This is a genomic window from Streptomyces antioxidans (assembly GCF_000968685.2).
In the GTDB taxonomy this organism is placed as follows: domain Bacteria; phylum Actinomycetota; class Actinomycetes; order Streptomycetales; family Streptomycetaceae; genus Streptomyces; species Streptomyces antioxidans.
Genome location: NZ_LAKD02000029.1, coordinates 1 through 115,343, shown reverse-complemented (window position 1 = coordinate 115,343; position 115,343 = coordinate 1). Strand labels below are relative to the sequence as shown.

The 115,343-nt window shown below is 72.3% G+C and carries 90 protein-coding genes, 3 pseudogenes and 1 riboswitch (1 of these 94 running past the window's edge); of the genes and pseudogenes, 45 read left to right on the top strand and 48 right to left on the bottom strand.

Features of this window, described 5'->3' with window-relative positions:
• On the top strand, positions 1-563 hold the final stretch of the coding sequence (locus VT50_RS12185; RefSeq protein WP_046085885.1) for a S1 family peptidase. It extends 646 nt beyond the left edge of the window; 563 of the gene's 1,209 nt are visible here — the last part of the coding sequence; its start codon lies off the left edge, out of view; it ends in the stop codon at positions 561-563.
• Positions 564-666: 103 nt separating this feature from the next.
• Here the strand turns inward: VT50_RS12185 and VT50_RS12180 are convergent, their stop codons facing one another.
• Positions 667-1,671, bottom strand: a complete 1,005-nt coding sequence (locus tag VT50_RS12180) for a multicopper oxidase domain-containing protein (protein WP_046085886.1) — start codon at positions 1,669-1,671, stop codon at positions 667-669.
• A gap of 222 nt (positions 1,672-1,893) precedes the next feature.
• Here VT50_RS12180 and VT50_RS12175 point away from each other — a divergent pair, with 222 nt between their 5' ends.
• Positions 1,894-4,371 carry a ThuA domain-containing protein gene (locus VT50_RS12175; protein ID WP_240529139.1) on the top strand — a complete coding sequence of 826 codons (2,478 nt, stop codon included), beginning with the start codon at positions 1,894-1,896 and terminating at the stop codon, positions 4,369-4,371.
• Between the two features lie 62 nt (positions 4,372-4,433).
• On the top strand, positions 4,434-6,587 hold the full coding sequence (locus tag VT50_RS12170) for an OmpL47-type beta-barrel domain-containing protein (protein WP_240529143.1): 2,154 nt from the start codon (positions 4,434-4,436) through the stop codon (positions 6,585-6,587).
• Positions 6,588-6,725: 138 nt separating this feature from the next.
• Here VT50_RS12170 and recQ read toward each other — a convergent pair whose 3' ends face one another.
• Positions 6,726-8,570, bottom strand: a complete 1,845-nt coding sequence (gene recQ, locus VT50_RS12165; protein ID WP_046085888.1) for a DNA helicase RecQ — start codon at positions 8,568-8,570, stop codon at positions 6,726-6,728.
• Positions 8,571-8,779: 209 nt separating this feature from the next.
• Here recQ and VT50_RS12160 point away from each other — a divergent pair, with 209 nt between their 5' ends.
• Complete coding sequence (locus VT50_RS12160) at positions 8,780-9,352, top strand: snapalysin family zinc-dependent metalloprotease (RefSeq protein WP_046085889.1); 573 nt, start codon at positions 8,780-8,782, stop codon at positions 9,350-9,352.
• Positions 9,353-9,441: 89 nt separating this feature from the next.
• On the opposite strand, the gene VT50_RS12155 is transcribed toward VT50_RS12160, so the two are convergent.
• The 9 genes from VT50_RS12155 to VT50_RS12115 all read right to left on the bottom strand — a co-directional run bounded on the left by VT50_RS12155 (position 9,442) and on the right by VT50_RS12115 (position 19,248).
• Positions 9,442-10,239 carry a DeoR/GlpR family DNA-binding transcription regulator gene (locus VT50_RS12155; RefSeq protein WP_046085890.1) on the bottom strand — a complete coding sequence of 266 codons (798 nt, stop codon included), beginning with the start codon at positions 10,237-10,239 and terminating at the stop codon, positions 9,442-9,444.
• Between the two features lie 183 nt (positions 10,240-10,422).
• Positions 10,423-11,793 (bottom strand): NAD(P)/FAD-dependent oxidoreductase, encoded by a 1,371-nt coding sequence (locus VT50_RS12150; protein WP_046085891.1) that lies wholly within the window; start codon positions 11,791-11,793, stop codon positions 10,423-10,425.
• A 79-nt stretch (positions 11,794-11,872) separates the two neighbouring features.
• Positions 11,873-12,862: a zinc-dependent alcohol dehydrogenase family protein gene (locus VT50_RS12145; protein ID WP_046085892.1), complete on the bottom strand. Its 990-nt coding sequence runs from the start codon at positions 12,860-12,862 to the stop codon at positions 11,873-11,875.
• Complete coding sequence (locus VT50_RS12140; protein ID WP_046085893.1) at positions 12,859-13,737, bottom strand: carbohydrate ABC transporter permease; 879 nt, start codon at positions 13,735-13,737, stop codon at positions 12,859-12,861. The genes VT50_RS12145 and VT50_RS12140 overlap by 4 nt, the downstream gene beginning before the upstream one ends.
• Entirely contained in the window at positions 13,734-14,699 is a 966-nt protein-coding gene (locus VT50_RS12135) for a carbohydrate ABC transporter permease (protein ID WP_046085894.1), read from the bottom strand. The genes VT50_RS12140 and VT50_RS12135 overlap by 4 nt, the downstream gene beginning before the upstream one ends.
• The gene (locus VT50_RS12130; RefSeq protein WP_046085895.1) at positions 14,696-16,045 is read right to left on the bottom strand and encodes an ABC transporter substrate-binding protein; all 1,350 of its coding nucleotides are present in this window, start codon (positions 16,043-16,045) and stop codon (positions 14,696-14,698) included. Before VT50_RS12130 ends, VT50_RS12135 begins: the two co-directional genes overlap by 4 nt.
• A gap of 52 nt (positions 16,046-16,097) precedes the next feature.
• Entirely contained in the window at positions 16,098-16,859 is a 762-nt protein-coding gene (locus tag VT50_RS12125; protein WP_046085896.1) for a DeoR/GlpR family DNA-binding transcription regulator, read from the bottom strand.
• A 278-nt stretch (positions 16,860-17,137) separates the two neighbouring features.
• Positions 17,138-18,490: a 6-phospho-beta-glucosidase gene (locus VT50_RS12120; protein ID WP_046085897.1), complete on the bottom strand. Its 1,353-nt coding sequence runs from the start codon at positions 18,488-18,490 to the stop codon at positions 17,138-17,140.
• Complete coding sequence (locus VT50_RS12115; RefSeq protein ID WP_046085898.1) at positions 18,487-19,248, bottom strand: DeoR/GlpR family DNA-binding transcription regulator; 762 nt, start codon at positions 19,246-19,248, stop codon at positions 18,487-18,489. The genes VT50_RS12120 and VT50_RS12115 overlap by 4 nt, the downstream gene beginning before the upstream one ends.
• A gap of 135 nt (positions 19,249-19,383) precedes the next feature.
• Here VT50_RS12115 and VT50_RS12110 point away from each other — a divergent pair, with 135 nt between their 5' ends.
• From VT50_RS12110 to VT50_RS12095, 4 genes are read left to right on the top strand one after another with little or no spacing between them, the layout of a single operon-like run.
• Positions 19,384-20,529 (top strand): carbohydrate kinase family protein, encoded by a 1,146-nt coding sequence (locus tag VT50_RS12110; RefSeq protein ID WP_206269397.1) that lies wholly within the window; start codon positions 19,384-19,386, stop codon positions 20,527-20,529.
• A 31-nt stretch (positions 20,530-20,560) separates the two neighbouring features.
• Entirely contained in the window at positions 20,561-21,982 is a 1,422-nt protein-coding gene (locus VT50_RS12105; RefSeq protein ID WP_046085899.1) for an extracellular solute-binding protein, read from the top strand.
• The gene (locus VT50_RS12100) at positions 21,979-22,887 is read left to right on the top strand and encodes a carbohydrate ABC transporter permease (RefSeq protein ID WP_046085900.1); all 909 of its coding nucleotides are present in this window, start codon (positions 21,979-21,981) and stop codon (positions 22,885-22,887) included. The genes VT50_RS12105 and VT50_RS12100 overlap by 4 nt, the downstream gene beginning before the upstream one ends.
• Entirely contained in the window at positions 22,884-23,708 is an 825-nt protein-coding gene (locus tag VT50_RS12095) for a carbohydrate ABC transporter permease (protein ID WP_046085901.1), read from the top strand. The genes VT50_RS12100 and VT50_RS12095 overlap by 4 nt, the downstream gene beginning before the upstream one ends.
• Positions 23,709-23,726: 18 nt before the next feature.
• Here VT50_RS12095 and VT50_RS12090 read toward each other — a convergent pair whose 3' ends face one another.
• On the bottom strand, positions 23,727-24,485 hold the full coding sequence (locus tag VT50_RS12090) for a DUF72 domain-containing protein (RefSeq protein ID WP_046085902.1): 759 nt from the start codon (positions 24,483-24,485) through the stop codon (positions 23,727-23,729).
• Between the two features lie 203 nt (positions 24,486-24,688).
• On the opposite strand from VT50_RS12090, the pseudogene VT50_RS12085 reads away from it, so the two are divergent.
• Together VT50_RS12085 and VT50_RS12080 are read left to right on the top strand one after the other, a co-directional pair.
• Positions 24,689-25,336, top strand: a pseudogene (locus tag VT50_RS12085) (phosphoribosyltransferase); the annotation flags it as partial.
• A gap of 32 nt (positions 25,337-25,368) precedes the next feature.
• The gene (locus VT50_RS12080; protein WP_046085903.1) at positions 25,369-25,638 is read left to right on the top strand and encodes a DUF1876 domain-containing protein; all 270 of its coding nucleotides are present in this window, start codon (positions 25,369-25,371) and stop codon (positions 25,636-25,638) included.
• Between the two features lie 143 nt (positions 25,639-25,781).
• Here VT50_RS12080 and VT50_RS12075 read toward each other — a convergent pair whose 3' ends face one another.
• Both VT50_RS12075 and VT50_RS40370 read right to left on the bottom strand, forming a co-directional pair.
• Positions 25,782-26,201: a LysM peptidoglycan-binding domain-containing protein gene (locus tag VT50_RS12075; protein ID WP_046085950.1), complete on the bottom strand. Its 420-nt coding sequence runs from the start codon at positions 26,199-26,201 to the stop codon at positions 25,782-25,784.
• 278 nt (positions 26,202-26,479) lie between these two features.
• Positions 26,480-26,803, bottom strand: coding sequence for a hypothetical protein (locus VT50_RS40370; protein ID WP_240529138.1), 324 nt, complete (start codon positions 26,801-26,803; stop codon positions 26,480-26,482).
• Between the two features lie 7 nt (positions 26,804-26,810).
• Here VT50_RS40370 and VT50_RS40365 point away from each other — a divergent pair, with 7 nt between their 5' ends.
• The 3 genes from VT50_RS40365 to VT50_RS12065 all read left to right on the top strand — a co-directional run bounded on the left by VT50_RS40365 (position 26,811) and on the right by VT50_RS12065 (position 29,420).
• Positions 26,811-27,197, top strand: a complete 387-nt coding sequence (locus VT50_RS40365; protein WP_240529137.1) for a DUF4232 domain-containing protein — start codon at positions 26,811-26,813, stop codon at positions 27,195-27,197.
• Positions 27,198-27,359: 162 nt separating this feature from the next.
• On the top strand, positions 27,360-27,533 hold the full coding sequence (locus VT50_RS39580) for a hypothetical protein (RefSeq protein WP_020866419.1): 174 nt from the start codon (positions 27,360-27,362) through the stop codon (positions 27,531-27,533).
• 96 nt (positions 27,534-27,629) lie between these two features.
• A complete protein-coding gene (locus VT50_RS12065) occupies positions 27,630-29,420 on the top strand; it encodes an HEXXH motif domain-containing protein (protein WP_240529136.1) in 1,791 nt (596 codons plus the stop codon).
• A gap of 46 nt (positions 29,421-29,466) precedes the next feature.
• Here the strand turns inward: VT50_RS12065 and fxsT are convergent, their stop codons facing one another.
• The 6 genes from fxsT to VT50_RS12035 form a co-directional block, all read right to left on the bottom strand.
• On the bottom strand, positions 29,467-33,831 hold the full coding sequence (fxsT, locus tag VT50_RS12060) for an FxSxx-COOH system tetratricopeptide repeat protein (protein ID WP_046085906.1): 4,365 nt from the start codon (positions 33,829-33,831) through the stop codon (positions 29,467-29,469).
• Entirely contained in the window at positions 33,828-35,009 is a 1,182-nt protein-coding gene (locus VT50_RS12055; RefSeq protein ID WP_053048539.1) for an AAA family ATPase, read from the bottom strand. The genes fxsT and VT50_RS12055 overlap by 4 nt, the downstream gene beginning before the upstream one ends.
• Positions 35,006-36,502 carry a VMAP-C domain-containing protein gene (locus tag VT50_RS12050; RefSeq protein ID WP_046085907.1) on the bottom strand — a complete coding sequence of 499 codons (1,497 nt, stop codon included), beginning with the start codon at positions 36,500-36,502 and terminating at the stop codon, positions 35,006-35,008. The genes VT50_RS12055 and VT50_RS12050 overlap by 4 nt, the downstream gene beginning before the upstream one ends.
• Before the next feature lie 425 nt (positions 36,503-36,927).
• The gene (locus VT50_RS12045) at positions 36,928-38,130 is read right to left on the bottom strand and encodes a phosphorylase family protein (RefSeq protein ID WP_053048540.1); all 1,203 of its coding nucleotides are present in this window, start codon (positions 38,128-38,130) and stop codon (positions 36,928-36,930) included.
• 91 nt (positions 38,131-38,221) lie between these two features.
• Positions 38,222-38,779: a hypothetical protein gene (locus VT50_RS12040; protein WP_046085908.1), complete on the bottom strand. Its 558-nt coding sequence runs from the start codon at positions 38,777-38,779 to the stop codon at positions 38,222-38,224.
• Positions 38,780-38,926: 147 nt separating this feature from the next.
• Positions 38,927-39,487 carry a DUF3761 domain-containing protein gene (locus VT50_RS12035; RefSeq protein ID WP_075200326.1) on the bottom strand — a complete coding sequence of 187 codons (561 nt, stop codon included), beginning with the start codon at positions 39,485-39,487 and terminating at the stop codon, positions 38,927-38,929.
• Between the two features lie 169 nt (positions 39,488-39,656).
• On the opposite strand from VT50_RS12035, the gene VT50_RS12030 reads away from it, so the two are divergent.
• Positions 39,657-40,145 carry a glutathione peroxidase gene (locus tag VT50_RS12030; protein WP_046085909.1) on the top strand — a complete coding sequence of 163 codons (489 nt, stop codon included), beginning with the start codon at positions 39,657-39,659 and terminating at the stop codon, positions 40,143-40,145.
• Positions 40,146-40,201: 56 nt separating this feature from the next.
• On the opposite strand, the gene VT50_RS12025 is transcribed toward VT50_RS12030, so the two are convergent.
• The gene (locus VT50_RS12025) at positions 40,202-42,088 is read right to left on the bottom strand and encodes a glycoside hydrolase family 9 protein (RefSeq protein ID WP_046085910.1); all 1,887 of its coding nucleotides are present in this window, start codon (positions 42,086-42,088) and stop codon (positions 40,202-40,204) included.
• 211 nt (positions 42,089-42,299) lie between these two features.
• On the opposite strand from VT50_RS12025, the gene sigJ reads away from it, so the two are divergent.
• The gene (sigJ, locus tag VT50_RS12020) at positions 42,300-43,190 is read left to right on the top strand and encodes an RNA polymerase sigma factor SigJ (protein ID WP_046085911.1); all 891 of its coding nucleotides are present in this window, start codon (positions 42,300-42,302) and stop codon (positions 43,188-43,190) included.
• A gap of 138 nt (positions 43,191-43,328) precedes the next feature.
• A complete protein-coding gene (locus tag VT50_RS12015; protein WP_046085912.1) occupies positions 43,329-44,561 on the top strand; it encodes a glycosyltransferase in 1,233 nt (410 codons plus the stop codon).
• Between the two features lie 34 nt (positions 44,562-44,595).
• Here the strand turns inward: VT50_RS12015 and VT50_RS12010 are convergent.
• From VT50_RS12010 to VT50_RS11990, 6 genes and pseudogenes are all read right to left on the bottom strand, one after another.
• Positions 44,596-44,955 (bottom strand): annotated as a pseudogene (locus VT50_RS12010) (response regulator); the annotation flags it as partial.
• Positions 44,929-45,198 (bottom strand): annotated as a pseudogene (locus VT50_RS40360) (sensor domain-containing protein); the annotation flags it as partial. The pseudogenes VT50_RS40360 and VT50_RS12010, both read right to left, overlap by 27 nt.
• 125 nt (positions 45,199-45,323) lie before the next feature.
• A complete protein-coding gene (locus VT50_RS12005) occupies positions 45,324-45,908 on the bottom strand; it encodes a dihydrofolate reductase family protein (RefSeq protein WP_046085914.1) in 585 nt (194 codons plus the stop codon).
• 69 nt (positions 45,909-45,977) lie between these two features.
• Positions 45,978-46,991, bottom strand: coding sequence for an HpcH/HpaI aldolase/citrate lyase family protein (locus VT50_RS12000; RefSeq protein WP_046085915.1), 1,014 nt, complete (start codon positions 46,989-46,991; stop codon positions 45,978-45,980).
• Positions 46,981-48,195 (bottom strand): CaiB/BaiF CoA transferase family protein, encoded by a 1,215-nt coding sequence (locus VT50_RS11995; protein WP_046085916.1) that lies wholly within the window; start codon positions 48,193-48,195, stop codon positions 46,981-46,983. Before VT50_RS11995 ends, VT50_RS12000 begins: the two co-directional genes overlap by 11 nt.
• A 149-nt stretch (positions 48,196-48,344) precedes the next feature.
• A complete protein-coding gene (locus VT50_RS11990; protein ID WP_046085917.1) occupies positions 48,345-49,286 on the bottom strand; it encodes a LysR family transcriptional regulator in 942 nt (313 codons plus the stop codon).
• 144 nt (positions 49,287-49,430) lie between these two features.
• On the opposite strand from VT50_RS11990, the gene VT50_RS11985 reads away from it, so the two are divergent.
• Positions 49,431-50,738, top strand: a complete 1,308-nt coding sequence (locus tag VT50_RS11985) for a CitMHS family transporter (RefSeq protein WP_046085918.1) — start codon at positions 49,431-49,433, stop codon at positions 50,736-50,738.
• A 34-nt stretch (positions 50,739-50,772) separates the two neighbouring features.
• On the opposite strand, the gene VT50_RS11980 is transcribed toward VT50_RS11985, so the two are convergent.
• The 6 genes from VT50_RS11980 to VT50_RS11955 form a co-directional block, all read right to left on the bottom strand.
• Positions 50,773-51,837 carry a zinc-dependent alcohol dehydrogenase family protein gene (locus tag VT50_RS11980; protein ID WP_046085919.1) on the bottom strand — a complete coding sequence of 355 codons (1,065 nt, stop codon included), beginning with the start codon at positions 51,835-51,837 and terminating at the stop codon, positions 50,773-50,775.
• A gap of 84 nt (positions 51,838-51,921) precedes the next feature.
• Complete coding sequence (locus tag VT50_RS11975) at positions 51,922-54,327, bottom strand: GH92 family glycosyl hydrolase (RefSeq protein WP_046085920.1); 2,406 nt, start codon at positions 54,325-54,327, stop codon at positions 51,922-51,924.
• A gap of 199 nt (positions 54,328-54,526) precedes the next feature.
• Positions 54,527-55,318 carry an SDR family NAD(P)-dependent oxidoreductase gene (locus VT50_RS11970; protein WP_046085921.1) on the bottom strand — a complete coding sequence of 264 codons (792 nt, stop codon included), beginning with the start codon at positions 55,316-55,318 and terminating at the stop codon, positions 54,527-54,529.
• Between the two features lie 277 nt (positions 55,319-55,595).
• Positions 55,596-56,765, bottom strand: a complete 1,170-nt coding sequence (locus VT50_RS11965) for an amidohydrolase family protein (protein ID WP_046085922.1) — start codon at positions 56,763-56,765, stop codon at positions 55,596-55,598.
• 3 nt (positions 56,766-56,768) lie between these two features.
• Complete coding sequence (locus tag VT50_RS11960; RefSeq protein WP_046085923.1) at positions 56,769-58,127, bottom strand: glutamine synthetase; 1,359 nt, start codon at positions 58,125-58,127, stop codon at positions 56,769-56,771.
• Positions 58,128-58,272: 145 nt separating this feature from the next.
• Positions 58,273-59,352 (bottom strand): PQQ-dependent sugar dehydrogenase, encoded by a 1,080-nt coding sequence (locus VT50_RS11955; RefSeq protein WP_046085924.1) that lies wholly within the window; start codon positions 59,350-59,352, stop codon positions 58,273-58,275.
• A 211-nt stretch (positions 59,353-59,563) separates the two neighbouring features.
• Here VT50_RS11955 and VT50_RS11950 point away from each other — a divergent pair, with 211 nt between their 5' ends.
• Positions 59,564-61,042: an SDR family oxidoreductase gene (locus VT50_RS11950; protein WP_046085925.1), complete on the top strand. Its 1,479-nt coding sequence runs from the start codon at positions 59,564-59,566 to the stop codon at positions 61,040-61,042.
• 25 nt (positions 61,043-61,067) lie between these two features.
• On the opposite strand, the gene VT50_RS11945 is transcribed toward VT50_RS11950, so the two are convergent.
• Positions 61,068-62,330 carry a glycosyltransferase family 4 protein gene (locus VT50_RS11945; RefSeq protein WP_046085926.1) on the bottom strand — a complete coding sequence of 421 codons (1,263 nt, stop codon included), beginning with the start codon at positions 62,328-62,330 and terminating at the stop codon, positions 61,068-61,070.
• A gap of 176 nt (positions 62,331-62,506) precedes the next feature.
• On the opposite strand from VT50_RS11945, the gene VT50_RS11940 reads away from it, so the two are divergent.
• Complete coding sequence (locus VT50_RS11940) at positions 62,507-63,211, top strand: response regulator transcription factor (protein WP_046085927.1); 705 nt, start codon at positions 62,507-62,509, stop codon at positions 63,209-63,211.
• Positions 63,211-64,623, top strand: coding sequence for a sensor histidine kinase (locus tag VT50_RS11935; RefSeq protein WP_046085928.1), 1,413 nt, complete (start codon positions 63,211-63,213; stop codon positions 64,621-64,623). The genes VT50_RS11940 and VT50_RS11935 overlap by 1 nt, the downstream gene beginning before the upstream one ends.
• 246 nt (positions 64,624-64,869) lie before the next feature.
• Here VT50_RS11935 and VT50_RS11930 read toward each other — a convergent pair whose 3' ends face one another.
• The 3 genes from VT50_RS11930 to VT50_RS11920 are packed head-to-tail and all read right to left on the bottom strand — an operon-like array spanning position 64,870 to position 66,841.
• Positions 64,870-65,688 (bottom strand): SAM-dependent methyltransferase, encoded by an 819-nt coding sequence (locus VT50_RS11930; RefSeq protein ID WP_046085929.1) that lies wholly within the window; start codon positions 65,686-65,688, stop codon positions 64,870-64,872.
• Positions 65,685-65,954 (bottom strand): DUF397 domain-containing protein, encoded by a 270-nt coding sequence (locus VT50_RS11925; RefSeq protein WP_078840691.1) that lies wholly within the window; start codon positions 65,952-65,954, stop codon positions 65,685-65,687. Before VT50_RS11925 ends, VT50_RS11930 begins: the two co-directional genes overlap by 4 nt.
• A 29-nt stretch (positions 65,955-65,983) precedes the next feature.
• Positions 65,984-66,841, bottom strand: a complete 858-nt coding sequence (locus tag VT50_RS11920; protein WP_046085931.1) for a helix-turn-helix domain-containing protein — start codon at positions 66,839-66,841, stop codon at positions 65,984-65,986.
• A gap of 225 nt (positions 66,842-67,066) precedes the next feature.
• Between VT50_RS11920 and VT50_RS11915 the strand changes: the two genes are divergently transcribed.
• Entirely contained in the window at positions 67,067-67,534 is a 468-nt protein-coding gene (locus tag VT50_RS11915) for an ATP-binding protein (RefSeq protein ID WP_046085932.1), read from the top strand.
• A gap of 24 nt (positions 67,535-67,558) precedes the next feature.
• Here VT50_RS11915 and VT50_RS11910 read toward each other — a convergent pair whose 3' ends face one another.
• Positions 67,559-68,899: an MFS transporter gene (locus tag VT50_RS11910; protein WP_046085933.1), complete on the bottom strand. Its 1,341-nt coding sequence runs from the start codon at positions 68,897-68,899 to the stop codon at positions 67,559-67,561.
• Positions 68,900-68,996: 97 nt separating this feature from the next.
• Positions 68,997-69,332, bottom strand: coding sequence for a winged helix-turn-helix transcriptional regulator (locus VT50_RS11905; RefSeq protein WP_046085934.1), 336 nt, complete (start codon positions 69,330-69,332; stop codon positions 68,997-68,999).
• 144 nt (positions 69,333-69,476) lie between these two features.
• Between VT50_RS11905 and VT50_RS11900 the strand changes: the two genes are divergently transcribed.
• The gene (locus VT50_RS11900; RefSeq protein WP_079343824.1) at positions 69,477-70,361 is read left to right on the top strand and encodes an NAD(P)-dependent oxidoreductase; all 885 of its coding nucleotides are present in this window, start codon (positions 69,477-69,479) and stop codon (positions 70,359-70,361) included.
• A 665-nt stretch (positions 70,362-71,026) separates the two neighbouring features.
• Here the strand turns inward: VT50_RS11900 and VT50_RS11895 are convergent.
• Both VT50_RS11895 and VT50_RS11890 read right to left on the bottom strand, forming a co-directional pair.
• Positions 71,027-72,190 (bottom strand): DMT family transporter, encoded by a 1,164-nt coding sequence (locus VT50_RS11895; RefSeq protein ID WP_046089950.1) that lies wholly within the window; start codon positions 72,188-72,190, stop codon positions 71,027-71,029.
• A gap of 97 nt (positions 72,191-72,287) precedes the next feature.
• Complete coding sequence (locus VT50_RS11890; protein ID WP_046089949.1) at positions 72,288-73,847, bottom strand: bifunctional phosphatase PAP2/diacylglycerol kinase family protein; 1,560 nt, start codon at positions 73,845-73,847, stop codon at positions 72,288-72,290.
• Positions 73,848-73,976: 129 nt separating this feature from the next.
• Here VT50_RS11890 and VT50_RS11885 point away from each other — a divergent pair, with 129 nt between their 5' ends.
• The 14 genes from VT50_RS11885 (at position 73,977) to VT50_RS11825 (ending at position 89,006) form a co-directional block, all read left to right on the top strand.
• On the top strand, positions 73,977-74,192 hold the full coding sequence (locus VT50_RS11885; RefSeq protein ID WP_046089948.1) for an aromatic-ring hydroxylase C-terminal domain-containing protein: 216 nt from the start codon (positions 73,977-73,979) through the stop codon (positions 74,190-74,192).
• Positions 74,193-74,373: 181 nt separating this feature from the next.
• Positions 74,374-74,544, top strand: coding sequence for a hypothetical protein (locus VT50_RS39575; RefSeq protein ID WP_020866352.1), 171 nt, complete (start codon positions 74,374-74,376; stop codon positions 74,542-74,544).
• 279 nt (positions 74,545-74,823) lie between these two features.
• Complete coding sequence (locus tag VT50_RS11880) at positions 74,824-75,351, top strand: helix-turn-helix domain-containing protein (protein WP_046089947.1); 528 nt, start codon at positions 74,824-74,826, stop codon at positions 75,349-75,351.
• The gene (locus VT50_RS11875) at positions 75,338-76,048 is read left to right on the top strand and encodes an ImmA/IrrE family metallo-endopeptidase (RefSeq protein ID WP_053048811.1); all 711 of its coding nucleotides are present in this window, start codon (positions 75,338-75,340) and stop codon (positions 76,046-76,048) included. The genes VT50_RS11880 and VT50_RS11875 overlap by 14 nt, the downstream gene beginning before the upstream one ends.
• Positions 76,041-77,225 (top strand): MAB_1171c family putative transporter, encoded by a 1,185-nt coding sequence (locus VT50_RS11870; protein WP_046089955.1) that lies wholly within the window; start codon positions 76,041-76,043, stop codon positions 77,223-77,225. Before VT50_RS11875 ends, VT50_RS11870 begins: the two co-directional genes overlap by 8 nt.
• Before the next feature lie 194 nt (positions 77,226-77,419).
• A complete protein-coding gene (locus tag VT50_RS11865) occupies positions 77,420-78,697 on the top strand; it encodes a cytochrome P450 family protein (RefSeq protein WP_046089946.1) in 1,278 nt (425 codons plus the stop codon).
• A gap of 254 nt (positions 78,698-78,951) precedes the next feature.
• On the top strand, positions 78,952-80,838 hold the full coding sequence (gene mutA, locus VT50_RS11860; RefSeq protein WP_046089945.1) for a methylmalonyl-CoA mutase small subunit: 1,887 nt from the start codon (positions 78,952-78,954) through the stop codon (positions 80,836-80,838).
• A complete protein-coding gene (scpA, locus tag VT50_RS11855) occupies positions 80,835-83,063 on the top strand; it encodes a methylmalonyl-CoA mutase (protein ID WP_046089944.1) in 2,229 nt (742 codons plus the stop codon). The genes mutA and scpA overlap by 4 nt, the downstream gene beginning before the upstream one ends.
• The gene (gene meaB / locus VT50_RS11850; protein WP_046089943.1) at positions 83,063-84,094 is read left to right on the top strand and encodes a methylmalonyl Co-A mutase-associated GTPase MeaB; all 1,032 of its coding nucleotides are present in this window, start codon (positions 83,063-83,065) and stop codon (positions 84,092-84,094) included. The genes scpA and meaB overlap by 1 nt, the downstream gene beginning before the upstream one ends.
• Positions 84,087-84,845, top strand: a complete 759-nt coding sequence (locus tag VT50_RS11845; RefSeq protein ID WP_046089942.1) for a (2Fe-2S)-binding protein — start codon at positions 84,087-84,089, stop codon at positions 84,843-84,845. The genes meaB and VT50_RS11845 overlap by 8 nt, the downstream gene beginning before the upstream one ends.
• A 105-nt stretch (positions 84,846-84,950) precedes the next feature.
• Positions 84,951-85,787: a DapH/DapD/GlmU-related protein gene (locus VT50_RS11840; protein WP_046089941.1), complete on the top strand. Its 837-nt coding sequence runs from the start codon at positions 84,951-84,953 to the stop codon at positions 85,785-85,787.
• Positions 85,788-85,837: 50 nt separating this feature from the next.
• On the top strand, positions 85,838-87,250 hold the full coding sequence (gene cbiE / locus VT50_RS11835; protein WP_240529135.1) for a precorrin-6y C5,15-methyltransferase (decarboxylating) subunit CbiE: 1,413 nt from the start codon (positions 85,838-85,840) through the stop codon (positions 87,248-87,250).
• A complete protein-coding gene (gene cobM, locus VT50_RS11830; RefSeq protein ID WP_046089940.1) occupies positions 87,247-88,017 on the top strand; it encodes a precorrin-4 C(11)-methyltransferase in 771 nt (256 codons plus the stop codon). The genes cbiE and cobM overlap by 4 nt, the downstream gene beginning before the upstream one ends.
• Before the next feature lie 230 nt (positions 88,018-88,247).
• Positions 88,248-89,006, top strand: coding sequence for a cobalt-precorrin-6A reductase (locus tag VT50_RS11825; protein WP_046089953.1), 759 nt, complete (start codon positions 88,248-88,250; stop codon positions 89,004-89,006).
• Between the two features lie 44 nt (positions 89,007-89,050).
• Here VT50_RS11825 and VT50_RS11820 read toward each other — a convergent pair whose 3' ends face one another.
• The 3 genes from VT50_RS11820 to VT50_RS11810 are packed head-to-tail and all read right to left on the bottom strand — an operon-like array spanning position 89,051 to position 92,855.
• Positions 89,051-90,625: a precorrin-2 C(20)-methyltransferase gene (locus tag VT50_RS11820; protein WP_079343823.1), complete on the bottom strand. Its 1,575-nt coding sequence runs from the start codon at positions 90,623-90,625 to the stop codon at positions 89,051-89,053.
• A complete protein-coding gene (locus VT50_RS11815; protein WP_079343822.1) occupies positions 90,622-91,272 on the bottom strand; it encodes a precorrin-8X methylmutase in 651 nt (216 codons plus the stop codon). Before VT50_RS11815 ends, VT50_RS11820 begins: the two co-directional genes overlap by 4 nt.
• Positions 91,269-92,855: a nitrite reductase gene (locus tag VT50_RS11810; RefSeq protein WP_053048835.1), complete on the bottom strand. Its 1,587-nt coding sequence runs from the start codon at positions 92,853-92,855 to the stop codon at positions 91,269-91,271. Before VT50_RS11810 ends, VT50_RS11815 begins: the two co-directional genes overlap by 4 nt.
• Before the next feature lie 325 nt (positions 92,856-93,180).
• Positions 93,181-93,267, top strand: a riboswitch (cobalamin riboswitch).
• Between the two features lie 52 nt (positions 93,268-93,319).
• On the opposite strand from VT50_RS11810, the gene cobN reads away from it, so the two are divergent.
• A complete protein-coding gene (cobN, locus tag VT50_RS11805; RefSeq protein WP_046090345.1) occupies positions 93,320-96,964 on the top strand; it encodes a cobaltochelatase subunit CobN in 3,645 nt (1,214 codons plus the stop codon).
• A gap of 96 nt (positions 96,965-97,060) precedes the next feature.
• On the opposite strand, the gene VT50_RS11800 is transcribed toward cobN, so the two are convergent.
• Positions 97,061-97,315, bottom strand: coding sequence for a hypothetical protein (locus VT50_RS11800; protein ID WP_075200565.1), 255 nt, complete (start codon positions 97,313-97,315; stop codon positions 97,061-97,063).
• Between the two features lie 316 nt (positions 97,316-97,631).
• On the opposite strand from VT50_RS11800, the gene VT50_RS11795 reads away from it, so the two are divergent.
• Positions 97,632-98,630: a cation diffusion facilitator family transporter gene (locus VT50_RS11795; protein ID WP_046090341.1), complete on the top strand. Its 999-nt coding sequence runs from the start codon at positions 97,632-97,634 to the stop codon at positions 98,628-98,630.
• A 50-nt stretch (positions 98,631-98,680) separates the two neighbouring features.
• Here VT50_RS11795 and VT50_RS40970 read toward each other — a convergent pair whose 3' ends face one another.
• The 3 genes from VT50_RS40970 to VT50_RS11785 form a co-directional block, all read right to left on the bottom strand.
• Complete coding sequence (locus VT50_RS40970) at positions 98,681-98,809, bottom strand: hypothetical protein (RefSeq protein ID WP_276207304.1); 129 nt, start codon at positions 98,807-98,809, stop codon at positions 98,681-98,683.
• 183 nt (positions 98,810-98,992) lie between these two features.
• Complete coding sequence (locus VT50_RS11790; RefSeq protein WP_240529134.1) at positions 98,993-103,666, bottom strand: cation-translocating P-type ATPase; 4,674 nt, start codon at positions 103,664-103,666, stop codon at positions 98,993-98,995.
• A gap of 115 nt (positions 103,667-103,781) precedes the next feature.
• The gene (locus VT50_RS11785; protein ID WP_046090340.1) at positions 103,782-105,227 is read right to left on the bottom strand and encodes a lipase maturation factor family protein; all 1,446 of its coding nucleotides are present in this window, start codon (positions 105,225-105,227) and stop codon (positions 103,782-103,784) included.
• A 314-nt stretch (positions 105,228-105,541) separates the two neighbouring features.
• On the opposite strand from VT50_RS11785, the gene VT50_RS11780 reads away from it, so the two are divergent.
• The 7 genes from VT50_RS11780 to VT50_RS11755 form a co-directional block, all read left to right on the top strand.
• A complete protein-coding gene (locus VT50_RS11780; RefSeq protein ID WP_046090339.1) occupies positions 105,542-106,582 on the top strand; it encodes a 3-oxoacyl-ACP synthase III family protein in 1,041 nt (346 codons plus the stop codon).
• A gap of 97 nt (positions 106,583-106,679) precedes the next feature.
• A complete protein-coding gene (locus tag VT50_RS11775; RefSeq protein WP_046090338.1) occupies positions 106,680-108,398 on the top strand; it encodes a 3-hydroxyacyl-CoA dehydrogenase family protein in 1,719 nt (572 codons plus the stop codon).
• A 346-nt stretch (positions 108,399-108,744) separates the two neighbouring features.
• The gene (locus VT50_RS39285) at positions 108,745-108,882 is read left to right on the top strand and encodes a hypothetical protein (protein ID WP_158083201.1); all 138 of its coding nucleotides are present in this window, start codon (positions 108,745-108,747) and stop codon (positions 108,880-108,882) included.
• 78 nt (positions 108,883-108,960) lie between these two features.
• Entirely contained in the window at positions 108,961-111,837 is a 2,877-nt protein-coding gene (locus tag VT50_RS11770) for a helix-turn-helix transcriptional regulator (RefSeq protein ID WP_046090337.1), read from the top strand.
• A 134-nt stretch (positions 111,838-111,971) separates the two neighbouring features.
• Positions 111,972-112,844 (top strand): glucose-1-phosphate thymidylyltransferase RfbA, encoded by an 873-nt coding sequence (gene rfbA / locus VT50_RS11765; protein WP_046090336.1) that lies wholly within the window; start codon positions 111,972-111,974, stop codon positions 112,842-112,844.
• 13 nt (positions 112,845-112,857) lie between these two features.
• Entirely contained in the window at positions 112,858-113,832 is a 975-nt protein-coding gene (rfbB, locus tag VT50_RS11760) for a dTDP-glucose 4,6-dehydratase (RefSeq protein WP_046090335.1), read from the top strand.
• Between the two features lie 137 nt (positions 113,833-113,969).
• On the top strand, positions 113,970-115,343 hold a 1,374-nt coding region (locus VT50_RS11755), incomplete at its 3' end, for a beta-ketoacyl [acyl carrier protein] synthase domain-containing protein (protein ID WP_143645210.1).

Sequence of the window (115,343 nt, the reverse complement as noted above, 5' to 3'; positions counted from 1 at the left end):
CCGGCACGGTCGGCGGCGACCCGTACTACACCGGCAACGTCCGCTGCTCCATAGGCTTCTCGGTGCAGGGCGGCTTCGTCACGGCCGGGCACTGCGGCCAGTCGGGGGGCTCGGTCAGCGGCTGGGACGGCTCGTACATCGGCAACTTCCAGGGCTCTTCCTTCCCCGGCAATGACTACGCCTACGTCAGCGTCGGCAGCGGGTGGTGGACCGTGCCGGTGGTGCTCGGCTGGGGCACCGTCCCCGACCAGCTGGTCCGCGGGTCCGCCGAGGCCCCGGTCGGCGCCTCCATCTGCCGCTCCGGCTCCACCACCCACTGGCACTGCGGCACGGTCCTGGCCAAGAACGAGACGGTGAACTACAGCCAGGGCGCCGTGTATGAGATGACCAAGACCAGTGTGTGCGCGGAGGGCGGTGACTCCGGCGGCTCGTTCATCAGCGGCGACCAGGCCCAGGGCGTGACCTCGGGCGGCTGGGGCAACTGCTCAAGCGGCGGGGAGACCTGGTACCAGCCGGTCAACGAGATCCTTTCGGTGTACGGCCTGCGGCTGCACACGGCGTGACGGCGCCGCACACCGCCTGACGCGCCGCACACCCCCTGAGGCGATACGGCGACAAGGCGACGGGGCGGGCCGATCAGCCCGCCCCGTCGTGTCGCTCCGGCGGCTACCCCGGGCGGTGCGCGGACAGCCGGTGCGGGTCGTAGCCGGGGATGGTGCCATCGGCCTTGGCGACCAGGAACAGCCCGGCCATGCCCATGTCGGAGTGGCTTTGGACGTGACAGTGGTACATCCAGGCGCCCGCGCCCACGTTCTCCCCGGCGATCACCTGGAAGCCGAAGGAGTCGGCGGGCCCGGTGATCTTGTTGTCGATGACCCGGCTCATATCGTCCGGGCCCTGCAGCAGCCCGGTGCGGTTGTCCGCCCAGCGGTGCCCGTGCATATGGAAGGTGTGGTAGTACTCGCCGTGGGTGATCATGATGATCTCGACGCGGTCGCCCACGGTGGCACGGAACTCGGGGGCGTCATGCCCCGACTTGTTGTTGATCGTCATGTCGTTGAAGACGATCGTGAACTGCTTGTCCGGCAGGATGTCGCCCGCCCGCCGCACCACCACCGGCCCGTACAGCCCCTTCTGCAGGCCGCCGGTGCCGTGCGGGGTGCCCACCGCGTGGTCGTGGTAGTGCCAGTAGCCCGCGCTGCCCGGGCGCCAGGTGCCGTCGGCGCGCTTGCCCGGGGCGTGGGTGCGCCAGGTGTAGGTGCGGGTGCCGCCCGGCTCCACCGCGCTGCGGTTGAGCTGGGTGCCGTCGCTGGCGACGTCGTAGTCCAGGCCGTGCACATGGAGGCTGGCCGTGACGTCCATGGTGTTCTCGAACTCGATGTGGAGGGTGTCGCCCTCGGTCAGCTCGATCAGCGGACCGGGGATGCTCGCCTTGCCCTTCTCGAGCCCGTACCCCATCGATCCGTCCGGCAGCTTCTCCGCGTAGAGCTTGAGATGGCGGACCGTGCCGCCCGCGGCCGCCGTCTTGACCCCGCCGGACGGGGCCTTCGGCGCCTTCGCGGTGGCGGGCGAGGTGAGGGCCAGCGGTCCTACGGCCGCGACGGCCGCGCCGCCGGTGAAGAGCCGTCTGCTGAGACCGCGTCTGGAGGTGAAGCCGGGTGCGTCGCTCATCGTTCTCCCAAATCGCTGTGGATCCCCTGCCGTTGACGATGCGCAGATGCCCCGGGGTGCTTTCACGGTAGCCGGGGGACGCCCGTTCATCCACACTCAGGACAAAGTTCGTTGAGTTGCGGTCATAGCTATTGGCGACTTGCGAAAAGCCGTCTAGCTTCCTTCAGCGGTGATTCCGGTAGTGAGAGGGATGGGTGAGCAATGCGGGACATTCCGTATCAAATGCCCTCAAAGAGGCGAGGGTTGGCAGTCGGTCGGCTGCGAAGGAGACGCGCGGGGGTGGCGGCACTGCTCTTCGGCGCCCTCACCGCGACCCTGCTGGGCGGGACCCCCGCCAGCGCCCGGCCCGAGGATCGTGCGCCACTCACGCTGCCGTCGCCGCCCGGCGGTGACAACGTCCGGGTCCTGGTGTTCCACGGCTCGGCCGGGGACGAGCCCGCCACGGTGAACGCGGGCATCGAGGCCATCGAGCGGATCGGCAACCAGGGCCCCGCGGCGACCCGGTTCACCGTCGACGCCACCGCCGACGCCTCGGTGTTCACCAAGCCCAAGCTCGGCAAGTACAACGCCGTGGTCTTCCTGACCGGCTCCGGCGATGTGCTCGACCCCGAGCAGGAAGCGGGGCTCGAGTCGTACATGGAGGCGGGCGGCGGCTTCCTCGGCATCCATGACGCGGCCCGCAACGAGCCGTACTCCGACTGGTTCGGCGGGCTGATCGGCGCCCGCCCGGCCGCCACCAGCCCGGCCACCGCACAGCGGGCCGTGGTGGAGGTCGGCGACCGCGTCCACCCGGCCACCAAGGAGCTGCCGCTGGAGTGGAAGCGCACGGACACCTGGCCCAACTGGAAGGACAACCCCTCCGGCACGGTGCACACCGTGGCCCGGGTCCGCGAGTCCAGCTACCAGCCGGGCGAGGGCGCCAACGGCTGGGACCACCCCATCTCCTGGTGCCGTGACTACGACGGCGGCCGCTCCTTCTACACCGGCATGGGCGGTACGGTGTCCACCTTCCAGGAGACCGACTTCCGCGCCCATCTGCGCGGTGCGCTGCTGTGGACCACCCGGCTCTCCCGCGCCGACTGCAAGGCCACCATCGACGCGAACTACAAGGCCGAGCGCGTCACCAAGCCCAATCAGCCGGGCCAGTCCGACCAGATCGGCGAGCCGCACGGCCTCGTCGTCGCCAAGGACGGCCGGGTGCTCTACATCGGCCGCGGCGGCGGTGACAACAGCGCGCCCGTGGTCACCGACTGGAACGACCCGGACGTCGGCAAGGGCCAGGGCCAGATCCACGTCTACGACCCGGCCACCGGCAAGGTGACGCTCGCGGGCGCCCTGACCGTCTTCGGCAACAAGGGCGGCGGGGATGAGCTGATCAAGGTCGAGGAGGGGCTGCTCGGCATCGAGCTCGACCCGGACTTCCTCACCAACGGCTGGGTGTATCTGCACTACACCCCGCACTCCCGGATCAACCGGGACACCCAGATGGCCGAGCGCCGGATCTCCCGGTTCACCCTGGACCTGAAGACCAACAAGCTGGACCTGGGCTCGGAGAAGGTCCTGCTCTCCTGGCCGGTCCAGATCCACAGCTGCTGCCACGCGGGCGGCGGGATGTCCTGGGACTCCAAGGGCAACCTCTACATCGCCACCGGGGACAACAACTCCTCCCAGTTCAGCGACGGTTACTCCGGCAACAACCCGGAGCCGAACTACAAGGGCGTCTCCTTCTCCGACGCCCGCCGCACCGCGGGCAACACCCACAACCTCAACGGCAAGATCCTTCGGATCCACCCCGAGGACGACGGCACCTACACCCTCCCCGAGGGCAATCTCTTCACCGGGAAGGAGCCCGACGAGGGCGGGGCTAAGACCCGTGGCGAGATCTATGTGATGGGGGTGCGCAACCCGGCACGGATCTTCGTGGACCAGAAGACGGACATCCTCTACGCGGGCTGGGTCGGCCCGGACGCGGGCGAGCCCAGCACCACCTGGGGCCCGGCCAAGTACGACACCTTCGCCGCCATCACCAAGGCGGGCAACCACGGCTGGCCGTTCTGCATGGGCAACAAGCAGCCCTACAGGGACCGCAATCTGCCCGACCCCAGCAAGCCGCTGGGCTGGTACGACTGCGACCACCCCAAGAACGAGTCGCCCAACAACGACGGTCTGGTGAACCTGCCGCCCATCACCGGGAACACCATCTGGTACTCGCCCCAGGGCGGCGCCCCCGACTACCCGCGGGACGCGAACGGCATCCCCAGCTACAAGACGTCGGAGGCGAAGTACCTGCTGCCGTGGCTCAAGGGCGGCGGCCAGGCCACCATGAACGGCCCGGTCTACGGGTACGACGCCACCAGTGACTCCGCCACCAAATGGCCGCAGTACTGGGACGGCAAGTGGTTCGTCGGCGACTTCTACGACGCCGACCAGCCGCGCCACGCGGTGGTGACCGACCCCAAGACCGTCGGCAAGGGCGGGCTGCCGGTGCACGCCGAATCCCTCAAGAAGATCATCCCGGTGGGCGAGAACGGCATCCGCAACCTCATGGACTGGAAGTTCGCCCCGGACGGCTCGCTCTACGTCCTCGACTACGGGCGCGGCTTCTTCACCTCCGACTCCAAGTCGGCGCTGTGGCACATCACCTACAACGGCGGCGAGCCCACTCCGCTCGCCAAGGACCTGGCCAGGAAGGCGGAGTGACCGTGAAACGAAGGCGCCCCAAACCCATCAGACCCTGGCTGCCGCTGCTCACCGCGCTGCTCATGGTCCTCGGGCTGACCTCGGCGACGGCGACGGCGGCCTACGGGCAGGACGACACCCGGCAGGCCGCCCAGCAGACCCTCACCTGGACCGCGGGTGACGACATCACCAAGTACGCCTCGGCGCCCACCACCGCGGTCGCCGGGAAGACCACCATCGTCTTCGAGAACAGCACGGCCACCGGCAACACCATGGGGATGCCGCACACCCTGACCTTCGATGTCTCCGACCCCGAGTACAACAACGACGTCCCGCTGAACATCCTCGCCAACCCCTCGGACGACAGCGGTGGCAAGCACACTGCCGAAGTCACCCTCAGCCCCGGCCGCTACCGCTACCACTGCACCATCCCCGGCCACACCCAGATGCAGGGCATCCTGGTGGTCACCGACGGCGGCGGGGGCGAGGACACCACCGCACCCGAGGCCTCGGCGAAGGTCGAGGGTGAGAAGGACGCGGACGGTGCGTACATCGGCATGGCCACCGTCTCGGTGTCCGCCACCGACGAGGGCTCCGGTGTGGACCGGATCGAGTTCGCCGAGGGCGACGGGGAGTTCCAGCCCTACACCGCCCCGGTGATGGTCCACCAGGTCGGCCAGCACACCATCCGCTACCGGGCGGTGGACAAGGCGGGGAACGTGTCGGAGGTGAAGTCGGTGGACTTCACCGTGGTGGCCCCGCCGACGGACGACACCACCCCGCCGGAGACCTCCGCCACCGTCTCCGGTGAGAAGGACCCGTCCGGTGCGTACATCGGCATGGCCACCGTGACCGTCACCGCCTCCGACACCGGCTCCGGGGTCAACCGGATCGACTACGCCCTGGGCGACGGGGAGTTCCAGCCCTACACCGCTCCGGTGATGGTCCATGACGCGGGCGCGCACACGGTGCGCTTCCGGGCGGTGGACAAGGCGGGGAACGTGTCGGAGGTGAAGTCGGTGGACTTCACCGTGGTGGTTCCGCCGGCCGAGGACACCATGCCCCCGGTGACCTCCGCGCAGGTCGACGGGGTGAAGAACTCCGACGGCGCCTATGTGGGCAGCGCCAAGGTCACCCTCACCGCCGCGGACGACGACTCCGGGGTGGAGAAGGTCGAGTACGCCCTGGACGGCGGCCCGTACCTCGCCTACGCCAGCCCCGTGGTGGTGGACCGGGTGGGCCGTCACACCGTGGCGTACCGCGCCACCGACAAGGCGGGCAACACCTCCGAGGCGCGGACGCTGGCCCTCACCGTGGCCGAGGGCGGCGGGGTACCCGCACCCGCGTGTCCGGAGTGGGACGAGCGCCTTACGGTGATCGTCGGCACGGTGGACACCGGCGTCCCCAACCGCATCACCCGCAGCCGCTGCACCATCAATGAGCTGATCGAGGACGAGAAGGACTGGTCCTCCCACGCCCTGTTCCTCAAGCACGTCACCTCCGTCACCGACCAGCTGCTCACCGACGGCGTGATCGACCAGCGCGAGTACCGTGCGATCAACAAGGCGGCCAAGCAGTCCGGGATCGGCAAGCCCGGTCAGGACGAGGGCTACCGGCCGCTGTTCGACGGCACCAAGAAGTCCTTCGAGAAGTGGCAGCACGTGGGCGGCGGGGCCTTCGGTCTCAATGACGACGGCAGCATGACCAGCGACACCTCGGTCGAGGGCATGGGCATGCTGTGGTTCCCGCAGCGGACGTACGACGACTTCTCGCTGAAGCTCCAGTTCCGCGATGACGCACCCGGGACGGGCAATGCCAACGGCGGTGTCTTCGTGCGGTTCCCGTACGTCCATGACCACCCCGAGGAGTCCCGCCCGGAGTGGGTCGCCATCAAGTACGGGCACGAGGTGCAGATCCTCGACCGTCCGGACGGCGATATGTACAAGACCGGCTCGATCTACGGATTCGACCGGGTCGGGCTGGCCGGGGCGGGGGTCACCCCCAAGGGCAGCTGGAACGACTATGAGATCCGGGTGGTCGGTCAGCACTTCTCGATCTACCGCAACGGTGTGCTGCTCAATGAGTTCGACAACACCGGCGGCCAGGAGTTCACCCCGCCGCGCTCGGACGACCCCGGCACGGACGGCCGTCGGTACTCCTCCGGGTACATCGGCCTCCAGGTGCACAGCACCGACGATGTGATCTCGTACCGCGACATCCGCGTCAAGGAGCTGTAGGAACCGCCCCGTACGGCACGAGGAACGGCGCGAGGGCGAGTGGCCGCCGGAGCACCCCAGTCCCCGGCGGCCACCGGCCATGGATCACGGACCCTGACGTTACCTTAGGTAATACCCATCGGTAACCCCGAGGGGGCCTCAGGACGCCAAGGTGCCCAGAATCCCCTGCCCGTACTTCACCAGCTTGTTCTCGCCGACCCCGCTCACCGTGCCGAGCTCCTCGAGCGTGGCCGGGGAGCGGGTCGCGATCTCGCGCAGAGTGGCGTCGTGGAAGACCACATACGCGGGGACGCCCTGCTCCTTCGCGGTCGCCGCACGCCAGGCGCGCAGCCGCTCGAAGACCGGCACGGCCTCCTCCGGCAGGTCCACCGGGGCCTTCTTGGCCTTCCCCGAGCCCCCCGTCTTCCCCTTCGCGGTGCGCGACTCCTTCTCCGGCTCGCGCCGCAGCCTGACCTCCCGCTGCCTGCCCAGCACCTCCGCGCTCGCATCGGTGAGCACCAGCGTGCCGTAGTCCCCCTCGACCCCGAGCAGCCCCTGGGCCAGCAACTGCCGCACCACACCGCGCCATTCGGCCTCGCGCAGCTCAGACCCGATGCCGAAGACCGACAGCGCGTCATGGTCGAACTGGATGACCTTGGCCGTCTTCTTGCCGAGCAGGATGTCGATGATCTGCCCGGCGCCGAACTTCTGGTTGCGCTCCCGCTTGAGCCGCACCACCGTGGACAGCAGCTTCTGCGCGGGGATGGTGCCGTCCCAGGACTCCGGGGGAGTGAGGCAGGTGTCGCAGTTGCCACAGGGGGTGGACCGCTGGCCGAAGTACGCCAGCAGGCCCACCCGGCGGCACTCCACCGTCTCGCACAGCGCCAGCATCGCGTCGAGATGGGAGCCGAGGCGGCGCCGATGGGTGTCGTCGCCCTCGGAGGTGTCGATCATCTTCCGCTGCTGGACCACGTCCTGCAGCCCGTACGCAAGCCATGCGGTGGAGGGCAGCCCGTCACGCCCGGCCCGGCCCGTCTCCTGGTAGTAGCCCTCCACCGACTTGGGCAGGTCCAGATGGGCCACGAACCGCACATCGGGCTTGTCGATCCCCATGCCGAACGCGATCGTGGCCACCACGACCAGACCGTCCTCGCGCAGAAAGCGCGCCTGGTGCTCGGCGCGGGTCCGCGCGTCCAGCCCCGCGTGGTACGGGACCGCGTCGATGCCCTGGGCGACCAGGAACTCGGCCGTCTTCTCCACCGAGGAGCGGGACAGGCAGTAGACGATCCCCGCCTCACCCGGGTGCTCGGTGCGCAACAGCTCCAGCAGCTGCTTCTTCGGCTCGTTCTTGGGGGCGATCCGGTACTGGATGTTCGGGCGGTCGAAGCTGGCCACGAAGTGCAGCGCGTCCTGGAGCTTCAGCCGGGAGGCGATCTCGGCATGGGTGGCCTCGGTGGCGGTCGCGGTCAGCGCGATCCGGGGCACGGTGGGCCAGCGCTCGTGCAGCTCGGACAGGGCCAGGTAGTCGGGCCGGAAGTCATGCCCCCACTGCGCCACACAGTGCGCCTCGTCGATGGCGAACAGCGAGACCGTGCCCCGGTCAAGCAGCCGCAGCGTGGACTCGACCCGCAGCCGCTCCGGGGCGAGATAGAGCAGGTCCAGCTCGCCCGCGAGGAATTCGGCCTCGACCAACCGCCGCTCGTCCAGGTCCTGGGTGGAGTTGAGGAACCCGGCCCGCACCCCGAGGTTCCGCAACGCGTCGACCTGGTCCTGCATCAGCGCGATCAGGGGGGAGACGACGACACCGACGCCCTTCCGCACCAGCGCCGGGATCTGGTAGCACAGCGACTTGCCACCGCCGGTCGGCATCAGGACGAGCGCGTCACCACCGGCCACCACATGGTCGATGATCTCCTGCTGCCCTCCCCGGAACGAGTCGTAGCCGAAGACGCGGTGCAGAACGGCGAGCGCCTCGCTCGTCTCGGGGCTGGGTGCGTCGCTCATATCGGGGCCTGGTGCGTCGCTCGTCTCGGGGCCGGTGTCGGGGAGAGCCATCCGGCGATTCTAGGGGGCCGGGTGGTATCCGCGCCGACCACCTGTGGACAACCGGCCGGATGCGGCAAGGTGTGTGGGCACAGTGGTCGTTGAGACGGCGACATGCCATGCTCATGCCCACTTGCTCCGTCCATCCTTCCCCCACGAGGAGGCCGATCGTGAGATCCAGCAAGTTCGTCCGTGCCTTACCCGCCGCGGTGACGGCGGTGCTCGCCCTCACGGCCGGACAGGCCGTGGCCGCCCCCGCCCCCGCGGCCGTCCCGGCGGAGCACACCGCCGCCGCGCGGACGGTGACGTACGACGCCAGCGGGGCCGCCGAGTTCAAGGACGCGGTGGCCAAGGGCGCGGCGATCTGGAACGAGAGCGTGGTCAACGTCCAGCTGAAGCCGGCCGCGTCCGGGCAGCAGGCCAACGTCCGCATCATCGCGGACGACGGCTGGCCCCGCACCCTCTCGACGGGTCTGGGCAGCGGCACGATCTACTTCGGCCGCGAGGCCGTCGACGAGGGCTACAACACGGTGCGGATCTCCTCGCACGAGCTCGGCCACATCCTCGGTCTGCCGGACATGAAGCCGGGGCCGTGCTCGAGCCTGATGTCCGGCTCCACCGCCGGGGTCTCCTGCACCAACCCCTACCCGAACGCCGACGAGAAGGCCGAGGTCGAGGACAGCTTCGGCCTCGTGGGCGCGGGCGCGACGGCCGCCGCGGGGCCGCTGATGTACCGGGACTGATCCGGTCGGGCCCGGTACGCAGGGACTGACCCGGGCGGGCCGGGAGCCATGCTCCCGGCCCCCCGCTCCGGCACCGGGGCGGTGTGCCGTCAGACGGTGATCACCTCGGTGTCGGGCAGCGCCCGGAACGGGCCGAGCTGGTCATCCGTGGCGCCGCTGTCGGTGACCAGCGTCCATGGCCGGTCCAGCGGGGCCCAGGCGGTGAACGGGGACTGGCCCAGCTTGCTGCTGTCGGCGAGGACGTACACCTCCGTGCCGCGGTCGGCCATCATCTCCTTGAGCGAGGTCTGCTGGAGGCTCGCCTCGCAGATCCCCAGCCGCGCGTCCAGCCCGTCAGCCCCGAGGAAGACCTTGTCCGCGGTCAGCCGGGACAGGGTCAGCTCGGCGAGCGGCCCGACCAAGCCCTGGCTGACCTGGCGCAGGGTCCCGCCGAGGGTGATCAGCTCGACGCCGTCCGCCTCGGCCAGCTCGCGCAGCGCGGTGAGCCCGCAGGTGATGACGGTCAGATCGGTACGGCTGCGCAGATGGTGGGCGAGCCGTCCGGCGGTGGTGCCCGCGTCGAGGATGACGGTGTCGCCCGGTCCGATCCGCGCGGCCGCCCAGCGTCCTATGCGGTCCTTCTCCGCGACCGCGAGCCCGCTGCGCTGCCCCAGGGTGGGCTCGGCGGTGTGACCGGCGCTCATCGCGCCGCCGTAGGTGCGGGCGATGGTGCCCTGTTCGGTGAGGAGCGCGAGGTCCCGGCGGATGGTGGAGGGCGTGACCTCCAGCGAGCGGGCCAGCTCCTCCACGACGACCGTGCCATCGGTCTGGATCATCCGGGCGATCAGTTCCCGGCGGTCCCCGGCGCGCAGTCGTCTGCGCTTCTCCGCCCCGGCCTCCTGACGCATCGCGACCCCCCATCCTTCCGTAACTCTGCGCGACTTCGCGCAGCCCTGAGCAACCCTATCAGTCTGCGTATTTCGAGCGGGTTTGGCGCGAATGCCGGGGAGGGTTTTGCGTGTTACGCGCAATCGCCCGGGTGTGTCGCTCATTACGCGCACTGCCGGGGAGCGGCCGCAGCAGGCGAGGGATCAGCTCTCCACCCGCAGCGGCGGGTCCGTCAGGCCCCGGGCCCTCGGCAGCAGCACCGTCCGCAGGGCGACCGAAGGGGACATCAGCCGGGACGGTCCCGCCGCCAGATACGTGACATCGCGGAACGCCGCGCCGACCACCGGGTCGACCGCCGCCCGGTCCGCCAGCCGTCCGAAGTACCAGCTCCGCAGCCGCTCGGCGGCCCCCGGCGGCGTGGTGTCCGGGTCCGTGGCGTACGGGCGGTCCGCGCCCACGGCGGTCAGCCAGGCGGTGTCGCTCGCCCGGGCCACGGCGCGCTGCGCGGTGGCCGCGAAACCGGGCCGTAAGCCCCCCTCGGCCAGGCAGCGGCGCAGGGCCAGTCCGCCGAGGGCGGCCACCGCCATGCCCTGACCGTAGATCGGGTTGAAGGTGCAGGCGGCGTCCGAGACCGCGAGGAACCCCTCGGGCACCCCACCCGGGGCGTCGTAGTGGCGGCGGCGGTTGGCGGTGTCGCGGAAGCCGTACGGCGGGGACACCGGCTCACAGGTCAGCAGATGCTCGTACAGCGCCGGCTCGCCCAGGGACTTGACGAACCCGGGCACCTCCGCGCCCTCGGTCGGCGGATGGTGACCGCGCGCCCCGGACAGCGTCAGCAGCCAGTGGCCGCCCTCGACCGGGGACCACGCCGCACCGCGCGGACAGTCCGGGCGCGGCTGGATGACCATCACCATGTCCATCGGCTCGGCGGGCCGGAACTCTTGCGTGCAGTAGCCGATCCCGGCGTCGACGACCTCCTCGCGCGGCACCGGAGCGCCCAGCTCCGCCAGCCACTTGGGGGCGCGCGAGCCGCGCCCCGAGGCGTCCACGACCAGATCGGCGGGCAACTCCCGCTCGGTGCGCCCGGCGTCCCGCGCGCGCACCCGTACGCCGGTGACCCGGTCCGCGCCGCCGAGCAGCCCCACGGCCTCGGTGCCCTGGACCACCTCCACCCGGGTCCCCGACCCCTCGGCCTCGGCGAGCACCCGCGCCCGTACGGTGGCGTCGAACAGCGCCCGGGTGCAGCTGGTGGTGGCGTGTCTGCCCTCGTGGAAGCGGCGCTGCCAGCCGTTGCCGCCCTTGGTGATCACGTCGCGCGGCGCCTCCAGACGGTGTGCGCCCGCCGCCTCCAACTCGCCGTTCAGCCCCGGGAACAGCGTCTCCAGGGCGCGCCGCCCGCCGCTGAGGAACACATGCAGATGGCGGCCCTGGGGCACGCCCTTGCGGAAGGCGGGCCGGTCCGGGTAGCGGTCGCGCTCCACCAGGGTGACCGTGTCGACGTGGCCGAGGAGCGCTCCCGCCGCCAGCGTGCCCGCGAGACCCCCTCCCACCACCACCGCGTCGCCCTTGCCCATATGCCCGCCCCTCCCGCCGACCGTGATCGATAACGGCCCAAGCCTGGTGCCCCGGGCTTGGGCCGTCAACCACACACGGTTACGGGACGACCACGATCTTCCGGCCCACTCCCGCCTTGAACTGGTCGAGCGCCGCGGGGTACTCCTCCAGCGGCAACCGGTGGCTGATGAAGATCTTCGGGTCCAGCACCCCGCTCGCGAACAGCCCGGCGGCACGCTCATAGCTGTGCAGCACGGCCATCGAGCCGGTGATGGTGATCTCCTGGTTGTAGATCTTGTACGGCTCGATGGTGGCCCGCGTCGCGTAGTCGGAGACACCGAACTGCAGGAACGTTCCGGCTTTGGCCACCCGGCCCAGGCCGTCCTGAATGGCGGCCTGGTTGCCGGTGGCGTCGATCACCACGTCCCAGCCCCGCGGCTGGTCCAGTTCGTCCGCCGAGGCGGCGGACCGGGTGCAGCCGAGGGTGGTGGCGGTGGACAGCCGCTCGGAGTTGACGTCGAGCATGTCCACGCTGGTGGCGCCGGTCCGCTTGGCCAGCTCCAGCATCATCAGCCCCATGGTGCCTGAGCCGTAGATGAGCACCTCGGCGCCCAGGTTGCCGTTGAGCACGTCATAGCCACGCACCGCGCAGGACAGCGGCTCGATCAGGGCCGCGTCCGCCACCTCCACCTGTTCCGGCAGCTTGACGCAGTTGGCCACCGGGGCCACCGCGAACTCGGCGGCCCCGCCGGGGACGCTGACCCCGATCGCGTTCCAGTTGTCACAGAGATTGCCCCGGCCGATCCGGCAGTAGCGGCACTCATGGCAGTGCAGGGAGGGGTCCACGGCGACCCGGTCGCCCACCGCCACCTCGGTGACACCGCTGCCGACGCCCACGACCTCACCGGCGAACTCATGCCCGGGGACGATCGGCAGCGTGGGCGCGAACTCCCCCTGCAGGATGTGCAGATCGGTGCCGCACAGCCCGCAGGCCGCCACATCCACCACGACCTCACGGGGGCCCGGGGTGGGGTCCGCGACGGTGGCGACGGTGACCTTCCCCGGGGCTTCGATGACTGCGGCCCTCATTTGACTGCTCCTAGCGAAAGGCCCTGGACCAGCTTGTCCTGGGCGGCGAAACCGGCGGCGAGCACCGGCAGGGAAATGACGATCGACGCGGCGCACACCTTGGCCAGGAACAGCCCCTGGCTGGTGACGAAGGTCGTCAGGAACGCCGGGGCGGTCTGGGCGACCACACCGGTGAGCACTTGGGCGAAGAGCATCTCGTTCCAGCTGAAGATGAAGCAGATCAGCGAGGTGGCGGCGATGCCAGGACCTGCGATCGGGGCCACCACCCGCCACAGGATGGTGGGCAGCCGCGCCCCGTCCATCTGGGCGGCCTCGATGATCGACACCGGGACGTCGGCGAGGAAGGACTGCATCATCCACACCGCGATCGGCAGGTTCATCGAGGTGTAGAGGATGACCAGCAGCCAGACGTTGTCCAGGAAGTTGATGTCCTTGGCGAACAGGAACACCGGCAACAGCCCGGCCACCACCGGCAGCATCTTCGTGGACAGGAAGAAGAACATCACATCGGTCCACTTGCGCACCCGCCGGATCGACAGCGCGTACGCCGCCGGAAGGGCCAGCAGCAGGACGAAGCCGGTGGAGAAGAGCGATGTGCCCACCGAGTTCAGCAGCGGGGGCCAGGGGCTCGCCCCGCCGCCCGAGCCGAAGAACTCCTTGTACCCGTCGAGGGTCAGCGAAGCGGTCAGCGACGGCGGGTTGGTGGCGGCGTCGGCCTCGGAGTGGAACGAGGTCAGCAGCATCCACAGCACCGGCAGTACGAACACGATGCCGACGAACCAGGCCAGCAGGCCGAGCGCCGCACCGCGCCGCTTGGCCCGGCGGGCGGACTCCGGGACACCGGTGATGGCGACCGGTGTGCTCACGGCGGTCATGCGTGGGACACCTCCTCACGGAAGAGGGACGACACCACGCGCAGCGCGAAGGTGGCGATGACGATCGTGCCGATCACCACGACGACCCCAGCGGCCGATGCCAGCCCGTACTCGTGGGCGTTGTAGAAGGTTTCGTAGATGGTGTACGGCAGGTTGGCGGTGTCCAGACCACCGCGGGTCATGGTGAACACGGCGTCGAAGTTCTGCACGATGTAGATGGACCCCAGCAGGGTGCCGAGCTCCAGATAGCGGCGCAGATGCGGAAGTGTCAGAAAGCGGAAGATCTGCCAGTTGCCCGCCCCGTCCAGCCGGGCCGCCTCGATCATGTCCAGCGGGCGGCTCTGCAGCCCGGCCAGCAGGATGAGCATCATGAACGGCGTCCACTGCCAGATCAGCGACGCCTCCACCGCGATCAGCGGGGTATCGGTGAGCCATTCCGGCTGGGGCCCGCCCAGCCAGTTGAGCACGCCGTTGAACAGGCCGTACTCGGGGTTGTAGAGCGCGTGCTTCCACAGCAGCGCCGAGGCCACCGGCACCAGCAGGAAGGGTGCGATGAGCATGGTGCGCACCAGCCCCCGGCCGCGGAACTTGCGGTCGAGCAGCAGCGCGAGCAGCAGCCCAAGCACCACGCTGACGATCACCACGGAGGCGGTCAGCAGCACGGTGGTGACGATGGACTCGCGCAGCGACTCATCGCTGAGCACCGTCTTGTAGTTGTCAAGACCCGCGAACGCACGGCGGTCGGGCCGGAACGAGTTCCAGTCGAAGAGCGAGATCACCAGCGTGGCCACGAACGGAAGCTGGGTGACCACGATCAGGAAGATCAGCGCGGGCAGCAGCGGTGCCCGGGTGGCCCATTCACGGGCCCGGTTACGGGTTGCCCTGGGGCGCCCCGGGGAGGCGGGGGCCGCGGTCGGTGGCCGCTGGCCGCTCACGGGTACTGCCGTCGTCGGATTACTCATCGGTACTCCTCGCCGACCTTCTCGGCCAGCTTCTGCGAATTCTTCAATGCCGCCTCGACGGACTGCTTTCCGGCGATCGCGGCGCTGATCTCCTGGGCGACCTTGGTGCCGAGATCGGCGAATTCGGGGATGTCGACGAACTGGATGCCGATGGTCGGCCGCGGCTGCACTCCCGGATCACGCGGCTTGGCGCTGAGGATCGCCTTGCGGGTCTCCTCGGAGAAGCTGCCCGCGGTCTTGCGGTACTCCGGAGTGCTGTAGGTGGACGACCGCTTTCCCGCGGGCACATTGGCCCAGCCGAAGGTCTTGCCGACCAGCGCCTCGTACTTCTTGCTGGACGCCCAGGAGATGAACTTCCACGCGTTGTCGGGGTGGCGCGACGCCTTCTGGACGCCCCACGCCCAGGTGTAGAGCCAGCCCGAGCTCTTGGTCTTCTCCACCGGCGCCTGGACATATCCGATCTTGCCCTTGACCGGGGACTTGCTCGCCTCCAGCGACCCTGCGGCCGAGGTGGCGTCGTACCACATGGCGCTCTTGCCCTGGGTGAGGTTGTTCAGGCACTCGGCGAAGCCCGACTGGGCCGCACCGGCCTCACCGTGCTTGCGCACCAGGTCGACATAGAACTTGGTCGCCTTGGTGAATTCGGGAGAGTCCAGCCGCGCCTTCCAGTCCTTGGTGAACCAGGTGCCGCCGAAGGTGTTGACCACCGTGGTCAGCGGGGCCATCAGCTCGCCCCAGCCGGGCAGCCCGCGCAGGCAGATGCCGTTCATCCCCTTGCGGGCGCCGTCCGCCTTGGCCGCGATGTCCGCGACCTGCCGCCAAGTGGGCCGCTCCGGCATCTTCAGGTGCTTCTCGGCGAGGACGTCCTTGCGGTACATCAGGAATGACGACTCACCGTAGAAGGGCTCGGCGTAGAGCTTGCCGTCCTCGGCGGTCAGCGACTGCCGCATCGAGGGGAGGACGTCCTTCTGGTCGAATGCCTTGTCCTTGGCGGCGTAGCCGTCGAGCGGCATCAGCCAGCCGTTCTTCGCATAGAACGGCACCTCGAAGTTGCTGATGGTGGCCACGTCGTACTGGCGCGCCTGATTGGCGAAGTCCTGGCTGATCTTGTCGCGGACCTCGTTCTCGGGCATCATCGTGAATTTGACCGTGATGCCCGTTTCCTTGGTGAAGTATTTCTTGGTGAGCTTCTGCAGATCCACCATCTGCGGGTTGTTCACCATCAGGACATTGATGGTCTTGTCACCTGAGCTGCCGCCCCCCATACCGGCGCAACCGGTCAGAAGCGCGCCCGCGGTCAGGGCCACCACCGGTATCCGGGCAGCACGAAGAGTCAGGACTGGCATAACGGGTCCAATCGGAGGGACGTGGGAAAGGAAAAACAGCGGGGGAAGGCCCTCAGACCCTGACGATCTGAGGGCCCAGCAGCGAATAGCGGTGTGCCTCGGTCAGCGGCAGGCCGGTGTCGGTCACGATCGTTTCGAAGTCCGAGACATCTGCGAACCGGCAGAAGCTGACGGCTCCGAACTTGGTGTGCACCCCGGAGAAGATCTTCCGCCGGGACACCCGCACCACCTGCGCCTTGACCTCGCTGACCGCCGGATCCGGAGTGGTCAGGCCGTACTGGCGGGAGATGCCGTTGGCGCCGATGAACGCCAGGTCGATGACGAAGCCCGAGAGCATGTGCGTCGCCCAGTGATCGACGGTGGCCATCGTGCCCCCGCGCACCCGGCCGCCGAGGAGCAGCACGGTGGTGTTGTCACGGGTGGCGAGGCCGGTGGCGGTCGTGAGGGACGCGGTGATCACGGTGAGCGGCCGGTCCCTGGGCAGGGCCTCCGCGATCAGCTGCGGGGTGAATCCCTCGTCGACGAAGACCGTCTCGGCATCGCCCAGCAGATCGGCGGCCGCGGCCGCGATCCGCGACTTCTCCGGTACGTGCATGGTGGTGCGGAAGGCGAGGGTGGTCTCGAAACCGGCGCTCTCCACGGGGTAGGCGCCGCCATGGGTGCGCCGCACCAGTCCATGCTCTTCCAGGACCCGCAGATCGCGGCGCACCGTCTCCTTGGACACCCCGAGGTCGGCGGCGAGCTTGCCGACGTCGACGACGCCGGCATGGCGAGCCGTGTCGAGGATCTCCCGACGGCGTTCCTCCGCGTCCACGCCGCACCTCCTGCCTAGGTCTTTCGGCTTGCGTGGCAGTTTTACAAGCGTGCAACAAGGGAAGCCAGCCTTGGCACCACAGAGATCGTGACCGTATGCGCCCGTTTCACAACCGTTATAAGAGCAGGTCGGCGTGGATGGGGCAACGGACGGTGAGGAACCCGGATGCCTGGTTCTCCACCCGGCGGGCCCGTTTCGCGCCCGTTTGCCGAAAGGGGGCGTGAACGGAGCCCGTCCGGGCGGGTTCAGATACTGGGGAATGCCCGAACGGACATGTGTTATAGGCGGGTCAGCGCCCCGGAGTTGTCGAGAATCCGGCCCGCGACCTTGACCGAGTCCACCAGTGGGTGGAGCGCCAGGGCCCGTAGGGCCGCACCGCGGGCGATGCCCGAATCGCTGCCCGCTTCGGTCGTGGCCGCCTCGATGGCCGAGCGCTCCACCGCCTTGAGCGACAGCATCAGGCCGAGCTGATCGGGCGCCACCGCGCCGGTCGCCAGCGGCCGCGCGCCGCCCGCGTCCACCAGGCAGCCCACCTCCACCACGGCGTCCTCGTCGAGGCCGGGGACGGCCGTCCGGTTGCGCACATTGAGGATCAGCGTGGCGCGCTCATCGCGGGCGATCGCCCGCATGATGGCCAGCGCGATCCGGTCGTAGCCCCCGCCGTCCAGATCGCAGGAGTCGCGCTCCCAGCCGCCGGTGGCCTCGCGGCTCTCCGCCATGTACGTGGCCTCGCGCTCCAGCCGGGTGCGCTCCCACTCCCTGAGTGCCCCGGGCGCGCCGGAGCCCGCCGTCTCGTAGAACCGGGCCTGCTGGGCGCGGAGGAATTCGCCACGGGTGGCCGGGGCCTGCCGGATCGAGGCCACCGCCTCCCGGTTGAAGTAGTAGTAGTGCAGATACTCGTTCGGCAGCGCGCCGAGCGCCCGCAGCCACTCGGCGCCGAAGAGCTTGCCCTCCTCGAACGACTCCAGGGCGCCGGTGTCGCCGAGCAGTTCCGGCAGCCGGTCCCGGCCGTCCACCACCACCCGGCGCAGCCAGCCCAGGTGGTTCAGGCCCACATAGTCATACGTGGCCCGGTCAGGATCGGCGCCGACCGCCCGCGCGGCACGGCGGCACAGGCCGACCGGGGAGTCGCAGATCCCGATCACCCGGTCGCCGAGCACCCGCTGCATCGCCTCGGTGACCATGCCCGCCGGGTTGGTGAAGTTGATGACCCAGGCGTCCGGGGCCACGGCGGCGATCCGCTCGGCGATCCGCAGCGCCACCGGCAGGGTGCGCAGCCCGTAGAGCACCCCGCCCGCGCCGACGGTCTCCTGCCCCAGCACCCCCTCGCCGAGCGGGATCCGCTCATCGCTCGCTCGGCCCTCGAGACCGCCGACGCGGATGGCCGAGAAGACGAAGTCGGCGCCGCGCAGCGCCTGTTCGAGATCGGTGGTGGTCCGGACCACGGGGGCGGCCGGGCGGTCCGCCGCCTGCTCGGCCAGGACCGCGCGGATCGCGTCCAGCCGGCGCTGGTCGGTGTCGTACAGCACCAGTTCGGTGCAGCGCCCCGCCGCGTCCCCGGTGTCATCGAGCAGCGCTCGGTACACCAGGGGCATACGGAACCCTCCGCCGCCCAGCACGGTCAGCCTCATACGGTCACTACCTCCACATCGCCCTCGCGGAACACGGCGAGCGTCGCCGGGTCGGACGTCTTGTTGGTGATCAGGGTGTCGATGCCGTCCGGTCCACAGATCCGGGCGAGGCCGGTGTCCCCGGGGAACTTGCCCGCGGTGACCAGCAGCACCACCTCCCGGGCCGCGCCGAGCATGGCCCGTTTGACCGGCACCTCCACATGGGTGCTGTCCAGCACGCTGCCGTCCGGGAGCACGCCGCTCGCGCCGAGGAAGAGCCGGCCGACCCGCAGCTGGCGGATATTGGACTCGGTGAGGAAGCCGACCACGGAGCGGTAGTTGGCGCGCACCTGCCCGCCCAGCAGGATCAGGGTCACCTGCGGGTCGTCGCGCAGCTCGTCATAGACCGCGAGATTGCTGGTCACCACGGTGACCGGACGGCCGCGCAGCAGCTTGGCCAGCTGGAGGGTGGTGGTGCCGATGTCCAGCAGCAGTACGTCGCCGTCCGCCACCAGCTCAGCGGCGGCCCGGGCCACGGCCTCCTTGTCGGCCAGGTCGTCGACCGCCACCTCGCTGAACGGGCGCTCCTCGTCCTGCGGGGGCGCCGCCACCGCGCCGCCGTAGACCCGGGTGAGCCGCCCCGCCCGGCCCAGCTCGGTGATGTCCCGCCGGGCCGTGGCCTCGCTGACCCCGAGACGCGTGGCGATCGCGCCGATGGGCAGCACACCCTCCTCGCCGAGGATGCTCAGCAGCTTCTCGTGGCGGCTCTCTCGCAGCATGGTGGCAACGTACTCCACGTGAGCGAGTGTGCGCGACCCTGATCGACCTCTTGCATTCATCCCGGGTGAGGTGCAAGGTGTCGCTCACGCCCCATCGGCGTGAACAAGTCCCGCCGTACGAGGAAAGGCACGTCGGTGAGCACCACGGCCGGAACCCCCGATCCGATCGACCCCGTCGACCCGATCCACCCGCTCGACCCGCTCGCGGCGCTGCGCGCCGCCACGGACCCCGAGCACGACGTCTACCTCACCGGCACCGTGTTCCTGGACATCATCTTCACCGGGCTCGACCACGCCCCCATTCGCGGCACCGAGTCCTGGGCACGCGGCATGGGATCGAGCCCGGGCGGCATCGCCAACATGGCCACCGCGCTGGCCCGGCTGGGCCTGCACACCACGCTCGCCGCCGCCTTCGGCACCGATGTCTACGGCGACTACTGCTGGGAGAGCCTGGCCCTCGGCGAGGGCGTGGACCTCGCCCCCTCCCGGCGCGTCCCCGGCTGGCACTCCCCGGTCACCGTCTCCATGGCGTACGAGGGCGAACGCACCATGGTCACCCATGAGCACCCGGCCCCGCCGCCCGCCGTCCGGGGCGCGCCGCCGCGCTCCCGCGCCTGTGTGACCGCCTTCGAACCCGGCCGCCAGGAGGACTGGGTGCGCCGGGCGCACGCCCAGGGCAGCAAGGTCTTCGCCGATGTGGGCTGGGACGAGACCGGCCGCTGGGACCCCGCGGCGCTCCCCGATCTGCCCTACGCCCACGCCTTCCTGCCCAACGCCGCCGAGGCCCAGCGCTACACCCGCACCGACAGCCCCGAGCGGGCCGTGCGCGCCCTCGCGGACCTGGTGCCGATCGCCGTGGTCACCCGGGGCGCCGAGGGCGCGGTGGCCATCGACTCGCTCACCGGGGAGCGCGCCGAGGTGCCCGGGCTGCCCGTGGACGCGCTGGACCCGACCGGGGCGGGCGATGTCTTCGTGGCCGGATTCATGACCGGCACCCTCGCGGGCTGGCCGCTCGTCGACCGGCTCGCCTTCGCCAACCTCACCGCCGCCCTCTCCGTCCAGCACTTCGGCGGCTCCCTGGCCGCACCCGGCTGGCCGGAGGTGGCCGCCTGGTGGAACCGTGCGCGCCAGGCGGCCGACGGCGGAGCGGACGCGGCCGGACTCGCCCGCCGCTACGCCTTCCTGGGCGATCTGATCCCGGACCGGGTGCGCGGCCTCCCACGGCTGCGGGCCCTGCCCACCATCGGTTTCCGGGTGCATGACGACGCCCGGCGGTCCTGACGGTCCTGATCACCGCATCGAGGAGAACCCCATGGAACTCGCCCGCACCGGGGCGCGCCGGCCACGCGGAGGCAGAGCCGTCCCGGCCGCGTTCGCCATCGGCGTCGTCCTGCTCGCCGCGGGGTGCGTCCCCGGCACCGACGGCTCGGGGGCCGCCGGTTCCGGGACCGGCGCGGCCACCGCCATACCCGATCCGGCGAAGGCCGGAAAGACCACGCTGACCGTATGGGACCAGGAGATACGCGGCGGAACCAACGGGGAGATACAGCAGCTCAACCGGGAGTTCGAGCGGAAGTACCCCAATGTGCGGATCAAACGGGTCGCCCGGAGCTTCACCGATCTGAAGACCACCCTGAAGCTGGCCGTCTCCGGCAACCATCCGCCCGATGTCATCCAGGCCAACCAGGGCTACCCCGACATGGTGGCCTTCGTCCGGGCCGGGCTGCTCGCCCCGCTGGACAACTACGCCGGGATCTACGACTGGAACACCCGCTACCCCGCCACCCTGCTGGGCCTCAACCGGGTCTCCGCCGACGGCGATGACTTCGGCAGGGGGCGGCTGTACGGCATCTCCCAGACCGGCGAGTACATCGGCCTCTACTACAACAAGGGCCTGTTGAAGCGGGCGGGACTCCAACCCCCGCGCAGCTGGGGTGAGTTCACCGACGGCCTGGCCCGGCTGAAGGACCGCGGCGAGCTGCCGATCCAGTTCGGCAACCTCGACAAGTACCCCGCGATCCACACCTTCGGGGTGCTGCACGACCAGCTCGGCGCCGCCGACGCCCGCGACACCGTCCTCGGCCGCGGCGACGGCTTCGACAACACCGCCACCAAGAACGCCGCGGCCACCCTCGCCGACTGGGCGAAGCGCGGCTATCTGCCCGGCGGCGCCAACGGCCTCGGCTATGACGACGCGGCCAAGAAGTTCGCCTCAGGGGACGGCGCGTACCTGCTGACCGGCACCTGGCAGCTGGCCGACCTCAAGAAGTCCATGGGGGACAAGCTGGGCATCATGCCGCCCCCGCCCGCCAAGGCCGGCGGCGACCCCGTCACCACCGGCGGCCAGGGTCTCGCCTGGTCCATCACCTCCCGCTCCCGCCATCCGGAGGTGGCCGCCGCCTATCTGGACTTCCTCACCAACGCACACGCCGCGGACGTGATGACCCGGCACGGAGTGCTGCCCGCCGTCCCCGCCAAGGCCGCGGCGGGGGTGAGCCCGGACAGCGCCGACGGCCAGATGATCGCCGGCTGGAAGCGGTTGAGCGCCGCCGATGGACTCGTCCCGTACCTGGACTACTCCACCCCCACCTTCTACGACACCCTCTCGGCCGCCCTCCAGGGCGTGGTCAGCGGCAAGACCTCCCCGGACACGTTCGCCGCGACCCTGCAGAAGGATTACGGCGCCTTCCTGGAGAAGCGGCGCGAGCAACACCCGTCCGCGGGGGCCCGATGAGGCTCGCCGCCCTGACCAGGGCCTACCGCCGCCGAGCGCCCGGTGAGCCGCGCGCCATCGGCTACCTCTACATCCTGCCCGCGCTGATCGTGTACGCCGTCTTCCTGCTCTACCCCTTCGGACAGTCGGTGTGGCTGTCCTTTGTGCACTGGGACGGGCTGACGGTCGCCACCCCCGCCGGGTTCGACAACTACCGCGGGCTGTTCACCGACGCGAGTCTGCGCGCCCCCTTCCTCCACGCGCTGCTGCTGCTCATCTTCTACGCCGCCCTGCCGGTGGCCATCGGGCTGCTGCTGGCCGCCGTGATGTCCCGGGCCCGGGTGCGGGGGATGACCTTCTTCCGCACGGTCCTGTTCCTGCCGCAGGTCCTGGCGCTGATCGTGGTCGGCGTGGCCTGGCGCTCGATCCTCGCCCCCGACGGGCTGCTCAACGACACCCTCCGCGCCATCGGCCTCGGCGGGCTCGCCCGCCCCTGGCTCGGCGACTACACCTGGGCGCTGCCCGCCGTCGGCGTCGTCGGCACCTGGGTCGGCACCGGGCTGTGCATGGTCCTCTTCCTGGCCGGGGCCCAGCGCATCCCGCGCGAGCTGTACGAGGCGGCGCGGATCGACGGCGCCGGGCCGCTGCGCGAGTTCCGCACCGTCACCCTGCCCGGTCTGCGGCCGCAGATCGCGGTGGCGCTGACCCTGACCATCGTGGCGGGGCTGCGCAACTTCGACCTGATCTACATCACCACCAGCGGCGGCCCCGGAAACGCCACCTCCGTCCCCGCCTACGAGGTCTACCACCGGGCCTTCGAGACCAACCAGGTCGGCTCGGCCGCCGCCGTCGGCGTGGCCCTCACGGTCCTGATCTTCGTCCTGACCGTCACGGTCTCCCGGCTCGTGGAAGGGCGGCGGGCATGACCACACGCCTGGAACGCCATGTCACCTATGGCATCCTCGCCCTCTTCACCGTCATCGCGCTCACCCCCGTGATCGGCATCCTCTCCACGGCCTTCGGCTCGCAGAGCTCCCTGGACACCGGCTTCTCACTGCCCAGGGGCGGTCTGCACTGGAGCAACTTCGCCGATGCCTGGAGCCGTGGCCACTTCGGCACCTACCTGGGGAACTCGCTGCTGGTCACGGCGGCCGTGGTGGCCGCCACCACCGTGCTCGCCATCCTCGCCGCGTACGCCTTCGGGGTGATGCGCTTCCCCGGCTCCACGGTGCTGTTCCACCTCTTCGTGATCGGGCTGACCCTGCCCCAGGAGGCGCTGGTCGTCCCGCTCTACTTCGATCTGCGCTACGCCGAACTCACCGACAGCTACTGGGCGTTGATCCTGCCGCAGACCGCGCAGTCCCTGGCCTTCGGGGTCTTCTGGATGCGCACGTACTTCCGCGGCAGCGCCCGGGCGGTGATCGAGGCGGCCCGGATCGACGGGGCCAGCACCTGGACCACACTGTGGCGCGTACTGGTCCCGATGGGCCGCCCGGCGATCTCCACCATGGTCGTGATCACCTTCATGTGGACCTGGAACGAGTTCCTGATGGCCCTGGTGATGGTCAGCGACGAGGCCCACCGCACGGTCCCCCTCGGCCTCGCCTTCTTCCAGGGCCAGCACAGCTCCGACGCGGCGCTGCTCGCGGCGGCCTCGGTGCTCATCGCGCTGCCGGTGGTCGTGGTCTATGTGGCGCTGCAGCGCCGGTTCATCGAGGGCATGCTGGGCGGGGCGGTGAAGGAGTGAGCCCAGCAGGCGCCTGGCTCAGGCCGAGGGGGTGCGGCTGACCGGGCGGCCGAGGCGGGCCACGGCGCGGGCGAAGACGGCCGCGTCGTGCACCGCCGCCCCCCCCGTGTCGTTGTTGAAGTACACGTAGACCTCCGCGTCGGGCGGCCAGCCGTCCCCGATCCGCCGCGCCCAGGTGGTCAGCGCCCGGCGCCCGTAGCGCGGGGCCGGTCGGGCGCGGCCGCCGTGGCAGCGCAGATACCCCCACCCGGTGGTCCGCCACAGCGGGGTGACCGGCCGGGAGCCGGAGTCGGCCCAGCAGAGCGCGGCCGAGCGGCGCTCGAGCACCGCGCGGATCTCCGCGGTCCACCAGGAGGCGTGGCGCGGTTCGACGGCCACCCGCGTCCCTGAGGGGAAGCGGCCCAGACAGCGGTCCAGCAGCTCGCCGTCGGCCCGCAGCGTGGGCGGCAGCTGCAGCAGCACCGGGCCCAGCCGGTCGCCCAGCCCGGCCGCGTGCGACATCAGCCGCTCCACCGGCTCCTCGGGGTCGCGCAGCCGCTTGATGTGGGTGAGGTAGCGGCTCGCCTTGAGCGCCATCACAAAGCCCTCGGGCAGCCGCTCCCGCCAGGTGGCGAACTGGTCGTACGAGGGCAGCCGGTAGAAGGCGTTGTTGCTCTCCACCGTGGCGAAGGCACGGGTGTACTCCTCCAGCCACAGCCGCTGCGGACAGCCCTCGGGATAGAGGCCGCCGCGCCAGTCCCGGTACTGCCATCCCGAGGTGCCGACCAGGACGGTCACGGGTAGCGGCCGTCGGCATCGATTGACTCGACGATGACGGGGTAACCGGACTCGTCCGGGCCTGTGGCGTTCTCCATACCTCCAGGGTGCCGGGTCTCCGGTATCCGCGCGCCCCGGCCACCGGCCGGGGAACCGAACGGTTCGCGGACGGGCGGACCATCGGCTCGATCCGCGGACGAGTCCTTCAGGAGCGGGGGTGAGTCATGATCTTCACCGACCGGATGGATGCCGGGCGCCGCCTCGGCGAGGCGCTGCGCCCCTTGGCGGAGGAGAAGCCGGTCGTGTTCGGGCTGCCGCGGGGCGGGGTGCCGGTGGCCTCCGAGGTGGCCCGGGCGCTCCATGCGCCCCTGGACGTGATCATCGTCCGTAAGCTCGGCGTCCCCTACCACCGGGAGCTGGCGTTCGGCGCCGTCGGTGAGGGCGGCGTACGGGTGGTCCATGAGGCGATCGTCCGGATGAGCCGGGCCGATGAGAAGGACCTCGCCGAGGTGGAGCGGACCGAGCGGGAGGAGCTGGCCCGCAAGGCGAGTCGGTTCCGCCGGGGCCGCCCGCGGATCCCGGCCGAGGGCCACACCGTGATCATCGTGGACGACGGGATCGCGACCGGCGCCACGGCCCAGGCCGCCTGCCGGGTGGCACGGGCCCAGGGGGCCGCGCGGGTGGTACTCGCGGTGCCGGTGGCGCCCCCGGACGCGGTCGCCGCGCTGCGCGCGGACGCGGACGAGGTGGTGGCCCTGTCCACGCCCTCGGACTTCGCGGCGGTGGGGGAGTGGTACGAGGACTTCTCGCAGACCGCGGACGACGAGGTGGTGGAGTTGCTGTCCCGGTCGACCGGGGAGACCGGTGAGGCGCATCCTGGAAGGTGACGCAGGAGGTGAGCGCGATGGAGACGATCGTGGGATGCGACATTCAGATGGAGTTCCGTGAGATCGGCCCGCTGACCGAAGCGGTCGTCCGGCTGAGGATGCACGACGGCACGGAGATGCTGGCCCAGGGCCGCGCCAACCGCAACCCCGACGACCCGGCGCAGCCGAGGGTCGGCGAGGAGATCGCGGCGGCGCGGGCGCTGAGCAATCTGGCGCACCGGCTGATCGGCAAGGCGGGCGGCGACATTGAGGAAGTCACCCACTCCAAGGCGCATGTGGTGATGTAAGGCCGTTGAGGCGAGGGAGCGTCCGCCGCGGTGGCCCACCGCGGGCGGACGCTCCTGTGCGGTTGGACCGCCCAGATGGGACCGCCCGCATGGGACCGCCCGCATGGGACCGCCCGTGTGGGACTGCCCGTGTGCGGGCCCGTTCAGCGGCGCCCGAGGGTGAGCCGCTGGCCGGGCCGGATCAGATCCGGGTCGGCGCCGATGACCTGGCGGTTGATCTCGTAGAGCCGCTCCCAGCCGCCCGCCACTCTCTTCCGCTCCGCGATCCGGGAGAGGGTGTCCCCGCGGACGACGGTGTACGACCCGGCCCGGGGCTGGGTCTTGGCCGGCGGTTCGGGTACGGCCTTCGGGGCGATGAGCGGCGGCTGGGTCTTCGTGGGCGTGACGGCCGTGACCGTGGTGGCGGCCGGGGCCGGCGAGGTGGACGTGGGGGCTGAGGCGGCGTTCGCCTGGCCGATGCCGATGAGCGGCAGGGCGACGCCGGCGCCTCCCGCGGTGATCGCGAGCGAGGTGCGGGAGACCCGATGGGACCGGGGTCGGCGATGGCGTCCGCGTGCGGCCATGGAGTCCTTCTTCCTGTCCTGGTACGGCAGTTGGCGAGTGCGATGGCTGCCGCACAGTAATCCCGCGGTTCTGGCGTGGACAAGGCCTTCGGGCGTTTGCTGGAGAGAAGCCAGTGCGGTGAAGGTGGGCGGTGACGCGATCAACGCGCCCCGGACATAAGAGCCCGCGCGCGGGGAAGGGAGTCCCAGGGGGCATGCGCGGGAGGCATCGGGGCACCCGCCCTCGATGCCGGTGGCTGCTCCCGGCAGACGGCTGACCTCGGGAGGTCGCTCATGAGTCAACGCAGCGGTTCGGCTCCTCGGCGCACGGCGGCGGCACGGTCCCGACCACCGGTCTTATGCGTGCTGCTGGTCGGCGCGCTGGCCACGGTCACCGCGTGCGGCAGCGACACCGGGGACGGGGACTCCGCGCGGCGCGCCTCGTCCGCCACCTCCGCCGCGCCACCCTCCACCCCCGAGGTCGCCTCCTCTGAAGGCGGCTCCTCCGGAGGCGGTCCCTCGCGGAACGAACGGCCCGCCTCGCGGACCGCGCAGTCCCCTTCGCCCTCGGCACCGTCCTCGCGGCCCGCCGCCGCGTCCGGGGCGCGCCGTGTGTGCTCCAAGGCGCAGTTGACGCTGTCAGTCGGCCGGAAGGACATGGGGGCGGGCAATGTGTACCTGCCCCTGGTGTTCACCAACAGGTCCGCCACGACCTGCACCCTCACCGGATACCCCGGTGTCTCGCTGCTCGACTCCAGCGGCGCGGCGATCGGTGACCCCGCCACCCGGCGCGGCCCCACCCGCTCCCCGGTCTCCCTGCCGCCCGGCGGCAGTGCCTCCGCCAGCCTGCACACGCTCAACGAGGGCATGAACGACACCCCGTGCCGCCGCACCGCCGCGCGGATCCGGGTCTATCCGCCGGATTCCTTCGACGCGATGAACGTCTCGACCCGGTCGTTCCGGGTGTGCGGAGGCGTGTTCGAGGTCGAGACGACGCGATCGGGAACGGGGGGATGACACCGGCATATCGGGGGGCTCCCGGGCGCGCGGAAGTGTCCGAAAATCTTGACAACGCAGGCGCCGACTGGCCGTGTTCACCCTTTCGCAATCAAAAGGGGTAGGCCACCATGGGGATGCCTCATTTGAGCCGTTAGGGAGCGTCCGGAGGGGGACGGTGTCATGGAGCGGGTCGCGACCGAGGTCGAGACGGAGCTGCTGGACCTTTCGGGGGCGACACTCGAAGACCTGGAGCGGCACGAAGGGATTTCCGCGGTGACGGAGCGGCTGCTCGACATCGTCCAGCGCCCGCCGACGATCGGCAACTCGTCGACGTCGGAACCCTGTGTGAGTTAGGCGGCTATGACGTCCTCCGTCACGCGGGGCCTCAACCATCGTTTATCGGCGGGGGGTTTCGCCGAGTTGGCGCGGGGTTCGGGCGGTCCCTCGGCCGTGGCCGAACTGAGGTCGGGACAGCGCAGCCAGGCCATGCTGTTGCTGCGCGCCCTGGTGGACATCGCCTCCGCGCACCCCGCCCTGCCCGGCCCTCTCCCCCCGCCCCGGGACGCCTGGCACCTGCTGATTCGGGCCGAGCACCGCTCCCCGGCAGCCGTGGAGACGCTGCTGCTGCACCCGTCCGTGGGAGCGTGGCTCAACCGCTGTCTGCGCAGGCTGCGCGGTCTGGAATCGGGGGACGGGCCGCTGTGGACCGCGGCGGGTCATCTGCATGCCGTAGCTGCCTCGGCCGCTCTTCTCGCCGGAATCGACTTTCGCGGCACCGTTCCCGTGCGCGGGCGCGGGGTGATATTGCCCGGCCTGGGATTCGCCCGCGTTCCGGACACCGCCGCTGTCGCCGAGGTCGTCATGAACGGCCGTAAGGCGGTGGTGTTATCCGGCCCGCATTCGGTGACGCTGCCCGCCGACTTCTCCGAGGACGCTCCCGGTTGGCACGGATTGCGGCGGCTGCGTGGAGAACACCAGGGGATGGTGTGTGCCCCCCTCGTCGATGACCTCGACCCCTATCGCGACTTTCTCCGGATCCGGGAGCCCGAGCGCCTCGGCGACGAAGAGTGGCAGGGCTGGCAGGAGAGATTCGGCAATGCGTGGCGGCTGGTCTCGGAGCAGCGTCAGGTGGACCCGCGGGGAATCGGCGCCTGCCTGTCCTCCGTCGTGCCCGTGCCGTACGCCGCCTGGCCCGAACCGTTCAGCGCCTCATCGCCGGAGGCGTACGGCTGTGTGCTGCTCAACGGGACCGCGGACCCACTGACCCTCGCCACCGCGCTGGTGCACGAGGCCCAGCACATCAAACTCAGCGCCCTGATGGACCTGGTGCCCCTGGTCGAAGGGGGCCTGGAGGAGATCCACTACGCGCCCTGGCGGCTGGAGCCGCGACCGCTGCGCGGGCTCCTCCAGGGGGTGTACGCGTTCCTGGGCGTGACCGGATTCTGGTGGGACCGGCTGCGGCGCGCCGAGCCCGGACCGGCCCGGGACACCGCCGCGTTCGAGTTCGCCCTGCGCCGGGCACAGACCGCCTCGGGGCTGCGCACGCTCCTCACCCACGCCGAACTGACCCCCAGGGGCGAGGAGTTCCTTAACCGGCTGGAGGAACGGCTGACCCTGTGGCTCGCACAGCGGGTGCCTTCCGTACCGCGCCGGCTGGCGTCGGACCTGATCCACGATCACCGGCTCGTCCACCGCATGCGCCACCTGGCGGCGGACCCGGAGCCGACCGCCCGCTGGGCGCGGGCCTGGCGGGAGCGGACCGACCCTCCCGGGGAGCTGCCCGGGACCTCGGTCCGGCCGACCCGCCCCGAGGCACCGGCGCGCCCCGCGCTCGCCCGGCTCCGGCTCCGGGACCCGGCGGGGTTCGCCCGGCTGTGCGAGGGCGGGGGAGCGGGGGCACCCGGGGAGTCATCCGGGGGAGCGAGGCCGCCCGGGGGCGGTGACGCCTCCGATCGGGCCGCCTCCGATCTGGCCGCGTCCGGCCGGGCCGACCTCGACTGGGCCGCCGGGGACACCGCGGCCGCGCTGCGCGGCTACCGGGCCCGTCTGGAAGCGGACCCGGAGGACATCGCGGCATGGGCCGGGCTCGCGCTCGCCTTGCCGGACGGCGCGGCCAGGACGGCCCTGCTCAACCACCCCGAACTGGTCCTGGCCGTTCACCGGGAGCTGCGCACCGCACCGGGCACGGGTCCCGATCCGGTGGCGCTGGCGCGGTGGATCGGGAACCGTAGACGCGGGTGAACGGTGCGCGGCACGGGGCCCCGCGGACGGCGCCGCGGACGACGGCTCAGATGGAGATCGACTCCGCATCGCAGTCCGCCCGGATGCCCCGGGCCGCCGCGACCGTCGCCGGGTGGCTGGCCGTCAGCACCCGGCGCAGCCGGCCGAGCGCGTCCTGGTGCAGCTCCTCCGCCTGCCTGCCCTCACCCAGCGCGCGAAGATCCCCCGACAGATTGACCGCACACGCGAGCGTGGTGGGGTGGTCCTCGCCGAGCCGGGACCGGCAGGCCGCCAGGGTCTCGACGTCCAGGTCGTGGGCCTCCTGGTAGTCCGCGAGGGTGTAGTGGTCGCTGGCCAGGTTGACGGCACAGGCCAGCGCCGTGGGATGGTCGGCCGCCAGCCGCTCGACGAGCACCGGCAGCGTCTCCTTGTTCAGCGCCAGCGCCTCGTCCGTCTCGCCCAGCAGCCGCAGCGTCACGGCGAGGTCGACCGCCGCGCCCAGGGCCGCCGGATGCCGTTCCCCCAGCAGGACGCGCATGTCGTCGAGACATTTCCGGCCGAGCTCACGGGCACCCTCCAGATCTGCGGTCTGCCGCAGATCCATCGAGAGGGCCAAGGCCGTGGTGGTGATGTGGAGGTTGGGCTCGGTGTAGCGCAGCCGGTAGCGCTCCAGCACTTCCCGGCTGAGGTCCAGGGCGCCCTCGTGGTCGCCCGCCTTACGGCGCGCCACGGCGAGGTTGCGCAGGGCGTAGACCACGGTGGGTGTGTTCGGCGGGAACAATTGGCGGGCGCGGCTACAGGTCTGCTCCAGCATGTCGCGGGCGGCCAGATAGTCCCCGCCCTCGCGGACGTCGATGCTGAGGTTGGCCTCCACCAGGATGGTGAGCAGGGCGTCCTCGCCGAGCACCAGACCAGCGGTGCGCCGGGCGCGCTCGTCCAGCTGCCGGGCGCGCTCGTAGTCCCCCGCCGCGCGCAGCGCCACGGCGTAGTCGTTTGTCGCGGCGATGGAGTACGGGTCCTCGTCCCCGGCGAGCCGCAAGGTCCTGGTCCAGCGGTCCTTCTCCAGCTCCACATAGCGGGCGTATTCGCCCTGGTAGCGGGTGTCGACGGCGACCGCGCCCTGAGTCACCAGGGTGTTCTCGTGGTCGTCGCCCTCCTGGGCACGCTGGAGCTCCAGTGTCCGGCGGTTGAGCTCCCAGGCCTCCCTGAAGTGGCCGAGCACGGTCAGCACATGGCCCAGGGACCGGGAGACGGCCAGCGTCTCCACACTGTCCTCGCCGAGCGTCTCCACCCACTTTCGTCGCACCTGGGTGGCGAGCTCCAGCGCGCCCTCGTGGTCGCCCCAGATATGGAGGAAGCGCACCAGGTTCCGCACCATCTGCCGCACCCATTTGTCGTCGCACTCCATCGCGCGCGACGCCCGGACATGGGAGAGGAGGTCGGCATACCGCCCCCAGTTCGGGGGTGCCACGTCGTTGGGGTCGCCGAAGGCCAGCAGCACATGGGCGCTGTGCCGCATGTCCGCCTGCTGCTGCGTGGACATCTGGCCGATCAGCACGGCCTGCACCAGCCGGTGCATCTCGATCGTGTTGCTACGGTGATTGATCTTGATCAGGGCGTAGCGGTTGATCTCACGGATGGCATGGCCGAGCTTGATCGGGTCCTGCAGCACCGTCGAGAGCTCGGGGGAGAGGGACACCCCGCGCACACCGGAGAACAGCCGCCGGGAGATCGGCTCGGGCGCGAAGAACGAGCACATCTGGAGGAGCTGGATGGCACCGGGATGGGTTTCGGCCAGCCGCCGCAGCGACATGTTCCAGGCGGCGGCGACCGGTTCGGGGTAGTCCACCGGAACGCCCGCCGCCAGCAGCTCGTTGCGGCGGGTGGAGACATCGGCCCGCTCGTCCTCGAAGACCTGGAGGTATTCGTCGACCGGCATCCCTGTTTCGGTGAGCCACGCGGCCGCCTGCTCGATGGCCAGCGGAAGGTCCCCCAGCGCGTCGGCGACCCGGTCCGCCTGATCGCGCGGCAGCTCAGGACCCCGGCGGCGCAGCAGCTCGATGCTCTCCTCCCGCTCGAAGACGTCCACTTCGACGGTGCGGGCCGCGCGCGACCACTGGGCGTTCCTCGAGGTGACCAGGATCCGGCCCGGCCCGCCCGGGGGGAAGAACGGCCGGACCGTCTCCAGCTCCTCGGCATTGTCGAAGACCAGCAGCCAGTTGCGGCACGGGCGTCCGGTGCGCAGCGCGTCGAGCACGCTGGGCACGGCCGTGTTGGCCTCCATGCCCGCGTGCAGCCCGAGCCGGTCGGCGAGCTGGACCAGCGCCTGGCGGATCTGCTCGGGGCGCTCCGCCGGGATCCACCACACCGCGTCGTAGTCGGCGGCGTGCTGATGGACGTACTCCAGGGCGATCTGTGACTTGCCCACCCCGCCGAGTCCGTGCAGGGCCTCGGGCAGCACGGCGGCGGTGCCCTCGCTCTTCAGCCGCTCGTGGAGAGTGTCGAGCAACGTCTGCCGCCCGGTGAAGTTGTTGTTACGGGGCGGTACGTTTCCCCAGATGGACGGGGGTTCCCCGGGCTGGCGCTCCTCCACGGCGGGCAGGGACCGGGCAGCGGTCACGGACACGAAGGTTCCTCTCAGATGCTCCCCCGCCGGGCCCGGCGAGCCGTGCGTCGGCGGGGACGGTGAATCGTCGGCCTGGGACAGCGGGTCTGTGCGGGGAGCGGTGGAGTCAGTCATGGCCGAAACCGCCTCGGAGACCACATATTTTCCCCTGTGTGACGCGTCTTCAACTGGATCGGGTCCGCTTTCCCCCGAGCGGGTGAGCGCCTGATGGGCCAGGACAAGGGCGCGAAAGGAGCGCGCACCCTCCAGATACGGCCCCGAAAGCGCCTGGTAGACCTGCTCCTGGAGGCGGATGTACGGCAGCAGCCGCTCCGACCTCGGGAGGTCCCCCACCGAGCCCGAGGGGTGGTTGAGCAGATCGCGCAGCATCAGCAGCGGTTTCCAGCGGCGGCCCAGCCGGTCCAGGACACTGCCGAGGATGTACAGCGACTCGTCCCGCATCCCGGCGGACAGCAGCAGTTCACGCACCCCGTCGTGGAACTCGTAACCGATGCCCGTCTCGTCCAGCGGGTCGGCGGCCCCCACCTTGCGCAGCAGCCCGCCAAGCAGCACCTCGGCCAGATCGCCCGGGCTGCCCTCCGGCTGGTGGATCCCCTGCACGAACTCCATCACGGGAATGTTCAACGGGGCCGCGGCCAGCCGGGACGCCAGCCTGAAGGCGCTCGGCGAGGCGGTGGCGCGGAACCGGAAGACGCGGTCCCAGGCGCTCGGTTCGGGTTCGGGATCCCAGCGCTCGGCGGGCGCCCCGGGCAGCAGCGCCATCGTGTCCTCGCCGCGCGCCGACGGACGGGCCACCAGCCGCGCCCAGTTGGCCATCCACCGCGCGCCCAGCTCCAGCACCGGGACCGGCGGCGCGCCGCCCGGCCAGGAGCCGCCGTCCGCCCGCCGCCAGGTGCCGTTGGGGGCGCCCGGTTCCGGCACCCGCACCCGTACCCGCTCCGGCGCCACCCCGGTGTGGTGCCAGCGGCCCTGGTGCAGGACGTGCAGCACCGCGACCGACGCGTGCCGCGCCCAGTTGGCCAGCGCGCGCTGGGCGCTCTCATCGCCCCAGGCCGCGCCGATGCCATCGGTCAGCACCAGCACCGTCCGCTTGCCGCGCGGCTCCATCCCCGCCACCGGCGAGCGGTCCCCTTCGGGTAATGGATGGTCGGTGTTCACCGGGTGCACCCGCACATCCCGGAAGGCGCCGGTGCGTCGCAACACGGTGACCAGGTGCGCCGCCGTCCGCCGCCACACCACCATCGAACTGCCGCGGTCCACCACCAGAACGGCGTCCATCCAGCGCTCGCGCACGGGCACCAGGTCGGGCACCCACAGCCCCTCGCGCGCCGCGCGCTCGGCCGTGGCCTCCTCGTCGACCTCCGTCTCGACCGGCGAGGGCGAGGTGCGCTTGAGCGGCCGCAGCGCCCGGGACAGGGCGCGCTCGGGCAGCGGCGGCCCCTCGGCGGACGGCCGCCGCACGGGCACGAAGGCCTCCGCGACGGCCGTCGGCTCCGCCTCACCGGGCGGCGCCGAGACGCCGATCAGCTCCGCGGGGAGCGGCGGTTCGGCGACCCGGGGCGCCGCCTCCGGGCCGGACGCGGGGCGCTCCTCCTGCCCGCCCTGCCGCGGTTCGTCCGACGGCTCGTCACCGGGCGGCGGGGCGTGCGCCTCCGGTGTCCCGGGGAGGGTGGCGGGGTCCGGCGGCCCGGGGCCACGGTCCGGCTCGGCCTTGCAGACCGCCAGCCACAGGGCGTCGGCGAGCTGCCGCCAGTCGAGGTCCCGTGGGCCAGGCCCGGCGGACCTGCCGCCTGGGTCATGTGTCATGTCGAGCCCGCTGCGCTGTCCAGCCGGTGCCAGACGGCCCGCAGTAGCTCCTCCCACTCGGGCCCCGGAACATGTGACTGGGACGTCACCAGATACACCGCGTTGAGCAACTGGTCGGCGGCGAGGCCGCCTTCGCGCTCGCTGCGCTCGAGGAACATCTGGATCAGCTCCCGCGCACGCGGATCGTCGGCCCGCCCCAGATGCGCGGCCACGATCGCGGCGAGCCGGTCCGCGTCCGGGTCGGGCAGCCGCAGCTGGAGACAGCGCCGCAGGAACGCGGGCGGGAACTCCCGCTCGCCGTTGCTGGTGATGACGACGACGGGGAAGGCGCGGCAGCGCACCCGCCCCGAGGCGATGACGGTACTGCGCTCCGGGTCGTCGGTGAGGACCGATACGGCCGGGCGGCGCCTGCGGATGCGCACCAGCTCGGGGATGGAGTACTCACCGGCCTCGAAGATGTCGAGGAGGTCATTGGGCAGATCGATGTCGCTCTTGTCGAATTCGTCGATGAGCAGGACGCGCGGCAGCCGGTGCGGGAGCATCGCCGTGCCCAGCGGCCCGAGTTGGAGGAAGTCACCGATGTCCTCAGGGCCGGGCTGGTGGGTGTCCCCCTCCGCGGCCTGGCCGGCCGCTGCGGCGTGCACCCGGCCGACGGCATCGTAGCCGTACAGCCCGGAGCGCAGGGTCGACCGGGTGGTGATCGGCCAGCGCAGCACCCGGCCCAGACCAAGCTCCCGGCTGATGCGGAACGCCAGCGTGGACTTGCCGGTGCCCGGGCGGCCGGTCACCAGAAGGGGGCGCCGGAGGATCAGCGCCGCGTTGACGAGATCGGCCTCCTCGGGGTCGGAGCGCGCCCCGAGGGGAGTGGCGCCCAGCCGCCGGGCGCTGTCCTGCTCGTCCTCCGGCGGCGCCGGGGGCTCGGTCGGGGTGTCGCCCGTGTCCGCTAACGAGCCGGACCGGCCGTTGCCCTCGACCGGGGAGGCTGACACCCCGCCGAAGGCGCGCCACGGGGGCGGCGGCGGAAGGATCTCCTCCAGGCTTACGTCGTGCAGCGGGCGCCCGGTGCCCTGGTAGATCCACCAGGGGCGCGGTATCCCGGCCGGGAGGGCGGCCGGGGCGGAACCGGAATCCTGGTGGACCCGTCCGTTGTGGCGCAGCGCAGGCTCTTCGTCGCTCATCGACCACCCACCCCCTCGTCCGGCCCCGTCATGCGCCCTTGCGGTTCCACGGGACGGGTCGGGTCGTCCCAAACGAGCACCACATGCTGCCCCAGGTGATGCTCCCGCTCCGCGGAGTCGATCGTATGGGCGTCCAGACGTAACTCTGTCACGGCTTCGCGGAGGCGTGCCAGGTTCCCGCTGGCGTCGGCCTGTTTTTGTCTCAGCTGCGGGACGAAGCCGGGGGCCCGGGTCGCCCGGCCGTCCCAGGCGACCACCGGGATCCCGGCCCGCCAGGCGGTCAGCGCCTCCGAGGTGCCCTCGGGAGTGAGCCCCGGGGGCGAGGTCAGGACCAGCGCGACCACCTGCGGATCGGCCTTGAGCCGGGCGAGCAGGGCGGTGGGGTCGCCGGAGCGCGGACTGTCCGGCTCGTCGCCGTCCACCACGAGCTGTCTGGCGCGCTCGGGCTGCTGGTCGAAGAGGTTCCAGCGGTGCTTCCACTCCCGGTGCCAGCGCCTGGTCCAGCTGCGCTCCAGGCTCCGTACGACCACCGGATGGCCCAGGTACAGCGGGATGGGCGACTCGCTGTCGAGCTCCAGGCGCCAGCGGTGGACCGGCAGATTCAGGTCATCCGGGCCGAGCATGAACTCGATGTGGATCGCCCGGGCGTCGTCCCACTCCTCGGCCGCCCGGTACACCAGCGTCTGGACCGCCCGCTCCGCGGTCTCCGCGGTGACCTGGGCGACCGGGCCGCGGACCGGATGCCAGCCGGTGGGGTCGTACTGGTGCCAGGACGAGAGCTCGTAGGCCCCGGCCTCCTCCTGCGGCAGCAGCCGGATCACCAGATAGGCGTCCACCGGACCGGCCGGGGCGGCATGCCCCACCTGCTGCCGCAGCGACCGCAGCTGGGGCGTCAGACCCAGCTCCCTGGCCCGCTCATCGGCCCAGTCGCGCAGCGCGTCGGCCCGCTGCAGCGGACGCGCCGCCGCCGCGAGGTACTCCACGAGGGCGAGCCCCGGCGGCAGCCCGCCCGGCTGTGCGTTCATCCGGCTGAGCACCTCGAAGGCGTGCCAGGGGTCGGTGACCGCGGGGACGTCCTGCAGCGGGCCCGCGGCCGTACGGCACAACTGGCCCAGCTGCTCGATCTCCAGATCCTTCAGCAGCGAGCGCAGCTTCGCGATGGCGGTCTCGGGCAGCGCCGGACGGGCCGTCAGCTGCTCCATGACCGAGTCGAGCCGCTTGATCGCGTCTTCGTCCGCCGCCGCCATCACCGCGAGGGACGCGCGTAGTGCGTGCATGATCCGCACGTTTTCCAGGCATTCGCGGGCCAGCTCCACCAGGAAGTAGTCGGTCACCCGATGGGCGCGCACGGGGACGCTGGTCATCTCCAGCTCCATGGCGACCAGATCCAGACACAGCGTGCGCAGGTCCGGATCCGTCAGACAGCGGAACTCCCGCAACGCCGTGACGAGGTTGCCGACCGATTTCAGGCCACCTTCCCCCAGGGCCGTCATGCCGTGCCCTCCCCCGAGGCCGCATCACCGGTCCCCGCCGCCGATGATCCCGCCGGAGACCCTGCCATACGCGGGTGCCGCCCGCCCGGTCTCCGGGACAACTTGTATGCCCCGGGAGCCACTTGTGACACCACTGACGAGTATGTCCGTGGCACCGTCCCCCGCGCGCCCCCGCGCCCGGAGCGGGCGCCGCAGCGGCCGGGGCACCGCCCCGGCGGTGCACGGGGGGCCCGCGCCAGCGGCGACCGCGAGGCGGAGGGCCGTCCTCCTCAGGGGTCCACCTGGACGGTTCCGCCGAGCCCGCGCGGGGGACGCCGCTCCGCGGCGGCCCGGGCAGGGGGCGGCGGCGGAAGGTTCGGGGGCCCTCATCCACGGGGGGAGGGCGACCCGGGGCCTCATCCGCGGGGGCGGGAGGGTGAGGAGGGTCACTCCAATCCGAGTTGCTCGACCCGGCGGGCGAGTTCGGCGGCGGCCGGATCGTCCGGCGCGAGCACCGCGACCACCTCCACCAGCTCGCCCATCGCCCGCCGGGCCTCGCAGACGCGCAGCAGGGACAGGGCCTCCGCGCGGCTCGCCGACTGACGGCCCACCGCGGTGCCGACGGTGGGCAGTTCGTCGAGCAACTGCTGCCAGCGTGCGGGGGAGGTCATCCCGGGCACGGCCAGCAGGGTGTCCGCGAGTGCGCCGAGGTCACGGATGGTCAGCCCGCGGCGCCGGGGGATCTCGGGCGGTGTGCCGGGGACGAGGGGCCGTGTGCCGCTGGCGGCGGACCGCGCATCGGTGGCGAGGGACCGGGCACCGGCGGCGAGTGGCCGGGCATCGGCGGCGAGTGGCCGGGGCGTGCCCGGCGCCGCGACCGGGATACGGCCGATCAGCTCGAAGGCGAAGGCGGCCGCGTTCCGGGAGGCCACCGGCTGCCAGCGCTCGTCATGTGCCTCGCCCTTGTCCCCGAGCAGGTCCGAGATGCCGCGGATCACCAGCGCGTCCAGGTGCTGATTGGCATACGCGCCGGCGAGGAAGCCGAAGCCCTCCATGTCCACCGCGAGCGCGTCACCCGCACTGGCCGCGAGCCTCAGCCCGACGTCCGAGCGGTGGTGCGCCACCACCCGGCCGCCCGCCGCGAGGGGCTTCACATGGGCACGGGGGCGCGGCGCGTCGTCCCCGGGGAGGATCCGCCGCTGCCATTCGTCGGCCGCCGCCACCAGCCGGGCCAGCTGCACCAGCCCGTACGCCGACTGATAGGTCTTCTGCCGGGGCTGGAACCCGGTCTCGGTGTCCTTGCCGGTCTCGTAGTCGTACACCGCCTCGGCGGCCACCACATCGCCCAGCGCGACGTCCTTGCGGCCGCCCGCCACCCCCACGAACAGCACGGCCCCGGGCGCGAAGAGCGCAGCCGCCCGCTCGACCGAGGCCGCGGCACCCGGATTTCCAGCGCCCGTCATATGGATGGCGACGCTGCGCTCCCCGGACCCCTCGCGGAACACCCCCAGCTCGAACAGCGCGCCCCGCTCCGCCCGCACCGGGCGCGGATCCTCCAAGTGGGCCCGCACCGCCCGGTATTCGACCTCCAGCGCGGTCAGGACCACCACATCGGCCCGCGCCTTGCCACCATTTCCCTCAGCGTCCATGGATCCCCCCTAGGACAGCCCTTGCCCTCACCTTACGGACTCGACGCAGCCCATGGGTGTCGTTGCGTCACGGCCGGTGTCACGGCCGGTGTCACGGCCGGTGCAGATCCGCGTACAGCACGATCTGCACCGCCAGTACGACGATCAGTGCCACCTCCGCCACCGACACCGTCAGCAGCACCGCCCGCACCGGCTCGGACGTCCAGTACACGATGAGCGCGGCGATCGGCGCCACCGCGAACAGCAGCAGATCCGCCGCGAGTTGGAGCCGCTTGCGGGAGATCCGGCGGCCGTCGTCGCGGTGGGCACGCTCCCAGCCGAACACCGGTGGCCGACCCGGGGCGAGCGCCGTCAGCCGGGGCCCAAGATCCTCCCTGACATACCGTCCGATGGCCGATATCTTCTCGTCGTTGACCAGATACGCCCAGCCCAGCAGCGCCGACGCCGGGGGCAGCAACAACAGCAGTTCCGGGCGCCCATGGCTCTGCAGGGAGAAGGTGATGATGGCCGCCATCGCGGCCAGCGTCGCGTAGAGCAGATTGTCGCGGAACCCGATGCGCGCCCGCTGCTCCTCCTTCACCTGCTCGTATTCCAGGATCAGCAGCCTGCCCGTGACCGCCTCGCTCTCGGCGCTGTTGTCTCGCGTCACCGTGCCCCCTCCGCGGCTTGACCGGCTCCGGTGTGACCGGCCCCCTGGTGACTGTTTCCGCCGCCGGGCCCGGTCCATTCCGTACGCCCGCAACTTCCGCCACGCGAGGGGGGCGGCCCCGCGGCCCGCCCCCATCGCCGTGTCAGATCACCGGTAGAAGACGGCGACACCACCGTGGTGGGAACACGCGCCCTGGTGGTGGGCGGCGTAGGAGTAGCTGCCGTCCTTGCAGAGCGCCGTGGCCCCACTGCTGGATCCGCCCGTGCTGCCGGATCCGCCGCTGCTGCTGGACGACGACCCGCCGGAAGACCCACCGGACGACGAACCGCCGCCCCCGGAGCTCGACGAGGACGACCCGCCGGACGACGACCCCCCACCACTGGCGGAGGAGGACGAGCCGTCCGCCCCGCTCTGCTTCGGCTTCGGCGCGGCCTTGGGCTTCGCCGTGACGGTCTTGGTGACCGTCACGGTGGGTGTCGGTTCCGCCGTGTGCTTCACCTGGGCGGGCTTGGCCGTGACGGTGACCGTCACCTTGGGCGTGGGCTTGTCGCCGCCGGACGACTTCGTGTCGTCGCCTTGGGCGGACCCTATGCCGACTCCGGCGAAGAGCAGGACGGCCGCGACGGGGACGGCGACGCGCTTGCGTGCCCATCTGGGACGTCTCGGTGCCGGTGCTGGTGCCGGTGATGGCTGGTTATTCCAGGACATGGTCCCCCCTTGAGTGATCCGCGAGATACGCGAGGAACCGACCTTAACCGCGCTGGTTGAAAAGTGAAGAGGTTGTGTGTGTTCGGTGTTCATATTGTGATCCGGCGTCATGGGTGCGGGAGCGCATAGATTTGGCCTCACCCACCGAACGACGAAGGCGGTAGATCCCATGAGCCTGTACGACATCCCCCTGCGCACCCTCGCCGGTGAGCCGACCTCGCTCGGTGAGCACCGGGGTGCGGCGCTGCTGGTGGTCAACGTGGCGTCCAAGTGCGGCCTGACCCCGCAGTACGAGGGGCTTGAGCGGCTGCAGCAGCGCTATGCCGGGCGCGGGTTCACCGTGCTGGGGGTTCCGTGCAACCAGTTCGCGGGGCAGGAGCCGGGGACGGGCGAGGAGATCCAGACGTTCTGCTCGACGACCTACGGAGTGTCCTTCCCGCTGCTGGAGAAGACCGATGTCAACGGCGAGCAGCGGCATCCGCTCTACGCCGAGCTGACGGGGACGCCGGACGCGCAGGGCGAGGCGGGGGACGTGCAGTGGAACTTCGAGAAGTTCCTCATCTCGCCGGACGGTGAGGTCGTGGGCCGGTTCCGGCCGCGGACCGAGCCGGAGGCGGACGACGTCGTCGCCGCGATCGAGGGGCAGCTGCCCCGGTGAGGTGAGGTGAGGTGAGGGAGGTGGGGCAGGGGCCGGGAGGCCCCCGCCCCACCCGGTCAGCCGCGTTCCGCGGCAAACGCGGCCAGCCACGCCAGCGGCGCGTTCCAGTTGATCGCCACCTCATTCGTGGAGTACGAGCCGATGTCATCGACGTAGCACGCCGCGGGCGCGCAGCCCGGAAGCTTCTCCTGCGCCACCGGATCCTGCAGCCCCGAATTCGCCCCGCCGGCGATCGATCCGGCGGGCGGGTTCGGCAGCGAGGCGTCGTACTGGTGCGCCCAGAAGCGGTGGTGCTGGTTCTGCGAGGTGCGCTCGCCGTAGCCGGTGACGTACGACTGGCCGAGCGCGTTGCGCCCGAGCAGATAGTCCAGCGTCTCCAGCGCCCCGGCGCGGTACCGCTGCTCCTCGGTGAGCTCGTAGGCGACGGCCAGGACGGTCCCGTTGTTGGCCACCTGGCCGTTGGAGCCCCAGACGTAGCCGTCCGACGGCAGCGGTACCGCGTAGCCCTGGCCGGACATCGTGGTCAGGCGGGCATCGGCCGCGGAGACCACGGAGGCGCGGACCCTGGCGAGGTCGGCCGCGGGCAGGCCGTTGGGGACGGTGGCCAGGGCGATCCGCCCGAGGGGCCCGGTGTCCTGCCAGCTGAAGCCGCGCGGGGTGAACACATCGCTCGCGGTGTGGTACGGCGAGGAGGTGACCGCGTCCCGGTACGGCGCCTCCCCGGTGGTCGCGTACAGCTCCGTCGCCGCCCAGTAGAACTCGTCGCCCACCTGGCCGTCGTCGTACGCCCCGCCGCCGGTGGAGTCGGAGGCCGGAGCCAGCACATCGGGGTTCGCCCGCGCGGCGGCCCAGGCGCGGCGCGCCGAGTCCAGGCAGCGGGCGGCGAAGGCGGCGTCGTACGGGGCGTAGACCCGGGCGCACTGTGCCGCTGCGGCGGCCAGGTTGAGGGTGGCGGCGGTGGACGCCGCGTGCAGCTCACGCGGCTCGGCGTCCTGCTCCGGCCGGGTGGGCAGCCCGGTCCAGGCGGCGTCATGGACCTTGTGGAAGGCCATGCCCGCCCGTGACTTGCCCTCCGGGATCTGCATCCGCATCAGGAACTCCAGCTCCCAGCGCGCCTCGTCGAGCACATCGGGGATCCCATTGCCGCGCTCGGGGACGCGCAGCGTGGAATCCCCGAGCCCGTCCGCGTGCCCCGCACGCTTCGCGCGCTCGAAGGAATTGACCAGCTGCCAGACCGCGAGTCCGCCGTTGACCACGTATTTGCCCTGGTCACCGGCGTCGTACCAGCCGCCGCGCACATCCCGTTCGTAGTCGCACACCCCGCTGGCGCAGGGCACGGCGGTGTCGCCCCGGTTGGGGGCGACACCCAGGTGGCCCGCCGGGCGCGCATGGGCCGCACCGGCGAGCGCGGCCTCGATGGGGATACCGCTGCGCTGCTGGTAGAAGAAGGACATCGCGTCGGCGCGCAGCCCGGCGTAGAGGTCCGCGCGGATGTCGAAGGGGTGGCTGGTCCGCCCGTCCACGGTGAGCGTGTAGCCGCTGCCCGTCCCCTGGTACGGGGAGAAGTCCACCAGATGGGTCGACTGCCCGGAGGCGGCGTCCGCGCCCCGGACGGTGGTGGTGCCCGAGGCGGCCGTCTGCCCATCGGCGTCGCGCAGCTGCCAGGGCAGGGTGGTGGTGCTCGCGCTGACGACGGTGGCGCGCTTGGGGCCGTCCGGCAGATACCCCAGCTGATTGACCTGGACGGCGGAGGGCGCGGCGGCGGCCGGAGCCGAGAGTGCGGCGGTCGAGCGCGCGGCGGAGGCCGGGGCCGAGCGTGCGGCGGGGGAGTCCGCTCCGGCGGGCGCGGGCTGGGCCGTGATCAGCAGCAGCGCACCGGTGAGCAGCGCGGTGGCGGCCCGCGCACCGCGCGGACGGCGTAACAGGGGCAGGGGCAGGGGCATGACGGACCCTCCTGGGGAGTGGGAGGCAAAGATGGGAGCGCTCCCAACTTGTGTAATGATGTGATCGCAGTGCGTCAAGGGACTGGACGGGTGCACGGTCCGTCCCACCCCTCTGCCACATCGCGTCCGGCCCACTGTCACATCGCGCCCGGCCCGTCCGTCAGCACGGTGTGGCCTGCGACGGCGCGGCCCGGACAAGGGGATGTGACCGATGAACGAGAACGACCTTCTGGCGGAGGGCTTCGAGGCCCACCGCGGCCATCTGCGCGCGGTGGCGTACCGCATGCTCGGCTCGCTGAGCGAGGCGGATGACGCCGTCCAGGAGGCATGGCTGAGGCTCAGCCGCTCCGACACCGGCGCGGTGGAGAACCTGGGCGGCTGGCTGACCACCGTCGTCGGCCGGGTCTGCCTGGACATGCTGCGCTCGCGCACCGCCCGGCGCGAGGAGCCCCTGGGGGTGCACCTCCCCGACCCGGTCATCAGCCGTGTGAGCGGGCCCGGCCCCGAGGACCAGGCGCTGCTGGCCGACTCCGTCGGCCTCGCCCTGCTGGTCGTCCTGGAGACGCTGGCCCCCGCCGAACGGCTGGCCTTCGTACTGCACGATCTGTTCGCCGTGCCGTTCGACGAGATCGCCCCCATCGTCGACCGCACCCCGGCCGCCGCCCGTCAGCTCGCCAGCCGCGCCCGCCGCCGGGTGCGGGGAGCGGCCCCGGTCCCCGACGCGGACCTCGTCCGGCAGCGCGAGGTCGTGGGCGCCTTTCTCGCCGCCGCGCGGGAGGGCGACTTCGAGGGGCTGATCGCCGTGCTCGACCCGGATGTCGTGCTGCGCGCCGACTACGGGCCCGCGCCCGCCCCCGGCGCGCGCGAGGTGCGCGGCGCCGCGGCCGTGGCGGAACAGGCGCTCACCTTCTCCCGCCTCAGCGGCCCCGGCCTCCACGCCCACCCCGCGCTCGTCAACGGGGCCGTGGGCGTGGTCAGTTCGCGGGAAGGGCGGCCGTACTCGGTGCTGGCCTTCACGGTCGCGGACGGCAGGATCGTGGCGATCGACATCCTGGCCGACCCCGAGCGGCTGAGCGGGCTCGATCTGACGGACCTGGACTGACGACACGACAAAGGCAGGGAGCCACCTCTCCCTGCCACTATCAACCTATAGCGCACCGGGGGGCTTGCGGCAAGGCCCGGGGTGTACTTCAGGATGGGCGGCCGATGCCAGTACCTGGGGGAACGGGGGGTTTGCGATATGCGTGTGGTGTTGTCGTCTTGGGGGTCGCGCGGGGATGTCGAACCGCTGGCGGGACTCGCGGTGCGCTTGCGGGAACTCGGCGCGGAGGCGCGGGTGTGCGCGCCGCCGGACGAGGAGTTCGCGGAGCTGCTGGCCGGTGTCGGCGTGGAGCTGGTGCCGCTCGGCCCGACGGTGCGCTCGGTGGTGACCGGTGCGCGGCCGCCCTCGGCGCGGGACGCCTTCCGCCTCGCGCCCGAGCTGGTGGCCGCGCGGTTCAACACGCTCGCCACGGCGGCCGAGGGATGCGATGTGCTCCTGGCGACCGGACTGATGCCGGTCGGCGCGCGCTCGGTGGCCGAGAAGCTGGGCCTCCGCTATGTGTTCGCCTGCTTCCATCCGTTCGGGCTGCCCTCGCGGCACTTCCGTCCGGGACGGCGGCCCGGCACGCCGTCCCCGGAGGAGGAGACCGACCTCAAGGTGTTGTGGGAGCAGGACGCCCAGCGGGTGAACGAGCTGTACGGCGAGGCGGAGAACCGCCACCGGGCGGCGATCGGCCTGCCGCCGGTGGACAACGTCCGCGACTACGTCTTCACCGACCGGGCGCTGCTGGCCGCGGACCCGGTCCTGGGCCCGTGGCAGGACATGACGGAACTCGACCTCGTACAGACCGGCGCGTGGATCCTGCCGGACGGACGTCCGCTCCCGGATGAGCTCGAGGCGTTCCTGGACGCCGGTGAACCTCCGGTGTACGTGGGCTTCGGCAGCATGGCCATGCACACCTCGGCCGACCTCGCCCGGGTGGTCATCGAGGCGGTGCGGGCACAGGGCCACCGGGTGCTTCTCGCCCGCGGCTGGGCCGACTTGGCCCCGGTCGACGACCGGGACGACTGCTTCGCCGTCGGCGAGGTCAACCACCAGGCGCTGTTCGGCCGGGTGGCCGCCGTCGTCCACCACGGTGGCGCGGGCACCACGACGACGGCCGCCGGGGCCGGTGCGCCCCAGGTGGTGGTCCCCCAGATCGCGGACCAGCCGCACTGGGCCGCCCGGGTGGCCGAGCTGGGCATCGGCGCGGCACACGACGGTCCGGCCCCGACCCTCGACTCCCTCTCGGCCGCGCTGAAAACCGCCCTGGCCCCCGAGACCCGGGCCCGGGCGAGGGCCGTGGCGGGCACGATGCGCACCGACGGGGCGACGGTGGCCGCGAAGCTGCTCCTCGACGCCGGGGCGTCGGACGGTCAGGCGCGCAGGTAGATGAGCACCGCGAGGACCCGTCGGTGACCGTGGCCGTCGACCCGGCGGCCCCCTGCTCGATCGCGCTCGCGAAGTGGGTGACGGCGTCGACGCGGTCCTTGAGCAGATAGCCGATGCCGCTCTCGCTGCCGAGGTCGAGCAGGTGGGTGGCGTAGGACTGCTCGATGTACTGGCTGAGCACGAGAATGGGCAGGCCGGTGCGGTGGCCGCGCAGCGCGACCGCGGCGCGGAGACCGTCGTCGGCGTCGCCCGGGGGCATCCGCACATCGGTGATCACGATGTCGGGGTCGTGCTCATGGGCCGCGGCGATCAGCGCGTCGGCGTCGCCGACGGCCCCGGGGCGCTCCGGGGCCCGGTGCGGATCCGGCGCCGGGTCCGGGTCCACCAGCCGCAGCCGGAGGCGTTCGATCCGGGTGACGACGATGCCGGATAGTGCCACGGCGAGGAGGAGAACGGCCCCCACCCCCACGATCAGGGACATCGGCCCGGCCGCGGCCAGGGCCAGCAGCGTGACCGTGGCGATCGCGCCGAAGACGACCCCGGTCAGCAGATAGGCCAACGCCCGCCAGGGCCAGGCCGAGACCAGGAATCCCAACGGACGCTGAGCGAGAGCCTGCCAGGCTGTTCGAGAAGGCACCCGCAGAAGATATGCGACCCGTCGCCGCCCGGTCGGTAGTGCGTGCTACCTGTGATCTGCTGGCCGCCACCGTGGTGATCGCCGCACGGTCGCTAGCCGTGCTCCTGACCCGGAGGGGCCGTGTTCTACCCGTCGAGGGGCCGATAGGTGGCGATGAGGATGCCGGTGTCCGTCGGGGTCGCGTCGGTGAGACGGAACGCCACGGGGCCGAAGCCGTCGGCGAACAGGCGGCGTCCGGTGCCCAGGACGAGCGGGTGGACGCTGAGCAGGTATTCGTCGATGAGGCCCAGCGGGGACAGTGACCGGATCAGCGCGCCGCTGCCCATGATGTGCAGGTCGTCGCCCGGGGTCTTCTTGAGCTCGGCGACCGCCGCCGGGATGTCGCCGCTGAGCAGCGTGGAGTTGGGCCACGGAAGGGGCTCGGCCAGGGTGTTGGACGCGATGTACTTGGGCGCGTTGTTGAGGGCGTCGCGGAACGGGCTGTCCTGGGTGTTCCAGTGGCCCAGCACGTCCTGGTACGTGCGGCGCCCCAGCAGATACCCACTGCTCGCGGCCAGCCGCCGCCCCCACGCCCTGCCGACTGCCTCGTCCCCACCCCGCTCGGCGGCCCAGCCGCCCTGGGTGAATCCCTCGCGGGTGTCCTCATCGGCCCGGCCGGGCCCTTGCATGACACCGTCCAGGGTGATGTGGCTGATGACGACGATCCTCATGGCACTCCCGTCCAGGCGGTCCCGCGGTCTCGCGGTCCGGCAGGTCTCGCTTCTTCGCTCGGTGGCTGTCTATGACTCCGCACCACGGCGAAACTCATCGCCCAGCCCGCACCCTGCACCCCGGCGGGCGAGGGTCCGGCGGGCCGTGGCCGCCATCGCCTCGTCCACCATCCGCCCCTCGAAGCGCACCGCCCCCGCCCCCTCTCTCTGCGCCCGCTCCACCGCCTCGATCAACCGACGGCAGCGGGCCAGCTCCTCCGCGTCCGGCGAGAACACCTCGTTGACCACCGGCACATGCGACGGGTGGATCACGGCCATCCCCTCGTAGCCCAGGGCGCGGTGCCGCTCGGCGAAGCGCCGTAGCCCCGCGAGGTCCGCCACGTCCGCCCACAGCCCGGCCACCGGGTGAGGGCGGTCCGCGGCGCGGGCGTCGAGCAGTACCCGGGCGCGCAGTTCGCGGGTCTCCTCGCCCTCCGGGCTCCAGCGGTAGCCGACCGCCCGTTCCACATCGCCGCCCGGCGCGGCCACCGCGCCCAGATGGGCGATCCGGGTGGCGGCCCGGCCGATGGCGTACGCCTCGCGCAGCCCGCGTGCCGTCTCCAACAGTGGCAACAGGGCGAAGTGGCCCTCGGGCAGGCCGTGTTCGCGCTCGCACCAGGCCAGCAGCCGGTCGGCGGTGAGCACGTCCTCGGGGCCACTCACCTTGGGCAGTACGAGGCCGTAGAGCCCGGGACGCGCCACCGCCCGCAGATCGTCGGCGCCCTGCCAGCCCCCCGCACGGTCCAGCGCGTTGATCCGTACGAGCAGCCGCATCGGACCGGGGGACGTGCTGACCGCCCGGTCGGTGGCTTCCCGCGCCACCGCCCGGTCGGTGGCCCCCCGTGCGGCCGCCCGGTCGACGGCCCCGGCCACGGCCTCCCGCGCCGCCGCCTTGCCTTCCTCCGGGACGGCGTCCTCCAGGTCGAGGATGGCCGCGTCGGCGCCCGCCGCCTCCGCCTTGGGCAGCCAGCCGGTCCGGCTGCCGGGCACGAAGAGCAGGGAGCGCAGCGGGATACGGGACGTGGTCGCGCCGTCAGATGACACCCTCGGCCTCCAGCGTCGCCAGCCGTCCGCCGTCGATGCCCAGCCACTCCCCGTAGACCAGCGCGTTGTCCGCGCCGAGCGCCGGGCCGGTGCGCCACACCGCGCCGGGGGAGCGGTGGAAGCGCGGGATCACCGACTGCATCCGCACCGGGCCGAGGTCGGGGTCGTCCACCGTGATGATGTCCTCGCGCTCGGCGTAGACCGGGTCGGCGACGATGTCGGCTGCGGTGAACACCCGCGAGGCCACCACTTCCGCGCGCTCGAACGCCGCGAGGCAATCGGCCGCCGGGCGCGCCGCCACCCACTCCCGCAGTGCCGCGTCCAGCCGCTCGCGCCCCGCGTGCTGCTGCTCCACGGTGGCGAACTCCTCCTCGGGCAGACCCAGCAGCCGCACCACATGGCGCACCGAGCGGATGGTGGCGGAGGTGACGGTGAGCCAGTCGCCGTCGGCGCTGCGGTAGGTGTTGATGACGGCGGCCGGGGCGACGGCCAGCTGGTTGCCCGCCCGCTCAGGCGCCGTACCCAGCTGGTCGTACGCGATGATCTGCCACTCCACCAGCCGGTACAGCGGCTCGAAAAGCGCCAGGTCGATCCACTCGCCGTCGAACGAGTCCGGATCGGTGTCACGGCGGTGCAGCGCGGCCAGCACCGCGAACGCGCCCATCAGCCCGGTGACCGCGTCGCCGTGCGAGAAGCCGGTGTGCACGGGCGGGCCTTCGGGGAAGCCGGTCAGATGGACCACCCCGCTGCGGGCCTCGCCCATCTTCCCGAAGCCGGGGGCGTCGGCCCGCGAGGAGGTGGCGCCGAACCCGGAGATCTGCAGCAGGATCGCGGTGGGATTCAGCGCGTGGACGGCCGCCCAGTCCAGGCCCCAGGCGCGCAGTCTGCCCGCCCGGAGGGTCACGATCACCACATCGGCCCAGGCGATCAGCTCCCGGGCGACCTCCCGGCCCTCCTCGTGGTGGAGATCCAGGGTCACCGAGCGCTTGTTGCGGCCCGCCACCTTGAACCACAGCGATACGCCGTCGCGCCGCGGGCCCATCGCCCGCGCCGCGTCACCGGAGCCCGGCGGCTCCACGTGGACGACGTCCGCGCCCTGGTCGGCGAGCATTCCCCCGGCGAGGGGGCCCGCCACCACATGCGCGAACTCCACCACCTTCAGCCCGGTGAGCTGTCCCTGCCCTGTACTGGTCTGGTCCTCCATGCGGTTCAGGCTGCGGGGCGGGGCGTATGCGCGTCCAGCAAGGAAGAAGGATCAATTCATGCGGATCTCGCAAGGATCGCCGGACGCCGCATGAGTCGGAACCCGCGCGAGTCGGACCCCGCACGACTCAGGCGCCGCGCCCGGGCATCTCACCGCTCCTCGCCCGCCTCCTCCCACGCCACCCCCGCGGGCAGGGCGTCCGCCGCGGAGCGGAACTCCTCCAGCTGGTCCAGGAAGCGGCGCGCCCCCGGCGGAAGCGTGCGGCGCGTCGGCAGGACGACATGCAGCCGGCGCTCCACCACCGGCCCCACCAGCGGGCGACACACCAGCCGGCCCGGCACCATCAGCGGATGGACCAGGGCGGGCAGCGCGGAGACGCCGAGCCCGGCCGCCACCAGACCGCCCACCGTGGCCACGTTCGACGCCTCGGCCGCAGGGTTCGCCTCCGTCCCGGCCTGGGCGAAGGCCGCATCGGTCATCCGGCGCACGCTGGAATCGGCGCCCACCGCGAGGAACGGCTCCCGGCCCAGCTCCTCCCAGGTCACCTCCGCCCGCTCGGCCAGCGGATGGTGCTCGGGGAGCACCGCGTCGAAACGGTCCCGCACCAGGGGCCGCAGAGCGATGCCCGGGGCGCGCCGGGCCACCGTACTGACCGCGAAGTCGGCGTCCCCGTCGACCACCCGGTCCAGCACCGAGCGCTCCAGCCCGTCCAGCAGCCGTACGGTCATCTCCGGCCGCCGGGCGCGGAAGGCGGAGATCACCGGCGGCAGCAGCACGGCCGCGACCGAGGGCAGCGTCGCCAGGGCCACCGCACCGCGCTCCCCGGCGCCGTAGCGCCCCAGCTGGGCCAGGCCCGCGCGGTGCGCGGAGAGGATCTGGTCGGCGATCCGCAGCGCCTCGGCGCCCGCCGGGGTGAGCCGCACATTGCGGGTGTCCCGCTCCAGCAGCCGCATCCCCAGCGTCCGCTCCAGATCGGCGACCGCACGGCTCAGCGACGACTGGGACACATGCAGTTCGGCGGCGGCCGCGGTGAAGCTCACGGCGCGCGCGACCGCCGCGTACGCGGTCAGCTGGCGCAGGGTGACGTCCATGGTCCGCGAGCGTAGGCGCGGCGGCCGGACAGGGGAACTGTTGCGCGAAACGCATGGATAGATCTGTGTTCGATGCTGGACGCGGATCTTTCCCCGCTCGGACACTCTTCGGCAGCACCCGACCGGACGAGGAAGCGAGCGGCCATGCTGGCAGCACTGGGGTTCTGCACGATCGGCGGCTTCCTGCTGCTCACCATGGCCAAGCGGGTCTCGGTGCTGGTGGCCCTCGTACTCATGCCCGTGGTCACCGCGGTCATCGGCGGCTACGGCGACGAGCTGGGCCCGATGGCGCTGGACGGGCTGTCCGAGGTCGCCCCGACCGGCATCATGATCGCCTTCGCGCTGCTCTACTTCAGCCTGATGATCGACGCGGGCCTCTTCGAACCGCTGATCCGCGGCATTCTCCGCGCCACCAGGAACGACCCGGTACGGATCACGGTCGGCACCGCCGCGCTGACCGTATGCGTCGGGCTCGACGGCGACGGCGCCTCCACCTTCCTCATCACCATCTCCGCGATGCTCCCCGTCTACCAGCGGCTCGGGATGAGCCGACTGGTGCTCGCCGGAGTGGTCGGCCTGGGCGCGGGCGTGATGAACATGATCCCGTGGGGCGGGCCGACGGCCCGCGCCGCGGCGGCCCTGGAGATCGACACCTCCGACATCATCACGCCGCTCCTGCCCGCCCTCGCCGCCGGTATCGCCTGGGTGCTGCTCGCCGCGTATCTCATCGGACGCCGTGAGCGGCGGCGGCTCGACGCGCTCGAGCCCGCGCCACGGGCCGAGGTGGCGGCCGGGGACGGCCCCGGCACACCCCGGGTCGCCGCACGCGCCGGTCTCGCGCTCACCCTCTTCAACCTGCTGCTGACCGTGGCCCTGGTGGTCTGCCTGGTGCTGGAGGCCATGCCGCTGCCCGTGCTCTTCGTCTTCGCCTTCGTCCTCGCGCTGCTGGTCAACCACCCCCGTTGGGAGGACCAGCAGGAGCTGCTGGAGAAGCACGGCAAGAGCGTGGCGCTCGTCATCACCATGATCTTCGCGGCCGGGGTGTTCACCGGCATCCTCGGCGGCACCGGGATGATAGGGAAGATGGCCGAGGCGCTGGTCGACATCATCCCCGACGGGCTCGGCGGCCATCTGCCGGTGCTGGTGGCCGTCACCAGCATGCCGCTGAGCCTCGTCCTCACCCCGGACGCCTACTACTTCGGGGTGCTGCCGGTGCTCGCCGGGACCGCCGACGCGTTCGGCACCGGCCACGCCGAGATCGCCCGCGCCGCGGTCCTCGGCCAGATGACCACCGGCTTCCCGCTGAGCCCGCTCACCGCCGCGACCTTCATCCTCCTCAGCATGAGCGGCGTCCAGCTCGGGGAGCACCAGCGCTTCCTCTTCCGCTGGGCGTTCGGAACGACGCTCGTGATGACCGCCGCGGCGCTGGCGACAGGCGCCGTGCCGCTCTGACGCCCGTGGCGACGGCCCTGTCCGGGGCGGCCCCTCAGCCCCCGGCCCGGGGCGGGCGGTGGGGTTCGATGACCGTGACCCCGCCCCTGCCCCCGGAGGCCATCGCGGACAGCGCCTCCGGGGCCGCGTCCAGCCCGATGACATCGGTGACCAGCAGATCCGGCCGCAGCGAACCGGCCTCGACCATCTCCATCATCGGGCCGTAGTCGTGCGCGGCCATGCCATGGCTGCCCAGTAGCCGCAGCTCCAGCGCGATGACCCGGTCCATCGGGATCATCGGGGTCCCGGCGGCCGGGGGCAGCAGTCCGACCTGCACATGGCGGCCGTGGCGGCGCAGGCTCTTGATGGACGCCGCGCAGGTCCGCGGGGAGCCCAGCGCGTCCAGCGAGACATGGGCGCCGCCGCCCGTCGCGTCCGCGACCGCCTCCGCCACCGAGCCCAGGGTGGACGCCACGTCCACGCACACGGCCGCGCCGAACCGTTCCGCCAGGGCCAGCGCCTCCGGCGAGATGTCCACCGCCGCCACCCGGGCCCCGGCCGCGGCGGCGATCATCACCGCGGACAGCCCCACCCCGCCGCAGCCGTGCACCGCGACCCACTCGCCCGGCGCCACCCGGCCCTGGGCGACGACGGCGCGGAAGGCGGTCGCGAAGCGGCAGCCCAGACCGGCGGCGGTGGTGAACGACAGCTCGTTGCGGATCCCGACCAGGTTCACATCGGCGTTCTCGATCGCCACGTACTCGGCGAACGAGCCCCAGTGGGTGAACCCCGGCTGGGTCTGCCGCTCGCACACCTGTTGGGCGCCCTCCGCACAGGCGGCGCAGCGCCCACAGGCGCAGACGAACGGCACGGTGACCCGCTGCCCCGGGCGCCAGTTGAGTACGTCGGGGCCGACCTCCTCGATCACCCCCGCCAGCTCATGGCCGGGGATGTGCGGCAGCCGGATGTCCGGGTCGTGCCCCATCCAGCCGTGCCAGTCGCTGCGGCACAGTCCGGTGGCCTCGACGCGGATCACCGCGCCGCGCGGGGAGGGAGCGGGGTCCTCGACGCTCCGGACCTCGGGCCGGCGCCCGAACTCGTCGAACAGCACAGCACGCATGGACACCGCTCCCTCGCTCGACCACATCCCCCATGACCCGTGTGTCCAGGCGGGCCATAGAACCTACACCACAACCGGCCGGTATCAGCCCTTGCGGAGGGCGCCCACCGAGGGCGGTTCGGCGCCCCGCCCGGTGCCCCACGACGACGGCTCGGTGGACAGCCGGTGGGCCAGCCGTCCGCCGTGGGCCACCTGGTCCCAGTCCAGCCAAGTCCGCGCCACATGACGCCCGTTGAGCGCGACACTCCGGACATACCGCTTGGCGTCGCTCGCGCCCGGCGCGGTGACCGTGAGGGTGCCGCCCTGCCGGGTGCCGTAGTGCCCGATACGGACCACGGCCGAGGAGAACTGCGGGCTGGACAGGGCGAGGAAGTCCCCGCCACTCATCGTCGGGTACAGGCCCAGCGAGGAGAAGACGTACCAGGCGGACATGGTGCCGAGGTCGTCATTGCCGGTCATCCCGTCCGGCCCGGTGGTGAACAGGGTCATCGCGGCCCGCACCACGGTCGCCGCCTTCGCGGGCGCGCCCGCCCACAGATACATGTACGGGGCGTGCAGATCGGGTTCGTTGTTGGGGTTGTAGGTGGGCTTGCCGTAGTAGTCGTAGGGGGCGGAGATCCAGTCCGCACGGGCGGTGCCCGCCGGATCGGTGAGCAGCTTGCCGTAGGCGAAGAAGTCGTCAAGGCGCTTCTCGGTCGCGCTCCGGCCGCCCATCAGCCGCACCAGCCCGGCCGGGTCCTGCGGCACCAGCCACTGGTACTGGTAGGCGCCGCCCTCGTGGAACTGCCGGCCCGCCTCCACCGGGTCGTACGGCGTCACCCACGCGCCGTCGGCCGTGCGCGGCCGGAACTGCCCGATCGAGGCGTCCCACAGCGTGCGGTACGTCTGCCCGCGCCCGGCGAACATCCGGGCGTCGGCGCGGTGTCCGAGCCCGCGCGCCATCAGGGCGAGCGCGGAGTCCGCGGCGGAGTACTCCAGGGTGGCCGAGGCGGGGTGGACACAGTCGTTGTCGCCGCCCTTGTCGGCGCAGTCGGTGCCGAGCTCCAGCCCCGAGGGGACGTAGCCCAGCTCGCGGTAGTAGTCCACTCCGGAGCGGCCGTTGTAGGGCGAGTCGGCGGGCGGGGTGCTGGTGGCGTTCTTCTTCAGCAGCGCGTACGCCTCGTCCTCGTGCCCGGCCAGCAGGCCCTTGGACCACGCCTCGACGAGGAAGGGGGTCACCGGGTCACCCGTCATGATGTTGGTCTCGCTGTTGGCCAGCGCCCAGCGCGGCAGCCAGCCGCCGTCCCGGCCGATGGCGACCACCGAGAGCGCGACATCGCGGGCCACCCCAGGCTCCACCAGCTCCAGCAGCTGGTTCTGCGGCCGGTAGGTGTCCCACAGCGAGAAGTTCTGGTACGGGGTGTAGCCGGAGGCGGTGTGGGTCGCGCCGTCGAAACCGGTGTAGCGGCCGTCCACGTCGCCCGCCACATTGGGGTGCAGCTGGGCGTGGTACAGCGCGGTGTAGAACGCCCGCTGCCGCTCCTCGGTGCCGCCGCCGACCCGGATCGCCTCCAGCTTCTTCCGCCAGGTGTCGTGGAGTGCGGTGCGGGTGGCGTCGAAGTCGTAGGAGTCCCCGGTCTCCGCCGCGAGGTTCTTCCGCGCGCCCTCGGGGCCGGTGTACGACAGCCCGACCTTGACCACCACGTCCCGGTCCCGGCTCGCGTCGAAGGTGGCCCAGGCGCCGTTGCCGCCCTCTCCGGCGGCCTCGCGGGAACCGGGGGTGGGGGTGGTGCCGCGCCAGGTGCCGTACGAGGCGAAGGGGCGGTCGAAGGTGGCGGTGAAGTAGACGGTGTGCCGGTCCTTCCCGGCGCAGAAGTTCCCGGCCTCCACCGTGCCCTCGACGGTACGGTCGCCGACCACGCGGACCCCGGAGCCGAAGACCTTCTGATTGGCCTTGCCGGTGTTGAACAGCACATTGGCCGCGCCGGTGGCCGGGAAGGTGTAGCGCTGCCAGCCGGTGCGCTGAGTGGCGGTCAGCTCGGCGTCGATGCCGTAGGACTTCAGCCCCACCCGGTAGTAGCCCGGGGTGGCCTCCTCGTCGTCATGGCTGTAGGTGGAGCGGTAGTGGTCCGGGTCGACATCGCTGACCGCGCCGGTCGTCGGCATGATGGGCAGCTCGCCCGCCACTCCGCAGCCCACCCCGGACAGATGGGTCTGGCTGAAGCCGTGGATGGCGTTCTGGTCGTAGTCGTAGCCGCCCTGGCCGCCGGTGTCCGGGCTGACCTGGACCATGCCGAACGGGGCGCTCGCACCGGGGAAGGTGTTGCCGAAGTTCTCGGTGCCCACGAAGGGATGGACCAGCGAGGTGGGGTCGGCCGGAGGGGCTGCGGCCGAGGCGGCGGCCACCGCGCCGGGCGGCCCCAGCAGACCGCTGCCCAGCAGCGCCGCCGCCATCACGCCCGCGACCGTGCCCGCAGCGCGCGCCCGGATTCCACCGATCAGCGACCGCATGGGACCCACCTCCGTCTGACAACGTTGTCCACCAGGGTCGCGAAACTTTGGCACGGGGGCTGGGTGGTGTCAATGGCCCGTGCACGGGCGGCCCGTGGCCGGGCAGGTCCCATGGCACCGCGTGCGCGCGGGCGCTGGCCGCGCGGGGCGGGCAGGTACCGCGGCCCCGGTGCCCGAGAGCGGTGGGCGCGTCACCGCGCTATCGCTTGTCGCGTTGTCCGTTGGCGAGTTGACGGGACGTCTCGCTGGCGCTCGCGCCGCGCTGGGCCCGCTCGGCGATGCTCGGGAACAGGCCGCCGATGGCGCTGCCCAGGCGCAGCTCCAGCGGTGCCACGTTCACCTCGGCCCGGTTCCGCTCGATCGCCCGGATCGTCGCGGCGGCCACCCGCCGGGAGGGGACCGTGCGGACCCCGGTGGGGAGGGACGACCCCGCGTCGGCGAACATCCCGGCGTCACCCACGAATCCGGGCTGCACCAGCGAGACCCCGACCCCCGTGCCGTGCAGGTCCTGCCGCAGCCCGAGGGCGAAGCCGCGCAGCCCGAACTTGGCGGCGTTGTAGAGCGCCGCACCGGGGGAGGCCGTACGGCCCGACAGCGAGCCGATCATCACCAGGTGGCCGGAGCCCGCCTCCACCATGCGCGGGACCATCAGCCGGGACATCAGGATCGGCACGCGCAGGTTGACATCGAGGGCGCGGTCCAGCTCCTCGGGCCGGTAGTCCAGGACCGGGCCGCTGGCGGGCAGCGCGGCGTTGGCGATGAGGATCCGGGCGTCCGCCGCCTCCTCGACGAGCCGTTCCACATCGGACCGTTCGGCCAGATCGGCGACGATCGCCCGGCCGCCCAGCCGCTCGGCCAGCGGCCGCAGCACCTCCGCACGGCGTCCGGTGAGCAGCAGCTTGGCACCCTTGGCCGCGAACGCGCTGGCCAGGGTCTGGCCGATGCCGCCGGTGGCCCCGGTGAGCAGGACGGTCGTGCCGGCGATCCGCATGCGATCTCCTCCGGTTACGGTCGAGTACGTTCCGGGCACGGTACTTCGTATCCGCCCCGCGCCGGGCACGGACCCCGATCCGCCGCGCACGCGGCCCCTCGGCTGCTGGGCATCAGGCGCCCCCGCCCGTCCGGGCGCGCGCCTCGGCGTCCCGGTCGGCTGTGGCGCTGAGCGGTCCGGTCGCGGGACGGGGGCCGTGAAGTGGGCCTTGGCAGCTGAGCCCCTACTCGCGGGGGCGGCTGCCCGTTGCCCTCCCGGCCGAGGGCTGGCAGGCCGCTCAGGTGGGCCTCGGGGCCGGGGTGCCCAAACCGTAGACGCGGCGGGCGTTGTCCGCGGCCAGCAGGGCGGCCACCCGGCGGGCGTCGCGGCGGGACCAGGCGCCCTCCGCCACCCAGTGGGTCAGCAGTCCGGTCAGCGCCTCCCGGAAGAGCCGCGCCCCCACCACATACAGTTCGGGCAGACCGTAGGCGTCGGTCGAGAAGAGCACCTTGCCGAACGGGGCGAGCTCCAGCATCTCGGCGAGTACGGCCCCGGCCCGTGCCCCGGTGTGCGACAGGGCCAGCCCCACATCGGCGTACACATGCGGGAAGACGGCGGCCAGATAGGCGGCGCCGCGGTGGTACGGATAGCCGTGCAGCAGGATCAGCGTGCAGCCCGTGGGGCGCACCGCGCGGATGAAGTCGGTGAGGGCGAGCGGATCGCAGCGGTCCAGCCGCAGATCGGGATCGCCGAACCCGGTGTGCAGTTGCAGCGGCAGCCCGGTGTACGCCGCCGACCACAGCAGATGGCGCAGCAGCACCGGATCGCTGACCCGGGCGGCGGCGGTGCCGCCCTGGGCGCGCCGGGCGAGCCAGTGTGCGGCGGCGGTGTGGACGGCGCCTGGGCCCGGCGGATCGGGCTCGAAGTCCAGGCCGTAGCGGTAGGCGGCCACCGATTTGAAACCGGCCGCCGTACGGGCCGCCTCCCGGATCCCGTCCGCCACCCCCGCCAGGAAGTCGTCGGCGGTCAGCGAGGTGTCCGCGATCCGCTCCGCCAGCTGCTCGAGACGGACGATCTCATGCGCCGTGCCGCCCGCCGCGAGGGCCAGCTCCTGAGGGGTGGTCAGATTGCCCGGCAGCCCGGTGTCCACCAGGAACTCGCCGATCCCGGCGGCGCCCAGCAGCCGCCGGGTCACCTCCCGCGCGCCCAGTTCGCGCCGCCGGGCGAGGTAGGGAGCGGGCGGGCAGCGCGGTTCGAGGTCGAGCAGCGGCGGACACCAGCGGCGCACCGCGAACCCCAGCTGGCTGTCGAAGAAGGTGGTGCCGAGCGCGGCGGGCGCGTCGGATTCGGTCAGGAACGCCTCGAACGCGGCCGGGCCCAGCTCGGAGCGGGCCACCCCGTGGCAGTGGTGGTCCACCAGGGGCGGCAGCGGCGGCTCGGTCGGATCCGTCTGCTCGGCGGACGACATCGTTCAGTACCGCCTCCGGGTCGCGATCGCGATCTCGCGCGGGGACGCCTTCTCGAACAGGGCGGACTCCGCCCGGCGCACCGCGGCGATGGACTCGAAGAGCGGATCGCCCAGCGCCTCGCGCAGTACGGTCGAGTCCTCGAAGTGCTCGAGCGCCGTCAGCAGCGAGGTGGGCAGCCGCCGCTCGCGTCCCTCGACGGCCGGGTCCCCGGAGACGGGTGCGGGCAGGGAGAGCCCGGAGTCCATCCCGCCGAGGCCCGCGGCGATGACCGCGCCCGCCACCAAGTAGGGGTTGGCCGCCGGGTCGAAGGACTTGACCTCGGCGTTGGCGGCGGCCGGGTCGTCCGGCGCGCCGGTGATGAACCGCACCGCGGCCTCCCGGTTCTCCAGGCCCCAGCACTGGTACGCCCCGGCCCAGCGGGAGGGCTCGAGCCGCAGGTAGCTCGCGGGGGTGGGGGCGCCGATGGCGAGCAGGGCGGGCAGCTCCCGCAGCACCCCGGCGAGGAACGCCTCGGCCGTCGCGGTCATGCCGTGGGGCCCGTCGCCCTCCCGGCACAGATTGCGGCCCCCCTGCCACAGGCTCAGATGGAGATGGGCGCCGTTGCCCACCCCGTCCGGGTCCACCACCGGGCCGAACATCGGGTTGAGCCCGGCGCGCCCGGAGCACGCCCGGATCGTCTCCCGCACCAGTACGGCCAGATCGGCGGCGCCGACCGGGTCGGCGGGGGCCAGGGACACCTCGAACTGCCCGGGGGAGTACTCGGGGTGGAGCTGGTGCACCTCGGCCCGCTGCGCGTCCAGCGCGCCGAGCAGGTCGGCGAGGTAGTCGGTGAGGTCGACCACCCGCGCCATGCCGTACGCGGGGCCCGCGGTGGGGTACCGCGGCGGGTCCTGGTCCGGGTCGCCCGTGGTGACGACCCACTCGGTCTCGAACCCCATGCGCACGGTCAGCCCCCGCTCCCGCGCCCGCTCGGCCATCCGCCGGGCGAACCGCCGCTGGCAGACGGGGTGCTCCAGGCCCCGCTGGTCGTACCGGTCGACCGGGGCCCAGGCCCAGCCGGGCTGCGCGGCCAGCGGGGTGAGCCGGTCCAGATCGGGGAGGAGCCGCAGATCCCCGTCCGGGCCGCCGACGTGGCGGCTGGCGGTCATGGAGTCGTCCACGAGATAGACGTCGAAGACGGGGGACATCCCGACCCCGCGCCGCGCGGCATGGGGCAGCCGCGCGGTGGGCACGGACTTCACCCGAGTCAGACCCGCGTTGTCCACCCAGGTCAGCGCGATGGCCCGGACGCCGTTCGCGGTGAGCCGTTCGGCCTCCTGCCGGGCCCGTGCGTATGTCTGCTCGCGATCCCCGGTCCCCATGGGCGCCTCCTCAGCCATGTCCTGTAGGCCGAGACTATTGCCTGTGGGCGGTCTTTTGGTGACGGGTTGTCCCGATCGCATACGGGGTGTGACGGTGGCTTATGCCGTTCGGAGGTTGACACGGCCGGCCGCGCCCGCGGGGGCGCTACTCCAACTCGACCTGGAACACCTTGTCCGCCCCGTCCGGCTCCCCGCCGTTGTTGTCCGCGTTCGTCGTGGACAGCCACAGCGTGTTCTTGCCGGGCACGGTCTCCACGGTGCGCAGCCGCCCGTAGGAGCTGGTGTAGTACGCCTCCGGGGTGCCCGCGCTCGTCCCGTCCACCGGGATCCGCCACAGCCGCTCACCGCGCAGTGCCGCCAAGTACATCGCGCCGTCGGCGTAGGTGACCCCGCTGGGCGAGGCGTCGCCGGTCGGCCACTGGCGCTTGGGGCCGGTCATCCCCGCGGTGGAGCACTCGCCCTCGCAGATCGGCCAGCCGTAGTTCTTGCCCGGTTCGATCAGGTTGAGCTCGTCGTACTGGTTGTTGCCGAACTCGGCCTCCCACAGCCGGCCCTGCGGGTCCCAGGTGATGCCCTGCGGATTGCGGTGGCCGTAGGAGTAGACGAGGGTGCCGAACGGATTGCCGGGGGCCGGTTCGCCGTCCGTGGTCATCCGGAGGATCTTCCCGTTGAGGGAGTTCTTGTCCTGGGCGAGATCGGGCGTCTGGGCCTCCCCGGTGGTGGCGTAGAGATAGCCGTCCGGGCCGAACTTGAGGCGTCCGCCGTTGTGGTACGTGTTCTTCTTGATGCCGGTGACGAGCGCCTTGTAGCCGCCGAGCGAGGAGCCGTCGTAGGTCATCCGGGCGATCCGGTTGCCGTCGGACGCGGTGTGCATCAGATAGATGGCGTGGTCGGTGTTCCAGTCCGGGGAGACCGCGATGCCCAGCAGTCCGCCCTCACCATCCGTGGTCACCACATTGGGCACCGTGCCGATCTCGGTCCTGGTGCCCGACTGGGTGAGCTCGTACAGCTTGAACGAGTCGCGCTCGGTGATCAGCGCCGAGCCGTCGGGCAGCCAGCTGAGCCCCCAGGGGATGGTCCAGCCGGACGAGACGGTCGTGATGTCCGAGGGAACCGAATCGGCCCGGCCGGGGGCGGCGGTTCCGGTCCCGGCCGTCCCGATCAGCAGTCCGGCGGCGAGTGCGGTGGCGGCCGCCAGGGCGGCGGTGTTCCGGTACCTCTTCATCGCGTTCTCCTGTCTGATCCCCGTTCAGATGCGGGGAACTGTAAGGAAGGTTTCCTAATGCGTCAACAGTTGCGACAGGAGGAGCCAGTGCGCCGCGGAGGGCAGGAGCCGGAGGGCGGGGCCGGGCGCGGTTTGGCGCATACGCCCCCGCTTCCGTAAAGTTTCGCCGTTGTCCAGGGGGAACAGACGAACCAAGAAAGCGGCAGCGGCGATGACGGTGACTGACGAAGGCCGGGCCGAGCACGCCCCGGCCGAGGAGCCGGGCATCGACCCGGAGCGGCTGGCGACCTGTCTGAGCGTCCTCGCGGAACTCGACCGGCTGCCGGTCGACCACCCCGACGCGATCATGGTCCGCCGGGCCACCTCGGGGATCTACCGCAGTGTGAAGCAGCGCAGGCGCCAGGAACGGCGGGCCGCGAAGACCGCGAACGACAGGGCGGTGACCGAGGCCACCGCCACCGGCGCCGCCGACCGGATCGACGACGAGACGCTGGGCCGCGCGCTCACCAGCTCCGTCACCACGGAGATCGCGGGCATCCTGGAGCGCCCGCGCTCCTGCTACGTCTGCAAGACCCGGTATGTCGAGGTCGACGCCTTCTACCACCAGCTGTGCCGCGGCTGCGCCGCCGAGAACCGGGCCCGCCGCGACGCCCGCACCGACCTCACCGGGCGCCGTGCCCTGCTCACCGGCGGCCGGGCGAAGATCGGCATGTATATCGCGCTGCGGCTGCTGCGCGACGGCGCGCACACCACCGTCACCACCCGCTTCCCGGCCGACGCCATCCGCCGCTTCAAGGCCATGCCGGACAGCGGGGAGTGGCTGCACCGGCTCAAGGTCGTCGGCATCGATCTGCGCGACCCCGCCCAGGTGATCGCGCTGGCCGACGCGGTGAGTGCCGCGGGCCCGCTGGACATACTGATCAACAACGCCGCCCAGACCGTCCGCCGCACCCCCCAGGCGTACGCGGAGCTGATAACGGGCGAGTCGGCGCCGCTCCCCACCGGGGAGCTCCCCGAGACCGTGGTACTCGGCGCCTTCGGCAGCGGCGCCCAGGCGGCCCTCCCTGCGCCCCGCGCGCCCCGGGACGGCGCCCTCACCCCGCAGGACCTCACCGCGCTGGCCCTCACCAGCGGCTCCGCCTCACCGGCCCGGATCGAGGCCGGGACCGCGATCGACGCCGGCGGTCTGGTGCCGGACCTGGACCCGAGCAACACCTGGGTGCAGCGGGTCCACGAGGTGGACCCGATCGAGATGCTCGAGGTCCAGCTGTGCAATGAGACGGCGCCGTTCATCCTGGTGAGCCGGTTGCGCCCGGCGATGGCCGCCTCGCCCGCCCGGCGCAAGTACGTGGTCAACGTCTCCGCGATGGAGGGCAAGTTCGGCCGGGGCTACAAGGGCGCGGGCCATCCGCACACCAATATGGCCAAGGCCGCGCTGAACATGCTGACCCGCACCAGCGCACGCGAGATGTTCGAGTCCGACGCCATCCTGATGACGAGCGTCGACACCGGATGGATCACCGACGAGCGCCCGCACCCGGAGAAGACACGGCTGGCCGCCGAGGGCTTCCACGCCCCCCTCGACCTGGTGGACGGCGCGGCGCGGGTCTACGACCCGATCGTCCGGGGCGAGCGCGGCGAGGACCTGTTCGGCTGCTTCCTGAAGGACTACGCCCCGACGTCCTGGTAGCGCCGCGCCCCGCTCGGTATGCGGCTCACGCGCTCGCCTCGTGGCCCGTCGCCGGGGTGCGGCGGGCGGGCGCGAGGCCGAAGCGGCGGGCCAGCCGCCGCAGGCGGGCGCGGGCGGCGGTGCGGTAGCGCTCCCAGAGGCGGGCGGACCGGCTCGCCCGCAGCTCCTCGAAGAGCTGGTCGTAGCGCCGGGCGATCGGCTCGGGGTCATAGATCCGGGAGTGCTCCAGGGCGGCCACGCCCATCGCCCGCCGGGCCGGGACATCGCCCATCAGCTCCATCAGGGCCCTCGCCAGGGCGTGCTTGTCCCCGGTGGGAACGAGCCGTCCGGTGACCCCGTCCTTGATGATCTCGGCGGGCCCGAGCGGGCAGTCGGTGCTCACCACCGGCACCCCGCACCGCATGGCCTCCACGATCGTCATCCCGAACGACTCGGCGTCCGAGGCGACCGCGACCAGCGACGCCTTGGCGAACTCCGCCTCGATGGGGGAGCGGGACCCCATCAGCTGCGCGTTCCCGGACAGTCCCAGCCGCTCGATCCGCTCCCTGAGCCGCTCCTTCTCCGCGCCCCCGCCGTAGATCCGCAGCCGCCAGGCCGGGAACTTCACCGATATCTCCGCGAAGGCGTCGATCAGCAGGTCGAAGCGCTTGCCGCGGACCAGCCGCCCGGCCGCCGCGATCACCGGCTCGGTGCCCTCGGAGGGGGCGACATCGGGCTCGGGGACGCTGTTGGGTATCGCCAGCGTCCGCACCCCCGGCATCGGCATCTTCCTGCGGTAGACCGCGGCGTCCGCCTCCGTCGTGGTGACCACGGCGTCCAGCGCCCGGTAGAACGGGGCCAGTTCCGCCCGCAGCTTCTTGCCGTGCGCCTCGTACCGCAGGTGCTCCTGGGCGATGCGCAGGGCACGGCGCGGGGCGAAGCGGGAGATGTAGACATTCACCCCCGGCCGGGTGCCGACGACCACATCGGCGTCGCAGCCGCGCAGATACTCCGCGGCCCGCGTGTCCATCAGCCGGCTGTACTGGTTGATCCGCTTCTCGGCGGCCGGGAAGTCCCGGCTGGCCTCGGAGAACAGCGGGTCCTTCGCGTCCGCGCTCTCCGGACGCGTGTCCACCAGGGGGACCAGCCGCACTCTCGGGTCGAGGGCGAAGCGCGGCGTCTCGCGGTGCCGCATCATCGAGACGATCTCGACCTCATGGCGGTCGGCGAGCGCCGTCGCGAGGTTCATGGTCGTCCGGATCGTTCCGCCGATCCCGTAGGCGTTGTGCAGCAGGAATGCGATCTTCATGCGGTGTTTTCTCCGGCCGGGGGCGTCCCCGGGGCGAGTTTCCCCCGGAAGCTCTTCGACACCCTGTCGAGGTCCGGTAAGCCCACCGCGTGAAGAAGGTGAGAGCGGGGTAAGAAGCACCGCTCAGGACCCCCGCCCCCCGGCGGGCGCCGCCGTGACCTTGGCAGACTCGGGGGGTGACCAACACCGTGCTGCTCGCCGAGGACGACCGTGCCATCCGCCAGGCGCTGGAACGCGCCCTGACCCTGGAGGGGTACCGCGTCACCGCCGTACCCGACGGGATCGAGGCGCTGGCGGCCATCCACCGCGAGCGCCCGGACGTGATCGTGCTGGACGTGATGATGCCGGGCGTGGACGGGCTCCAGGTGTGCCGGGTGCTGCGTGCCGAGGGGGACCGCACCCCCATCCTCATGCTCACCGCGCGGGTCGAGACCGCCGACCGGATCGAGGGCCTGGACGCCGGCGCGGACGACTATGTGGCCAAGCCCTTCGAGGTCGAGGAGGTCTTCGCCCGGCTGCGCGCGCTGCTGCGCCGCGCCGCCCCCGCCGAACCGGCCGCGCCGGAGGACACCGCCATCGACGGGGTGCTGGAGGTCGCCGATCTGCGCCTGGACTCCTCGGCCCGGCGGGTCTGGCGCGGCGGCACGGAGCTGGAGCTGACCCGCACCGAATTCGACCTGCTGGAGCTGCTGGCCCGCAACGCGGGCATCGTCCTGGACCACACCACCATCTACGCCCGCATCTGGGGCTATGACTTCGGCCCCGGCTCCAAGAACCTCGCCGTCTACATCGGCTATCTGCGCCGCAAGGTCGATCCGGAGGGGCGCGCCCCGCTGATCCACACGGTGCGCGGGGTCGGATACTCCCTGCGGGAGGAGTGATGGTGCGGAACCTCCCGATCCGCCGTGGCCGCCCCAGTCTGCGGACCACCTTCGCGCTCTCGTTCTCGGCGGCGGCCACCGTGGTCACCCTCCTGGTCGGCGGGCTCAGCTATGACGCGGCGGCGGGGCTGGTGCGGGTGGACCAGCAGACGGCGTTCGACGACGTCATCAGCGATCTGCGCGGCGAGGTCCGCAGCGAGAAGGTGGTCCTGCGGCAGTACCCCTCGGAGTCCGCCGTGCCCGTCCCGTACGACCTGCGGGACGATCTGCGCCGGATCAGCCGGATGGACGTCCAGGTGATCAACGGCCGGGGCACGGTCTTGGACGCGGGCAAGCCCCCGCTGCCGGTGGCCGGGGACGACCGGACGACCGCCGCCTCCCGCACCCCGGGCGCCGTCGTACGGCGCGAGATCGGCATCGGCGGGGAGCAGTACCGGATGGCCACGGTCGCCATGGGCGACGGCACCGGCGCGATCCAGGTGGCCCAGCAGGTCAGCGACACCGAGGATCTGCTGCGGGAGCTCCAGAAGCGCACCGCGCTGTTCGTGGTCGCCGTCATCCTGGCCGCCGGGCTGGCCGGCTGGTGGCTGGCCGGGCGGATCACCCGGCGGCTGGTCCGGCTGACCCGGGTCGCCGAGAGCGTGGCCGCCACCGGCCGGATGGAGGTGGCGGTGCCGGTCGCCGGGGACGACGAGGTGGGCCGCCTCGGGCGGGCCTTCGACGGCATGCTCGGACAGCTCGCGCGCTCCAAGGACGACCAGCGGCGGCTGGTCCAGGACGCCGGGCACGAGCTGCGCACCCCGCTCACCTCGCTGCGCACCAACATCTCCCTGCTGCGCCGCTTCGAGGAGCTGCCGGGGCCCGCGCGCGAGGACCTGCTGGCCGATCTGGCGGGGGAGACCCGGGAGCTGACCGATCTCGTCAACGAACTGGTGGACCTGGCGGCCGGGCAGCGGGACGACGAACCCCGTACGGAGGTCTCGCTGGCGGAGGTCGCCACCACCGCCGTGACCCTCGCCCGGCGCCGGACCGGCCGCGAGATCACCGTACGGGCCGAGGGCGACACCCGGCTGACGGGCCACCCGGGCACCCTGCAGCGCGCGGTCTCCAATCTGGTGGAGAACGCCGCCAAGTTCGACCAGGGCGGCACCGAACCCGTCGAGGTGGTGGTCAAGGGCCGCCGGGTGGAGGTCCTTGACCGGGGCCCGGGTATCGCCGAGGAGGACCGCGAGCGGGTCTTCGACCGCTTCTACCGTGCGCCGGGCGCCCGCAGCCTGCCCGGCTCCGGGCTGGGTCTGGCCATCGTGCGCGAGGTCGCCCTCGCCCACGGCGGCACCGTCTTCGCCCGGCCGCGCCCGGGCGGAGGCGCGGTACTGGGCTTCACGGTCGCCGACACCACGGATGCGCCGTAACACCGCGCCACGAGGTCCCGGCTGCCATGGGTGCCGCTGCGGCTACGGGGGCGCCCGGGGGTTCTTTCCCCTACCCGCCCCTTCCCGATACCAGGGGCTCCGCCCCTGGACCCCGGGGCCCGACGCGTCGACCGCCGCCGCCGTGGAGACCTGCGCGGGGCGCCGACGCAGCGGACGGCCGGGCCGTCCGCCCCCGAGATGGGGCGGAGCCCAGCACGCGGCGGAGCCGCATGTCCGCCGCAGGCGTTACGACTTGCGGGCCACTCCCGCCCACATGTTGATGTCCGCGCTGCGGATGTCCTCCGGCCGGTCCCCCGGCTCCGGATTCCAGTGGTGGGGCTCCGACACACCCGGCTCGATCAGTTCCATACCGTCGAAGAAGGCCCCGACCTCGCGCTGGGAGCGGGTGGTGAAGGAGATCCCGCTCTCCTTGTAGACCCGGATGACGTTCCGCCAGGTCTCCTCGGAGAAGTCATGCGTGGAGTGGGTCAGCATCAGATAGCTGCCCGGCACCAGCGGCGCCATCAGCTCGCGGATGATCTCGTACGGCTTGTCCTCCTCCGGAATGAAGTGGAAGAGCGCGTTCACGGAGATCGCCACCGGCTGGTCCAGGTCCAGCGTCTCATGCAGCTCGGGGGCGTTCATGATCCGCTGGGGATCGCGCACATCCGACTGCACATAGGCCGTACGGCCCTCGGGGGTGCCGACGAGCAGCGCCTGGGCATAGGCCAGCACGATGGGGTCGTAGTCGGTGTAGACCACCCGGGCGTCCGGGGTGACCGACTGGGCCACCTGGTGGAGGTTGGGCTCGGTGGGTATGCCGGTGCCGATGTCCAGGAACTGCCGGACCCCGGCCTCCCGGGCCAGCCAGCGGGTGGCGCGGTGGATGAAGGCCCGGTTGACGGTGGCGTTGAGCCGGACCGTCGGATAGACCTCCAATACCCGCCCGGCGGCTTCCGCGTCGACCTCGTAGTGGTCCTTGCCGTTGAGGTAGAAGTCGTACATCCGAGCCGGGTGCGGCTTGGTGGTGTCGATCTGGTCAGGGGCGAGCCCGTTGTCGGTCACGCGGCCCTCCGTTCCGGTGCGGAACCCGCCGAGGTGGTCAGGTTTTCTGGGCGTGTGAGCAGGAAATCCGCGGCGCCGGCCTTGGCGCCCTGGATGAACTTCTCGATTTCGTGGTGGGTGTAGATCAGGGCGGGGCCCTCCGGATCGGTCGACTGACGCAGGGCCACCCGCCCGTCGTTCAGCCGCATGACCTCCAGGCACGCGCCCCCGTTGGGTCCGCTCCAGGGCTTGGCCCAGCCTTCGGTTCCCAGATGTTTGGCGGGCATGCCGTTGTACACATGTTCCTGATCCACAGTCAGAGCTCCTTGCGAATCCCACGGAGAAAGTTCTCCGTCCGCCGCGCCGGTGTGGCCTGGGTGCCCATGCGGTCCAGGGCTTCCAGATAGGCGACCACATCGGAACGTTGGTCGAGATAGCCGGCGCCGGTCAGGCCCTCGGCATAGACGATGTCCGGCAGTTCCGGGATCTGGAACCGGAAGAGCTGGAAGGGTCCGCCCATACCCGGATGAGGGCCGGCGGAGAACGGCACCACCTGAAGGGTGATGTTCGGTCGTTGCACCGCCTCGATCAGACGGTCGACCTGGGCGCGCATCACCGCGGGACCGCCGATGGACAGACGGAGCACCGTCTCGTCCATCACGACCCACAGATGCGGTGCGTCCGGGCGGGTGAGCAGCTCCTGGCGCTCCATCCGCAGCGCCACGCGGCGCTCGAGCTCCCGGTCGGACCCGTGCGGGAAGCCGATGGAGAGCAGCGCGCGGGCGTAGTCCTCGGTCTGCAGCAGTCCGGGTATGAAGTGCGGCTCATAGGCGCGGATCCGACTGGCCGCGCCCTCGAGGCTCACATAGAGGCTGAACCAGTCCGGCAGCACATCGCGGAACCGGTGCCACCAGCCGGGCCGGTTGGCCTCCTCGGCGAGTGAGAGGAAGGAGTCGATCTCCTGCTGCTCGGCGCCGTAGGTCTGCAGCAGCTTCTCCACATAGGGGAGTTTCAGGCCGACTTCGGCCTTCTCCATCCTGCGCACCGTGGTCTGGTTGACGTGCAGCGCCCTGGCAGCCTGGTCGTAATTGACGCCGGCTTTTTCGCGAAGGTCCCTCAGCCGCATGCCGAGGACCATCTGCCCGACGGTCGGGGCAGATCGCGCTTCACCCACGTCGTACCTCCTGGGACGGTCTTGTCAGGATCAGTGTGCCATGTACGAGGTGGGGGCAACAGAGTGCTCTAGCTATTCTGCATTTTGCAGATCGCGCCTTGCCAACTGATGCTCGCAGCCACGATAGTGACGGGTGTGACCAGTCCAACGTGGCTGCTGTGTCGCGCAGTTGCGGCATTCACGTACGGCACTCACGCCCCCACAGGTAGGACGGACGGAAGGCTCATGGCCGTGGCATTGCGTCAGCGCTCGACGATGGCCCACCACCCGAGCTCCGGGAGCGTTGACTCCGCCCTGTGTCAGGAGAGGTTCCAGCTGCCCGCCAGAGGCGCCTCGGTCGCGATCGCCCGGCACCGGGTGCGGTCCCGGGCGCCCGAGTGGGGCTTCACGGAGGATCTCTGCGAGGCCGCGGAACTGGTGATGTCCGAGCTGTTCACCAATGCCCTGGTGCACACCGGGAGCGAGCAGATCCTCTGTCTGCTGCGCGCCCATGAGCGGCGGATGCTCTATGTCGAGGTCGCCGACCAGGGCGGCGGACCGGCGGTCCCCACACCGCGGGAGGCCGGTCTGGAGGATGAGTGCGGACGCGGACTCGCGCTGGTCCGCGCCCTGGCCGACGCGTGGGGGGACCGGCCGGGCGGTAACGGCGGACGGGTGGTCTGGGCCCAGATGGGCGTGGCCGCGGGCCGCTGACGCCGGGACCGGTCCCCCGGCCCGTCACACCGCCGTTGTCCGCTGCTTCCCCGGGGCGGCCGGGCCATCGGCGCCGCTCCGGGAGAGGGCGGTGTCCCGGGTCTCCCGCATGGTGAGGTAGACGATGAGCGAGACCGCGGCACACGCCGAGACGTACCAGTAGTACCCGGACTCCACACCGCCCTTCTTGAACCACAGCGCCACGTACTCGGCGGTGCCGCCGAACAGCGCGTTGGCCAGCGCGTACGGCAGGGCCACCCCGAGCGCCCGGACATGGGTGGGAAACAGCTCCGCCTTCACCACGGCGTTGATCGAGGTGTAGCCGGTGACGATGACCAGCGCCGCGAGCGAGAGCAGCAGCGCCCCGGCGAAGCTGTCGGCGTGCGAGAGCGCGGTCATGATGGGGACGGTGCCGAGCATCGAGCCGATGCCGAAGGTGATCAGCAGCGGTCGGCGCCCGATCCGGTCCGAGAGCGATCCGGCCAGCGGCTGCAACAGCATGAACAGGAACAGGGCGCAGAAGCTCACCAGCGAGGCGTCGGACTTGCTCATCCCGGCCGTGTTCGACAGGTACTTGGTGAGATAGGTGGTGTACGTGTAGTACGCGACCGTGCCGCCCATGGTCAGCGCGATGACCAGCGCCGCCTCCTTGCGGTGGCGCAGCAGCTCGGCGATCGTCCCCCGCTTCTGGTCCTGGCGGGCGTCCTCCTCCGCGTAGACCTCGGTCTCCAGCAGATTGCGCCGCAGCCAGAAGACCACGGCCGCGCCCACGGCGCCGACGACGAACGGGATGCGCCAGCCGTAGGAGTGCAGCGCGTCATCGGACATGGTGTGCTGCAGCAGGATCTGCAGACCGAGACCGATCAGCTGACCCATCGTCATCGACACGTACTGGAAGCTGGAGACGAAGCCGCGGCCACCGGGCCGGGACGCCTCGGTGAGATAGGTGGCGCTGGCCGCGTACTCACCGCCCACCGACAGGCCCTGCAGCAGCCGCGCCACCAGCAGTACGAACGCGCCGAAGTAGCCGACCTGGTCATAGGTCGGGGCGATGGCGATGAGCAGCGCGCTGGCCGACATCAGCGTCACCGTCAGGGTGAGCGCCGCCTTGCGGCCGCGCCGGTCCGCGAACCGGCCCAGCAGCCAGCCGCCCACGGGACGCATGAAGAAGCCCACCGCGAAGATCCCGGCGGTGTTGAGGAGCTGTGCCGTGTCGTTGCCCTTGGGGAAGAAGGCTCCGGCGAAGTAGGTGGCGAAACTGGCGTAGACGAACCAGTCGTACCACTCGACGAGATTCCCGATCGAGCCGCCGAACACGGCTCGCCAGGGGGTGCGTGGCTGGCTCCGGGGAGCGCTGTCGGTCACGGGGCCTCCAAGTGAGCGGGGTGATCTCCACACCCCTACCCCGCGGAGGGCCGGTTGGAAAAGGGTTTCCGCAGCGGGGGCCGCAACCGCCCGGACGTCAGCCCCGCCCCGCCTCCGCCAGCGCCGCCATCCGCCGCTTGCCCCACGCGCCGAGCGGGCCCAGCGCCCTATTCAGCTCGTCGCCCAGCTCGGTGAGCGAATACTCCACCTTCGGCGGCTTTGTGTCGTAGCTCTCCCGGTGGACGATTCCGTCCGCCTCCAACTCCCGCAGCTGCTGGGTCAGTACCTTTTCGGTCACGCCCGGAACCATCCGCCGTAATTCCCCGAAACGGCACCGTTGGTGATTGAGCGCCCAAATGATCAGGACTTTCCACTTTCCGTCGATCACATCCACGGCCGCGTCCAGGCCGCAGACATAAGGCTGCTTTCCCAAAACCCCCGCCCGCCCCCACTGACATCGAGGTAAGTACCCACTAAATAGTGCGTACTTGCCCACACTACCGCCGGGGAACGAGCCTGAGATCGGCGCGCCGGACCCCTACGACCAAGCGGTATCGAAACCCCTGGAGCAACCGACATGAGCGAATCCCCCGTGACGGTGCTGGGCCTCGGCGACATGGGCACCGCCCTGGCCCGCGCCCTTCTGCGGGCCGGACACCGGACGACGGTGTGGAACCGTACGGCGGCCAAGGCCCGGGCGCTCACCACCGAGGGCGCGAGGCCCGCCGCGACGGCCGGTGCGGCCGTCGCGGCGAGCCCCCTGGTGGTGGTCTGCCTGCTCGACTACGACTCCGTACGGCAGGTGCTGGCCCCCTTCGGGGACGCCCTGTCCGGCAAGACCGTCGTCAACCTCACCAACGGCACTCCGCGGCAGGCCCGTGAGCTGGCCGCATGGGCGGCCGGACACGGTGCCCAGTACCTCGACGGCGGCATCATGGCCGTCCCGCCGATGATCGGAACCCCCGCCGCCTTCCTCCTCTACAGCGGCTCGCCCGCCGCCTTCGCGGACCACCGGGCGGTGCTGGACCTCTTCGGCGAGAGCCACCACCTCGGCGAGGACCCCGGCCGCGCCCCGCTGTATGACATCGCCCTGCTCAGCGCCATGTACGGGATGTTCTCCGGCGTGCTGCACGCCTACGCCCTCGTACGGTCGGACGGTGTGGCGGCGGCCGATGTCGCCCCCCTGGTGGGGCGCTGGCTGACCGCCATGTCCGGGGCGGTGGACGGCTATGCGCGACAGATCGACTCCGGAGACCACACCACCGGGGTGGTCTCCAACCTCGCCATGCAGTCGGCCGCGTTCGCCAACTTCACCGACTCCGCACGGGACCAGGGCATCAGCCCCGAACTCATCGCCCCCATCGGCCACCTCATGGCCCGCCGAGCCGCGGACGGCCACGGCCACGAGGGCCTTTCGGGCCTGGTGGAACTGCTCACCGGCGCCCGCCCCGAAACGACCTAGTGCCCCCGACGCCCGACGCCCGACGCCCCCAGGGCCCGCCCCGGCCCCGGGGCATAGGGGCAGGCCCTGGGCCCCTGGATGTGGGGGCGGATCTCCGGGCCCGAGGACCCCGGGGTGTGGGGCGGGTTGCTGGGTGCCGGGCCGGAGCACCCGGCGTCTCGCCCCCCGGGGTGCCTCCGACTGGGATGAAGCTGCGGGGCGAATCTCCGGGCCCCCGCCCCGGGGTGTGGGGCGGGTTGCTGGGTGCCGAGATGTGGGGGCGGACGCCAGGCCCCCGAACCCCGGGGCGTGGGGGCGACGCTCCAGGCCCCCGAACTCCGGGGTCTGTTACGGAGCCCAAGGCTCCCGAACCCCGGGGTGCGGGGCGGAGCACCCGGCATCCCGCCCCCTCCGGGGGTGCCTCCCGGGAGGGGCGGGCTGACGGAGCTGCGGGGCGGATCCCCGGGCCCCGTTGCCCCCTGAGTGGGGCGGAACTCCAGAGTGGGGCGGGAACTCCAGGCCCCCGCCCCGGGGGTGTGGGGCGGAGCCCCGGGTCCCGAATCCCGGGGTCCGGGGCGGAGGCCCAGGCTCCGCTGGGCATGGGGGCTGGGGCTCCGCCCCGGTTTCGGGAAGGGGCGGGGAGGGGAAACAGCCCGCCGCAGGCGCCACGAGCCGTCCGGTGACCCCTAGGCGTGGTGTTGAAGGACGGCCTCGCCGCAGTCGGGCAGGCGCGGGCCGGACAGGTGGTGGGGGTCGGGGTCCGGGTCGCTGGTGGGCTGGCGCGGGATCGGGTGGGGGAGCCGTAGCGAGGGACCGGGCTCGGCGGGCACATCGGGGCCGACCGGCACCGCGTGCGGGCCGGGCCCGCCGGGCCCCTCCGGAACCTCCGGCCCGCCGACTCCACCTGCTCCACCTGCTCCACCTGCGGCATCGCGCCCATCCTGCCCGGGGGCACCCCGCTCCTCGACGACCGCGACCGTGACTGCGACCGCCGCCTCGGCCTCGGCGTCCTTGGCAGCCGCCTCCGCTTCGGCGTTGTACACCGTCAGCATCACCAGCCCGGTGCTCGCGACGAGGGCCGCCACCAGAGCGAGCAGCGTGCCGGGCGCCCCGTGCCGGAAGTGCTCGCCCAGCGCGGCGACGCCGACGGCGGTGGCGACCACGGGGTTGACCACGGTCGCCGTCGCCAGCGGCGAGGCCAGCCCGGCGCCCCGGTACGACGCCTGGGACAGCAGCACCCCGCCCGAGGCCAGCAGCCCGATCGTGGCAAGGCCGGGCAGCGCGTCCTGCCATGCGTCCCAAGTCCACTCCACGGCCACGTTCTTGGTGACCACGGACGAGACGCCGAAGGCCGTCCCCGCGCCCGCAGCCAGCAGCACACTGCGGATCCCGGGCGACCGCATCAGACGGGCCGCCCCGATTAGCACGGCGATGACGGAGACCGTGATCACGATCAGCCAGAAGCCGTCCCGCTCGGCCAGCGCCTGGGCGCGCGAGGAGCCGGTCAGCGAGAGCAGCCCGGCGAGCCCCACGGTGGCCAGCAGCGCGCCCCGCCAGCCGGACGCGCCGACCCGGCGGCGGACGAACAGGGCCGCCATCGGCAGGGCGAAGACGATGGTGAGAGCCCCAAGGGGTTGCACCACGCTCAGCGGGCCGTAGGCCAGGGCGATCACATGGAGGACCGCGCCCGCCCCGTTGAGGGTCACCGCGGTCCACCAAGTCCCGCGCCGCAGCGGTGCGGACGCGAGGCGCGGCGTCGTGGCCGCGACATGCTCCTGGAGTATGGCTCCGGCGGCGTAGCAGACCGCCGAGGCCAGGGCCAGCAGCACAGACAGCGCGAGTGAGGTCACGTCGCGGCCCCCTGGGCCGATCGGTCTTCGTCCATGCCCTCATCCTTGACGGTGGGACGCGTCCGCGTCGTCGTCCTTGAGCACAGACTTGTGAGTACTACTTGCGTAGTAGGGCCCTCCACCAATGGGGTGCCTTCGCGGCGGCCGTACGGGCCCGCTGGATCAACTCGTTCTGCGGCTCGGCGGGGCGGTAGACGGTGAGCGCCCCCGGCCACTTGTCGATGAGCAGCTTCTCCGCGGGGTCGGCGGCCACCTCTCCATCGTAGGCACGGCTGTCCACGCCGTGGAGGCCCGACAGCCGCAGTTGGCGCATGCGCCGCGTCGTATAGACATGTGACCGCCCGAGCGTGCCGGTGAGCGCCGCGATCAGCAGCCGGGTGCGGGCCAGTCGCTCCTCGCCGTCGATCACCCGCACATCGAGCAGCCCGTCGTCGAGCTGCTGGCGGTAGGTGGGCGCGAACCCCTCCGGGGAGTAGACGCTGTTGCCCGCGAACAGCATCCACAGCCGCCGGGGCCGCCCGTTGACCTCGACCTCCATGGGTTTCGCGGTGCGCAGCACCCGGGTGAGCGCGACGGCGGCGGCGGGCCACTTGCCGAGCCGCCCCTGAAGGCCCTCCCGGATCCGCACCAGCTCCGGGTAGAAGCCGAGGCTGAAGGTGTTGACGAAGTGGCTGGTCTCGCCGCCTCCGGCGAGGGGCGTGGCGCGGCCGAGGTCCACGGCCACCGCGTCGCCCTCGGTCACGGCGTGCGCGGTGTCCTCGAAGGCCGGTACGCCGAGGTCCAGCGCGAAGTGGTCGAGGGTGCCGCCGGGGAACACGGCGAGCGGCAGGCCGCGTTCGGCCGCGAGCGTGGCGGCCGCGTTGACGCTGCCGTCCCCGCCGCAGATGCCCAGCGCCCCGGCCCGCTCGGCGGCGCGCTGGGCGGCCTGCCGGAGCAGGTCCATGAAGTCGTCGTCGGGCCCGCACTCCACGATCTCCGCCGCGGGCAGCAGCACCTGCAGCTGCTCGGCGACCGTGAACGCGCCGGTGGGGGTTCCCGCACCCGCCCGCTGGTTGACCATGACGACCAGACCGTCGCCCTTGGGCAGGGCGGGCGCCGAGATCCGCGGCCGGGCCTGTGCCGGGGCCTCGGGGCGCGGCGGCCAGTAGCGGCAGGTCAGCGCGGCGGCCCCGGCGCCGAGTGCGACACCGGCCAGCACATCGCTGGGGTAGTGGACGCCCACGTACACCCGGGAGACGGCGACGGCGGCGGCGAGCGGGGCGACCAGCAGGCCGTACCGCGAGGACTCCAGGGCCACGCCGGTGGCGAAGGCGGCGGCGGAGGCCGAGTGTCCGGAGGGGAAGGAGCTGGTCCACGGCTGCCGGCGCAGCCGGCGCATCAGGGGGACCGCGTCCAGGACCGGACGCTTGCGTTCCACGGTCCACTTGACCACGACGTTCGACACGAGCGAGGCGGCGGCGAGCGAGCCCATCCCGCGCAGCGCGGCCCGCCGCGCGGTGCGGCCGCCGACTGTGGCGAGCACCCCGGCGGTGCCGAACCACAGCCTGCCGTGGTCGGCGGCCCGGCTGAGCCGCGGCAGCAGCGGATGGGCACCGCGCAGCCGGCTGTCCGCGACCCGCGCGAACAGCCGTCGGTCGAAGTCACTGATGCGTCTCATGCGTGATGGGTATCCCGGAACCGCGGTCGGCAGTCGTGATCCGTCGGCGGCCGGGGCCCGGCCGGGGCGGCCCGCAACCCGGAAGTGCGCGGGTCACACGCCCGGAACGCACCCGTCAACGCACCCGTCATGCGCGTACGCGCCCGTACGTCCCGGAGGGCGGCGCGGGACGCGAACCGGGCCGACGCCCTCGCCACAGCCGAGGCGATCGCGGGGAGTGCGGACCGGCTACGCACCGTGACCGCGCGCCCGGTCACCACCCATGACGGCTGGGCGGGGCGGCGGACGGTCCCGGTGCGCCCCGACGGCCATGTCGCCTGGAATACCGCGCTGTCCACCCAGTGAGACGAGTTCGGTGGGTCTCGTACGAACCAGCTCACCACGGATGGCCGCGCGCGGCCACCGGGCGGGGAACGCGGTCCCGGCGGCGGCACGTTGTCCACTACCTGAGAATCGACGCGCGAAGCGTTCGGGCGCTGGTTAATCTGACGACAGATCCGGTTCAGCCGACACGAGGGAGTGTGCGGTGACCCCCGAACAAACGCAGAGCGACGACGCGCGCGCCGATAACAGCGGGCGGTTCGTGCAGGCCGCCGAGGTGGGCAGTCTGGAGGTATGGGCGCGTTCCGCGCCGATCCGACTCGCCGGTTACGAGGACGACCTCGCCGAGCCGCACATCCTCCAGAGCGTGGACTGACGGCCCGGCGCACGCGCTGAGCGCGAGGGAGGACACCGGTTCCCGGCCGTGGCCGCTGGCAACAAGCGGACATCCCGGCCGTGGGCCGTTCGCCTCCCTCGCCCAACGGATCACCTTTTCGGCTCGGCTACCAACTGGTAGTTAAGTCCTCCACCCGCGCGACACGGGACCGGGCTGGTGTGCCCCGCGTGGCACATGGCAGGATGCCTTGTGCGGCATCGTCCGCCTTAACCAACCGTGAGGGTGTGCGAGCCCGGGAGCAGCCGTGAGGGGGCGCAGATGGCAGCGGGTGCCGACAGGTCACCGGACGCGGCCGGCAGCCCGCTGGCGGACCGGCTCAACTACCTGTTCACCACCATGCACCCGCCGGGCGCGCCGTACACCAACGCGCATGTCGCCGAGGAGATCAGCGGTGGCGCGGAGTACGGCGGGGTGAGCCTGACCGAGCAGTATCTGTCGATGCTGCGCAACGGCAGGCGCACCAACCCCAGCCCGGATGTGCTGCGGGCGCTCGCCAAGTTCTTCGCCGTGCCCGTCGGTTATCTGCTGGGCGATCTGTCGCCTTCGCAGGCGGAGCGGGTCGAGGAGGAGGTACGGTTCCTCGTCGCCATGCGCGACAAGCGGGTCCGCAGCATCGCGCTGCGCTCCGTGGGCCTCCCGCCAGAGGTCCAGGACAGTCTCACCACGATCATCTCCCAGTTCCGGCAGCAGATGAACCTTCCGCTCGAGCCGCCCGGTACGAACGGCGCAGGCGAGGCGGACGGTTCGGGCGGTCCGGACGGCGAGGCGACGAATGGCCGTCGATGACCCGGAACTGTTCTCCTCCTGGCGGCGGAGCGGAAACGAGGGTGGTACAGGCATGCGAGTGGGCCGGATACGGCGGCGGTGCAAGCAGCTCATCAAGGAGCTCGGGCTGCCCGCCTCGACCGACCTGCCCGGTCTGTGCGACCTCGTGGCCCGCCGCGTCGGACGCCCCGTCCATCTGGTGCCGATGAGCCTGGGCGGTGTGGTCTCGGGCATGACCGCCTCCACCGACGAGGACTACTGGATCTTCTACGAGCTCAGGACGTCCCCCTGGCACCAGATCCATATCGTGCTGCATGAAATCGGCCATCTGCTGCTCGGACACGAGCAGGACCCGGCGGTCACCGAGGACGCGCTGCGGATGTGGACGCCGTCGGTCGACGTGACCACCGCGATGCGCCGGCTGGGGATGACCCCGGACTTCGCCCGCCACCACTGCTATGACAACCTCACCGAGCGCGAGACCGAGGTGCTGGGCACCCTCCTGATGGAGCGTGTGGTGCCGACCTCGCCGGACCACGGGCTGCCGCTCCGGGGCCGGGCGGCCGAACTCGCGGCGGCGCTCGGCCCGGCGCTGCGCCATGTGCGCACCGACGGGGCCGACCGTGCCGGTGGCGCACGCAGTGACCGTGCCGATGGCGTAGGCGCCGACCGTGCCGATGGTGTGCGCGGTGAGCCGGGCGGTGACACCGGTGTTTGACGTCGTCTATCTGTGCTTCGGCGCCGCCGCCTGGGGAATGGCCGGTTACAAGGCCCGGGCGTGGTTCCGCGACCGCGCCAACGCCGATCTCGGTCTGGCGTGCGTGATGACCGCGGCCGTGGCGAATGTGTTCCTGCTCTCCGCGCCCAGCGTCTACCGCTGGTTCGACGGGCTGGTGGGCGTCGCCAATCTCGCCATGGTCTTCCTCTACTCCTCCGTCGTGGTGTTCGCCACCGGCGCCCTGGTGCTGCTGCTGCGCTGGACGGGCTCCGCGGTGCCGCCCCGCGCGGTGGTCGCCGCCGTCGCCGTGGTGTGGGCCGTGGCCATCGTCGGCTTCGCGGTGGGCCGTCCGGACACCGTGGAGCACCCCCGCGACTTCAGCACCGCCTACGCCGACGCCCCCGGAGTGGTCCTCTTCCTGGTGCTGTATCTGGCCATTTTCGGAGCCGGTCTGGCGGGGCTCGGCGTGCTGTGCCCGCGCTATGCCGCCAGCCTGGGCGGCTCATGGCTGGCCCGGGGGCTGCGGGTGCTGGCCGCCGGATGCTGGCTGGGGCTGGCGTACTGCGGCTGCAAGCTGATCGGTTTTGTCTTCTCCTGGGCGGGCCATGAGCTGTACTGGCTCTCCAATGGCGTGGCCCCGCTGACCGCGTCGGTCGCGGCGCTCCTGGTGCTGGCCGGTTTCGCCATCCCGGCCGTGGGGCCCAGGGCCTCCGCGTGGCGCCGCTTCCGCAGGCTGCGGCCGCTGTGGCGGGAGGTCACCGAGCGGGCCCCCGAGGTGTCCATGGGGCAGTCCCGCTGGACCGGCTGGTGGCCGTTCGCGGATCTGGAGTGGCGGGCCAACCGTCAGATGGCGGAGATCCGGGACGTCCAGCGCGGCGTACGGCGCCATGTGGAGGCCCGCGTGCTGGAGATCGCGCATGTCAAGGGCGGCGCGGCGCGACTCGACGATTGGCAACTTGCTGCCGTAGTGGAAGCAGTGGCCCTCAGACGCGGTTTGCTGAACCAAGCGAACGGACATGTGCCGGAGCCCGCGGCGGACAGCGTGGTGGTGGCGACGGGGGCCGAACTGGTGGAGGAGCACGAGCATCTGGCCCGCGTCGCCGACGTCTACCACCTGCCGCTGGTGGACGAGGTGCTGCTGGAACTGAGGGAGGAGACCGCCGCCCAGCGGCGGTGAGCGGGGGGATCACAGACGAGGTGGCCCTGGACGGGGGTCGGGGCCGCCCGTGGCGCAGGCGGCGCCGGGGAGATTCAGTCCCGGCGCCGCCTCCCGGCCACCACCATCCACCCCCGGCGCGCACATCGCCCGGCCGGGCCGGAACGGCCCACCCGCCCAGGCACCGCGGACGCCACGCCCTAGAGTCGGGATCCATGCAGAACACCGCGAACGCCGCCGGAGCGGACGGCCCGGAGCTCGTTGACACCGCCCCGCTGATCGAGGACCTCTACCCGGCACTGGCCGCGCTGCGCGAGGCCGGTCCGGTCCACCGGGTCGCCGGCACCGATGGCCGTCCCGCCTGGCTGGTGACCCGTTACGAGGATGTGCGGCGGCTGTTCGCCGATCCGCGCCTCGCCCTGGACAAGCGCCACGCCGCGCCGGGCAACTACCAGGGCTTCTCGCTGCCGCCCGCCCTCGACGCCAATCTGCTCAACATGGACCCGCCGGACCACACCCGGGTGCGCAGGCTGGTGGTCAAGGCGTTCACCCCCGGCCGGGTGGAGAAGCTGCGCGAACCGGTACGGCGGGTCGCCGAGGAACTGCTCGACGCCATCGAGCCCGCTGGCCGCGCGGACCTCCTGGCCGCCTACGCCGGGCAGTTGCCCATCATCGTCATCTGCGATCTGCTCGGCGTTCCGCAGCGTGCCCGGCGCGACTTCCGGGCCTGGAGCGACGCCCTGATCACCCCCGACCCGGCGCGGCCGGGGGCGACGAAGGAAGCCGTCGGCAGCATGCTCCGCTTCTACACCGAGCTGATCGCGCAGAAGCGCGCCGAGCCCGCGGACGACCTGCTCTCGGACCTGATCCGGGTCCGTGACGAGGAGGCCGGGGACGGCGGCGGAGGCAGCGACGGCGGTGGCAGCAGCGGGGAGGGCAGTGGCGACGGCGGCAGGCTCAGCGAGGACGAACTGACCTCGCTCGCCTTCCTCATCCTCCTCGCGGGCTACGAGAACACCGTCCACCTCATCGCCAATTCGGTGCTCACCCTGCTCGACCACCCCGCGGTGCTCCGGCGACTGCGCGCGGATCCCAGCGGTCTCGCCGCGGCCTTCGACGAGCTGGCGCGGTACGAGGGCCCGGCGGCACTGGGGATCCGCCGCTTCCCGCTGGAGGACATCGAGATCGGCGGTGTGACCATCCCCGCCGGGGAGACCGTGCTGCTGTCGTTGGCCTCGGCCCACCGTGACCCGGCCCACTTCAAGGATCCGGACGAGTTCAATCCACATCTTGGCCGGACCGGTCACCTTGCGCTCGGCCATGGCATCCACTACTGCCTCGGCGCGCCGCTGGCCCGAATGGAGATGGAAACCGCTCTGGGCGCGCTGGTTCGCCGGTTCCCGGGGCTGCGGCTTGACGTCCCGAGGGATCGGCTCCGGTGGCGGCCGACGATGCGCGCGCGTGGCCTGATCTCACTGCCTGTCGCATGGTGATCGGAGGAAGCGAACAGGTTTTTGATGCATAACCCCCCGCCGATGCGGTAAAAAGGTCCTCGAGCCCGCCCGGTGTGCATCCCCCGTCGCACCGGGCGGGCCTCTGTGCGTCCGGGCGCTCTGGACGGTCGCGCCCCCGGCCGCGGGCGGCGCTACCCCTGAAATCCCTAGGGCTCACCCTTGAGATCACTAGAGAGTAAGCTCACAGCCTTAACCACTGCTCCGGCTTTGGCGGGCCCCATTAGCCTCCTCCTATGACGGTCCTGCCCGACGGGCTTCCCCTAGCCGACGATTTCCCGGAAGTGACGCGAGACCAATGGCGCCACCTCGTCGAAGGCGTGCTGCGTAAAACCGGCACCTCGGACGCCGTGGGCGCCGGGGCCGAAGAGGCCCTTGCGACCGCAGTCGAGGACGGAGTCACCGTCCACCCCCTCTACACCGCCGACGACGCCCCCGAGGACGCCGGATTCCCCGGCTTCGCGCCCTTCGTGCGCGGCGGCCGGGCCGAGGGCTCCGCCGTATCCGGCTGGGACGTACGCCAGCGCCACGCCCACCCCGATCCGGTGCGCACCAACCAGGCGATCCTCGCCGACCTGGAGAACGGCGCGGGTTCGGTCTGGCTCGCCGCCGGCGCCGCCGGGGTGCCCGTGGACGCCCTGCCCGAGGCGCTGAAGGGGGTCTATCTCGACCTCGCCACCGTCGCCCTCGACGCGGGCGCCGACTTCGAGGACGCCGCCCGCGCCCTGCTGCGGCTCTACGCGGGCCGCGAGGTGCCCCCCGGCGCCGCGCTCGGCAACCTCGGCGCGGACCCGCTGGGCCTCGCGGCCCGCACCGGACGCGACGAGGGCCTGGCCGGGCAGCTGGCCGCGGCCGCCGACCTCGCGCGGATCTGCGACCGCGACCACCCGGGGGTGCGGGCCTTCGCCGTGGACGCGCTGCCGTACCACGAGGCGGGCGCCGGGGCGGCCCAGGAGCTCGGCTGCTCCCTCGCCGCCGCCGTGGCCTATCTGCGCACCCTCACCGAAGAGGGGCTGGGCGTCGAAGCCGCCTGCGCGCAGCTGGAGTTCCGCTACGCGGCCACCGCCGACCAGTTCCTCACCACCGCCAAGCTCCGGGCCGCCCGGCGCCTGTGGGCGCGGGTGGCGCAGGCGTGCGGCGCGCCCTCCGAGGCGCGTGCCCAGCGCCAGCACGCGGTGACCTCACCGGTGATGATGACCCGGCGCGACCCCTGGGTGAACATGCTGCGCACCACCGTGGCCACCCTCGCCGCGGGCGTCGGCGGCGCGGACGCGGTCACCGTGCTGCCCTTCGACAGCGCCATCGGCCTCCCCGACGACTTCGCCCGGCGCATCGCCCGCAACACCTCCACGATCCTGCTGGAGGAGTCGCACCTGGCCCGGGTGATCGACCCGGCCGGCGGCTCCTGGTACGTCGAGAAGCTCACCGACGACGTGGCCCGCGCCGCCTGGGCCTGGTTCCAGGAGATCGAGCGCGCCGGGGGCATGGCCGCGGCCCTCGCCTCCGGGCTGGTGCGCGACCGGCTCGCCGAGACCTGGGCCCGCCGCGGCCGCGCCCTCGCCCGCCGCAAGGAGCCGATCACCGGCGTCAGCGAGTTCCCTGACCTCGCCGAGCGGCCCGTCGAGCGCGAGCCCGCGCCCGAGCAGCCCGGCGGCGGACTGCCGAGGGTGCGCCGTGACGAGGCGTACGAGGCGCTGCGCGCGCGCTCCGACGCCCGGCTGGCGGCCGAGGGCGGCCGGCCCAGGATCTTCCTGGCCGCGCTGGGCCCCGCCGCCGCGCACACCGCCCGCGCCTCCTTCGCCGCCAACCTCTTCCAGGCGGGCGGGATCGAGGCGGTGCACGAGCCGGTCACGGTGACCGCCGAGACGGTCGGCGAGGCGTTCACCGCCAGCGGCGCCCGGGTGGCCTGCCTCTGCTCCAGCGACAAGCTGTACGCGCAGGAGGCGGGCGCCGTGGCCGAGCGGCTGAAGGCCGCCGGTGCGGCCCGGGTCTACCTGGCCGGACGGCCGGGGGCACAACAGGACGAGTACGAGCGGGCCGGAGTGGACGGATACGTCTTCGCGGGCTGCGACGCGGTCGAGGTGCTCTCCTCGGCTCTGGACACCATGGGGGTGGCGCGATGACGGGCTCTCCGGTGGAGCCCGGGAAGATCCCGGACTTCTCGGCGGTCGATCTGGACGGACCGGCCGAAGGCCCGGTGCCCAGCTCCGGTGACTGGGCCGCCGCGTTCCAGAACGGCGTGGGCAAGGGCGTGGAGGACCTGGTGTGGGACACCCCCGAGGGCATCGGGGTCAAACCGCTCTACACCGCCGAGGACCTCGAGGGCGTCGACTTCCTGGGCACCTACCCCGGCGCCGCGCCCTATCTGCGCGGCCCGTACCCCACGATGTACGTCAACCAGCCCTGGACCATCCGGCAGTACGCGGGCTTCTCCACCGCCGAGGAGTCCAACGCCTTCTACCGCCGCAACCTCGCGGCCGGGCAGAAGGGCCTGTCGGTCGCCTTCGACCTGCCCACCCACCGGGGCTACGACAGCGACCACCCCCGGGTCACCGGCGACGTCGGCATGGCGGGCGTGGCCATCGACTCCATCTACGACATGCGGCAGCTCTTCGACGGCATCCCGCTGGACCGGATGAGCGTGTCGATGACGATGAACGGCGCGGTGCTGCCCGTGCTGGCGCTCTACATCGTGGCCGCCGAGGAACAGGGCGTGGCGCCCGAGAAGCTGGCCGGGACCATTCAGAACGACATCCTCAAGGAGTTCATGGTCCGCAACACCTACATCTATCCGCCGCAGCCGTCGATGCGGATCATCTCCGACATCTTCGCCTTCACCTCGCAGCGGATGCCGCGCTACAACTCCATCTCCATCTCCGGCTACCACATCCAGGAGGCCGGGGCCACGGCCGATCTGGAGCTCGCGTACACCCTCGCGGACGGCGTCGAGTATCTGCGGGCCGGTCTGGACGCCGGGATGGACGTGGACGCCTTCGCGCCCCGGCTGTCGTTCTTCTGGGCCATCGGCATGAACTTCTTCATGGAGATCGCCAAGCTGCGGGCGGCGCGGCTGCTGTGGGCCAAGCTGGTCAGGCAGTTCGACCCGAAGAACCCCAAGTCGCTCAGCCTGCGCACCCATTCGCAGACCTCCGGCTGGTCGCTGACCGCCCAGGACGTCTACAACAACGTGGCGCGCACCTGTGTGGAGGCCATGGCCGCCACCCAGGGCCACACCCAGTCGCTGCACACCAACGCGCTGGACGAGGCGCTAGCACTGCCCACCGACTTCTCCGCGCGCATCGCCCGCAACACCCAGATCCTGCTCCAGCAGGAGTCGGGCACCACCCGCGTCATCGACCCCTGGGGCGGCAGCGCGTACGTCGAGAAGCTGACCTACGACCTGGCGCGGCGGGCCTGGCAGCACATCGAGGAGGTCGAGGCGGCCGGCGGCATGGCCAAGGCCATCGACGCGGGCATCCCCAAGCTGCGCGTCGAGGAGGCCGCGGCCCGCACCCAGGCGCGGATCGACTCCGGGCGCCAGCCGGTGATCGGCGTCAACAAGTACCGGGTCGACAGCGATGAGGCGATCGAGGTCCGCGCGGTCGACAACTCCGTGGTGCGCGCCCAGCAGATCGAGAAGCTGCGGCGGCTGCGCGCCGAGCGCGACGAGGCCGTCTGCCAGGACGCGCTGCGCGCCCTGACCGCGGCCGCCGAGTCCGGGCCCGGCGCGGGCCTGGAGGGCAATCTGCTGGCGCTGGCCGTGGACGCCGCCCGCGCCAAGGCCACCGTCGGCGAGATCTCCGACGCGCTGGAGAAGGTCTATGGCCGCCACTCCGGCCAGATCCGTACGATCTCGGGTGTGTACCGAGACGAGGCCGGACCGTCGTCCGGCGTGGACCGCACCCGCACCCTGGTCGAGGCGTTCGAGCGGGAGGAGGGCCGCCGCCCCCGGATCCTGGTCGCCAAGATGGGCCAGGACGGGCATGACCGCGGCCAGAAGGTGATCGCCACCGCCTTCGCCGACCTGGGCTTCGACGTGGACGTCGGCCCGCTGTTCCAGACCCCCGAGGAGGTCGCGCGGCAGGCGGTGGAGGCCGATGTGCACATCGTCGGCGTGTCGTCGCTCGCGGCCGGCCACCTCACGCTGGTGCCCGCGCTGCGCGAGCAGCTGGCCGAGGCGGGGCGCGAGGACATCACGATCGTGGTCGGCGGGGTCATCCCGCCGCAGGACGTCCAGACCCTGCACGAGGTCGGTGCGGCCGCCGTCTTCCTGCCGGGCACGGTCATCCCGGACGCCGCCCACGACCTGGTGCGGAAGCTGGCCGCCGACCTCGGCCACGAGCTGTAATGCCACGGACGATCGACATCGAGGAGTACGCCAAGGGCGTGCTCGACGGCAAGCGCGCGTACATCGCGCGTGCGATCACGCTTGTCGAGTCCACCCGCCCCGACCACCACGACCTCGCCCAGCGGCTGCTGGTCGAGCTGCTGCCGCACACCGGCGGGGCCCGGCGGATCGGCATCAGCGGGGTGCCCGGTGTCGGCAAGTCCACCTTCATCGACGCCCTGGGCACGATGCTCACCGGGGTCGGCCACAAGGTCGCGGTCCTGGCCGTCGACCCCTCGTCCACCCGCACCGGCGGCTCCATCCTGGGCGACAAGACCCGGATGGAGCGGCTGTCGGTGGACCCCGACGCCTTCGTACGGCCCTCGCCCACCGCCGGGACGCTGGGCGGGGTCGCCCGCGCCACCCGCGAGTCCATGGTCGTCATGGAGGCCGCGGGCTATGACGTGGTGCTGGTGGAGACCGTGGGCGTGGGCCAGTCCGAGACCGCGGTGGCCAACATGGTCGACTCCTTCCTGCTGCTCTCCCTGGCCCGCACCGGCGATCAGCTCCAGGGCATCAAGAAGGGCGTCCTGGAACTCGCCGACGTGGTCACCATCAACAAGGCCGATGGACCGCACGCACGGGACGCCAAGTCGGCGGCCCGTGAACTGGCGGGCGCGCTAAGGCTGTTGCAGCCCCCGGACGCGCCCTGGAACCCGCCGGTGCTCACCTGCAGCGCCCGCGAGTCCACCGGGCTCGACGTGGTGTGGGAGCGCCTGGAACAGCACCGCAGGGTGCTGGAGGCCACGGGGGCGCTGCGGACCAAGCGGCGCGACCAGCAGGTGGACTGGACCTGGTCGATGGTGCGCGACCAACTGCTCGCCCGGCTGCACGCCCACCCCGAGGTGCGGCGGCTCGGGCCCGAGCTGGAGCAGCGGGTCCGGGAGGGCGCGCTGACGGCGACGCTGGCGGCGGACCGGCTGCTGGAGGCGTTCCAGGCCCAGGCCCCGGCCGACGGTGGGGCGTCTCAGGTCCCGGCCGACGGTGGATGAGGGGCCGCTGCCGGACGCGGCGCGGGTCGGGCCGTTCTTCGCGCTGCGCACCGGCAGCGGCGATCCGGGCGCGGAGGGATACGCGCGGATCGGCGAGGCGTACCGGCTGACCGACGCGGGCGCCCCCGGGCCGGTGCTGCGCGCCCGTGTCGAGGCGGTCGCCGCGAGCCTGCGCACCGATGAGCCGAGGGTCGCGGCCTCGCTCGTGTACCAGGGGCTCGCCGCCCGGGTGTGGTCGCTCGCGCTCGGCCCGGCCGCCCTCTCCGGCGCGGTGTCCCACCTCCGGGCCGACCGGCTGTGGTGGAACCCCGGGCGTGTCGCCCCCGACGACCTGTGGTGGCCCGGCGTGCCGACCGTGATGGGCGAACCGGGCGGACTCGCCGGTCAGCTGGGCACCGCGGCCTTCGTTCACCTGTTGCCACTGCACCGCGCCATCGAGCGGGCGTACCGGGTCCCGGGGCGGCTGCTGTGGGGCAACGCGGCCTCGGCGCTGGCCGGTTCGCTGCGGGTGCTGCACGACTGGTGCTGGGCGCACGGCCGCGCCGAGGCGGCGGACCGGGCCGTCGAGCTGACGCGCGCCCAGCTCGACCACCCACCGCTGAGTGACGCGGGCACCCTGAACTCCGCGCCGCTCGGCTATCGGCGCCGCTCCTGCTGCCTCTACTACCGGGTGCCGGGCGGCGGGTTGTGCGGCGACTGTGTCTTGCGCGAGGCGCCGGGGCGGGGGAGTGGGCGCGGGACGGCGGGGTGAGGCGGACACTCGCCCGAGGCAGAGGCTCTTCTGAGGCGGACGCTCGCGTGAGGTAGCCGGTCTCCCGGTGGGTACGGCCTCCCGATGGGCCGATACGGTGGGCGAATGCCGAAGAACGAGAACGTGTTCTCATCATGGCGGGGCTGGTGCGGACGTGTCACTTCCCGTCTGGTCCACCGCGGCTGGCGCGCCGCACAGCGGGCCGGTGCGGTGACCGCCGAGCGCCCCGGCCCGTACCGCTTCGGCCGCATCGGCGTCGGCACCCGGCTGGCGTTCCCCCAGGGCACCCTCTTCGGCGAACCGTGGATCGAGCTGGGCGAGCACTGCGTCATCGGCGAGCAGGTGACCCTCACCGCCGGGATGATGCCCGATGTGGACCTCGGCCCCGAACCGGTGCTGCGCATCGGCGACGGCGTGGTGCTTGGCCGGGGCAGCCATGTGATCGCCTCCGTGCGCGTGGAGTTCGGCGACGATGTCTTCTGCGGCCCCTACGTCTATGTGACCAGCGACAACCACTCCTACGACGATCCGGACCAGCCCATCGGCCGCCAGTGGCCACGCTCCGAGCCCGTCCACATCGGCCCCGGCAGCTGGCTGGGCGCGGGCGCGGTGATCCTGCCGGGGGCGCGGCTGGGCCGCAATGTGGTGGTCGCGGCGGGCGCGGTCGTACGGGGCGAGGTGCCCGACCACGCGGTGGTGGCCGGGGCCCCGGCCCGGATCATACGGCGCTGGGCCCCGGACGAGGGCTGGCAGCCACCGCTGCGCACCCCGGCGCCGGTGCCGATCCCCGCGGACATGACCGTCGAGCAACTGCTGGCGCTGGCCGAGCTGGAGCGCGAGCGGGGGCGGCCCCGGGACCGGGCGGAGGAGCGGGAACCGGAGCGGGACCTCGAGGAGGCGGAGAGGGGGCTGGAGCGGGAGCCGGGGGCGGGGCCGTCGTAGCAGGTCAGTAGAGTTTCGTGGACCGTTCCCGACCCGCGAAGGTGACCACCGTGAGCCCGCCGCCTCCCCCCGTGACCGTCATCGGCATCGGCGCCGACGGCTGGGAGGGGCTTGGCCCCGCCGCCCGCGGGGCGCTGCGCACGGCCGAGGTGGTCATCGGCGGACGGCGCCATCTTGGCCTGCTGCCGCCGGAGTGCCCCGGCGAACGGGTGCCCTGGCCGTCCCCGCTGCGCCCCGCCGTCCCCGGTCTCCTCGCCGCGCACACCGGGCGGCTGATCTCCGTGCTGGCCAGCGGCGACCCCATGTTCTTCGGCATCGGCCGCACCCTGGCCGAGCTGTTGGGCGCCGGGCGGCTGCGGGTGCTGCCCCATCCGTCGTCCGTCTCCCTGGCCTGTGCCCGGCTCGGCTGGGCGCTGGAGGAGACCGAGGTGATCAGCCTCGTCGGCCGCCCCCTGGCCACGCTGAACCGCGAGCTCTACGCCGGGCGGCGGCTGCTCGTGCTGAGCGCGGGCGCGGACACGCCCGCCGAGGTGGCCGGGCTGCTCGGGGAGCGCGGCTTCGGCCCCAGCCGGATGCGGGTGCTTGAGCAGTTGGGGAGCGCGCGGGAGCGCTGTGTGGAGAGCACGGCCGAGGAGTGGCCCCATCCGCCCGGCGACCCCCTCAACGTCATCGCCGTCGACTGCGCCCCGGCGGACGACGCCCGTCGGCAGTCGCTCACGCCGGGGCTGCCCGACGCCGCGTACGACCACGACGGCCAGCTGACCAAGCGCCATGTGCGGGCCGTCACCCTCGCCGTGCTCGCCCCCGCCCCCGGTGAGCTGCTGTGGGACATCGGCGGCGGCTCGGGCTCCATCGCCGTGGAGTGGATGCGCGCCCACCGCAGCTGTCGGGCGGTCTCGGTCGAACGCGATCCGGTGCGCGCCGAGCGCATCGGGCGCAACGCCGCCGCGCTCGGCGCGCCCGGGCTGACCGTCGTCACCGGCGCCGCGCCCGACGTGCTGGCCGGACTGCCCACCCCCGACGCGGTGTTCATCGGCGGCGGTCTGACCGCACCGGGGGTGCTGGAGGCCTGCTGGGCGGCCCTGCCGCCGGATGGGCGGATCGTGGCCAACACCGTGACCCTGGAGTCCGAGGCGCTGCTCGCCGACTGGTACCGCCGCCACGGCGGCGACCTCGTCCGCCTCGGCGTCTCCCACGCCACCCCGGTCGGGGCGTTCACCGGCTGGCGGCAGGCGATGCCCGTCACCCAGTGGTCCGCCACCAAACCGCTCGCCGGCCGGGGCCCGGGCGGGGACGCCGCCGATCCCGAGGGATCCGCCGAAGCCGCGCGGGCCGCTGAAGCCGCACGAGCCGGTGAAGTCGCGCAGGCCGTCGAAGCCGCGCAGGCCGATGAAGCCGTTCAAGCTGCTGAAGCTTTTCACGCCGCTGAGGCCCCGCAGGCCGCTCAAGGAGAACCACGATGACGGTGTACTTCATCGGCGCGGGCCCCGGCGCCGCCGACCTGATCACGCTGCGCGGCGCCCGTACCCTGGCCCGCTGCCAGGTGTGTCTGTACGCGGGCAGCCTGGTGCCCAGCGAACTCCTCGCCGAATGCCCGCCGGACGCGCGCCTGGTCGACACCGCCCAACTCGACCTGGACCAGATCACCGCCGAACTGCTCGCCGCCCACCAGGCGGGCCACGATGTGGCCCGCCTCCACTCCGGCGATCCGTCGGTCTTCAGCGCCGTCGCCGAGCAGATGCGCCGCCTCGACGCGGCCGGCGTGCCGTACGACGTGGTCCCGGGCGTCCCCGCCTTCGCCGCCGCGGCGGCGGCGCTGAAGCGCGAGCTGACGATCCCGACCGTCGGCCAGACCGTCATCCTCACCCGCATCGCCCAGCGGGCCACCCCCATGCCGAACGGCGAGGACCTGGCCACCCTGGGCCGCAGTGGCGCCCTGCTCGTCCTGCACCTCGCCGCCCGCTATGTGGACCGCGTCGTCGCCGAACTCCTCCCGCACTACGGCGCCGACTGCCCGGCCGCCGTGGTCGCCATGGCCAGCCGCCCCGACGAACTGGTCCTGCGCGGCACGCTGGACGACATCGCGGCCCAGGTGAAGGCGGCGGGCGTGGTCCGTACGGCGGTCATCGTCGTCGGCCGCACCCTGGCCGCCGCCCAGTTCCCCGACAGCCACCTCTACTCCCCAGCCAGGCCCCGCCCCGACTTCCCGGACTCGTCGCCCACGACCTGAGGCCCTGCTTCGGCGCCAAGCGCGGGTCGCCCCGCCGGAAGACGTCGATCCCCGCCCAGCCGTTCGGATGGACAGGGGCGGCGCCGTACGCCGCGCACGGTGGGCCCGGCGTGGTCGACGCAGATGACGTCCACGGCCGCCGGATCGGGGAACTCCGCACCCAGCGCAGCGGTGGGCGTGGCCGCGCATACGATGACGGGCGCACGGACGACGGAAGGCACCCGATCCCGATGAACAGCGCACCGGCGGGCCATGTGCTCATCCTCGGCGGCACCACCGAGGCGCGCCACCTCGCCGACGAGCTCGCCGACACTCCCGCGCTGCGGGTCACCAGCTCCCTCGCGGGCCGGGTCGCCGCACCGCGGCTGCCGGTGGGGCAGGTGCGGATCGGCGGGTTCGGCGGCGCCGAGGGCATGGCCCGCTGGCTCCGCGAACACCAGGTGGACGCGCTCATCGACGCCACCCATCCTTTCGCCGACACGATCAGTGCCCACGCTGCCCGGGCGGCGGCCGACGCCCAGGTTCCCCTGCTCACCCTGCGCCGCCCCGGCTGGGTGCCAGGTCCCGGCGACCGCTGGCACCCGGCCGGTTCGCTGGCCGAGGCCGCGCGACTGCTGCCTGGCCTGGGGGAGCGGATCTTCCTCACCACGGGACGGATGGGCCTGGCCGCCTTCGCCCATCTGACCGGGCAGTGGTTCCTGGTCCGCTCGGTCGACGCGCCCGAGCCGCCGCTCCCGCCCCGGATGGCGGTGATCCTCGACCGTGGCCCGTTCACCCTGGAGGGAGAGACGGAGCTGTTGGGCCGCCATCGCATCGAGGTGCTGGTCACCAAGGACAGCGGCGCCCACGCCACCGCCCCCAAACTCGCCGCGGCCCGCGCCGCCGCCCTCCCGGTCGTCATCATCCGCCGCCCACCCGCCCCCCAGGGCGTCCCGACGGCCGAAACCCCGGCCGAAGCCGCCGCCTGGCTGCGGACGACCCTGGCCTGACGCGGAGGTTTCCGGCGCGCTCCGCGCCAGGAGCCTTCCGGGCGCTACGCCTCCGGGTAGCGGCGCGGGGTCCAGACGACCTCCGTGCCGTCGCCGCGGCGGACCGTGCGGGTCTGGGAGGAACCCACCAGGAGGATCGTGCGCATGTCGACCTGGGCCGGGTCGAGATCGGCAAGCCGGACGATCCGTACGCGTTCCCCTGGACCGCCGATGTCGCGGCCCAGCACCACGGGCGTGTCGGGGGCGCGGTGCTCCAGCAGGAGTTCGCGGGCCTTGCCCACCTGCCAGACGCGGCTGCGGGACCCGGGGTTGTAGAGGGCGAGCACCAGGTCGGCCGCCGCGGCGGCGCGCAGCCGCTCCGCGATGACCTCCCAGGGCTTGAGCCGGTCGGAGAGGGAGACCACCGCGTAGTCGTGGCCGAGTGGGGCACCGGCCCGGGCGGCGGCGGCGTGGGCCGCCGTCATACCGGGCACGATCCGCACCGGGACCTCGCGGTAGGGGTCCTCCGAGGCGGCCTCCAGGACGGCGGTGGCCATGGCGAACACGCCCGGGTCGCCCGAGGAGACCACGGCGACACGCCGCCCCCGCCGGGCCAGGTCGAGCGCGAACTCGGCGCGTACGGCCTCGACCTTGTTGTCCGAGGCGTGGCGCCGCTGGCCCGGCCGTACGAGCACCCGGTCCAGATACGTGGTGTAGCCGACAAGGTCCTCGGCGGCGGCCAGTTCGCCACGCGCCTCCGGGGTGAGCCACAACGGACCGGCCGGACCAAGCCCGACGACCACGACCTCGCCCAAGCGACCGCCCGCACGGTACGGCGCGCCGACCCGGCCGCCGCGCGGTGCGTCTTCGCGCCCGCCGCCTGGTGCGTCCGCGCCATCACTGCTGGGCGCGCCCGCGCGGCTTGGCAGTACTGCCATGGAGAAGTACGGCACCGACTCCGGGTCCACCTCGGCCAGTGGGGCGGTACGCTCCGCGTTCATCGTGGCGCGCTCCACATAGCGCGCGTCCGCGAGTCGGCCCGACCGCTCCAGTGCCCGGCGCACCGTCGGGAAGGTCCGGCCGAGCTTCATCACGGCCGCCGCGTCCGCCGTGGCCAGCCGGGCCGTCAACTCCTCCTCCGGCAGGGTGCCGGGGAGGACCGTCAGCACCTCCTCGCCCTCCACCAGCGGTGTGCCGAGCCGGGCGGCCGCGGCGCTGACCGAGGTGACACCGGGGACGACCTCGGTCGGGTAGCGGTCGGCGAGCCGCTTGTGCATGTGCATGTACGAGCCGTAGAAGAGCGGATCGCCCTCCGCGAGCACCGCGACCGTGCGCCCCGCGTCCAGATGCGCGGCGAGCCGGGCGGCGGCGTCCGCGTAGAACTCCTCCATCGCGCCGCGATAGCCGCCCGGATGGTCCGTGGTCTCCGTGGTGACCGGATAGACCAGCCGCTCCTCGATGTGGTCGGGCCGCAGATGGCGCTCGGCGATGGAGCGCGCGATGCTCCGCCCGTGCCGGGCGCTGTGGTACGCGATGACATCGGCCGCGGCGATGACCTCCACCGCGCGTACGGTCATCAGGGAGGGGTCGCCGGGGCCGAGCCCCACACCGTAGAGACGGGCCGTCTGCTGCTCGCTCACTCTTCCTCGCTCGCTATCGCGTTGATCGCGGCGGCGGCGATGGCGCTGCCGCCGCGCCGGCCGTGCACCACCAGGTGGTCCAGCGCCGCCGGATGTCCGGCCAGCGCCTCCTTGGACTCGGCCGCGCCGATGAAGCCCACCGGCACGCCGATCACGGCGGCCGGGCGCGGCGCGCCCGCCCCTCCCTCTTCGATCATCTCCAGCAGCCGGAACAGCGCCGTGGGCGCGTTGCCGACCGCCACCACCGACCCCTCGAGCCGGTCCCGCCACAGCTCCAGCGCGGCGGCGCTCCGTGTGGTGCCCATGCGCCGCGCCAACTCCGGTACGGCCGAGTCCGAGAGGGTGCAGATCACCTCGTTGTCGGCGGGCAGCCGCTTGCGGGTGACCCCGCTGGCCACCATGCGCGCGTCGCAGAGCACGGGCGCGCCGGACCGCAGCGCGGCACGGGCGCGGGAGACCACCCCGGGCGTGTAGGCGAGGTCCTTGACCAGGTCGACCATGCCGCAGGCGTGGATCATCCGCACCGCCACCTGGCTGATGTCGGCGGGGAGCCCGCCGAGGTCGGCCTCGGCGCGGATGGTGGCAAAGGACGCGCGGTAGATGGCCGCTCCGTCCTTCTCGTAGTCGAACACGGTGTCCTCGATCATGTCGTTCCACGGGCCGCCGCAACGGCGTCGGCCAGCTGCTCTGCTGTCACTTCCCGGCCGTCCTCGACGTCCATGCCGTTCACGCCGTCCTCGCCGGCCTCCGCCTCCGGCGTGTCGCCCTTCGCTCCGCCCCGTGCGGTGACCCGATAGCCCGTGTCGCCGGTCGCCAGCGCGTCCACCCAGCGGCCCCCGGGATGGCCACAGCGCCGTTCACAGCCGGAGACGTACACCGGATACACCGGCCGCGGCCGCGAACCGCCCGCGACCACGCGTGCCGCGTCGGCCCGCACATCCGCCAGGGACTTGGCGCAGCCGGGGCGTCCCGTGCACGCACCGACCCCGAGCCACGGTGAGTCCGGCGTGGTCACCAGTCCCGCCCCGGACAGTTCCGACAGGGCGTCGCGCGCGTCGTCCGGCGCGAAACCGGGGAGCACCACACCGCGCCACGGTGTCATCCGCAGCTCATCCGCCCCGTCCCGGGCGGCGAGCGCCGTGAGCAGCCGCCATTGCGCGGCGCTCACCCGCCCCAGGGGAAGGGCGACGGACAGTGCGTGGCGACCGTTCGGGCCGGGGACCGGCCCGGGGGCGGGTGGCGTGGCGGACGCGCGTACGGGTGGGTGCTCCACCCGTACGGCCTCGATGCCCGCCTCGGCGAGTCGCGCGGCCAATCCGCCGGTCGTCACGGCGTGTTCGGCGGGGAGTTCGCGCACTCGCCACGCCCGGGTCCCGCTCTCCCGCACTCGTGTCAGGAACTCCACCGCGGCCAGCGCCGCCGCCCGCGGCGTGTCATCGCCCCGCACCCAGAGGCCGCCGCCCCCTGCCACCGACCCGTCCATGGCGGTGCTCGCCACGCCCTCACCGCCGGTGTTCGCCTCCGCGCCACGGCCGAGCGTGTCGGAGCCGTCAGTACGACGCCCCCGCCACGCAGCCGTGTCCGGGTGTGTCGCCCCCGGCGGCGGCGACACACCCCCACCCACCAGTGGCCCCCCGGTCATCAGCACCGCTCCACCGCCAGGCGCTGCGATCAATGTCACATCCGCACCCAACGCGGCCACATCGCCACGGCCATCGTCCAGCGCGAACAGAAACCTGCCCGACAAGCCCGACAATTCACCCCGCCCCGCCGCTGTGTCGCCGTACGCGCCGTCACCCGGGTCGTCGCACAACAGGGCGTCCAACTCCCGTACCCACGCCACCACATCGGCGTGCCCCGCGCCGTCCAGGCCGGACAGCGGCGACGCCACGATGTTGCGCACCCGGTCATGGCGGTCCGAGGGAAGCAGCCCGGCCGTCCGCAGCCGGGACGCCAGCTCCGCGCCGCACCCCGCCGTCAGGCCGCGCAGTTGCGCATTGCCGCGTGAGGTGATGTCCAGCCGCCCGTCGCCCAGCTCCTCGGCCATGCGCCCCAGTGCCTGCGCCTGACGGGCCGTCAGCACCCCGCCAGGCACCCGGATCCGGGCCAGCGCACCGTCGTCCGCCGGGTGCAGCCGCAGTGCGCCCGGACAGGCGTCGGCGCGCCCGCGCACGGGGGTTTCATCCCCGGATGGGGTGGTTGTCGGGGGGAGGGGCATGGCGGCGAGCATACCGACGATCCGGTCCGGCCAGGCCTGGGGGAGACCGGGACCCGCCGCCCGGCCAGCCTCCGCGCAGACCGGACGCCCGACCCACCCACCGCCCCGGCCGGACTCCAAGAAGACCGGAACCCCCCCGCCCCGGCTGGGCCCCACGGGGACGGAACCCACCGCCCCCGCCAGGCTCCACGCGGGACCGGAACCGCGACCGGAACCCACCGCCCGGCCGGGCCCGACGCAGACCAGAACGCACCGCCCCGTGGCAGGTCAGCAACGCTTACTATGCTCAGCGGCGGGTCGGTCCCGGCCCGCCGAACGCACAAGACGGCACTCACGGTAGGAAGCCGGTGGAAATCCGGCGCGGTCCCGCCACTGTGAGCGCGGCGGCTGCCGAACGGGCAGCGGCCGCGCGAGCCAGGAACTGCCGCCGTCTTCAACCCGCCCGGGGCGCGGACCCCGAGGAAGGCATGCGCCGCATGATTCTGCTGCTGTCGACGTCCGACACCGACCTGCTCAGCGCCCGTGCCGCCACGGGCCCGGTGCCGTACCGGCTCGCCAACCCGGCCCGCCTCGCCCTCGATGACCTCCCCGGCCTGCTCGACGGCGCCGAACTCGTCGTCGTACGGCTCCTCGGCGGCATCCGCGCCTGGCAGGAGGGGCTTGAGACGCTGCTCGCGGGCGACCTGCCCGTCGTGGTCCTCAGCGGTGAACAGGCCCCGGACGCCCAGCTCATGGAGGCGTCCACGGTCCCGGTCGGCATCGCCGCCGAGGCCCATGCCTACCTCGCCCACGGCGGGCCCGCCAACCTGGACCAGCTGGCCCGGTTCCTCTCCGACACCGTACTGCTCACCGGCCATGGCTTCGAACCGCCCGCCCCCGCACCCACCTGGGGTCCGCTGGAGCGCACCGCCCGCGCGGCCGGCCGCGCCGACGCCACCGCTCCGACCGTCGCGGTGCTCTATTACCGCGCCCACCACATGAGCGGCAACACCGCCTTCGTGGAGGCCCTGTGCCGCGCAGTGGAGGACGCCGGGGCCCGCCCGCTGCCACTGTTCGTCGCCTCGCTGCGGGCCCCCGAACCCGAGCTGATCGATGCCCTGGGCGCGGCCGACGCCATCGTCACCACCGTCCTCGCGGCCGGAGGCACCCGCCCCGCCGAGGCGTCCGCGGGCGGCGACGACGAGGCGTGGGACGCGGGCGCGCTCGCCGCGCTCGACGTGCCCGTGCTCCAGGCGCTCTGCCTGACCTCGCCGCGCGCCGCGTGGCAGGAGAACGACGAGGGGCTGTCGCCGCTGGACGCCGCGACCCAGGTCGCCGTCCCCGAGTTCGACGGGCGGCTCATCACCGTGCCGTTCTCGTTCAAGGAGGTCGACGAGGACGGTCTGCCGGTCTATGCCGCCGATGCCGAGCGCGCCGCGCGTGTCGCCGGAATCGCGGTACGACACGCCCGGCTCCGCCATATCCCCGCCGCCGACAAGCGCCTCGCGCTCGTCCTCTCCGCCTACCCCACCAAGCACTCCAGGATCGGTAACGCCGTCGGCCTCGACACGCCCGCGAGCGCCGTCGCCCTGCTGCGCCGGCTGCGCGCGGAGGGCTATGACCTCGGCCCCGAGGACGGACCGGACGCGCTTCCCGGCCTGGTCTCCGGCGAGGGCGATGAGCTGATCTACGCCCTCATCGAGGCGGGCGGCCACGACCAGGAGTGGCTGACCGAGGACCAGCTCGCCCGCAACCCGGTCCGCATCCCGGCCGCCGACTACCGCCGCTGGTACGCCACGCTGCCGCAGCAGCTCCGGGACGCGGTCGAGGAGCACTGGGGCCCAGCGCCCGGCGAGATGTTCGTGGACACCAGCCGCGACCCCGAGGGCGAGATCGTGCTGGCCGCGCTGCGCCGCGGCAACCTCCTGGTGGTCATCCAGCCGCCGCGCGGCTTCGGCGAGAACCCCATCGCCATCTACCACGACCCCGATCTGCCGCCCTCGCACCACTATCTGGCCGCCTACCGCTGGATGGCCACCGCGACGGCGGACGGCGGCTTCGGCGCCGACGCCATGGTCCACCTGGGCAAACACGGCAACCTGGAGTGGCTGCCGGGCAAGAATGCCGGGCTGTCCGCCGCCTGCGGCCCCGACGCCGCGCTCGGCGATCTGCCGCTGATCTACCCCTTTCTGGTCAACGACCCGGGCGAGGGCACCCAGGCCAAGCGCCGCGTCCACGCCACCCTCGTGGACCACCTCGTGCCGCCGATGGCCCGCGCCGACTCCTACGGCGACATCGCACGTCTCGAGCAGCTGCTGGACGAGTACGCGGCCATCTCCGCGATGGACCCGGCCAAGCTCCCCGCCATCCGCGCCCAGATCTGGACCCTCATCCAGGCCGCCCGGCTCGACCACGACCTGGGCCTGGAGCAGCGGCCGGACGACGACGGCTTCGACGACTTCCTGCTGCACGTCGACGGCTGGCTGTGCGAGGTCAAGGACGCCCAGATCCGCGACGGACTGCACGTCCTGGGCGCCGCCCCGACCGGGCCCGAGCGCGTCAACCTCGTACTGGCCATCCTCCGCGCCCGCCAGATCTGGGGCGGTACGTCCGCGCTCCCCGGTCTGCGCGAGGCGCTCGGCCTGGACGAGTCGGCCGCCACCCGCACCGGTGCCGACGAGGCCGAGGAGCGGGCCCGCGCGCTGGTCCAGGCGATGGAGGACGCCGCATGGGCCCCGGAGGCCGTCGAGAAGGCGGTCCTCGGCCTGCCCGACGACCAGCGCCCCGCGGTCTCCGCGGTGCTCGACTTCGCCGCCCGCGAGGTGGTGCCCCGGCTGGCCGCCACGACGGACGAGATCGACCACGCCGTACACGCGCTGAGCGGCGGCTTCGTCCCGGCCGGGCCGTCCGGCTCGCCGCTGCGCGGACTGGTCAACGTCCTGCCGACCGGCCGTAACTTCTACTCCGTCGATCCCAAGGCCGTGCCCAGCAGGCTGGCCTGGGAGACCGGCCAGGCCCTCGCCGATTCGCTCCTGGAGCGCTACCGCGCCGACAACGACGGTCGGTGGCCGACGTCCGTCGGCCTCTCGCTGTGGGGGACGAGCGCGATGCGCACCTCCGGCGACGATGTGGCCGAGGCGCTGGCACTGCTGGGCGTCCGACCGGTGTGGGACGACGCCTCGCGCCGGGTGACCGGGCTCGAACCCGTGCCCCTCGACCAGCTGGGCCGCCCGCGTGTCGATGTCACCCTGCGCATCAGCGGGTTCTTCCGGGACGCCTTCCCGCATGTCGTCGGGTTGCTGGACGACGCCGTACGGCTCGCCGCCTCCCTCGACGAGAGCGAGACGGACAACTACGTACGGGCGCACACCCGCGCCGACCTCGCCGCACACGGCGACGAACGCCGCGCCACCACCCGGATCTTCGGCTCCCGCCCCGGCACCTACGGCGCGGGACTGCTCCAGCTCATCGACAGCCGCGACTGGCGCACCGACGCCGACCTCGCCGAGGTCTACACGGTCTGGGGCGGCTACGCCTACGGCCGTGGCCTGGAGGGGCGGCCGGCGCGCGAGGAGATGGAGAGCGCCTACCGGCGGATCGCGGTCGCGGCCAAGAACACCGACACGCGCGAGCACGACATCGCCGACTCCGACGACTACTTCCAGTACCACGGCGGCATGGTGGCCACCGTGCGCGCACTGAAGGGCACCGCACCCGCCGCGTACATCGGCGACTCAACCCGCCCCGAGACGGTCCGCACCCGCACCCTCCACGAGGAGACCTCACGGGTCTTCCGGGCCCGGGTGGTCAACCCGCGCTGGATCGAGGCGATGCGCCGCCACGGCTACAAGGGCGCCTTCGAGCTCGCCGCGACGGTCGACTACCTCTTCGGCTACGACGCGACCACGGGCGTGGTCGCCGACTGGATGTACGACAAGCTCGCCCAGACCTATCTGCTCGACCCGGAGAACCGGGCGTTCCTGGAGGAGGCCAACCCCTGGGCGCTGCACGGCATGGCCGAGCGGCTGCTGGAGGCCGAGAGCCGCAGGCTGTGGGACGAGCCCGACCCGGAGGTGCTGGAGCGGGTGCGGGAGCTGTATCTGGAGACGGAGGGCGGCCTGGAGGGCGGGGACGACGAGTAGGCGCGTTCGCCGCTTCCCGGCGGGGGTGGGCGCGTCCGACGGGTGGGCGCGCCCGGCGCGCCCGGCGGTGCGTGGGCGCGCCGCTTCGGCGGTGGCTCAGTCGGCGGCGGACCGTGCCGCCGGGCGGGTCGCCGCCCGGATCCGGTCCGGCCAAGGGGGACAGTTGACCAGTTCGGTCCACTCGCGGTCGTAGCGCCCGGGCACCGCGCGCCCCGCGGAGGCCCAGCGCTCGACCAGCGCCGCGTAGATCGGTACGGATGTGGATGCTTGAACGGTCTGGTGAACCGTTCCGTCGCCTTCGGTGCTCCGGTCCAGCGCTCTGCTCGGCTGCGAGAGAGAACGGCGTCGCATCGTCGTCGTCATAATCGGACAACGCGCCGCGCCCCGCCGGGTCACCTTCCGTACGCCGGTCTCACCCGCATCGGCGTGGTGTCGCACACGTCAGCGACTGGCCGGTGGCGGGCCCGGGCGGGGACCGGACCGCTCCCTTTTCGCCCGGCGAAATGAAAAGCATTGCCGCATTCATAAAGCCCGCCAAAGCGCACCGGGGCAAGGGTTTGCCGGGTCCATAGAGTTTATTGATAACCGTGTCCATTGCAGCCTTTGGTGAATTCCCCTCGGGCCTGTTTCAATTGCGCTGTCCCGAAGACGATCCGAGGAGGAGCCGGTGGGAGCTCATGCGCACGGAACGGACGAGGGGCACGGCGGGCCCGGCCACGGCGGCCACACCCACGGGGTGGTGGAGCACGCCGACCGCCGGTGGCTGGCCCTCGCCCTCGCGCTGATCGGCGGCTTCATGGCGGTGGAGGTCATCGTCGGGATCGTCGCCCGCTCCGTGGCGCTGCTGTCCGACGCGGCGCATATGCTCACCGACGCCGCCTCGATCGTGCTCGCGCTCATCGCGATCCGGCTCTCGGCGCGCCCCGCACGTGGCGGATACACATATGGCCTCAAGCGGTCGGAAATCCTTTCCGCCCAGGCCAATGGGCTTTCCCTGCTGCTGCTCGGCGGCTATCTCGGCTATGAGGGTGTGGGACGGCTGATCGATCCGCCCGAGGTGACCGGCGGTCTGGTGCTGGCCACCGCGCTGGCCGGTGTGGTGGTGAATGTCGCGGCGGCCTGGTGCATGTCGAAGGCGAACCGCGCCTCGCTCAATGTCGAGGGCGCCTTCCAGCATGTGGTCAACGATCTCTACGCCTTCATCGCCACCGCCGTCGCGGGACTGGTGGTGGTGACGACGGGCTTCGCCCGGGCCGACGCGATCGCCGGTCTGCTCGTGGTCCTCCTCATGGTCAAGGCGGGCGTGGCACTGCTGCGGGCCTCCGGCCGGGTGCTGCTGGAGGCCGCCCCCACCGGTGTCGAGCCCGATGAGGTGGGCGCCCGGCTGGTGGCCCATGGGCAGGTGGCCGAGGTGCACGATCTGCATGTCTGGCAGATCACCTCGGGCGAGGTCTCGCTCTCCGCGCACGTCCTGGTGGCGGTGGGCGGCGACTGCCATGCCGTCCGGGAGGGCCTGGAGGCGGTGTTGAGTGGTGAGTACGGGATCACCCACACCACGCTGCAGGTGGACCATCTGGACGAGCCCGCCGCGCGGGGGCGTGCGGACGGGGAGCACTGTCCGACCGCCCACGGCCCGGTGCACCGGGCCGCGTCGTACGGTCACTGATACGGGGCCGGGGTCCGGAAACGGCGGGTGGGGCCGGTGGGTCGGCGGGGTCAGACCGCGGCCGGGGCGCCGGTCGGCCTGAAGGCGGCGGTCAGCAGCGTCTTCGCGAGCTGGGCGGCCAATGCCTCCAGCGCGAGCTGAGCCAGCCTGACCAGGACGGTCCTGAGAATGTCGGCCATGGGTACCTCACTGGATGGAACAGGATCGGAAGGGAACACGATCGGAAGCGAGGCATCCGCTTCCAGTTCCATAGGCTGAGCGGGGCCGGAAAGCGGGCGGCACACATCGGGTGAGCGTCCGGTTAACGGACGGAAAGATCTGAGTGTGAAACACCCGAGATTTCCCGTTCTCGTGCTCCGTCCTCAGACCGCGAGCGGCACCCGCCGGGGGAAGAGCAGCCGCGGCGCGACGGCCGCCGCCACGGTGGCGGCGGCCGAGCAGCCCCCGACGATCGACCAGGCCATCGGGCCCAGCGGCGTACAGCCGAAGAAGTGGCTGACCACCGGAGTCTCCACGATGGCGAACAGCGCGGCCGCCGAGGCCGCGCTGGTGATCAGCACCAGAGGGCTGTGCCAGTCGGTCAGATAGGTCTGGCCCAGCTGGGTGCCGACCAGCGCCGCGAGCCCCATGGTGCTCGCCCGCCGGGCCCGGCCCGTCATCCGCCCGCACTGCCAGGCCGCCGCGGCGCCCAGCGCGGTGGCACTGCCGCGCACCGCGAGGATACGGCCCAGATCGGAGCCGAACAGCGCCGATGACGGGCCGCCCATCAGCGGATCCTCACCGGACTTGGGCTCCCGGGCCCGGGCGAGGGCCACCGCGAGGGCGGGCAGCATGTCCGTCAGCAGATTCACCAGCAGCAGCTGACGGGTGCCCAGCGGCGCCCGCCCGGCCACCGCCGCGCCCAGGAGGGTGAAGGCGACCTCGCCCGCGTTCCCGCCGACCAGGATCGCCACCGCGTCGCGCACACTGCGCCACAGCGCCCTGCCCTCCCGGAGCGCGTCGAGGATCCGGGTGGGGTCCGGATCGGTGAGCACCAGGTCCGCCGCGGCGCGGGCCGAGGCCGAGCCATGCGCGGACAACCCGATGCCGATGTCCGCGAGGCGGATGGCGGCCGCGTCGTTCACCCCGTCCCCGGTCATGGCCACCACCTGTCCGGCCTGCCGCAGTGCTTGGACGATACGGACCTTGTGCTCGGGGGAGACCCGGGCGAAGACGCTGGTACGGGCGATCCGCTCGACCCGCTCGCCCTCGGGCAGGGTGTCCAGCTCCGCCCCGGTGAGCACCGGCTCGGCGTCCGCGATGCCCAGCTCCCGGGCGATGGCGACCGCCGTGGTCGGGTGGTCGCCGGTGACCATGGCGACGCGCACCCCGGCGCCCGTGAGCCGCTTGACGGTCTCGGCGGCGCCCGGCCGCGTGGTGTCGGCGATGGCGATGAAGCCCAGCAGGGTGAGCTCCCGGGCGAGCTCGGCCACTTCCGCCGCCGGCGTGTTGGACGCGGCGGGCCGGGCCTCGGCCACCGCCAGGACCCGCAGCCCGTCGGAGGCCAGCGAGTGGAGCAGGCGCTCGGTGGCGCTCCGCCGCTCCGGGGTCAGCGGCACGGTGTCGTCCGCCGCGCCCGGGCTCAGGGCGTACGCGCACCGGGCGAGCACGACCTCGGGCGCCCCCTTGACCGCCAGGCGCGGGCGCCCGGACCGCGTGCCCAGACACGCCGAGAATCCCCGGTTGGCCTCGAAGGGCAGCTCGGACACCGGGCGCCAGGCGCCGTCCCCTTCGCAGTGCGCCGCCGCCGCGTCGATGACGGCCTGGTCGGTGGCGTGGGCCAGCGCCCGCCCACCCTCCGGCTCGGGACACGCCCGGGCCGCCGTGCGCAGCAGCCGCTTGCCCAGCGCGCTGCGGGTGGGCAGCTCCTGGTCGTACCCGGCGACCCGGGCCACGGCCAGCCGCCCCTCGGTCAGCGTGCCGGTCTTGTCGAAGCAGACGACATCCACCCGGCCCAGGGCCTCCAGCACCCGCGCCGAGCGCGTCAGCACCCCACGGTGCGAGAGCCGGCGCGCCGCGGCGGACTGCGCTACCGTGGCCACCAGCGGCAGCCCCTCGGGCACGGCGGCCACCGCGATGGCCACTCCGGTGGACAGCGCCTCGCGCACCGGCACTCCGTGCACCAGTCCCAGCAGGGTGACGGCGGCACCGCCGAGACCGGTGGCGGGCAGTGCGACCTTGGTGAGCGCGGCCAGCCTGCCCTCGATCCCGACGGGGGCGGTGGCGTGCCCGGCCAGTTCGGCGGCGCGCCCGGCCTCGGTCTGCGCCCCGGCGGCCACGACCACGGCGTATCCGGTTCCGGCGAGCACCGTACAGCCCTGGTAGAGCATGCAGGACCGGTCCGCCAGATCGGCGCCCGGGGTGGCGGCCGGGTCCTTGGCGACCGGCCCGGACTCACCGGTCAGCCCGGCCTCGTCCAGCTCCAGCCGGTCGCTGACCAGCAGCCGGGCGTCGGCCGGTACGACGTCCGAGGGGCGCAGCGCGACGATGTCCCCGACCCGTAGCTCCTCGGTGGCCACCGTGCGCACCGGGGCGGTGGCCAGCCCCGCGAAGAACACCTCACGGTCCGCCGTCACCCCGTCCGCCAGGGACATCGCGGGCGCCCAGGCGACCAGCCGGCCGTTCATCCGCTCGCTCAGCAGCAGTGCGCGCAGCGAGCGCTCGGCACGGAGCCGCTGGGCGCCGCTGATCACCGCGTTGCCCGCCATCACACTGACGACGAGGATGGAGTCCACCCCGGACCCCACGGCCGCGGAGGCCGCCGCGCCGAGCGCCAGCACCGGGGTGAGCGGATCGTGCAGCTCCTCGCGCACCGCGTGTGCCAGCGAGGCGGCGTTCCGGGTCAGGGCCGCGAACCGGGCCGACGGGGCGGCGTTCCTGGCCAGCGCCGCGAACCGGGCCGGGCCGTGCCCCGCGGCACCGGGCGCCCCGGTCCGTACGGCCGTCCCGGCGGCCTTGTGCGCGGGCCGCGCCCCGGCGGCCCACACCGCCCCGGAAGCCCGCGCCGCGCCCGGGTCCCCGGAGCCCGTGCTACGCAACGCGCCCGAGCCGTCGGGCAGTTCGGTCCCGTTCTCCCGGAACGCGCGCAGCACGCTCAGGGTCTCCCGCGCCCCCAGGGCGTGCCAGTTGCCGCGGACGCGGGGCTCCGGTGCCGGGCGGCGCTCCACCCGGCGCGCCGCGCCGATCCCGCCGAGCACGGCCAGGAACGCCGCGCTGTACACCGGGGAGGTGGCGAGCCCAGCCACCGCGGGCCGGGTCCCCGCCGCGGCGATCAGGGCGCCGAGCACGGAGCCACCCATGGACAGCCGGGCCGACCGCCGGCTGACCGAGCGCGCGTCCTCCAGGGCCCGCAGGACACGCCAGGCGTGGAGCAGCCCCGGGCCACACAGCAGATCCGCCGACCAGCACACCCGGTCCGCACCGCGCGCCGTGACGGCCACGCCGAGATCCGCCGCGCCCAGTGCCTCGTCGTCCTCGCCACTGATCAGCAACACGCCGTGGCCCTCGAGCTGCAGCCGGCGCACCGTGTCGGGCAGCGACATGCCGAGCGGCAGCAGCTCATCGGCCCACGGAGCGATCTCGTCCGTGCTGGCATGGCTGGTGACCACCAGACGCCGGGCACCGGAGCGTGCCGCCACCACCAGGGCGTCGGCCAGCGGGTCGAGTTCACAGCCGATCCGGATCCGGGCCTGCCGCCGGCCGTCCTCGCCGCACAGCTCCGCGGTCAGGGCCAGCGGGCTGGCCGGGAGCGCCGCGGGGAGCTCGGAGGACCGCTCCAGCCGCCACCGGCCGTGGGTCCAGGGCCCCTCGCCGGACAGCTCCCGCAGCGTGCGGCGGTCCAGGACGGACTGCGCGGCGCTCCACGCCTCGGCCTCCCCCAGGTCCCCCACGGTGGTGACCGACAGCAGCCGGGGACGGCGGGCGCACAGCACCCGCGAGTCGATCAGCACCGCCGACACGCGGTCCAGCAGCCGCAGTGCGGTGCCGTCCATGGGCACCGCGCCGTCGCGCGCCAGCACATCGCCCAGCCGGGCGGCGAACGCCTCCCGGCCCATGGCGGCCGCCTTCGGCACGGTGGCCAGCAGCGCCTTGGCGGACCGCTCGGGGTCGCGGGTCCACGCCAGCAGCCCGCCCGCCCCGGCCAGCGAGGCCAGCGAGGTGTGGTCGACACAGGTCTCCACCGGCCCTGGAGGCAGCGGCGCGGGCCGGGCGGCGGGCGGGTGCGAGCGTGCCGGGAGCCCATCGCCGTCCGCCACCAACTCGGGCTCCCGGCGCTCCCATACGGCCTGTCGGCCGCGGATCTCGGCGAGTTGCAGCACACGCTGCAGCGCGTCCAGGGCGAGCGGGGCCTCACCCCTGGTCAGGGCGTGCACCACGGCGTTCGACACGCCGATCAGGGTGTCGGCGTGGGCACGGCCGAACCGGGACTCCAGCAGACCGCGCACCCGCGGCTGGAGCTCCGCCATCACGGCCGGGAGCCGCAGCGCGGGGGAGCGGGCGGGCCGCATCGCCACCCGCCGGATCGCGGCGGTCAGCAGCCCCAGGCAGTCGGCGGCGAGCGCGGTCGCGGCCAGCGTCGCCGGAGCGGAGGCGAACGGCGGCTGCGGACGGCCCGCCGGGAAGGTGTCCGCGTCCGTGCCCCGGGCCTCCTCGACGCGCTCGATCACCTCCAGCACATCGTCCGGACCGAGCCGGTCCTCGTCGAAGTCGACCAGGACCTGGCCCAGTGCCGCGTTCACCCCGGCCCAGTTGACGCCCGCCACCCGCCGCAGCGCGTCCTCAAGCTCCCGGACCAGCCGCTCATGGCCGTCCCCGTGGCCGGTCAGCCCGCGCACCTCCACATGCGCCCGGCCCGCCCGTGCCCACATGCTCCGGCCGCCGCGCCGGTCGCCGGTGTCCCGCAGGATGTCGTTGAGGTCCGCGAGCCGCAGCCGCAGACCGTTCATCGCGCGGGACGGCGCGGAGACCAGGCCCGTGAGCATCGTGATGGGCAGCACAGACTGCTCTCCCCTCGGTCCTGAACGCCGGGATCCAAAGATCGGCCTATGCTTACCTGAATCCGTCATAAAGTAATCAAAAGGACGTCTGGTGGAGGGAGGCCGCGATGCCGTGTCAGGCCCGCGACGAGCCGCGATCCTCCAGCCGGACCGGTGGCAGGAACTCGCTCAGCGGCGTGCGGTGCCACCAGTCCCCGGTGGCCCGCCGCTCCGCCCGGGTGGTGAAGCGGTAGAGGTACAGCCGCGCCCGCAGATGGGTGGGCGGCGTCCCCGGGAAGGGATTGGCCCGCAGCAGCCGCACCGTCGCCCGGTCGTTGACCAGCAGCTTGCCGATCAGCGGGGTGAACCAGGACCCGGCGTAGCCCGGTGAGAGCCCCGCGAACCACATCATCCAGTCCAGCCGCAGGTGGTACGGGGCGTACTGGCGCGGCAACCGCCGTACATCGCCCGGCTTGCCCCGGAACTCATAGTCCTTCCAGACCGTGTCCGGGGTGAGGACCGCGTCGTCGGTGCCCTGGATCACCACCTCCTGCCGGCCGCGGCTGACGCTGCCGAACGCCCCGTAGGTGTTGACCAGGTGCACCGGATTGAACGAGAAGTTCATCAGCTGACGGCCGGACAGCAGATTGCGGGCCGGCCAGTAGCTGAGCACCAGCACCAGGGCGGTGGCGGCCAGCACCACCACCTCGTACCAGACCGGCGGAGCGGCGAGGTCCGGCGGCCCGGGCAGTCCCAGCACATCGGCGGCCAGGCGCCCGTCGACCGCCGGGAGCGCCAGCAGGATCGTCAGCCAGTTGAGCCAGGCGAAGTTCCCCGAGGCCACCAGCCACAGCTGGGTGACCACCACGATCCCCGCGGCCACGCTCGCCACCGGCTGCGGGGTGAACAGCAGGACGGGCACGATCAGCTGCGCCACATGGTTGGCCGCCGCCTCCACCCGGTGCAGCGGCTTCGGCAGATGGTGGAAGTACCAGCTCAGCGGCCCCGGCATCGGCTGGGTCTCATGGTGGTAGTACAGACAGGTCAGGTCCCGCCAGCAGTGGTCCCCCCGGATCTTGATCAGCCCGGCGCCGAACTCCACCCGGAACAGCAGCCAGCGCGTCAGCCACAGGATGAGCACGGGCGGCGCGGTGTGCTCATTGCCCAGGAACACGGCGAGGAACCCCGACTCCAGCAGCAGGGACTCCCAACCGAAGCCGTACCACACCTGCCCCACGTTGACGATCGACAGATACAGCAGCCACAGCACCAGCCAGGCCACCATCGCGACCGCGAGCGGCGCCCGGTCCGCCGCCCCCACCAGCAGCGCCGCCGACAGCGCGGCCCCCAGCCAGGCACAGCAGGCGAAGAACCGGTCGGAGTAGTGCAGCTGGAACAGGCTGGGCGAGCGGCGGAACGGCACCTGCTCCAGGAAGCGCGGCACCGGCGTCAGCCCCCGCTCGCCGAGCAGCGCCCGCCCCTGCCGGGCCGCCACCAGAAAGGCGATCAGATAGACGGCGGCCAGCCCCCGTTGGAAGACCAGCCGGCTCAGCCAGTAGTCGGATGAGGTGAACCACTCCATGGGGGCCGCTCCCTGGGCCGGTGCGCCTTCGGCCTGCATATGTCCGGTACCACCTCCGACGGGTGCCCGTCATGGGCCCGGTCATACGGCGGACCGGGTTCATCCGGTAGGGGGCCTAGGGGGGTGATGGGTTAGGGGTTATCCGTGCCGTGCCCGGTCCGTAGCGTCAAAGCCCGGCATGGATCCGGAGGGAACCACCCAATGCTTCTTCTCGAGCACTGCCGCACCCCGCGAACAGCGATCACAGCGATCACAGCGATGGCACCGGCGACGGCGGCGGCGGTGGCCGCGCGGGCGCGGGCCGGGAGATCCGGATGACCGAGCGGCCGGTCCGGACATCCGGCGGGCGGCCCATCGGGATCCTCGGCACCGGCTCGTATCTCCCCGCCGAGACCGTGTCCAACGAGCTGGTGGCCGAGCGGGCGGGGGTGACCCCGGACTGGATCTCGGCGAAGACCGGGATCCACTGCCGCCGTTACGCCGCCGACCACGAGGCCACCTCCGATCTGGCCGTGGAGGCCGCCCGCGCCGCCCTCGCGGACGCCGGAATCCGCGCCGACCAGCTCGGCTGGATCGTGGTGGCCACCTCGACCCCCGATCACCCCCAGCCCGCCACCGCCTGTCTGGTGCAGCACCGGATCGGCGCGACCGGCGCCGCCGCCTTCGACCTCAACGCGGTCTGCAGCGGCTTTGTCTTCGCCCTGGTGACGGCGGCCGGGCTGCTGGCCGCCGGGTCCGGCGCCCCCGCCCGGCACGCCCTGGTGGTCGGCGCCGATGTCTACTCCAGGATCATCGACCGCGCCGACCGGCGTACCGCCGTGCTCTTCGGCGACGGCGCCGGGGCGGTGGTGCTGGGCCCGGTGCGCCCCGGCTACGGCCTCTGCGGGTCGCTGCTCACCAGCGACGGCGCGCTCCACGAGCTGATCCAGGTGGCGGCGGGCGGCAGCCGCGCCCCGGCGTCGGAGAAGACCCTCGCCGACGGGGGCCACTTCTTCCGGATGCGGGGCCGCGCGGTCAGCGAATACGTCCTGGCCGAGCTGCCGCGCGCGATAGGGCGCCTGCTGGCCGCGCACCGTACGGACCCCGCGAGCGTGGACCACTTCATTCCCCATCAGGCCAATGGTGTGCTGCTCGCCAAGGCGCTTCCGTACCTCGGACTGCCGCGGGCGCGCACTCATCTGACGGTGGCCGAGCACGGCAACACCAGCGCTGCCTCCATCCCGCTGGCGCTCGACGACGCCCGGCGGCAGGGCGTGTTCGGCGACGGGGAGTTGCTGCTGCTGGCCGGTTTCGGCGGCGGGATGTCGCTCGGCGCCGCGCTGCTCACATGGCAGGACGGGCGCCGCGGTCCGTGACCGGCCCAGGTCACATGGCAGGACGGCCACCGCGGTCCGTGACCAGCCCAAGGTCCAACCCCAGGTCCCAGCCAGCGAAGCGAAAGGACTCATCGGCATGGCACAGCGCTTCCCCACCGTCGCGGTGTTCGGGCTCGGCACCACCGGTCGCCACCTCGTGGACGCCCTGGTCCGCGGTGGCCGGCGGGTGATCGCCGTGGAGCGGGACGAACCTGCCCTGCGGCGCGGTCGGGCGGGGGTGGCCGCGCCGGAGTCCGCCGTCGAGTTCACCACCGACCCGGCCGCCGCGGCCCGGGCCGATCTGGTGATCGAGGCGGTCCCCGAACGGCTGGAGACCAAGCGCGGGCTGCTCGCCCGCGCCCACGCCGACTGCCCGCCGGACACGGTGTTCGCCACCACGACCACCGGGCTCCCGGTGACCGAGATCGCCGTGGGCTCCGGGCGGACCGACCGCACGGTGGGGCTGCACCTCTTCCCGCTGGGCCCCGATCGCGAGCAGCCGGCGGTGGAGGTGGTGGGCACCCCGCTCACCACGGACACGGTCCTGGCCGACGTCCGGGCACTCGTACGCGACCTGGGCCGGACCCCGGTGCGGGTGGCCGACCGGCCGGGCTTCATCGGCGGCGCGCTCACCATGGCGTACCTCAACAATGCGGTGGCCATGTACGAGCGGCGCTACGCCTCGCGCGACAGCATCGACACCGCCATGACCCTGGGCTGCGGACTGCCGATGGGGCCGCTGGCCCAGCTGGACGCCATGGGCCTGGACACCGTGCGGGACTCCCTGGAGGCGCTGTACGAGCGCACCGGCGATCCGCGGTACGCGCCGGCGCCCACCCTGGCCCATATGGTGACGGCCGGTCTGCTCGGGGTGAAGGCGGGCCGGGGCTTCTACGAGTACGGGGCGGGCGGCGCGGCGCGGGGCGGGGAGACGGACGGCCTGGGCGAGCCGGTGCCGGCCCGTGTGGTGCGGCGGATCGGGGTGGTGGGCTCGGGCACCATGGCCGTCGGGATCGCGGAGGTGTGCGCGCGCTCCGGCTATCCGACGGTGCTGGTGGCCCGGAGGGAGACGCGCGCGAAGGAGGCCACGGCCGCCGTGGAGCGCTCGCTTGAGCGCGGGGTCCGGCGCGGCAAGCTGGCGCCCGGGCTGCTCACCGAGGCGATGGGCCGGCTGACCGCGGGCTGCGAACCCCAGGCGCTCGGCGACTGCGATCTGGTGGTCGAGGCCGTGGCGGAGGACATCGACGTCAAGCGGGCCGTCTTCGCCGGCCTGGACCGGGTGTGCGCACCGGGCGCGGTGCTCGCCACCTCCACCTCCAGCCTGCCCGTCATCGAGTGCGCGATGGCGACGCGGCGGCCCGAGGACGTCATCGGGATGCACTTCTTCAACCCCGCCCCGGTGATGCGACTGGTCGAGGTGGTGCACACCGTGCTGACCTCCAAGGAGGCGCTTGGCACGGCGCATGCGATGGCCTCGGCGCTCGGCAAGCGCGCGGTGGACTGCCAGGACCGGGCCGGTTTCATCGTCAACGCCCTGCTCTTCCCCTATCTGAACAGCGCGGTGGCGATGCTCGAGGAGGGCTGGGCCACCGCCGATGACATCGACACGGTGATGGCGGCCGGGCAGGGCTATCCGATGGGCCCGCTGCGGCTGCTGGATGTGATCGGCCTGGACGTCTCGCTCGCCATCCAGCGCACTCTGCACGGCACCTTCCGGGATCCGGCCCTGGCCCCGGCCCGCCATCTCCGGCGGCTGGTCGAGGCGGGTCACCTGGGCCGCAAGGGCGGGAGGGGGCTGCACCTCCACGAGCGATAGCGGCGAGCGGGCGCATATGCCGTGGGGAAGCGCCCAACGGCGAGGTGTATGGCTTCGGAATTCATCGGCACGGGAATAGGGATGCCGACTCTCTGTCCGCTTTATGGCAGGAGAATTCTCGGTGAATCGCTTGCGGTTACCAACGGCAACAGACATAAGAACCGCATTGGCGATCAAAACGGGCAAATAAATGTTCGAAGCGCATCCCGCAGCCCCCTGCGTATGACCACTTCGTGTCGAAGTCAAGGATGTCGGAAGATTTCCCGGGTGTGGCTAGGGGGTCTCGTGTATGCTGGCGCCTCCGAACGAATGCCCACGTGAACGGGGGTAGCGCAGGGTTGTCAGGGTGTCGGTGCACTTCGGCTTCAACGTGTTGCCTCAGGTAGGGGCGTCCGCTCGCATCGCTTTTGTTGATCGTCGGGCGATCCCGCTCAGAATTGGTAATTCGTTAACGATGATTTTACGTGCGGCGATGGTGGCGTGACCGGTGGGCGTATAGCTTGCTGGAAGGCGTTCGGACTGCCGTGAGCAGTGCTTCGCGTCGCATTCGGGGGTGCGAGCAATGGTGTTTTCATCGGCCAGAGCTAGACAATTCGACGCGCAATTCGAGAGACTTCGGCGGGCGTTTTCCAGATGCCTGTCAGGGGAAGCGGGCATCGTGCTCGTCGAGGGCGCGGTCGGCTGCGGCAAGACCCATACGCTCGAAGCCGTCACGGCCCATGCGGCGAAGGCCGGAGCCCTCGTCCTCAAGGCATACGGGACCTCGGCCGACCGGGCCACGCTCGGCACACTGCGCCAACTCCTGGACTCGCCCCGGCTGCCCAAGGCGACCGCCGACCATCTGCGCCGGGCACTCGACCACGGCGCCCTCGATGCCGCGCCGCCCCGGGAAACCCCTGGTGGCGACGTTGTCGCTACGAACCCCACCCATGTCCAGGGAGCCCGGGAGTTCCGTGCCGCACTCCATGAACTCGCCTCCCGCGAACCGGTGGTGATCTGCGTCGACGAACTCCAGCTCGTCGATGCGGCGTCACTCCAGTACCTGCTTTACCTGGCGACCCGTTCGCGCTCCGCCAAACTCCTCATGGTGTTCGCCCAGGCGACGGACAGCGAACGACAGGACGCCGTCTTCAATACCGAACTGCTGCGCCAGCCCAATTTCCAGCGGCTGCGGCTGGAGCGGCTGTCCTGGGATGAGACGGCACATCTGCTCACCACCCGTCTGGGACTTCCGGATTCCACCGATGTGGCCTACAGCTGGTATGACGTGAGCGGCGGTAATCCGTTGTTGCTACGCGCGGTGATTGACGATTACCGCACCGCGGGAGCGCCTTCGCGGGGCGGTCGCGCAGTGGAGCCCGTAGTGGGCGACATGTTCGTACAGGCCGTGCTCACCTGTGTCTACCGCAGCGGGCGCACCGTCTCCCGGCTGGCCGAGGGCATCGCGGTGCTCGGGGCGTCCGTCTCCCTCGACCTCCTCGGCCGGCTGCTGCGCATCGGCCCCGCCGGCACCCGGCGCGGAGTCGCCGCGCTGGACGCGGCGGGCCTCGTCGACGGTCTGGCCTTCCGCCACCCGTCCGTCGAGGCCGCGGTGCTCGAGGACATGGACCCCGAGGTCCGGCTGGACATGAACCGGCGCGCCGCCGTGCTGCTGCACCAGGGCGGCGGGGCGACCCTCGCCGTGGCCCGCCATCTGCTCGCCGCCCAGGCCGCCGACGAGCCCTGGGCGGTGCCGCTGCTGCGGGACGCCGCGCAGCAGGCGCTCGCCGAGGACGACGCCAAGCTGGCGGTGGCCTGTCTGGAGCTGGCGTACGCGGCCTGCGCGGACGAGGAGTTGCGGGCCGGGATCAGGATCGGCACCGCCGGGATCATGTGGCGGCTGAACCCCTCGGCATCCGAGCGGATGCTGGAGGAGCCGCTGGCCGCGCTGTGCGCCGACCGGCTGCCCGCCTCCCACATCGGGCGGCTGATCGAGCTGTTGCTCGCCCACGGCCGGATCGAGGAGGCGCGCGGCGCCATCGGCCGGCTCAACGCCGTGATGAGCAGCGCGGGACCCGCCTCGATGTCCCAGTTCCGGCTGACCGCCCGCTGGGCCCAGGAGTCCGGTGCGCAGGACCGGCCCCCCGGGCCCGCGGTGCGCCAGGGCGAGGACGGCGGCGCCTCCCGTGCCCAGCTCAGATCCCGCAGGCCCTCCTCGCTGTCGACCATCACCGCGGCGTTCAGCGGCTTCTTCGGCCGCGGGGGGAGCGAGGAGTCGCCGGTGGCCGCGGCGGAGAAGGTGCTCGATGTCTCGCCGCTCACCGACGCCACCTTCGAGCCCATCGTCAACTCGGTGAACGCACTGGTGTACGCGGGCCGCCCGGACAAGGCGGCGCCGTGGTGCGATGCGCTGATGGAGGAGGCCGGACGGCGCCGGGCGCCGGGCTGGCGGGCCATCTTCGCCTCGATCCGGGCCGAAATCGCCCTGCGGCAGGGCAATCTGGTGGAGTCGGCGGCCTATGCGACCACAGCCCTGGAGATCGTGCCCGGCCGCGACGGAAGCGTCTTCATCGGCGGCCCCCTGGCCAGCCAGATCCTCGCGTACACGGAGATGGGCAAGCATGACGCGGCGGCGCGGCATCTGAGCCGCCCGGTACCCGAGGCGCTGTTCAAGAGCATCTACGGCCTTGGCTACACCCGCGCCCGCGGCCGCTACTACCTGGCCACCAACCGCATCAACGCGGCGCTCGGCGAGTTCCTGATGGCCGGCCGGCTGGCCCAGCTGTGGGAGCTCGACCAGCCGGCGCTGCTGCCCTGGCGCTCGGACGCCGCCGAGGCATGGCTGGAGCTCGGCGACCGGGAGAAGGCCGCCAACCTGGTCTCCGAGCAGCTGGCCAGGAACGGCGCCGGGGACTCCCGGGTCCGCGGCGTCTCCCTGCGGTTACTGGCCGCGGCGGGGGACATCGAGCACCGGTCCCGGCTGCTCGGCCAGGCCGTCGAGGAGCTGCAGTGCTCGGGCGACCGCCTGGAGCTGGCCCGGGCGCTGGACGATCTGGGCCGCACGCTGCGCGGATCCGGGGAGTTGGGGCGGGCCGACGCCATCATGGGCCGGGCCTGGCGGATGGCCAAGGAGTGTGGCGCCGAGGAGCTGTGCGCCAGGATCCGTCTCGACTCCGGTCTGGAGGCTCGCGATCCACGGCCGGTGGTGCGGCAGGTGTCGGGACCGCTCGGCCCGAAACCGGCGGTGCCGCCCTCCCTGGGCGGCAAGCTCAGCGAATCCGAGGCCCGGGTCGCCGCCCTTGCGGTGGACGGCTATACGAACCGGGAAATAGCCGCCAGCCTGTTCATCACCATCAGCACGGTGGAACAGCATTTGACGCGGGTGTACCGCAAGCTGAATATCAGGAGCCGGCAGCAGCTGCCGACCGCGCTCCGGGCCCAGGTGGACGAAATCGCCTGAGCGGGGACGGGCGATGTCCCGCGGAAGGGGTGGCCGCAAGCGGCCACCCCTGTTCCATGCCCACCCCTGATTACCCCCCTATCGCGGCGGCAGACCTGGAGCCCGAGCTGACCGCGTTGATAGCTTCTGGCCGCATGAAGGGCATAGTCCTCGCCGGAGGAAGCGGTACCCGACTGCATCCTTTGACACACGCGGTGTCGAAGCAGATCCTTCCCGTCTACAACAAACCGATGATCTATTACCCGCTGTCGGTCCTCATGCTCGGCGGCGTCAGGGAAATCCAGATCATCTCGACCCCGCTCCATGTGGAGCTGTTCCGCGCGCTTCTCGGCGACGGCGGCCGGCTGGGTCTCTCCATCGAGTACGCCGAGCAGCCGGAGGCCAATGGAATCGCAGAGGCATTCATCATCGGAGCCGAGTTCATCGGCGATGACCAGGTGGCGCTGGTCCTCGGCGACAACATCTTCCACGGACCCGGGTTTTCGAAGATGCTGCACCATGAGGCAAGCCAGGTCGACGGCTGTGTGCTCTTCGGCTACGGAGTCAAGGACCCCGAGCGCTATGGCGTCGGGGAAATGGATGAGCAGGGCCGGCTGATCTCCCTCGAGGAGAAGCCGGCCGCCCCCAAATCCAATCTGGCCGTCACCGGGCTGTATCTCTACGACAACGACGTCGTGGACATCGCCAAGAACGTGCAGCCCTCCGCGCGCGGAGAACTGGAGATCACCGACGTCAACCGCGTCTATCTGGAACGCGGAAAGGCAAGGTTGGTGGGGCTCGGCCGCGGATTCGCCTGGCTGGACACCGGAACCCATGACTCACTGCTCCAGGCGGGCCAGTATGTGCAGCTTCTGGAGCAGCGTCAGGGCGTGCGGATCGCCTGTCTCGAGGAAATAGCCTTCCGCATGGGGTTCATCGACGCCGCCGCCTGCTATGAGCTCGGTGCGGAGCTCAGCAAGACGGACTACGGACAATATTTGATGGATATCGCGGCCACCAACCGCTGAAGGGTTGTCTCCAGTGCGCATAGTTGTGACCGGCGGCGCGGGCTTCATCGGCTCCCACTTCGTCCGGCAGACCCTGACAGGGGCGTACGCGGCCTGGGCGGACGCCCAGGTCGTGGTGGTCGACAAGCTCACCTACGCGGGCAACGAGGCCAACCTTGCCGAGGTCGCCGACACCCCCCGACTGCGCTTCGTCCGCGGTGACATCTGCGACGGCGAGCTCGTCGGCCAGCTGCTGCGGGACACCGATCTGGTGGTCCACTTCGCCGCGGAATCGCATGTCGACCGCTCGATATCCGGCTCCGAGGAATTCGTGCGCACCAATGTCCTGGGCACCCACACCCTCCTCAACGCGGCCGCGAACGCGGAGGTCGGGAAGTTCATCCACATCTCCACGGACGAGGTCTACGGCTCCATCGAAAGCGGCTCCTGGAGCGAGACGGAACCACTCGAACCCAACTCGCCGTATTCCGCCTCCAAGGCGTCCTCCGATCTGCTGGCCCGGGCCTTCCACCGCACCCATGGACTGCCCGTCTGTGTGACCCGCTGCTCCAATAACTACGGCCCGTACCAGCACCCCGAGAAGGTCATTCCGCTCTTCATCACCAACCTCATGGACGGCCGACCGGTGCCGCTCTACGGTGACGGCGGGAACGTCCGGGACTGGCTGCATGTGGACGACCACTGCCGCGGAATCGCCCTGGTCGCGGAGAACGGCCGCCCGGGAGAGGTCTACAACATCGGCGGCGGCACCGAACTCACCAATCTGGACCTCACCGAACGGCTGCTGGAACTGCTCGGCGCCGACCGCTCCCTGATCGAGCGGGTGCCCGACCGCAAGGGCCATGACCGCCGATACTCGGTGGACATCACGAAAATCTCCACGGAACTCGGCTACCGTCCCGAGATGTCGTTGGAGAACGGCCTCGAGGAAACCGCCAAGTGGTACCTGACGCACCGCGGTTGGTGGGAACCGCTCAAGAAGAGGTGACCACCCCTACACCCGGGGTTAGGGGTGGACGCGGTTAGGGGTGGTTGAGCCGACTCCCGCCCCATACCGTCGACTTCCGGATCATGGTCAGTCCAGTCGCGTCGTAATCTCAACTGAGAGAAGAGTCTGAGGTCGTGATGTCGGAGAACTCCCTGATGCGTGACGGGCACATCGCGGTCGTCGGTATGGCATGTCGCGTGCCGGGCGCATCGACCCCGGATGAGTTCCGGCAGCTGCTGCGCAATGGAGAGAGTGCCATCACCCAGATCCCGGCGGACCGGTATGCCGATGAGCTCCGGGAGGCCGGTATTCGATTCGGCGGGTTCGTCGAAACGGCGGCCGAGTTCGATCCGGAGTTCTTCGGGATTTCACCCCGAGAGGCACGGGCGATGGACCCCCAGCAGCGGCTCGCGCTGGAACTGTGCTGGGAGGCCCTGGAAAACGCCGGCCTCGTCCCCGCGCGACTCGAGGGCAGCCGCACCGGCGTCTTCATCGGCGCCATCGCAGACGACTACGCGGCACTGGTCCACCGCGGCGAACCCGCCGCCATCACCCAGCACACCCTCACCGGCCTCAACCGCGGCATCATCGCCAACCGGGTCTCCTACGCCCTCGGGCTGCGCGGCCCGAGCGTCGCCGTGGACACCGGGCAGTCCTCGTCCCTGGCCGCGGTGCACCTGGCCTGCGAGAGCCTGCGGCGCGGGGAGACCGAGACCGCCGTCGCGGGCGGCGTCCAGCTCAACCTCGCCCCCGACGGCTTCATCGCCGCCTCCCGGTTCGGCGCGCTCTCCCCGGACGGCCGTTCCTACACCTTCGACGCCCGCGCCAACGGCTATGTGCGCGGTGAGGGCGGCGGCCTCGTCGTGCTCAAGCGGCTCCCGGACGCGCTGCGCGACGGCGACCCCGTGCTGGGCGTCATCCGCGGCTCCGACGCCAACAACGACGGCGGCGGCGACAGCCTCACCACCCCCGCGGTCCACGGGCAGGTGGCCATGCTGCGCGCCGCCTACGAGCGCGCCGGGGTCGACCCCGCCCGGGTCCAGTACGTCGAACTCCACGGCACCGGCACCAAGGTCGGCGACCCGGTCGAGGCCGCGGCGCTGGGCGCGGTCCTGGGCACCGGCCGGGCGGACGGCGCGCCCCTGCGGGTCGGCTCCGCCAAGACGAACGTGGGCCACCTCGAAGGCGCGGCCGGAATCACCGGCCTCATCAAGACGGTGCTCTCGCTCGCCCACCGCGAGCTCTTCCCGAGCCTCAACCACGAGACGCCGAGCCCCGAGATCCCCCTGGACGCCCTGGGCCTGACGGTCCAGACCGCACTCGACACCTGGGCTCCGGAGACGGGCGCCCCACGGCTCGCGGGTGTCAGCTCGTTCGGCATGGGCGGCACCAATGTGCACATGGTGCTGGAAGAGGCACCCGCGACGCTGGGGGAGGCACTAGCCGACGAACCGGCCGCGGAGCGGCCGACGGCCCTCGACACGGTGCCGTGGGTGGTGTCAGGGCGTACT

Excerpts from the sequence above, each read along its gene's own strand:
- VT50_RS11925 (WP_078840691.1), bottom strand. The coding sequence starts at position 65,954 with ATGCCCGCCAAACATCTGGGAACCGAAGGCTGGGCCAAGCCCTGGAGC.
- VT50_RS12050 (WP_046085907.1), bottom strand. The coding sequence starts at position 36,502 with ATGACGGCCCTGGGGGAAGGTGGCCTGAAATCGGTCGGCAACCTCGTC.
- cobN (WP_046090345.1), top strand. The coding sequence starts at position 93,320 with ATGATTCTGCTGCTGTCGACGTCCGACACCGACCTGCTCAGCGCCCGT.
- VT50_RS12180 (WP_046085886.1), bottom strand. The coding sequence starts at position 1,671 with ATGAGCGACGCACCCGGCTTCACCTCCAGACGCGGTCTCAGCAGACGG.
- VT50_RS12035 (WP_075200326.1), bottom strand. The coding sequence starts at position 39,487 with ATGTCCTGGAATAACCAGCCATCACCGGCACCAGCACCGGCACCGAGA.
- VT50_RS12095 (WP_046085901.1), top strand. The coding sequence starts at position 22,884 with ATGACCACACGCCTGGAACGCCATGTCACCTATGGCATCCTCGCCCTC.
- VT50_RS11965 (WP_046085922.1), bottom strand. The coding sequence starts at position 56,765 with ATGTCGTCCGCCGAGCAGACGGATCCGACCGAGCCGCCGCTGCCGCCC.
- VT50_RS12175 (WP_240529139.1), top strand. The coding sequence starts at position 1,894 with ATGCCCTCAAAGAGGCGAGGGTTGGCAGTCGGTCGGCTGCGAAGGAGA.
- VT50_RS12135 (WP_046085894.1), bottom strand. The coding sequence starts at position 14,699 with ATGAGTAATCCGACGACGGCAGTACCCGTGAGCGGCCAGCGGCCACCG.
- VT50_RS11900 (WP_079343824.1), top strand. The coding sequence starts at position 69,477 with ATGAGCGAATCCCCCGTGACGGTGCTGGGCCTCGGCGACATGGGCACC.
- VT50_RS11975 (WP_046085920.1), bottom strand. The coding sequence starts at position 54,327 with ATGCGGTCGCTGATCGGTGGAATCCGGGCGCGCGCTGCGGGCACGGTC.
- recQ (WP_046085888.1), bottom strand. The coding sequence starts at position 8,570 with ATGAGCGACGCACCCAGCCCCGAGACGAGCGAGGCGCTCGCCGTTCTG.
- fxsT (WP_046085906.1), bottom strand. The coding sequence starts at position 33,831 with ATGACACATGACCCAGGCGGCAGGTCCGCCGGGCCTGGCCCACGGGAC.
- VT50_RS12155 (WP_046085890.1), bottom strand. The coding sequence starts at position 10,239 with ATGCGTCAGGAGGCCGGGGCGGAGAAGCGCAGACGACTGCGCGCCGGG.
- sigJ (WP_046085911.1), top strand. The coding sequence starts at position 42,300 with ATGAACGAGAACGACCTTCTGGCGGAGGGCTTCGAGGCCCACCGCGGC.
- VT50_RS12120 (WP_046085897.1), bottom strand. The coding sequence starts at position 18,490 with ATGAGGCTGACCGTGCTGGGCGGCGGAGGGTTCCGTATGCCCCTGGTG.
- VT50_RS11950 (WP_046085925.1), top strand. The coding sequence starts at position 59,564 with ATGACGGTGACTGACGAAGGCCGGGCCGAGCACGCCCCGGCCGAGGAG.
- VT50_RS11915 (WP_046085932.1), top strand. The coding sequence starts at position 67,067 with ATGGCCGTGGCATTGCGTCAGCGCTCGACGATGGCCCACCACCCGAGC.
- VT50_RS11775 (WP_046090338.1), top strand. The coding sequence starts at position 106,680 with ATGGCACAGCGCTTCCCCACCGTCGCGGTGTTCGGGCTCGGCACCACC.
- VT50_RS12055 (WP_053048539.1), bottom strand. The coding sequence starts at position 35,009 with ATGAGCGACGAAGAGCCTGCGCTGCGCCACAACGGACGGGTCCACCAG.
- VT50_RS11875 (WP_053048811.1), top strand. The coding sequence starts at position 75,338 with ATGGCCGTCGATGACCCGGAACTGTTCTCCTCCTGGCGGCGGAGCGGA.
- VT50_RS12145 (WP_046085892.1), bottom strand. The coding sequence starts at position 12,862 with ATGAGGGCCGCAGTCATCGAAGCCCCGGGGAAGGTCACCGTCGCCACC.
- VT50_RS12115 (WP_046085898.1), bottom strand. The coding sequence starts at position 19,248 with ATGCTGCGAGAGAGCCGCCACGAGAAGCTGCTGAGCATCCTCGGCGAG.
- VT50_RS11825 (WP_046089953.1), top strand. The coding sequence starts at position 88,248 with ATGAACAGCGCACCGGCGGGCCATGTGCTCATCCTCGGCGGCACCACC.
- VT50_RS11980 (WP_046085919.1), bottom strand. The coding sequence starts at position 51,837 with ATGCGTGCTGTGCTGTTCGACGAGTTCGGGCGCCGGCCCGAGGTCCGG.
- VT50_RS11865 (WP_046089946.1), top strand. The coding sequence starts at position 77,420 with ATGCAGAACACCGCGAACGCCGCCGGAGCGGACGGCCCGGAGCTCGTT.
- VT50_RS40970 (WP_276207304.1), bottom strand. The coding sequence starts at position 98,809 with ATGGCCGACATTCTCAGGACCGTCCTGGTCAGGCTGGCTCAGCTCGCG.
- VT50_RS11970 (WP_046085921.1), bottom strand. The coding sequence starts at position 55,318 with ATGCGGATCGCCGGCACGACCGTCCTGCTCACCGGGGCCACCGGCGGC.
- VT50_RS12005 (WP_046085914.1), bottom strand. The coding sequence starts at position 45,908 with ATGAGGATCGTCGTCATCAGCCACATCACCCTGGACGGTGTCATGCAA.
- VT50_RS11990 (WP_046085917.1), bottom strand. The coding sequence starts at position 49,286 with ATGGACGTCACCCTGCGCCAGCTGACCGCGTACGCGGCGGTCGCGCGC.
- VT50_RS12150 (WP_046085891.1), bottom strand. The coding sequence starts at position 11,793 with ATGGGCAAGGGCGACGCGGTGGTGGTGGGAGGGGGTCTCGCGGGCACG.
- VT50_RS11955 (WP_046085924.1), bottom strand. The coding sequence starts at position 59,352 with ATGAAGAGGTACCGGAACACCGCCGCCCTGGCGGCCGCCACCGCACTC.
- VT50_RS11960 (WP_046085923.1), bottom strand. The coding sequence starts at position 58,127 with ATGGGGACCGGGGATCGCGAGCAGACATACGCACGGGCCCGGCAGGAG.
- cobM (WP_046089940.1), top strand. The coding sequence starts at position 87,247 with ATGACGGTGTACTTCATCGGCGCGGGCCCCGGCGCCGCCGACCTGATC.
- VT50_RS11785 (WP_046090340.1), bottom strand. The coding sequence starts at position 105,227 with ATGGAGTGGTTCACCTCATCCGACTACTGGCTGAGCCGGCTGGTCTTC.
- VT50_RS11810 (WP_053048835.1), bottom strand. The coding sequence starts at position 92,855 with ATGCTCGCCGCCATGCCCCTCCCCCCGACAACCACCCCATCCGGGGAT.
- VT50_RS11890 (WP_046089949.1), bottom strand. The coding sequence starts at position 73,847 with ATGAGACGCATCAGTGACTTCGACCGACGGCTGTTCGCGCGGGTCGCG.
- VT50_RS12015 (WP_046085912.1), top strand. The coding sequence starts at position 43,329 with ATGCGTGTGGTGTTGTCGTCTTGGGGGTCGCGCGGGGATGTCGAACCG.
- VT50_RS11880 (WP_046089947.1), top strand. The coding sequence starts at position 74,824 with ATGGCAGCGGGTGCCGACAGGTCACCGGACGCGGCCGGCAGCCCGCTG.
- VT50_RS11885 (WP_046089948.1), top strand. The coding sequence starts at position 73,977 with ATGCGCGTACGCGCCCGTACGTCCCGGAGGGCGGCGCGGGACGCGAAC.
- VT50_RS12105 (WP_046085899.1), top strand. The coding sequence starts at position 20,561 with ATGGAACTCGCCCGCACCGGGGCGCGCCGGCCACGCGGAGGCAGAGCC.
- VT50_RS12100 (WP_046085900.1), top strand. The coding sequence starts at position 21,979 with ATGAGGCTCGCCGCCCTGACCAGGGCCTACCGCCGCCGAGCGCCCGGT.
- scpA (WP_046089944.1), top strand. The coding sequence starts at position 80,835 with ATGACGGGCTCTCCGGTGGAGCCCGGGAAGATCCCGGACTTCTCGGCG.
- VT50_RS11770 (WP_046090337.1), top strand. The coding sequence starts at position 108,961 with ATGGTGTTTTCATCGGCCAGAGCTAGACAATTCGACGCGCAATTCGAG.
- VT50_RS12030 (WP_046085909.1), top strand. The coding sequence starts at position 39,657 with ATGAGCCTGTACGACATCCCCCTGCGCACCCTCGCCGGTGAGCCGACC.
- VT50_RS11995 (WP_046085916.1), bottom strand. The coding sequence starts at position 48,195 with ATGGAGGACCAGACCAGTACAGGGCAGGGACAGCTCACCGGGCTGAAG.
- rfbA (WP_046090336.1), top strand. The coding sequence starts at position 111,972 with ATGAAGGGCATAGTCCTCGCCGGAGGAAGCGGTACCCGACTGCATCCT.
- mutA (WP_046089945.1), top strand. The coding sequence starts at position 78,952 with ATGACGGTCCTGCCCGACGGGCTTCCCCTAGCCGACGATTTCCCGGAA.
- VT50_RS11815 (WP_079343822.1), bottom strand. The coding sequence starts at position 91,272 with ATGATCGAGGACACCGTGTTCGACTACGAGAAGGACGGAGCGGCCATC.
- VT50_RS11945 (WP_046085926.1), bottom strand. The coding sequence starts at position 62,330 with ATGAAGATCGCATTCCTGCTGCACAACGCCTACGGGATCGGCGGAACG.
- VT50_RS12130 (WP_046085895.1), bottom strand. The coding sequence starts at position 16,045 with ATGCCAGTCCTGACTCTTCGTGCTGCCCGGATACCGGTGGTGGCCCTG.
- VT50_RS12140 (WP_046085893.1), bottom strand. The coding sequence starts at position 13,737 with ATGACCGCCGTGAGCACACCGGTCGCCATCACCGGTGTCCCGGAGTCC.
- VT50_RS39580 (WP_020866419.1), top strand. The coding sequence starts at position 27,360 with ATGGAGCGGGTCGCGACCGAGGTCGAGACGGAGCTGCTGGACCTTTCG.
- VT50_RS11840 (WP_046089941.1), top strand. The coding sequence starts at position 84,951 with ATGCCGAAGAACGAGAACGTGTTCTCATCATGGCGGGGCTGGTGCGGA.
- VT50_RS11985 (WP_046085918.1), top strand. The coding sequence starts at position 49,431 with ATGCTGGCAGCACTGGGGTTCTGCACGATCGGCGGCTTCCTGCTGCTC.
- VT50_RS11800 (WP_075200565.1), bottom strand. The coding sequence starts at position 97,315 with ATGCGACGCCGTTCTCTCTCGCAGCCGAGCAGAGCGCTGGACCGGAGC.
- VT50_RS12075 (WP_046085950.1), bottom strand. The coding sequence starts at position 26,201 with ATGGCCGCACGCGGACGCCATCGCCGACCCCGGTCCCATCGGGTCTCC.
- VT50_RS12025 (WP_046085910.1), bottom strand. The coding sequence starts at position 42,088 with ATGCCCCTGCCCCTGCCCCTGTTACGCCGTCCGCGCGGTGCGCGGGCC.
- VT50_RS11780 (WP_046090339.1), top strand. The coding sequence starts at position 105,542 with ATGACCGAGCGGCCGGTCCGGACATCCGGCGGGCGGCCCATCGGGATC.
- VT50_RS12170 (WP_240529143.1), top strand. The coding sequence starts at position 4,434 with ATGGTCCTCGGGCTGACCTCGGCGACGGCGACGGCGGCCTACGGGCAG.
- meaB (WP_046089943.1), top strand. The coding sequence starts at position 83,063 with ATGCCACGGACGATCGACATCGAGGAGTACGCCAAGGGCGTGCTCGAC.
- VT50_RS12045 (WP_053048540.1), bottom strand. The coding sequence starts at position 38,130 with ATGGACGCTGAGGGAAATGGTGGCAAGGCGCGGGCCGATGTGGTGGTC.
- VT50_RS11935 (WP_046085928.1), top strand. The coding sequence starts at position 63,211 with ATGGTGCGGAACCTCCCGATCCGCCGTGGCCGCCCCAGTCTGCGGACC.
- VT50_RS12080 (WP_046085903.1), top strand. The coding sequence starts at position 25,369 with ATGGAGACGATCGTGGGATGCGACATTCAGATGGAGTTCCGTGAGATC.